89 protein-coding genes, 2 tRNA genes, 3 rRNA genes and 4 pseudogenes (1 of these 98 running past the window's edge) are annotated in these 115,343 nt (G+C 58.1%); 43 read left to right on the top strand and 55 right to left on the bottom strand.

Going from position 1 to position 115,343, the window contains the following annotated elements; translation table 11 throughout:
* Window positions 1-465: 465 nt before the first annotated feature.
* Both BLL42_RS23245 and BLL42_RS23240 read right to left on the bottom strand, forming a co-directional pair.
* Window positions 466-5,244 (bottom strand): hemagglutinin repeat-containing protein, encoded by a 4,779-nt coding sequence (locus BLL42_RS23245; RefSeq protein ID WP_071554547.1) that lies wholly within the window; start codon window positions 5,242-5,244, stop codon window positions 466-468.
* Window positions 5,245-5,351: 107 nt separating this feature from the next.
* Window positions 5,352-7,079, bottom strand: coding sequence for a ShlB/FhaC/HecB family hemolysin secretion/activation protein (locus BLL42_RS23240; protein WP_071554546.1), 1,728 nt, complete (start codon window positions 7,077-7,079; stop codon window positions 5,352-5,354).
* A 311-nt stretch (window positions 7,080-7,390) separates the two neighbouring features.
* Between BLL42_RS23240 and BLL42_RS23235 the strand changes: the two genes are divergently transcribed.
* Together BLL42_RS23235 and BLL42_RS23230 are read left to right on the top strand one after the other, a co-directional pair.
* Window positions 7,391-8,518, top strand: coding sequence for an HlyD family secretion protein (locus BLL42_RS23235; protein ID WP_071554544.1), 1,128 nt, complete (start codon window positions 7,391-7,393; stop codon window positions 8,516-8,518).
* Complete coding sequence (locus BLL42_RS23230; protein ID WP_071554542.1) at window positions 8,515-10,107, top strand: DHA2 family efflux MFS transporter permease subunit; 1,593 nt, start codon at window positions 8,515-8,517, stop codon at window positions 10,105-10,107. Before BLL42_RS23235 ends, BLL42_RS23230 begins: the two co-directional genes overlap by 4 nt.
* A 6-nt stretch (window positions 10,108-10,113) precedes the next feature.
* Here the strand turns inward: BLL42_RS23230 and BLL42_RS23225 are convergent.
* A pseudogene (locus BLL42_RS23225) lies at window positions 10,114-10,311 on the bottom strand (carboxymuconolactone decarboxylase family protein); the annotation flags it as partial.
* A 10-nt stretch (window positions 10,312-10,321) separates the two neighbouring features.
* Here BLL42_RS23225 and BLL42_RS23220 point away from each other — a divergent pair.
* The gene (locus tag BLL42_RS23220) at window positions 10,322-10,669 is read left to right on the top strand and encodes a DUF6124 family protein (protein ID WP_071555836.1); all 348 of its coding nucleotides are present in this window, start codon (window positions 10,322-10,324) and stop codon (window positions 10,667-10,669) included.
* 228 nt (window positions 10,670-10,897) lie between these two features.
* On the opposite strand, the gene BLL42_RS23215 is transcribed toward BLL42_RS23220, so the two are convergent.
* The 10 genes and pseudogenes from BLL42_RS23215 to BLL42_RS23175 all read right to left on the bottom strand — a co-directional run bounded on the left by BLL42_RS23215 (window position 10,898) and on the right by BLL42_RS23175 (window position 25,169).
* Entirely contained in the window at window positions 10,898-12,334 is a 1,437-nt protein-coding gene (locus tag BLL42_RS23215) for a mechanosensitive ion channel domain-containing protein (RefSeq protein ID WP_071554540.1), read from the bottom strand.
* An 87-nt stretch (window positions 12,335-12,421) separates the two neighbouring features.
* Window positions 12,422-15,667, bottom strand: coding sequence for a transporter substrate-binding domain-containing protein (locus BLL42_RS23210; RefSeq protein ID WP_071554538.1), 3,246 nt, complete (start codon window positions 15,665-15,667; stop codon window positions 12,422-12,424).
* Window positions 15,668-16,315 (bottom strand): response regulator transcription factor, encoded by a 648-nt coding sequence (locus BLL42_RS23205; protein WP_071554536.1) that lies wholly within the window; start codon window positions 16,313-16,315, stop codon window positions 15,668-15,670.
* Between the two features lie 149 nt (window positions 16,316-16,464).
* Window positions 16,465-16,899, bottom strand: coding sequence for an ANTAR domain-containing protein (locus BLL42_RS23200; RefSeq protein ID WP_071554534.1), 435 nt, complete (start codon window positions 16,897-16,899; stop codon window positions 16,465-16,467).
* A 125-nt stretch (window positions 16,900-17,024) separates the two neighbouring features.
* Window positions 17,025-18,245: an EAL domain-containing response regulator gene (locus BLL42_RS23195; RefSeq protein WP_236721925.1), complete on the bottom strand. Its 1,221-nt coding sequence runs from the start codon at window positions 18,243-18,245 to the stop codon at window positions 17,025-17,027.
* A 130-nt stretch (window positions 18,246-18,375) separates the two neighbouring features.
* Window positions 18,376-22,011 (bottom strand): transporter substrate-binding domain-containing protein, encoded by a 3,636-nt coding sequence (locus BLL42_RS23190; RefSeq protein WP_071554532.1) that lies wholly within the window; start codon window positions 22,009-22,011, stop codon window positions 18,376-18,378.
* Complete coding sequence (locus BLL42_RS23185; RefSeq protein ID WP_071554530.1) at window positions 22,012-22,638, bottom strand: response regulator transcription factor; 627 nt, start codon at window positions 22,636-22,638, stop codon at window positions 22,012-22,014.
* A gap of 404 nt (window positions 22,639-23,042) precedes the next feature.
* The gene (locus BLL42_RS23180) at window positions 23,043-23,759 is read right to left on the bottom strand and encodes an MgtC/SapB family protein (RefSeq protein ID WP_071554528.1); all 717 of its coding nucleotides are present in this window, start codon (window positions 23,757-23,759) and stop codon (window positions 23,043-23,045) included.
* A gap of 70 nt (window positions 23,760-23,829) precedes the next feature.
* Window positions 23,830-23,931: pseudogene (locus tag BLL42_RS30795) on the bottom strand (hypothetical protein); the annotation flags it as partial.
* A 53-nt stretch (window positions 23,932-23,984) separates the two neighbouring features.
* A complete protein-coding gene (locus BLL42_RS23175; RefSeq protein ID WP_071554525.1) occupies window positions 23,985-25,169 on the bottom strand; it encodes an MFS transporter in 1,185 nt (394 codons plus the stop codon).
* 501 nt (window positions 25,170-25,670) lie between these two features.
* On the opposite strand from BLL42_RS23175, the gene BLL42_RS23170 reads away from it, so the two are divergent.
* The gene (locus BLL42_RS23170) at window positions 25,671-26,060 is read left to right on the top strand and encodes a hypothetical protein (RefSeq protein WP_071554523.1); all 390 of its coding nucleotides are present in this window, start codon (window positions 25,671-25,673) and stop codon (window positions 26,058-26,060) included.
* A 7-nt stretch (window positions 26,061-26,067) separates the two neighbouring features.
* Here BLL42_RS23170 and BLL42_RS23165 read toward each other — a convergent pair whose 3' ends face one another.
* Window positions 26,068-27,054 carry a GlxA family transcriptional regulator gene (locus BLL42_RS23165; RefSeq protein WP_071554521.1) on the bottom strand — a complete coding sequence of 329 codons (987 nt, stop codon included), beginning with the start codon at window positions 27,052-27,054 and terminating at the stop codon, window positions 26,068-26,070.
* A gap of 109 nt (window positions 27,055-27,163) precedes the next feature.
* Here BLL42_RS23165 and inhA point away from each other — a divergent pair, with 109 nt between their 5' ends.
* The gene (gene inhA, locus BLL42_RS23160; RefSeq protein ID WP_071554519.1) at window positions 27,164-27,862 is read left to right on the top strand and encodes an isonitrile hydratase; all 699 of its coding nucleotides are present in this window, start codon (window positions 27,164-27,166) and stop codon (window positions 27,860-27,862) included.
* A 524-nt stretch (window positions 27,863-28,386) separates the two neighbouring features.
* On the opposite strand, the gene BLL42_RS23155 is transcribed toward inhA, so the two are convergent.
* Both BLL42_RS23155 and BLL42_RS23150 read right to left on the bottom strand, forming a co-directional pair.
* On the bottom strand, window positions 28,387-28,749 hold the full coding sequence (locus BLL42_RS23155) for an ArsR/SmtB family transcription factor (protein WP_236721924.1): 363 nt from the start codon (window positions 28,747-28,749) through the stop codon (window positions 28,387-28,389).
* Window positions 28,736-29,194: an SRPBCC family protein gene (locus BLL42_RS23150; RefSeq protein WP_071554515.1), complete on the bottom strand. Its 459-nt coding sequence runs from the start codon at window positions 29,192-29,194 to the stop codon at window positions 28,736-28,738. The genes BLL42_RS23155 and BLL42_RS23150 overlap by 14 nt, the downstream gene beginning before the upstream one ends.
* Window positions 29,195-29,377: 183 nt before the next feature.
* On the opposite strand from BLL42_RS23150, the gene BLL42_RS23145 reads away from it, so the two are divergent.
* A complete protein-coding gene (locus BLL42_RS23145) occupies window positions 29,378-29,767 on the top strand; it encodes a GFA family protein (protein ID WP_071554513.1) in 390 nt (129 codons plus the stop codon).
* Window positions 29,768-29,847: 80 nt separating this feature from the next.
* Complete coding sequence (locus BLL42_RS23140) at window positions 29,848-30,243, top strand: lysozyme inhibitor LprI family protein (protein WP_071554511.1); 396 nt, start codon at window positions 29,848-29,850, stop codon at window positions 30,241-30,243.
* A 147-nt stretch (window positions 30,244-30,390) separates the two neighbouring features.
* Here the strand turns inward: BLL42_RS23140 and peaD are convergent, their stop codons facing one another.
* From peaD to peaA, 4 genes are all read right to left on the bottom strand, one after another.
* The gene (peaD, locus tag BLL42_RS23135) at window positions 30,391-31,509 is read right to left on the bottom strand and encodes a quinohemoprotein amine dehydrogenase subunit beta (protein ID WP_071554509.1); all 1,119 of its coding nucleotides are present in this window, start codon (window positions 31,507-31,509) and stop codon (window positions 30,391-30,393) included.
* Between the two features lie 38 nt (window positions 31,510-31,547).
* A complete protein-coding gene (qhpC, locus tag BLL42_RS23130) occupies window positions 31,548-31,871 on the bottom strand; it encodes a quinohemoprotein amine dehydrogenase subunit gamma (protein ID WP_071554507.1) in 324 nt (107 codons plus the stop codon).
* Window position 31,872: 1 nt separating this feature from the next.
* The gene (gene peaB / locus BLL42_RS23125) at window positions 31,873-33,303 is read right to left on the bottom strand and encodes a quinohemoprotein amine dehydrogenase maturation protein (protein ID WP_071554505.1); all 1,431 of its coding nucleotides are present in this window, start codon (window positions 33,301-33,303) and stop codon (window positions 31,873-31,875) included.
* 95 nt (window positions 33,304-33,398) lie between these two features.
* On the bottom strand, window positions 33,399-34,979 hold the full coding sequence (gene peaA, locus BLL42_RS23120) for a quinohemoprotein amine dehydrogenase subunit alpha (protein WP_071554503.1): 1,581 nt from the start codon (window positions 34,977-34,979) through the stop codon (window positions 33,399-33,401).
* 343 nt (window positions 34,980-35,322) lie between these two features.
* Between peaA and BLL42_RS23115 the strand changes: the two genes are divergently transcribed.
* Both BLL42_RS23115 and BLL42_RS23110 read left to right on the top strand, forming a co-directional pair.
* Complete coding sequence (locus tag BLL42_RS23115) at window positions 35,323-37,299, top strand: amidohydrolase (RefSeq protein WP_071554501.1); 1,977 nt, start codon at window positions 35,323-35,325, stop codon at window positions 37,297-37,299.
* 251 nt (window positions 37,300-37,550) lie between these two features.
* Entirely contained in the window at window positions 37,551-39,041 is a 1,491-nt protein-coding gene (locus tag BLL42_RS23110; RefSeq protein ID WP_071554499.1) for an aldehyde dehydrogenase family protein, read from the top strand.
* Window positions 39,042-39,132: 91 nt separating this feature from the next.
* Here the strand turns inward: BLL42_RS23110 and qhpG are convergent, their stop codons facing one another.
* From qhpG to BLL42_RS23060, 10 genes are all read right to left on the bottom strand, one after another.
* Window positions 39,133-40,428, bottom strand: a complete 1,296-nt coding sequence (gene qhpG, locus BLL42_RS23105) for a flavin-dependent monooxygenase QhpG (protein ID WP_071554497.1) — start codon at window positions 40,426-40,428, stop codon at window positions 39,133-39,135.
* Window positions 40,425-41,102, bottom strand: a complete 678-nt coding sequence (gene qhpE / locus BLL42_RS23100) for a subtilisin-like serine protease QhpE (RefSeq protein ID WP_071554495.1) — start codon at window positions 41,100-41,102, stop codon at window positions 40,425-40,427. Before qhpE ends, qhpG begins: the two co-directional genes overlap by 4 nt.
* On the bottom strand, window positions 41,092-42,810 hold the full coding sequence (locus BLL42_RS23095) for an ABC transporter ATP-binding protein (protein WP_071554493.1): 1,719 nt from the start codon (window positions 42,808-42,810) through the stop codon (window positions 41,092-41,094). Before BLL42_RS23095 ends, qhpE begins: the two co-directional genes overlap by 11 nt.
* The gene (locus BLL42_RS23090; protein WP_071554491.1) at window positions 42,810-44,714 is read right to left on the bottom strand and encodes a sigma-54-dependent Fis family transcriptional regulator; all 1,905 of its coding nucleotides are present in this window, start codon (window positions 44,712-44,714) and stop codon (window positions 42,810-42,812) included. Before BLL42_RS23090 ends, BLL42_RS23095 begins: the two co-directional genes overlap by 1 nt.
* Before the next feature lie 304 nt (window positions 44,715-45,018).
* Complete coding sequence (mrdA, locus tag BLL42_RS23085) at window positions 45,019-46,911, bottom strand: penicillin-binding protein 2 (protein WP_071554489.1); 1,893 nt, start codon at window positions 46,909-46,911, stop codon at window positions 45,019-45,021.
* 234 nt (window positions 46,912-47,145) lie between these two features.
* Window positions 47,146-47,261 (bottom strand): 5S ribosomal RNA (rrf, locus tag BLL42_RS23080).
* A 152-nt stretch (window positions 47,262-47,413) separates the two neighbouring features.
* Window positions 47,414-50,305: ribosomal RNA gene (locus BLL42_RS23075) — 23S ribosomal RNA — on the bottom strand.
* A 230-nt stretch (window positions 50,306-50,535) separates the two neighbouring features.
* Window positions 50,536-50,611 (bottom strand) — tRNA-Ala (locus BLL42_RS23070).
* Window positions 50,612-50,616: 5 nt separating this feature from the next.
* A tRNA-Ile gene (locus BLL42_RS23065) sits at window positions 50,617-50,693 on the bottom strand.
* 84 nt (window positions 50,694-50,777) lie between these two features.
* Window positions 50,778-52,316: ribosomal RNA gene (locus tag BLL42_RS23060) — 16S ribosomal RNA — on the bottom strand.
* Together the 16S, 23S and 5S rRNA genes with 2 tRNA genes alongside form the textbook arrangement of a ribosomal RNA operon.
* Window positions 52,317-53,017: 701 nt before the next feature.
* Between BLL42_RS23060 and rhtA the strand changes: the two genes are divergently transcribed.
* A complete protein-coding gene (rhtA, locus tag BLL42_RS23055; protein ID WP_071554487.1) occupies window positions 53,018-53,905 on the top strand; it encodes a threonine/homoserine exporter RhtA in 888 nt (295 codons plus the stop codon).
* A gap of 168 nt (window positions 53,906-54,073) precedes the next feature.
* A complete protein-coding gene (locus tag BLL42_RS23050) occupies window positions 54,074-54,355 on the top strand; it encodes a hypothetical protein (protein WP_071555834.1) in 282 nt (93 codons plus the stop codon).
* Between the two features lie 12 nt (window positions 54,356-54,367).
* Here the strand turns inward: BLL42_RS23050 and BLL42_RS23045 are convergent, their stop codons facing one another.
* Window positions 54,368-54,937 carry a TetR/AcrR family transcriptional regulator gene (locus tag BLL42_RS23045; RefSeq protein ID WP_071554485.1) on the bottom strand — a complete coding sequence of 190 codons (570 nt, stop codon included), beginning with the start codon at window positions 54,935-54,937 and terminating at the stop codon, window positions 54,368-54,370.
* Between the two features lie 91 nt (window positions 54,938-55,028).
* On the opposite strand from BLL42_RS23045, the gene BLL42_RS23040 reads away from it, so the two are divergent.
* Both BLL42_RS23040 and BLL42_RS23035 read left to right on the top strand, forming a co-directional pair.
* Window positions 55,029-55,769 (top strand): SDR family oxidoreductase, encoded by a 741-nt coding sequence (locus tag BLL42_RS23040; RefSeq protein WP_071554483.1) that lies wholly within the window; start codon window positions 55,029-55,031, stop codon window positions 55,767-55,769.
* 36 nt (window positions 55,770-55,805) lie between these two features.
* On the top strand, window positions 55,806-56,396 hold the full coding sequence (locus BLL42_RS23035; RefSeq protein WP_071554481.1) for a 2-hydroxychromene-2-carboxylate isomerase: 591 nt from the start codon (window positions 55,806-55,808) through the stop codon (window positions 56,394-56,396).
* Here BLL42_RS23035 and BLL42_RS23030 read toward each other — a convergent pair.
* Window positions 56,393-57,391, bottom strand: coding sequence for a zinc-dependent alcohol dehydrogenase family protein (locus BLL42_RS23030; protein WP_071554479.1), 999 nt, complete (start codon window positions 57,389-57,391; stop codon window positions 56,393-56,395). The two genes, BLL42_RS23035 and BLL42_RS23030, sit on opposite strands and share 4 nt — an antisense overlap.
* Window positions 57,392-57,493: 102 nt before the next feature.
* Between BLL42_RS23030 and BLL42_RS23025 the strand changes: the two are divergent.
* Window positions 57,494-58,060: pseudogene (locus tag BLL42_RS23025) on the top strand (LysR family transcriptional regulator).
* Between the two features lie 15 nt (window positions 58,061-58,075).
* On the opposite strand, the gene BLL42_RS23020 reads toward BLL42_RS23025, so the two are convergent.
* The 4 genes from BLL42_RS23020 to BLL42_RS23005 all read right to left on the bottom strand — a co-directional run bounded on the left by BLL42_RS23020 (window position 58,076) and on the right by BLL42_RS23005 (window position 62,287).
* A complete protein-coding gene (locus BLL42_RS23020; protein ID WP_071554477.1) occupies window positions 58,076-59,884 on the bottom strand; it encodes an aminopeptidase P family protein in 1,809 nt (602 codons plus the stop codon).
* A 58-nt stretch (window positions 59,885-59,942) separates the two neighbouring features.
* Complete coding sequence (locus BLL42_RS23015) at window positions 59,943-61,112, bottom strand: cysteine desulfurase family protein (protein ID WP_071554475.1); 1,170 nt, start codon at window positions 61,110-61,112, stop codon at window positions 59,943-59,945.
* Window positions 61,113-61,305: 193 nt separating this feature from the next.
* Window positions 61,306-61,920 (bottom strand): LysE family translocator, encoded by a 615-nt coding sequence (locus BLL42_RS23010; RefSeq protein ID WP_019692862.1) that lies wholly within the window; start codon window positions 61,918-61,920, stop codon window positions 61,306-61,308.
* 97 nt (window positions 61,921-62,017) lie between these two features.
* On the bottom strand, window positions 62,018-62,287 hold the full coding sequence (locus BLL42_RS23005) for a hypothetical protein (protein ID WP_071554473.1): 270 nt from the start codon (window positions 62,285-62,287) through the stop codon (window positions 62,018-62,020).
* A gap of 287 nt (window positions 62,288-62,574) precedes the next feature.
* On the opposite strand from BLL42_RS23005, the gene BLL42_RS23000 reads away from it, so the two are divergent.
* The gene (locus BLL42_RS23000) at window positions 62,575-63,033 is read left to right on the top strand and encodes a VOC family protein (protein WP_071554471.1); all 459 of its coding nucleotides are present in this window, start codon (window positions 62,575-62,577) and stop codon (window positions 63,031-63,033) included.
* A gap of 125 nt (window positions 63,034-63,158) precedes the next feature.
* Here the strand turns inward: BLL42_RS23000 and BLL42_RS22995 are convergent, their stop codons facing one another.
* From BLL42_RS22995 to BLL42_RS22985, 3 genes are all read right to left on the bottom strand, one after another.
* Window positions 63,159-63,644 carry a GNAT family N-acetyltransferase gene (locus tag BLL42_RS22995; RefSeq protein WP_071554469.1) on the bottom strand — a complete coding sequence of 162 codons (486 nt, stop codon included), beginning with the start codon at window positions 63,642-63,644 and terminating at the stop codon, window positions 63,159-63,161.
* Between the two features lie 177 nt (window positions 63,645-63,821).
* The gene (locus BLL42_RS22990) at window positions 63,822-65,147 is read right to left on the bottom strand and encodes an ATP-binding protein (RefSeq protein WP_071554467.1); all 1,326 of its coding nucleotides are present in this window, start codon (window positions 65,145-65,147) and stop codon (window positions 63,822-63,824) included.
* Window positions 65,144-65,824, bottom strand: coding sequence for a response regulator (locus BLL42_RS22985; protein WP_071554465.1), 681 nt, complete (start codon window positions 65,822-65,824; stop codon window positions 65,144-65,146). Before BLL42_RS22985 ends, BLL42_RS22990 begins: the two co-directional genes overlap by 4 nt.
* A gap of 153 nt (window positions 65,825-65,977) precedes the next feature.
* On the opposite strand from BLL42_RS22985, the gene dsbD reads away from it, so the two are divergent.
* Genes dsbD through dsbG form a run of 3 tightly spaced genes read left to right on the top strand, consistent with a single transcriptional unit; the run spans window position 65,978 to window position 69,323 of the window.
* Window positions 65,978-67,714 carry a protein-disulfide reductase DsbD gene (gene dsbD, locus BLL42_RS22980; RefSeq protein WP_071554464.1) on the top strand — a complete coding sequence of 579 codons (1,737 nt, stop codon included), beginning with the start codon at window positions 65,978-65,980 and terminating at the stop codon, window positions 67,712-67,714.
* The gene (locus tag BLL42_RS22975) at window positions 67,714-68,580 is read left to right on the top strand and encodes a TlpA disulfide reductase family protein (RefSeq protein WP_071554462.1); all 867 of its coding nucleotides are present in this window, start codon (window positions 67,714-67,716) and stop codon (window positions 68,578-68,580) included. Before dsbD ends, BLL42_RS22975 begins: the two co-directional genes overlap by 1 nt.
* Window positions 68,556-69,323, top strand: a complete 768-nt coding sequence (gene dsbG, locus BLL42_RS22970) for a thiol:disulfide interchange protein DsbG (protein ID WP_071554460.1) — start codon at window positions 68,556-68,558, stop codon at window positions 69,321-69,323. Before BLL42_RS22975 ends, dsbG begins: the two co-directional genes overlap by 25 nt.
* A 47-nt stretch (window positions 69,324-69,370) precedes the next feature.
* Here the strand turns inward: dsbG and BLL42_RS22965 are convergent, their stop codons facing one another.
* Window positions 69,371-70,195 (bottom strand): alpha/beta fold hydrolase, encoded by an 825-nt coding sequence (locus BLL42_RS22965; RefSeq protein WP_071554458.1) that lies wholly within the window; start codon window positions 70,193-70,195, stop codon window positions 69,371-69,373.
* 288 nt (window positions 70,196-70,483) lie between these two features.
* Here BLL42_RS22965 and BLL42_RS22960 point away from each other — a divergent pair, with 288 nt between their 5' ends.
* Complete coding sequence (locus tag BLL42_RS22960; protein ID WP_071554456.1) at window positions 70,484-71,032, top strand: RNA polymerase factor sigma-70; 549 nt, start codon at window positions 70,484-70,486, stop codon at window positions 71,030-71,032.
* Window positions 71,033-71,185: 153 nt separating this feature from the next.
* Here the strand turns inward: BLL42_RS22960 and BLL42_RS22955 are convergent, their stop codons facing one another.
* Together BLL42_RS22955 and BLL42_RS22950 are read right to left on the bottom strand one after the other, a co-directional pair.
* Window positions 71,186-71,980, bottom strand: coding sequence for a substrate-binding periplasmic protein (locus BLL42_RS22955; RefSeq protein ID WP_174553337.1), 795 nt, complete (start codon window positions 71,978-71,980; stop codon window positions 71,186-71,188).
* A gap of 102 nt (window positions 71,981-72,082) precedes the next feature.
* Complete coding sequence (locus tag BLL42_RS22950; protein WP_071554452.1) at window positions 72,083-72,706, bottom strand: TetR/AcrR family transcriptional regulator; 624 nt, start codon at window positions 72,704-72,706, stop codon at window positions 72,083-72,085.
* Window positions 72,707-72,885: 179 nt separating this feature from the next.
* On the opposite strand from BLL42_RS22950, the gene BLL42_RS22945 reads away from it, so the two are divergent.
* The 8 genes from BLL42_RS22945 to ppnP all read left to right on the top strand — a co-directional run bounded on the left by BLL42_RS22945 (window position 72,886) and on the right by ppnP (window position 82,157).
* Window positions 72,886-74,676, top strand: coding sequence for an acyclic terpene utilization AtuA family protein (locus BLL42_RS22945; RefSeq protein ID WP_071554450.1), 1,791 nt, complete (start codon window positions 72,886-72,888; stop codon window positions 74,674-74,676).
* Window positions 74,677-74,688: 12 nt separating this feature from the next.
* On the top strand, window positions 74,689-75,558 hold the full coding sequence (locus BLL42_RS22940; RefSeq protein WP_071554448.1) for an SDR family oxidoreductase: 870 nt from the start codon (window positions 74,689-74,691) through the stop codon (window positions 75,556-75,558).
* Between the two features lie 3 nt (window positions 75,559-75,561).
* Window positions 75,562-77,178 carry a geranyl-CoA carboxylase subunit beta gene (gene atuC / locus BLL42_RS22935; protein ID WP_071554446.1) on the top strand — a complete coding sequence of 539 codons (1,617 nt, stop codon included), beginning with the start codon at window positions 75,562-75,564 and terminating at the stop codon, window positions 77,176-77,178.
* A 38-nt stretch (window positions 77,179-77,216) separates the two neighbouring features.
* The gene (atuD, locus tag BLL42_RS22930; RefSeq protein WP_071554444.1) at window positions 77,217-78,374 is read left to right on the top strand and encodes a citronellyl-CoA dehydrogenase; all 1,158 of its coding nucleotides are present in this window, start codon (window positions 77,217-77,219) and stop codon (window positions 78,372-78,374) included.
* Entirely contained in the window at window positions 78,371-79,168 is a 798-nt protein-coding gene (locus BLL42_RS22925; protein WP_071554442.1) for an enoyl-CoA hydratase/isomerase family protein, read from the top strand. The genes atuD and BLL42_RS22925 overlap by 4 nt, the downstream gene beginning before the upstream one ends.
* 59 nt (window positions 79,169-79,227) lie before the next feature.
* The gene (locus BLL42_RS22920) at window positions 79,228-81,189 is read left to right on the top strand and encodes an acetyl/propionyl/methylcrotonyl-CoA carboxylase subunit alpha (RefSeq protein ID WP_071554440.1); all 1,962 of its coding nucleotides are present in this window, start codon (window positions 79,228-79,230) and stop codon (window positions 81,187-81,189) included.
* A 70-nt stretch (window positions 81,190-81,259) separates the two neighbouring features.
* Window positions 81,260-81,799: a 3'-5' exonuclease gene (locus tag BLL42_RS22915; protein WP_071554438.1), complete on the top strand. Its 540-nt coding sequence runs from the start codon at window positions 81,260-81,262 to the stop codon at window positions 81,797-81,799.
* 73 nt (window positions 81,800-81,872) lie between these two features.
* Complete coding sequence (ppnP, locus tag BLL42_RS22910) at window positions 81,873-82,157, top strand: pyrimidine/purine nucleoside phosphorylase (RefSeq protein ID WP_071554436.1); 285 nt, start codon at window positions 81,873-81,875, stop codon at window positions 82,155-82,157.
* A 68-nt stretch (window positions 82,158-82,225) separates the two neighbouring features.
* Here the strand turns inward: ppnP and BLL42_RS22905 are convergent, their stop codons facing one another.
* On the bottom strand, window positions 82,226-83,032 hold the full coding sequence (locus tag BLL42_RS22905; protein ID WP_071554434.1) for an MOSC domain-containing protein: 807 nt from the start codon (window positions 83,030-83,032) through the stop codon (window positions 82,226-82,228).
* Between the two features lie 101 nt (window positions 83,033-83,133).
* A complete protein-coding gene (locus BLL42_RS22900) occupies window positions 83,134-84,069 on the bottom strand; it encodes a chemotaxis protein CheV (RefSeq protein WP_071554432.1) in 936 nt (311 codons plus the stop codon).
* Window positions 84,070-84,635: 566 nt separating this feature from the next.
* Here BLL42_RS22900 and BLL42_RS22895 point away from each other — a divergent pair.
* From BLL42_RS22895 to BLL42_RS22885, 3 genes are all read left to right on the top strand, one after another.
* Window positions 84,636-85,106, top strand: a complete 471-nt coding sequence (locus tag BLL42_RS22895) for a hypothetical protein (RefSeq protein ID WP_071554430.1) — start codon at window positions 84,636-84,638, stop codon at window positions 85,104-85,106.
* Between the two features lie 518 nt (window positions 85,107-85,624).
* The gene (locus BLL42_RS22890; protein ID WP_071554429.1) at window positions 85,625-86,518 is read left to right on the top strand and encodes a sensor histidine kinase; all 894 of its coding nucleotides are present in this window, start codon (window positions 85,625-85,627) and stop codon (window positions 86,516-86,518) included.
* Window positions 86,515-87,174, top strand: coding sequence for a response regulator (locus BLL42_RS22885; protein WP_071554427.1), 660 nt, complete (start codon window positions 86,515-86,517; stop codon window positions 87,172-87,174). The genes BLL42_RS22890 and BLL42_RS22885 overlap by 4 nt, the downstream gene beginning before the upstream one ends.
* A gap of 176 nt (window positions 87,175-87,350) precedes the next feature.
* Here BLL42_RS22885 and BLL42_RS22880 read toward each other — a convergent pair whose 3' ends face one another.
* On the bottom strand, window positions 87,351-88,538 hold the full coding sequence (locus tag BLL42_RS22880) for a molybdopterin molybdotransferase MoeA (protein ID WP_167368574.1): 1,188 nt from the start codon (window positions 88,536-88,538) through the stop codon (window positions 87,351-87,353).
* A 22-nt stretch (window positions 88,539-88,560) separates the two neighbouring features.
* Entirely contained in the window at window positions 88,561-89,100 is a 540-nt protein-coding gene (gene moaB, locus BLL42_RS22875) for a molybdenum cofactor biosynthesis protein B (protein ID WP_054596381.1), read from the bottom strand.
* 81 nt (window positions 89,101-89,181) lie between these two features.
* On the opposite strand from moaB, the gene mobA reads away from it, so the two are divergent.
* Both mobA and BLL42_RS22865 read left to right on the top strand, forming a co-directional pair.
* Window positions 89,182-89,784, top strand: a complete 603-nt coding sequence (gene mobA / locus BLL42_RS22870; protein WP_071554423.1) for a molybdenum cofactor guanylyltransferase MobA — start codon at window positions 89,182-89,184, stop codon at window positions 89,782-89,784.
* Between the two features lie 77 nt (window positions 89,785-89,861).
* Entirely contained in the window at window positions 89,862-90,083 is a 222-nt protein-coding gene (locus BLL42_RS22865; protein WP_071554421.1) for a YgdI/YgdR family lipoprotein, read from the top strand.
* A 138-nt stretch (window positions 90,084-90,221) separates the two neighbouring features.
* On the opposite strand, the gene BLL42_RS22860 is transcribed toward BLL42_RS22865, so the two are convergent.
* From BLL42_RS22860 to BLL42_RS22850, 3 genes are all read right to left on the bottom strand, one after another.
* Complete coding sequence (locus tag BLL42_RS22860; RefSeq protein WP_071555833.1) at window positions 90,222-91,112, bottom strand: pseudouridine synthase; 891 nt, start codon at window positions 91,110-91,112, stop codon at window positions 90,222-90,224.
* A gap of 93 nt (window positions 91,113-91,205) precedes the next feature.
* The gene (locus BLL42_RS22855) at window positions 91,206-91,526 is read right to left on the bottom strand and encodes a transcriptional regulator (RefSeq protein ID WP_071554419.1); all 321 of its coding nucleotides are present in this window, start codon (window positions 91,524-91,526) and stop codon (window positions 91,206-91,208) included.
* 122 nt (window positions 91,527-91,648) lie between these two features.
* Window positions 91,649-91,885 carry a glutaredoxin family protein gene (locus BLL42_RS22850; protein ID WP_071554417.1) on the bottom strand — a complete coding sequence of 79 codons (237 nt, stop codon included), beginning with the start codon at window positions 91,883-91,885 and terminating at the stop codon, window positions 91,649-91,651.
* 204 nt (window positions 91,886-92,089) lie between these two features.
* Between BLL42_RS22850 and BLL42_RS22845 the strand changes: the two genes are divergently transcribed.
* Window positions 92,090-94,045 carry a monovalent cation:proton antiporter family protein gene (locus BLL42_RS22845; RefSeq protein ID WP_071554415.1) on the top strand — a complete coding sequence of 652 codons (1,956 nt, stop codon included), beginning with the start codon at window positions 92,090-92,092 and terminating at the stop codon, window positions 94,043-94,045.
* Window positions 94,046-94,118: 73 nt separating this feature from the next.
* Here BLL42_RS22845 and BLL42_RS22840 read toward each other — a convergent pair whose 3' ends face one another.
* A complete protein-coding gene (locus BLL42_RS22840; protein ID WP_071554413.1) occupies window positions 94,119-95,327 on the bottom strand; it encodes an ammonium transporter in 1,209 nt (402 codons plus the stop codon).
* A gap of 323 nt (window positions 95,328-95,650) precedes the next feature.
* Here BLL42_RS22840 and BLL42_RS22835 point away from each other — a divergent pair, with 323 nt between their 5' ends.
* The 10 genes and pseudogenes from BLL42_RS22835 (at window position 95,651) to BLL42_RS22790 (ending at window position 104,585) form a co-directional block, all read left to right on the top strand.
* Window positions 95,651-95,965, top strand: coding sequence for an ElaB/YgaM/YqjD family protein (locus BLL42_RS22835; RefSeq protein WP_071554412.1), 315 nt, complete (start codon window positions 95,651-95,653; stop codon window positions 95,963-95,965).
* 1 nt (window position 95,966) lies between these two features.
* Window positions 95,967-96,356: a phage holin family protein gene (locus BLL42_RS22830; RefSeq protein WP_071554410.1), complete on the top strand. Its 390-nt coding sequence runs from the start codon at window positions 95,967-95,969 to the stop codon at window positions 96,354-96,356.
* A complete protein-coding gene (locus BLL42_RS22825; protein WP_071554408.1) occupies window positions 96,353-96,697 on the top strand; it encodes a hypothetical protein in 345 nt (114 codons plus the stop codon). The genes BLL42_RS22830 and BLL42_RS22825 overlap by 4 nt, the downstream gene beginning before the upstream one ends.
* A gap of 40 nt (window positions 96,698-96,737) precedes the next feature.
* Window positions 96,738-98,069, top strand: coding sequence for a deoxyguanosinetriphosphate triphosphohydrolase (locus tag BLL42_RS22820; protein WP_071554406.1), 1,332 nt, complete (start codon window positions 96,738-96,740; stop codon window positions 98,067-98,069).
* A gap of 270 nt (window positions 98,070-98,339) precedes the next feature.
* Window positions 98,340-98,747, top strand: a complete 408-nt coding sequence (locus tag BLL42_RS22815) for a response regulator (RefSeq protein ID WP_071554404.1) — start codon at window positions 98,340-98,342, stop codon at window positions 98,745-98,747.
* 293 nt (window positions 98,748-99,040) lie between these two features.
* The gene (locus tag BLL42_RS22810) at window positions 99,041-99,667 is read left to right on the top strand and encodes a response regulator transcription factor (protein ID WP_071554402.1); all 627 of its coding nucleotides are present in this window, start codon (window positions 99,041-99,043) and stop codon (window positions 99,665-99,667) included.
* 71 nt (window positions 99,668-99,738) lie between these two features.
* Window positions 99,739-102,663, top strand: a complete 2,925-nt coding sequence (locus BLL42_RS22805; RefSeq protein ID WP_408004007.1) for a transporter substrate-binding domain-containing protein — start codon at window positions 99,739-99,741, stop codon at window positions 102,661-102,663.
* Window positions 102,664-102,803: 140 nt separating this feature from the next.
* Window positions 102,804-102,926: pseudogene (locus BLL42_RS30565) on the top strand (ribonucleotide-diphosphate reductase subunit beta); the annotation flags it as partial.
* A gap of 272 nt (window positions 102,927-103,198) precedes the next feature.
* The gene (locus tag BLL42_RS22800) at window positions 103,199-103,363 is read left to right on the top strand and encodes an AbrB/MazE/SpoVT family DNA-binding domain-containing protein (RefSeq protein ID WP_330220777.1); all 165 of its coding nucleotides are present in this window, start codon (window positions 103,199-103,201) and stop codon (window positions 103,361-103,363) included.
* Window positions 103,364-104,282: 919 nt separating this feature from the next.
* Window positions 104,283-104,585, top strand: coding sequence for a helix-turn-helix domain-containing protein (locus tag BLL42_RS22790; RefSeq protein ID WP_071554398.1), 303 nt, complete (start codon window positions 104,283-104,285; stop codon window positions 104,583-104,585).
* Window positions 104,586-105,120: 535 nt separating this feature from the next.
* On the opposite strand, the gene BLL42_RS22780 is transcribed toward BLL42_RS22790, so the two are convergent.
* The 5 genes from BLL42_RS22780 to BLL42_RS29790 form a co-directional block, all read right to left on the bottom strand.
* Window positions 105,121-108,630: a DEAD/DEAH box helicase gene (locus tag BLL42_RS22780; protein WP_071554394.1), complete on the bottom strand. Its 3,510-nt coding sequence runs from the start codon at window positions 108,628-108,630 to the stop codon at window positions 105,121-105,123.
* Complete coding sequence (locus BLL42_RS22775; protein WP_071554392.1) at window positions 108,614-109,393, bottom strand: Hachiman antiphage defense system protein HamA; 780 nt, start codon at window positions 109,391-109,393, stop codon at window positions 108,614-108,616. The genes BLL42_RS22780 and BLL42_RS22775 overlap by 17 nt, the downstream gene beginning before the upstream one ends.
* Before the next feature lie 744 nt (window positions 109,394-110,137).
* Entirely contained in the window at window positions 110,138-113,038 is a 2,901-nt protein-coding gene (locus BLL42_RS22770; protein WP_161492353.1) for a DEAD/DEAH box helicase, read from the bottom strand.
* Window positions 112,987-114,195: a hypothetical protein gene (locus tag BLL42_RS22765; RefSeq protein WP_129586974.1), complete on the bottom strand. Its 1,209-nt coding sequence runs from the start codon at window positions 114,193-114,195 to the stop codon at window positions 112,987-112,989. Before BLL42_RS22765 ends, BLL42_RS22770 begins: the two co-directional genes overlap by 52 nt.
* Before the next feature lie 182 nt (window positions 114,196-114,377).
* Window positions 114,378-115,343: the end of a hypothetical protein gene (locus BLL42_RS29790; protein ID WP_129586973.1), read on the bottom strand. 1,149 nt of this gene lie beyond the right edge of the window; 966 of the gene's 2,115 nt are visible here — the last part of the coding sequence; the start codon falls outside the window, past its right edge — the gene reads right to left on this strand; its stop codon occupies window positions 114,378-114,380.

The raw sequence follows: 115,343 nt of genomic DNA, 5'->3' as shown, positions 1-115,343 counted from the left end.
AACTTAACCAGGCAATATTCACTTCGATTTGTGACAACTTTATTTCATCCGTAAATTTTAACCACGGGCAACCAAACCTGCCATTCCACCCATACAGGCCGACACAAGCAGCCCTTCTCATCAAAAAAACTTGTTACACATACTGATACAAATCACCGAACACCGGAGCACTTACTTCTGATAAGCGCGCACAAACGAACACTATCCATGTGTTTTATCAGCAATACCTCCTCAACTAAAGAGTGGCTCTTCGTGTGCGACGGAGTATATCCAGCGAGTGACTGACTTGTCCGCACCCAATAGAGAATACGCACTACTTTCTGAATGATGTTCAGGTAGCCGACAGAATAAATAAGGAAACTTATTAGTTGCCGCAGTCGAAAGCAAAGCCCCCCTCCTGTTGCCAGGAGAGGGGCTTTGTTGTTTGCGCAAGGCCAGTGACAACAGTCACTGGGCTGACCCGGTTTAGAGGGTTTTCTCGTCGATACCGGCTTGCAACACCTGGGTGTCGTAATGGCCACCGGCACTCAGCGGGCCGAGGTTGAACTTGCGATCCTTGGCCGTGGCGGCGTCAGGCGTTTGGGTCAGTTCGTCCTTGGCGCCGGTCGCCAGATTGACCGCTGACCTGGACAGGTTGAGGCCGACATCGGCGCGGTAGTCGCTGCCACTCAGGCTGCTGCTGGTGACCCTGGAGCCGCCCAGATCCACCGAACCTTCTTTGGCAGAAATCCGTGCACCGGTCAGCTGTGTCTCGCCGCCGACCCGAAGGTCGACGCCTTGGCTGCCGCTGATGCCGGACGTCTGGGCGACGCTGTTCTTGCTGGTATGACTGACGTCCAGGTACAGCGTCGGGGTGTACGACGTTTTACCGCTCTTGTCGCCGAACAGCACGCTTTGGGTCGCGTCGGCGACCTTGGTGCCGGCAGTGTCTTTCTCGTTGAGCGAGTAGCTGCCACTGCGGGTCAGCGAATCCTTGGCCGAGTTCAGACTCTCAACGCTTTTATCGACGGCGGTCTCCAGCTTGTCGCGATGGCTGTCGAAAGCCTCCTGGGCCTTGCCCTCAACCTTGTCCTTGAGTGGACCGGTAGTCTTGGCCAGTTTGCCGACGGCGCCCGGCTGGTTCTTCTCTGCATTCAAACGCAGATCGATGCCGACCTTGACGCCGCTCTCCCGGTCTTGGCGGCTTTCGACCGTGAGATCACCGCCGACCTGGCCACTGACCTGTTTGGCGTCGATGCGGGCACCGGCCAAATGGGTATCGCCAGCGCTGTTCAGCACCACGCTGTCAGCCTGGATGTGGCTGTTTTTCTGCGTGGTGCTGTTGCGGTTGTTGACGTCGATCTTGGCCCGTGCATCAAAGCCGTGGCCGCTCTTGGCAACGTCCTGATCGTTGGTCGCTGACGGCGTGGACTTGCTCGCGTTACCGCCGGCGCCCAGGGTCAGCCCCCAGGTGTTGACGGCCTGAGTCGACTGCGCCGACTCCTGATAGATCCCGCCTTGCTGAGCATCAAGGGTTACGCTTGGCGCATTGACCTGAGTGCCTTGCAAGTGGATGGCGTCAGCATCGCTGGAAGCGCTGCTCAGCAAGACCGCGCCCTGACTGTTCAGGCTGCCGCCCTTCAGGCTTTGGCTGTTCTCACCGACCCGCCCGATGTTGAAATTGGCGCTCAGGTTGCCATTAAGGCCACTGCTTTGCTCGGTGCTGCTTTTACCGCCACCGACATTGAGGCCACCGCCCAGATTGCTGCCATTGGCGCTGTGAGTATCCGTCGCCGCTTGCAGATCGAGCTTGCCACTGGCGTTCAGCGAGATATCAGCAGTCTTGTTCACCAGCGTGCCGAGGGTGGTGCCTTGCAGCACTTGATCACCGCCACTGCTCAACTGCACCGGACCTTTGCCCTGAATACTCGCGACGCGGGCCTGGCTGTCTTCGGTCTGGTTGCCTTTGTGATCCAGTTGGAAACCGGCGCCAAGGTTGACGTTGGTGCCTTCGGCGCCGGGATTGGTGCCGACTGTCAGCGAGGCATCACCACGCAAGCTGGAGGTGTTGCCGCTCTGCCGGTCATTGGCCTGATTCAGTGCCAGATCGCCGCCGGTCTTGATTGCCACACCGCCCTGCCCGCCGTTGAACTGGCTGCCTTCGTACTGGCCATCACCGCGCAGATCGATCTTCACGCCCTGATTGCCGGCGTAGCTGCCAACCACGGCTTTGGAGCTGGACCCGGAAGTCTGGTTGCTACCCCCCGCCCCGCTGCCGCGAACGTTCACATCTTCGCCAGTGGTGGTGTAGACGCGAACGCCCACCGTGGCATCCACTGATTGCTCGCTGCTTTCGTGAGTGTTGGCGGCCGCCGTCGCGACCTGACTATCGGCCTTGATCGTCAGATCGCCGTCGGTTGCACGGTATTGGCTGCCCTGATCCTTCAATTCACCGGCCACCTGAACATCAACGGCGCCGCCCTTGAACTGGCTGACCACCGCGTTGCTGTTTTGCTCGGTGCGGCGCTTGTTCGAATGACCGACCTCGACGTCGATGCCGACATTCGGCTGTGTGAGGTTATCCAGCAAACCCGGTTGCTGAACCTTGCTCTGGGCGACACCTTCAATAGCTTTGGCGATGGGACGGGCGATGCCTTTGTACTCGACGTTGGCACCGACATCGGCCGACCAGTTGTTCTCCTTATGGGAGCTGCTGTCAGTATTGTTCGCCGCCTGATTATCGACCTGCCCTGCCGTGACCTGAAGCGTCGAGCCGGCGGCAACCTGCGCACCCTGGGTGGTCAGCGTGCCGTTACCAGCGTTGATCTGCAGCTTGCCGCTGCTCTCGACGCCCGTGGTACGAGCCGTGGTTTTGGCGTTGCTGTCCTGGCTGCTGCTGTGGGCGAAATCCACCCCGCTGCCGGCGCGATCCAGACCACCGGTGTAATAGAAACCGCCGCCGTTGCGGGCCGTGTCCGTGGTGCTGGACGTGCTGTCGTGCTCGGCCAACAGCGCAACGTTCTGCCCACTGAGGCTGACATCCCCGGCACTGGCTTTGACGTTGGCGCCTTTGAGCATCAGGTCACCGCCCGCCGTCAGTTCGACGTTGGCGCCAGTCAGGCTCGAGCCTTGCTGACGGGTTTCATTGGCGGTGGTGGTTTGCTGCGTGTCCTCGTAATGCACACCCGCGCGGTACTGGCCGGCACCCGCTGCGTTCTCCTTGGCGTAGGCGTCGAAGCCACGGTTCTGGGTCGAAGTGCTGCTATCCGCAATGTTCTGAGCCGAGCTGACAGTAAACTTGCCCGCCGCGTCCGCACTGAGCGAACCGCCGGCCGAGACCGTGGCGCCGACCACGTCGATGTCCTTGGCGCTCTTGAGCGCAAGGTTACTGTCGGAGCTCAACTGGCTGCTGACGGTAGTACTGCCCTTGAGGTTCTGGCGGCTTTCATCCTTGGTGATACCAAAGAACTTGCTGTCCTTGTCATGGCTGTTGCTGTGCGAGGTGTTCTGTACGCCATCGATGGTCAACGAGCCTTTGTCACTGATGACGCTGGCCTCGGTCCGACCACGGACCTGACTGCCACTGATGCGGACATCGTCAGCCTTGACGATCAACTTGCCGTCGGCGTTGACCTTGCTGCCCTGATTCAGGGTCTTGCCCTGATCGGCATCGCCGGTCTTGCCGAAGAACCCGCCACCGACCAGATCGCCCGAGTAACCGTTCTTGCTGCTGCGTTGCGTACGGCTGGCGCTGCTGATGTCGACCTGTTTGCCAGTGAGGTGAATATCGCCCTTGCTGCTCAGTTCAGCGCCTTGGGAGGACAGTAACTCACCGCTGCTGAGCGCAATGTTTTTACCCGCCTTCAACTGGCTGGTGACGCTGCGTTGCTCTTCGCTGCTGTTGTTCCAATCGGCTTTCCACAGGTGTTTGCGGTGCTTGCCCTGATCGGTCTGGGTGCGGGTTTCAGTCGCTGCCGTCAGGCGCAAATCAGCACCGCTGTCGACCTTCAGGGTTTCGCCGGCCTCGACCTTGGCCGCCTTGAGTTCGGTCCGGGCGCCGGACGAGAGCTCGGCATTGTGACTGGCCACGACCTGGCTGCCGTGCTGGCGCGAGTCGCTGTCGGTCTGAGTCCGGTCGTAGGTTTCCCAGGTGATGCCAATGGTTTTGTTATCGAAGCTCTCGCGTTTTTCCTGAAGCTGGCGCGCTTCGACGCTGCTCAGCGTGAGGTTGCGCCCGGCGTCGAGCTTGACGTTGCGGCCACTGACATCAGCCGCCGCTAACGCCAGGTCCTTGTCGCTGCGCAACGCGACATCACCCTGGCTGCTGCGTACCGTGCTGCGAGTGACGTCGAGGCTGTTGGCCAGTGCTTGGCCACTGACCTGCAAATCACCCGCGGATTGAATCTTCACGCCGTCACGGCCTTCAACCTGGACCGGGCCAACCCGCACGCCGGCGCCTTCGGCGGTGCTGACAATGTTGATGCGCCCGGCCTGCATGGCACCGAACAGGCTGGCATCGATGCGTGAATCCTGAGTATTGCCGGCCGGGTCGACGTTACGCACCTGGCCACTGGGGTAATCCAACTGATTGCGGCCCACGGTCAGGTTCAACTGGTCGCGCGCATCGATGCGACCCTGGCTGTCGATGCGCGGGGCGATCAGGTTGATGCTGCCTTCACGGTTCTTCAGACCCTGGCCCTGGATCTGCAAATTGCCAGTAGCGTCACGGGTGTTGAGCCCTTGCAGTTTTCCGTCGTTCAGCTCGGGACGACCGACCACCAGGTTGGCATTCGGGGTGTTGATGAAGCTGCCACCATTGACCGAGATACCGTTCGGGTTGGCCAGCACGTAGTCGGCCGAGCGCCCGAAAATTTCCTGGGCGCCATTGAGGGCCGAGGCGTTACGGCTGATCACTTCGTTGAGGATCACGCTCGCAGCCTGCCCCTGGAACTGCGGGTTGGCGGCCAGTTGCCCGGCGAGTTGCGACTGCCCGGCTTGCAGGGCGTTGTTCAACACCACTCCCTGACGGTCGACGTTGTAATCGAGAAACTGGTTATGCGACAGACCGGCACCATTGGGCGCAACGATATTGACGATCGGTACACCGGCCTGATTTTGCAGCTGTGGGGTGCCGCCCGGACCGGGTGCGACCGTCAAGCCACCGGCAAACGCCTGAGGCAGTTGGGCAACGAGGAACAGGCTGGCAATCGCCCAACGCAGTTTGCCCCGAGGGGAAAGGTGAAACGCGAACTTTTCTATCGGCATGAGAACCTCTCAGTAAATTAGCTGAATCAAGTTGCGCGTTGGGGAGTACGCCGCTGCTGTCGCGCTCAGATTCAGCGGCTGTTTCAGGCTGTCGGGGGTGGCGGTTTTCATATCTGCAAACCCAGGCGCATCAGCCAGGCTTCGGGTTCATGGACAAAACCGTTGGGCGTGTTAAGGCTGCGTTGGTAGTCGATGTCGACTTGCAGGTTTTTCCACGTCAAGTTGAGCCCGACGCTGGCACCGCTCAGCCGTTGGCCTGGAGCGCCGTGATCGGCCTTGAGCCAACCGTTGTCCAGACCAAGGCGCGGGGTGATGTGCACCGGCAGGCCGCTGTTGAGCGGCAAGCGCACCGTATTGCGCCAGATCGCCCCGCTCGCCCCGGAAGCACTGTTCTCGCGGTAGCCACGAACCGCGGAATCATCGGTGCCCAGCAGTTGTTCGATGGCTGGCAGCGGATCGGGGCTGTATTGCAGCGAAAGTTGGCTTTGCCACTGCCAGGCCTGTCCGGCGAACTGGCCATTGCGCCACTGGCTGAGGTTGGCGCGGTACTTGTGAAACTGCGCTTTGGGCAGGTTGCTGTTCTGACGCTGGGCATCGTCGTCGGCCCCCAGCCAGCGCAGGCCTTGGGCGTAGTTGATGTCGAGGTTCCACACCGCACTGTTAAGCCAGAACAGGTTCAATCCGGCTTCGGCAACGGTCAGGGTCGGGCTTTGAATGCCCAGCCGAGTGTTGACGAAATAACTGTCGACGTCCTTGTGCGCCAGTTGCAGGTTGGCGCTGAGCTGGTGGCCTTGATCACGCCACAGCACACGGTCGGCGCGCAGGCTGAGTTGGTCGGTCAGCCCAGTGCTGTAGAAGGTGCCTTGGGGCAATTTGAACGGCGCGCGGTATTCGGCTTGGCTGGCGAACAGGCTGTAAGTCCAGTACCCGTAAGGGATGGCGTAATACAGGCTGGCGTTACGGCTGTAACGCGGGCCGTGGTTGAGGGTGTCGCTGACATTGATGCTGAGCAGATCATTGAGCTGCAACGGGCTGTCCAGACTCAGGCTCAAGGTGTCGCGATCGCGCCCCGTGCTGGCGCTGCCGAGGTTGTCCAGGCCCAGCGCCAACGCCCAGCGTGAGGCTGCGCTGCTGCGAGAACGCAAAATGATCCGCGAGGCGCCGGGCTGGCTGCCGGGGGCGATGTCGGCCGTCAGATCGAGCGAGCGCAAGCGGTTCAACTGATCCAGGCCCTGCTCCAGATCGCGCAGGTTCAGCGGCTTGCCGAGCATGCCGGGAAAGGCCCCGCCCAGTGAGACCGGCAAGCTCTGGTCCAGCAGCTCGATGGACTCGACATAGCCTTCATCGACGCGGATATCCAGCGACTGACCGGCCGCCGGAGCGCTGACCAGGTACGGCCGACTGGCGATGAAACCGGCGTCGACGTACAAACGGGTAATGGTCGCCAGCAGATGATTGATCTGGCCAACGCCCATACACGAAGCGATCTGCGGCTTGAGCTGTTCATTCAGTTCACGGCGGCTTAACAAGGTGACGCCGCCAATGCGTGTCCCGCTCAAAGGCCAGCAGCGTTCATCAGCCGTGACCTGCGCGGGTAACGCGGGGGTAACCGATGCCGGAGCAAGGCTGCCGCGCTCCAATTGGCGACGCCGCTGTTCCAGTTGCAGTTGTTGCAGATCGCGTTGCTGCTGCTGTTGCTGGCGCAGCCCTTCCTGGCCGGGAGCCAAAGGCTCGGCGGCGTGGAGCGGAGCTATGATCAGGCTCAGCAGCGCGGCCAACAAACGTGGAAAGAAGGGGGTGAAAAAACGCGGGACAACGGAAAGCGAAAACGGCACTCAACATCCTTGCATTCGATTAACTGGCCTAATGCCACGTTATCAATAAACGTGATAGTCAGACCCTGATTACACAAATGCAAGGCGCTGCCTACGTAGTATTTAATAATTAAACATCACTACAGTTTTCGCCGATCAGGTCGTATGGAGCACACGCCTGCTCAAAAACAGCGCCAGAACACCACACATCAACAGCATCCAGCCCAGGATGATCGGCAACCGACGAGTGACCGGAAAAATCAATTGTCAGAAAATATTACCTGCGTCATATTACGACCGTAATAGCTACTGATACCCCATAGGGGATTGCCATGACCAACCTGAACACCGTTGATCCTTCCCTTGCCGTGAAACCTGCGCGCCCGCCTTTGCTCAAGCGCTTACTGCTCGCCGTTGCGGGCCTCATTGCTCTGGCGTTGATCGCCCTCTACGGTTCGCACTGGTGGACCAGCGGCCGCTTTATCGAAGAAACCGACGACGCCTACATCGGTGGCAACGTGACCGTCATCGGGCCAAAGGTCGCAGGCTATGTCGAAGAAGTGCGGGTGACCGACAACCAGCGCGTCAAGGCCGGCGACCTGCTGATACGCCTCGATTCGCGCGACTATCGCGCCAGCCTGGCCAAGGCCGAAGGGGCCGTTGCCGCGGAAGAAGCCCTGCTGGCCAACCTCGATGCGACGGAGCAATTGCAACACGCGGTGATCGGTCAGGCGCGTGCCGGGATTGATGCCGCAGGCGCGGAAACCGCCCGTTCGCGGGATGACAATGCCCGCTACAAACACCTGGTCGGCAGTAATGCGGTGTCGGTGGAAAGTGCTCAACGCGCCGATGCCACCTTCAAGACGGCTCAAGCGCAGAGTGCCCGGGCACAAGCCGAGTTGCTCGCGACGCAACGGCAGCTGGACGTGATCGCTACCCGCAAGCAACAAGCCAAAGCTTCGTTAATGCAGGCACGCGCCGAACGTGATCTGGCCCAGCTGAACCTCAGCTACACCGAACTGCGCGCACCGGTCGACGGTGTAATCGGCAACCGCCGGGCACGGGTTGGCGCCTATGCCCAGGCCAGTTCGCAATTGCTCTCGGTGGTACCGTCCAGCGGATTGTGGGTCGATGCCAACTTCAAGGAAGATCAGTTAGCGCACATGGTGCCGGGCCAGCGCGTAAGCATTCATGCCGACGTGCTCTCGGGGCACGAGTTCCACGGTCACCTGGACAGCCTGGCACCGGCCACTGGCGCGCAGTTCAGTGTGTTGCCGCCAGAAAATGCCACCGGCAACTTCACCAAAATCGTCCAGCGAGTGCCGGTGCGCATCCTCCTTGATCCGGCCGACGGCGTACTCGGCCAGTTACGTCCGGGGCTGTCGGTGACCGCGTCGGTGGATACCAAAACCGCGCCCAAGGAACCCACAGTTGCCGTCGCCCAGGCCAGCACACCATGAGCCGCGCCCTCACCGCACAGGCAGTACCGTTCAATGCCGCAAACATGGCGACGGCGACCAAGGTGTTTGCCTTCGCCACGATGTGCATCGGCATGTTCATCGCGCTGCTGGATATCCAGATTGTTTCGGCCTCGCTGCGTGACATCGGTGGCGGGCTCTCGGCCGGCACCGACGAAACCGCCTGGGTGCAGACCAGCTACCTGATCGCCGAAATCATCGTCATTCCGCTGTCGGGGTGGTTGTCGCGGGTGTTTTCCACCCGTTGGCTGTTCTGTGCCTCGGCCGTCGGTTTCACCCTGGCCAGCCTGCTCTGCGGCGCCGCCTGGAACATCCAGAGCATGATCGCCTTCCGTGCCCTGCAAGGTTTTCTCGGTGGCTCGATGATCCCGCTGGTGTTCACCACCGCCTTCTTTTTCTTTACCGGCAAACAACGGGTCATCGCCGCCGCGACCATTGGCGCGGTGGCCTCGCTGTCACCGACATTGGGGCCCGTCATCGGTGGCTGGATCACCGAGGTGTCGTCCTGGCACTGGCTGTTCTACATCAATCTGGTGCCGGGGATTTTCGTCGCCGTCGCGGTGCCGATGCTGGTGAAAATCGACCAGCCGGAATTGTCCCTGCTCAAGGGCGCGGATTACCTGAGCATGGTCTTCATGGCGCTGTTTCTCGGGTTCCTGGAATACACCCTGGAGGAAGGCCCGCGCTGGAACTGGTTCAGCGATCAGACCATTCTGACCACCGCGTGGATCTCCGGGCTGGCGGGGCTGGCGTTTATCGGGCGGACCTTGCACGCAGCCAACCCGATCGTCGATCTGCGAGCCTTGAAAGACCGCAACTTTGCCCTCGGCTGTTTCTTTTCATTCGTCACCGGGATCGGCCTGTTCGCGACCATTTACCTGACACCGCTGTTTCTCGGTCGGGTACGCGGTTATGGGGCACTGGACATTGGTCTGGCGGTATTTTCCACCGGGGTGTTCCAGATCATGGCAATTGCGCTGTATGCCTTTCTGGCCAACCGCGTCGACCTGCGCTGGATCATGATGACCGGCCTTGGGCTGTTCGCATTGTCGATGTGGGACTTCAGCCCGATCACTCATGATTGGGGGGCCAAAGAATTGATGCTGCCGCAAGCCTTGCGCGGGATTGCCCAGCAATTGGCGGTGCCGCCGGCGGTCACGTTGACCCTGGGCGGGTTGGCCCCGGCGCGGTTGAAGCACGCGTCGGGGTTGTTCAATTTGATGCGCAACCTCGGTGGTGCGATCGGCATCGCCGCCTGCGCAACGATCCTCAATGACCGCACCAACCTGCACTTCACGCGACTGGCCGAACATCTGAACAGCAGCAATGAAGCCCTGAACCAGTGGCTGTCACAGGTCGGCAGCAACTTCACCGCCCTGGGTCAGAGCGGCGACGCGGGCGTGACTGCCAGCCTGCACCAACTGTGGCTGCTGACCTACCGCGAAGCCCAGACGCAAACCTATGGCGACGCGTTTTTGATGATCATGGTCTGCTTCATTATCGCGACGCTGATGGTGCCCTTGATGCGCAAAGTGCAGCTGCCAGCCGCGCCCTCAGCAGACGCTCATTGATCCGACTCAGGCCTGGGGCATTTTGCGAAAGCCCACCGCCAGGCGGTTCCAGCTGTTGATGGTGGTAATCGCCACGCTGAAGTCGACCATTTCCTTGGCATCGAACTCGGCGCTCAACAGGGCGTAATCCTCGTCCGGGGCGTGAGTTTCACTGAGGCGAGTCAGGGACTCGGTCCAGGCCAGCGCGGCGCGTTCACGCGGAGTGAGCTTCACCATCTTCAAACCAACTCCAAATCCCCCCGAAACCGACCCCGTTTCCCCTTACGCATCCCTCGATTCGAAAGAGCTCCACGCCGCCGCACACCGCGCGCTCGATCACTACCTGGTGCTGCCCGAGACCAAGGCATTGTTAGCTGACCGACGCCCCGGTGGCATTTTCGTCATCGCCCCCGACGTCGACAGCGAAACCCTCGCCTCGGCCAATGTCATGGCCAGCGATCTGGCATTCGACCTCGACGGCCCGAAGCGCAATACCGCACTGGCGATTCAGCAGATGATTTTCCTGGCCGAATTGGCGGTGAATCGCGCACTGGACCACCTCGATCCGCCTGAGTCGACGTAGTCGCCAGAGGTTGGACAAAGATCGCGGCTGCGCCAGCTCCTGCGCCGAATGGCGTGTCCCGCGTAGGAGCTGGCGCAGCCTGCGATCTTTTGACGGTGCCGGGAGTGCCGAAAATCAAGATCAACAGATCGCAGCCTGCGGCAGCTCCTACGGGGGCTCGATCCAGCGGATTTGCTGGAGTTGCAGGCCAAGCATTTGGATTCGTCAGGGTAAAGGCATCGCAACGGGCTACGCTCGATTACGCAACCACTGCAGAAAGCCCTTTTTCTCCACCACCTTCGGCACTTCCCGAGTCAGGGCTTGTGCGGTGTGCAAGCGGAAATCCAGCAACGCCTGCATCGCCTGGTTGATGTCGTGGCGGGCGTCGAGACAGGGCTTTAGGTACTCCTTTTCGATCCGGTACAAGGTGCAGAAGGTCTTGGCCGTAAAGTCCGCCGGCACCGCTTTATCCGAGAGAATCCCGGCTTCGCCGATCACCTCGCCCGGCCCCATGCGCCCGGCTTCGAACTTGTTGCCGCCACGGGTCAAGGCCACCGACACCACGCCGGACTCAATGATGAACAGGTGATCGCTGACCTCGCCGGCCGGCAGGATCATTTCCCCGGCACGGAAGTTGACGAGCGTCATGTTCTGGCTGAAGGTGTCTTTTTCTTCCTGACGCAAGCTCGAGAAAATACTCGAGCTTTCCAGCAACGCTCGTGGCCGCGAAAGGCCGAGCGGTGTCGACGTTTCTTCCGTCGACAACAGGCTCACGCCCGATGCCCGCAAATGCCGGAAAGCCAGATCGAACAGAAAATTACGCACTTCGCGCTTTTGCCCCATGGACGCTACAAACCCGATGATCTCGTATTCCACGCCGCTGGCGCTGGAGCTTTTCAACGAGACGCTCGGTGCCGGTTTGCCAAGCAGCTGCTGGCAACCCTGCATCGCCCGCTCCAGCGCTTCGATCACCGTGTGCGGGCGCGCGTGGGGGCTCACTTGCAGGCTGATCGCAATGCCGAATATGTCGCGGGGGCGGCTGAAATTGATGATCTTGGCCTTGGCCGCCAACGAGTTGGGAATCACCGCCATGCTGCCTTGGGCGGTTTGCAGGCGTGTCGCACGCCAGTCGATGTCGGTGACCCGACCTTCGGTGCCGTCGATGGAGATCCAGTCATCCAGTTGATAGGGTTTGGTGGTGTTGAGCACGATGCCGGAAAACACATCGCTGAGGGTGCTCTGCAACGCCAGGCCAACGATGATCGCCAGGGCACCGGAAGTCGCGAGCACGCCTTTGACCGGCAGATCGAGCACATACGCCAGGGCGGCAATGATCGCGATCAAAAAAATCACTGCGCCGAGCAAATCCTGCAGCAGCCGACCGGTATGCCCGACCCGTTGCATGATCACCGTGCAGAGCAATACCGTCAGGGTTCGCGCGCCAAACAGCCACCAACCGATCTGCAACCCGGTCGCGGCCAAGTGCAACGGTACGTTCTCGGGCCAAGGAGGTGTATCCATCGGGTTCATGCCTTCGTTGAACAGCACGGCGCTGAACAACGAAAAAATCACCAGCCGCATGACCAACTGCCAGTGACTGACACTGATCAACCGCCACAGCAGGAGGTCGACCAGAATCAGCGCCAGGGCGCAGAACATTGGGTGATCGGTGAGAAGTGACAACATCAAGCAACTCCAGCAAAGCCAATGACGCGAAGATCGCACAGATTGGGCACAGTGTAGGAGTGTTTGGTTGCGATTGAACAACACCGGTCAATACCGTTCGAGGTACTCCGCCAGTTGTTCCATCGCCTCCTGCAAGACCTCAACGGCCTGGCTCAATGACGTTTCGTCAAACGCGCGGCATGCAACCTCCAACTGCTCGCAGCCAAGAACCAGGCGCCGTGCCTTGACCATTTGCGCGCCGCCCTTGATCCGATGGGCCAGCTCCCGCAAGCCCATGCGGTCACGTTGGCGGTAAAAACCCTGTAAGCGGGTCAGGTCCTCGGCGTTACTGGCGGCCAGCTCAGCCAGCAATTTATTGATCAGGCTGCGGTCAGGTCCGGCCAGTTCTTCAAGGCTACCGAGGTCGATTTCGACAGCGCTGGCCGGCTGCGTTTCGAGCAGGGGTCGCGCGCTCATGTCCGGTGCCACGCCGGCCAGTCGAGCACTCAGGTCCTTCAGGCTGATGGGCTTGAACAGGCAATCGTCCATCCCGGCGTCCATGCAGCGGATCTTTTCTTCGGCTTGGGCGTTGGCAGTGAAACCAAGAATCAGGCAGGGCGTGTGCCCACTGGCCCGCTCCTCGTCACGAATCGCCCGGGCCAACTCGTAACCGCTGAGGTTCGGCATGTTGCAATCGGTGATCACCACGTCGAATGTATGCTCACGCCAGCAATTCAGCCCGTGCTCACCGTCTTTGGCGTCACAGACGCGGTGCCCCAGATGGCTCAATTGTTGTAACAGCAACAGGCGATTGGCCGGGTAATCATCAACCACCAAAATTTCCAATGGTCGGCTCTGCTCTTTTGGCGCGGTATCGACAATCGGCGGCTTGACCTGTGGCTGCAATGCCGGCACATCGAGGCTGACATCGATGTGAGTGCCTGAGCCCAGCTTGCTGCTCAATTGCAATCGCCCGCCCATCATCTCGCACAACGAACGACTGATCACCAGGCCCAAACCTGAACCACTGCGGCCATCCTGCGGGCTATTGGCGGCCTGTACAAACGGGCTGAACAGTCGTTGCTGATCAACGTTACTGATGCCAATCCCGCTGTCCTCGACATGCAGGCTGATCGCCAGATACCCGTGAACGGCGCCGGGTTCTACCCGCAGCGTCAGGCTGATCTTTCCGGTGCGAGTGAACTTGATCGCGTTACTCAGCAGGTTGGAAACGATTTGCTTGAAACGCATGGGATCGATCAACACATCGCGGTCACTACCGGCGTCCAGTTCGACCTGCCAGAGCAGGTTCTTTTGCCGCGCCAGACCTTCGAACACTTTGCTCACCGATCCGACCAGCGCCAACAGATTCGCGCGCTCCGGGGTCAGGGACAAATGCCCCGATTCGATCCGCGAGATGTCCAGAATGTCGCCAATCAGCTCCAGTAACTGCTGCGCTGCATTCGACGCCACTTCAATCGCAAACCGGTCAGTGACGCCCTCCTCGGCACGCGTCCTCGCCAGCTCGAGCATGCCAATCAGTGCATTCATCGGTGTACGGATTTCGTGGCTCATGGTTGCCAGGAAGGTGGTTTTGGCACGGTTGGCGTCGTCTGCCGCGTCCCTGGCTTGCTGCACCTGTTGCAGTAACTGCTGGCGTTTGTGGATCAGGTTGCGCTGGTACGCAATCCAGCCAAGCGCCAACAGCAGCAACAGCCCTGCGGCCAAAAAACCCTGAAGGATGAGGGTGCGGTGACGCGACCAGTAGCTGTCATCCACCGGCAGTTCATTGCGCCAGCGATTGGCCAACTCGGCCATTTCTTCCGGGGGCATGCTTAACAGCGCTTTATTCAGGATCGAGTAGAGCTCACGGGCTCCACGGTTGGTCGCGAAACTGATGCGCGCCGGTTCAGTGCCCACCGTGCTGGTGATTTCCAGCGAATGACGGTACTCCCGGGCGATCAGGTAGCGAGCAATGATCAATGAGCTCAGTGCCGCATCCGCTTGCCCCTTGACGACCAGCGCCATGCCTTGGGCGGGGGTTTGCACATCAACGAAGCGCACACCGGGAACCCGCGCCAGAATGAACTCGCGCAGCGCATGGCCGCTGTAGATCGCCAAGCGCTTACCGGCCAGGTCATCCAGCGTCGCCGCATCCCCGGTACCGCCTGCACTGACCAGGACAAAGGGATTGATCAGATACGGTCGAGTAAAACGCAGTTCTGTCTGACGCTCGGTACTCGGGGTAATCACTGCCAGCAGGTCGATCCCGCCTTGCTTGACCTGCTCTATTTGCTGATACAACGAATGGCCGCGCACGAGCTCGAACTTCAGCCCGGTATGCAGGCTGATCCGATCCAGGACCTGGGCGCTGAGACCTCTGAACTCACCTTTGTCGTCATAAAAAGACAACGGTGCAAAATTATCGATGACCCCGACTCTGACCGATTGATGGCTATCCAGCCAGCGTTGTTCGCGAGTACTCAATTGCAAGCGTTGCGCACCGCTGAAACTGCTGCCGGCACTCCAGCGGCGCAGGATAGTCATGCGTTCCTGTACGGGAATCACCGCCAGCGCGGCATCGATAATCCGCCGCAAACGAAGGTTGTCAGCACTCACTGAGAACCCGAATGCGTTGACGTCCAGGCGGGCAAATTCCGCCAGCTGCACATTGTTCAGGTAACTGTTATTGATCAGGTAGCTGGCACTGAGGGAGTCACCCAAGTAGACATCGGCGCCGCCGAAGGCCACGGCACCGATGGCACTCAATGTCGAGTCATACAGTTGCAGGTGCGCCTTGGGATAAATTGCCTCGACCGCTTCGGGTCGCAAGTAATGGTCGAGCATCGCCACCCGCTGACCCGCCAGGTCTGCGGTCAGTCTGGCGCTGTCGCCCGTGCGGGTGACCAGGGCCGGTGCGTCTTCAGCATAGGTACGCGACATCAAAAGCTGCGGATCGGCCGCTTCAAAGTCGTTGGCGGTGCCCAACAGATCGACGTTCCCCTGCTTCAACGCGCTTATCACCTCCCCTCGGGAGCGGTAGCGTTTCACCTCGACCTGGATGTGCAGTAACTGGCTGAGCAAGACCGCAAAATCAGCGGTGATGCCTTCCAGATACTTGTCGTTGATGGTGACTTCGAACGGCGCGTAATCCGGTGCCGAAGCACCCAGTCGCAAGCTGCCCTGCTCGCGCAGCCAGCGCCAGTCGGCCTCCTCCAGTTCGACCTGGTAACCGTCGACGGCCGAACGCCCCTGCAGTTTCAGCAACTGAGGTTTTGCGGCGAAGCTGTCCAGCGACCAGAAGGGACTGAGCAACGTCAGGGCAATCAGCCAGACACGCAGGCTCATGTGCATTCAGATCAAATGATTGCGCTTGGCGAAATCCACCAGATGAACCAGGGACTTCACATTGAGCTTTTCGATCAAACGGGTCTTGTAGGTACTGATGGTCTTGTGGCTGAGGTTCATGACGTTGGCGATCTCCTGATTGCGAAAACCAAGCGCCAGATAGCGGAAGATGGTCAGCTCACGGTCGGAGAGTTTCTCGATCATCTGCCGTTCATTGAGTTGCAGCGGGTCCAGGTTCACTGAGCTGGTGTCCAGCCGAGGGAAATACGTATAGCCGGACATCAACGCCTGAACGGCTTTACGCAGCTCTTGCAGGTCATTGGTTTTCGAGACGAAGCCCAAGGCCCCGGCTCTCATGCAGCGGTCGACATAAAACCCGGGCTCATAGGAAGTGAAGACCACAACCCGAGAAGGTGACTGATCGCGCTGTAGACGACTCAGTAAGTCCAGCCCGCCAAGCCCGGGAATACTCAGATCCAGCACCACCAGGTCAGGTGGCTGAGCAAGGATCGTTTGCAGCGCCTCAACACCATTGGATGACTCCAGGATGGTCCGGAACATCACTCTGTTGCTGGAATCCTTGACTGCCCCAAGCACCATTTTGACGGCGGCCCGAATAACCGGATGATCATCCACAATCAGTGCTAAAGGCATGGCAACTCCTGTAGAAACGCCTAATAACCCCGACGTACCGCCCATGGCGTTTGCCAAGGTAGGCACAACGGCTGCGCAACGACTGTTGCACGAGAAACGGGGCGAAACTACCTGTCAAAGTTGACAGTTCAGACGAACGGTCGTGTGGCTCAGGCGCGCAAACCGCCCTGCTGCCGGGCGTGTCCACGCAGGGAACCGTGAGCTGGCATATCGACGCGACTCATCAGATCTTCGAGGGTTTCCTGGTCCGGTACGCGGGCCTGGCTGATCCGGACGTTGTGCCGCTGGACGGCGAACAACGCGGGCAGTCCGGCTTTCTGGGCATCGTAGATCAACGCATGGCGGATTTGCTGGTTATCCTGGCAGAACGCCAACAGGTCCAGGCCGGTCCCGGTACACAAGGTTGCATTGATGATCACCAGATCAAACGGCTCACAGCCGTATTCGACAACGCTGAGCAGCTCTGCAAGGGAGTGCACGGGGGCGATCCGGAAATAACCGAGCTGGTTCAGGTTGCGCTCGGTTTTCATGCGATGAAAATGCTGCTCATCGGCGATCAGGATACGTAACGCTTTATTCGGCATAGTTGATTGACCCTACAATGACGGTGCGGCCGTTTACGCCCACCCTTATCAAGAGCGCCTGAGACTAAGGGCAATGCCGCGAGGTTTCTGTAGGACCTTTCTGAAAGAAACAGTTCCATCACGATTTATTTTTTTTGTTGTGACACCGATGACACCAACAGCCAGCGCAACAAGTCAGCACCGCTCATGGGGCGTGCAAACAGATAGCCTTGGCCTTGGGTGCAACCCAGTTCCACCAACTGCTGGTGCTGCTCGTCGGTTTCAATACCTTCGATCACCACCGACATGCCCAGAGCCTCACCCAAGGCCAGGGTGCTGCTGATCACCGCCCGGCAACGCGGTGCGTCTTCAAGGGTGCGCACGAATTCGCCGTCGAGCTTGATCTCGTTGAACGGCAACTGGCACAGACGCTGCAACGACGAAAAGCCGGCACCGAAGTCGTCAATGGACAATCGACTGCCCATCATTCGCAGGCGCACCAGGTTCTCGAGGCTGGTGGCCGGGGCTTCCAGCAAACCACTTTCGGTCAGTTCGAACGTCAGGCCGGCACCCGGCGCATCGTGCAGCGCCAGAATGGCTCTGACGGTGGAGGCCAGTTCATGGTTAGCCAACTGCGTGGCATGCAGGTTGAAAGCGACATTGAGCGTAAATCCTTGCTCCCGCGCTTGCCGTTGCAGCGTCAATACCTGGTCCATTTGCGTAAACAACAACTCGTCCAGCAACTCGAAGCGCTCCAGTGCTGGCATGAACACCGCCGGTGACAGAGTCCCCTTTAACGGGTGCAGCCAGCGAGCCAGCACTTCCACGCCGCAAACTTCACCGGTCAACAGGTTGACTCTAGGCTGGTAGTACGGCTGTAACTGCCCTTCGCGCAAGGCGTTCCGCACCTCGCTTTCGCAGGCAAGCTCGGGCGCCGGGTCGGGCATCAAATCGCCGCGAGGACCACTGCGGTGTTTTCCCAGTAACTGAGCCAGTGCCTGCAAATGCAAGGGTTTACCGACATCCCCCAACAGCCGGAGCCCCGACAGGGAGACAATCTGGCCTACCGCACGGCGCAAGTCGGCCGACAGTGAACTGCTGATGATAATCGACCCGACCAGCCCCGAGAGTCCGACGCGCTGGAAAAACTCCAGGCCATCCATACCGTCCATGCACAGATCGCACAGGGCGATATCCACCGCTCCGACTTCTTGCAGAACAGCCAGTGCCTGGGCGCCATCACTGGCCTGAAACACCTCGAGACAGCCCAACTGCTTGAGCATATTGACCGCCACAGCTCGCGCAAAGGCGTGATCCTCAAGCACCAGAACCCTGATCGGCAATGTCATCTCGGCGGCCCGCGTCATAAAAAGATGACGCCATTATCCCTGCACGACGCGTGGACTTAACTAGGAATAGTCTTAAAGCTTGTGGGAAATTTCCCAAAGAAGCGCTTTATCGTTTTTTTGATCTCGATCTCTTGAAAAACACCGCCGCTTAGTCTGCAAGCTGCTCCAAGGTCTCGGCCAACCGCTCCATGGCCTGTTGCAAGGCATCCACGGCCGCCGTCAGTTGCTCGGCATCGAAGCCCTCGCATGCCGCCTCCAGACTTTCGCAACAGTGAATCAGCCCTTGTGCCTTGATTATCCGCGCGCCGCCCTTTACCCGGTGCGCCAGATCGGCCAGTGCCGGCAAGTCGTGTCGGGTGAACAAATTCAGCAGCCGCGACATATCCTCGTCATTGCTGCAGGCCAAATCTCCCAACAGGCTCTTGATCAACGCCTCATCCCCCCGCGTCAGTTGCTCAAGGTTGGTCAGGTCGATGGCGTCGCCCGGTTCGCACCGCTCTTCTTCGGTCGGCACGGGCACGGTGCCCGGAGCCACACTCGCCAATCGGGCGCCCAGATCACCCAGGCTGATGGGTTTGAACAGGCAACCGTCCATGCCGGCCTCGTGGCAACGAGTCTTTTCCTCAGGCTGCGCATTGGCCGTGAAACCCAAAATCAGCCCTGGCGCGATGCCTCGGGTTCGTTCTTCGTCGCGGATCGCACAGGCCAGCTCGTAGCCGTTCATGATCGGCATGTTGCAGTCCGTGATGACCACATCGAAATGCTGGCTGCGCCAGGCCCGCAGACCATGGGCACCGTCCTGCGCTTCCTTGACCCGATGCCCCAGGTACGTCAATTGCTGCGACAGCAGAAGGCGATTGGCCGGGTAGTCGTCGATGACCAGGATGTTCAATATCTGGCCCTGGGGCGCCGGAAGATTCTTGGTGACCGTGTCGCTCACCAAGGGCGCCAGAACAGGCAGCTCCAGCGTCACCTCGATCTGCGTGCCCTGCCCCAACACGCTGGACAGCTCCAGTTTCCCGCCCATCATTTCGCACAATGTGCGACTGATCATCAGCCCCAGGCCAGAACCACTGCGCGCCGATTGAAGGTTGTTGCTGGCCTGGCTGAACGGGCTGAACAACCGCAGCTGGTCCGCCATGCAAATGCCGCTACCGGAGTCCTCGACACGCACCAGGATCGCCAAGCGCTGATCGTCGCTGCCAGGCGTGACCCGCACACTGAGGCGCACCTGGCCCTCAGCTGTGAACTTGATCGCATTGCTCAACAGGTTGGAAACGATTTGCTTGAATCGCAGCGGGTCGATCAAGACGTCGCGGTTGGCCTCGGCATCCACGTCCAATAGCAAGTGCAAATGCTTTTGCCGGGCCAGCCCTTCGAAAACCCGCGCCGCCGATTCCACCAGTGCGCGCAGGTTGGCGCGCTCGGGCGCCAGCGACAGATGACCGGATTCGATGCGCGAGATGTCCAGAATATCGCCGATCAGTTCCAGCAACCCCCGCGCCGCGCCCGACGCCACTTCGATGGCGAAGCGGTCCATGATCCCTTGATCGGCTTTTTTCATGGCCAACTCAAGCATGCCGATCACCGCATTCATGGGCGTGCGGATTTCGTGGCTCATGGTGGCCAGAAACGTGGTTTTGGCGCGGTTGGCGTCATCGGCCTCATTCTTGGCTTCACGCAACTGTTCGAGCAGTCGCTGGCGCTCACTGACGTCGACCCAGCCGGCAATCATTCCGTTGACCTGGCCGTCACTGCCACGATACGGCAGCATCCAGTGATAGATGGTTCGCACGTCACTTTCAGACAAGGTCAGTTTGCGATCACGCACCCGTGGCAAGCCCTCCTCCATCACCTGCAAGTACTCTTCGTGATACGCCTTGGCCTCGGCCACGCTCTTGAATTCACTGGCAATCACGGTTTTGCCGATGGCCGCGTCGCGCTCACCCCCAATCACCTCCAGGTAACTGTTATTGCACGCCATCAGGCGCCCTTGGCGGTCACGGACGTAGATCGGATGGGGCGTTCCATCAATCAACACGCGCATGAATTCCAACTGATCGTTGAGCGCTCGTTCGGCTTGCTCACGCTTGCGTATCAACACCCGCAGATAACCGATCCAGCCTAACGCCACCAGCAACAACAGCCCGGCGATGGCAAAGCCCTGGATGATCGTCGACCGGTAACGCAACCAGTAGCTGTCATCGACCACGGCTTCGCTGCGCCAGCGGTTGGTCAGTTCGTCCATTTCTTCCGGCGGAATGCTGAACAATGCCTTGTCCATAATCGAATACAGCTCCCGCGCGCCGCGCGCCGTAGCAAAGGCCATGTGCGCCGATGAGGTCCCGATGGTGCTGGTGATTTGCAGCTGGTCACGGTACTGCCCGGAAATCATGTAGCGCGCAATGATCAAGGGGTTGATCGCGGCATCCGCGTCACCTTTGGCGACCATCGCCATGGCCGCCTGGGCGTTGTCCGCCACCAGCAGCCGAACGCCTGGATAGCGCTCGGCAACCATTTCCCTGACCGGGCTGCCCAGGGTCAGCGCCAACCGTCGACCGATCATCTCGTCCAGCGTGCTCGGAGCGTCGGCAGATGTCCGGCTGACCAGTACGTACGGCGTGTTCAGGTAGGGACGCGTGAAGCGCAACGCGTCTTCGCGCTCGAGACTGGGGGTCAGGGAGACAAGCAGATCAGCCTGATCCGACTTGATCCTGTCCATCAACTCCGGAACCGAAAAGCCTTGCTGGATATCGAACTTCAAGCCCGTACGCAGTGCAACCTTGGCCAAAACATCGGCAGCCACACCGCGAAATTCACCCTCGCGACTGTAGAACGACAAAGGCACAAATCCGCCATCCACGGCAACGCGCACCCGCGGATGAGTGTCCAGCCAGCGCTGCTCGCTGTCACTGAAATGCACCCGATTTTTCCCTGAGAGGCTCGCGCCACCGGCACTCCAGCGCCGCAGAATACTCAGGCGCACCTCCGTAGGAATCACCGCCAATGCAGCATTGACGATGCGTAACAAACGCTGATTGTCCCGCGCCAGGGCGAAAGAAAAGTTATTCACCTCCATGCGCGAGAAGTCTGCCAACTGGACATTGTTCAGGTAGTTTTTCAGAATGAGGTAGTTGGCGCTGATGGCGTCGCCGATGTACACGTCCGCCTGGCCAAATGCGACTGCGCCGATAGCACTGAGCGTTGAGGGGTACAGTTGCAGGCGGGCCTTGGGATAGAACGCCTGTACCTGCTCCGGCGGCAGGTAGTGGTAGAGCATCGCCACCCGCTTGCCTGCCAGGTCCGGTGTCAGGTCTTGGGAGTCATCGACACGACTGACCAGGGTCGGCTGGTCGTCGGCATAGGCACTGGACAGTACCAACTGCGGATCCGCAGCCTCGTACGCGTTAGCGGTTCCGAGCAGATCGACCTGCCCTTGCTTGAGTGCCTCGATGACTTGCCCGCGCGAACTGTAACGCTGCACCTGCACCTTGACGTGCAGCAACTCTCCCAGCAGTTGCACATAGTCGGCCGTCAGACCTTCGTAGTCGTTGCCGTTGTTGGTGATGCCGAACGGCGGGTATTCCGGGGCCGACGCACCGAGCACCAGCGTGCCCTTGCTGCGTAGCCAGAGCCGGTCGCTGTCGTCGAGCTCAACGTGATAACCCTCGACACTGGAACGGCCCAGCAGGTGATAGGGCTGCGGCTCGGCCAGCACCGGACGGACGGGCAGCGTCCAGAGGACAAGCGCAACCGCAAACAGGCATTTTCGAAAGAAGGTCATCTAGATCAGATTGTTACGTTTGGCGAAGTCCGCCAGGTACACCACCGATTTGACGTTGAGCTTCTCGATCAATCGGGTTTTATAGGTACTGATGGTTTTGTTGCTCAGGAGCATGACATCACCGATCTGTTTGTTGCTGAGGCCGTTCGAGAGCTGCTGCAAGATCGTCAACTCACGGTCCGTCAGGCTCTGGATCAGTTCAAGATCGGTTGCCTGGACATCGCTGCGACGGACCGAATTGCACGACAGATTCGGAAAAAAGGTGTAGCCCCCCATGACCGCCGAAATGGCCTTGAGCAGCTCACCCGTGTCCTCGGTCTTGGAGATGTAGCCTGCGGCCCCCGCCTTCATGCAGCGCATGGCGTAGAACTGCGGCGCCTGTGATGTCAGCACGAGAATTCTGCTCGGCAGGCGCAGCGCGCTGATCCGGCTGATGACTTCCAGGCCATCGAGCTTTGGCATCGCTATGTCGAGAATGATCAGGTCCGGCGCGTGCTCACGGGCCAGTTGCACGGCATCGGCACCGTTGCCCGCCTCGGCGATCACCTCGAAGTGCTGCTGCTCCAGGAGTATCTTGACTGAAGATCGAATGAACGGATGATCGTCCACAACCATCGCTTTATACATACAAACCTCTGTAAGACTGGCCAGAACGGGCCGAAGGGAAAATGTCCCTGCCTGAAAGGAAGGTCCGCCCCCTCATGCATCATCTTAAAGGACGAGTCCCTGAGTGCAGTGTAGGAATTCTCACGGAGTTTTCAGTGCGTACGCGCCTCGCCTCTTGGGGCCTGGGCGCAGCGTCCCGGCCATTGCTGCCAGCCATGGCTGACCATGGGACATTCCAGATAATAACCCTGACCGGTCTGACAGCCCATAGTGTTGAAAACCCTGATTATCCAGAACCAGAACACGGGGAGAGTTCATGTTCTTCAAACACTTTGAACATCCGGGGCGAGAATACTGGCGATTCGAGATGTGTTTTTAGGAAGGATACGTCCTGTCGGCATGTAGGAAATTTCCCAAATAAAACATCACTCGGTAGTACTCGGGCTCCAGAACGCCTGTTGCACCAAGGGTGAGAGGGATATTCGTGCCACGAGCGCATCCAACTCGTCACCGTCCACCGAGGTAGTGGCCAGGGTGGCTTCGATTTCCACTTCGTCGTTGCCGAAGGCGCGCACGTCAACATCGCTGGCCGGGTAGTTGCTACGTTCCAGTTCGGCTTCGAGCAGGGCAAACACGGCTTTTTGCCGGGAGCGCTGGGCGATGACGTAAACGATGTTCGTGACTTCGGCCGAGATCACGTCCAGTGGCTGACGGTTGATGTTGTTGACGATCGGTCGCAGCAGGGTGTTCGCCGCCAGGACGAATACGGTGCCGAGCGCCGCTTCGAGCACCAGGTCGGCACCGGCACAGGCACCGACGGCCGCCGAGGCCCAGAGGGTCGCGGCGGTGTTCAGGCCACGAACGTTGCCCTCTTCACGCATGATCACCCCGGCGCCGAGAAAACCGATCCCGGACACCACGTACGCCACCACCCGCACCGCCCCGTCGGCACCGCCGAGACGGTTGGCCATATCGACGAAAATCGCCGCGCCCACCGCCACCAGCACGTTGGTCCGCAGCCCCGCCGTGCGCTGACGGAACTGGCGTTCAAAACCGATCACCCCACCCAGGATGAACGCCGCGCTGAGGCTGACCAGAGTGTCGACCAGCGAGGTCAGGTTGATGTTGTCGATGGCTTGCATAAGTTCACTCTGCGTGGGAACGATCATCGGTTGCTTATTGCCAGCCAAACCGGCGGCTGTAGAAGCCTTTCACCGCCTGGGTCAGCAACCCGACCACGAACCAGCCCGACTGGAACAGGGTTTGATGGCCCGGGGAGTTGGCATCAAACACATACCACATCAAGGTGAACGTCAGATGAAATCGGCAGTTCTTCAGGAAGGGTCCAGGCTGGGTGTTTTCAGGGCCTATCGGGTCAATCGTCGATAGCTCTGCACTGCCGAACCCAGCACCACGGCCCCCGCCGCAATCGACAGCCAGAAACCGCTGCGTGCGCCGAAAGCATCCACCAGCCAGCCAGAACCGGCTGCGCCGATGGCCACGCCGATACTCAAACCGGTGATCAGCCAAGTCAGGCCTTCCGTGAGTTTGGCCGGCGGCACGATCTGCTCCACCAGGCCCATGGCAACAATCAGCGTCGGTGCAAAAAACAACCCGGCAACAAACACCGCCAGCGACAACCCGAGAATGTTCCCCGCCAACAGCAACGGTAGTGTGGTCAGCGCCGTCGCTATCCCGCCATACAGAAACAAACGCGGCAACGGCACGCTCGACTTCCACATCCCGAACGCCAACCCGGCCAGGCACGAACCGATGGCATACACCGACAGCACGATGCTCGCCGCTGCCGGCTGGCCTTGCTGTTGGGCGAACGCTACGCTGACCACATCCACCACCCCGACGATGATGCCCATGGCGCCCATCAACAGCATCAACAGCATCAACAGGCGGATATCCCCCGAACCAACGACCGATCCCGGTTGATCTGCGTCATGCGGATGCACCGGCGGCTCGGTGCTGCGCTGCAACACAAACGCCGTCACCCCGATCGCCAACATCAGCAACGCCGCCAACGGCCCGGCCTCGGGAAACACCACCACGCACAGCCCCACCGACAGCGGCGGCCCGACGATAAAACACACTTCGTCCAGCACCGACTCCAGCGCATACGCGGTGTGCAACTGCGGCTGACCGCGATACACCTCGGTCCAGCGGGCCCGGACCATCGCCGACATGCTCGGCATGCAACCGGCCAGCGCAGCAAACACAAACAACGTCCAGTTCGGCGCTTGCAATCGCGTACACAGCAACAGCAGCAACAGTGCGCCACCGCCGACCAAGGCCGAAACCGGCAACACCCGGCCCTGACCAAAACGGTCGACCATCCGCGACACCTGCGGCGCACAAAACGCCGTAGCCAGGGCAAAGGTCGCCGCGACCGATCCGGCCAATGCGTAACCACCCTGCAACTGCGAGAGCATCGTGATCAGGCCGATACCAGTCATCGAGATCGGCATGCGCGCGACCATCCCCGCCAGCACGAAGGCGCGACTGCCGGGGGCACTGAACAACGCTCGATAAGGGTTTGCCATCGGGTCCATCCTCTGCTGGGGTGTGCAACTTGCCACAATTCGCCGTTGCAGAGAAATTGCGTATCTGGATGGCGATCACAACGTCGGGAACAACTCCAAACACTGATTGCTCCTGTGGCGAGAAGGCTCCCCCACCATTTTCAGCGACCCGCAAAGGCTAGTCCCGCGCTTTTCCTAACCACAACCTGAGAACCTCGTCGGAGAATTCCCGGTCAACACCGCTTTTGTAGGAGCAGTGCTCGCCCGCGATGAACGATCACGCGGTCCGCCTGACGAAATGCGTTTAATGATGAATAGCCCGAAAAGATCGCAGCCTGCGGCAGCTCCTACGGATTTGCGTACGGCTTCGACTACTCGGCGTAGGAGCTGCCGCAGGCTGCGATCTTGGTGATCCCACATCCTGAAATACGCGGTTGCAAGCCAGCCATCCGCCTCATAAGATCGCGCCTTCAACGGGTACAGCGGAGCTGTTCAACAAAAACCCGCATTCAAGGAACCAGAATGACCCATCGCATCCAATGCAGCATCAAAGCACCTCCCCGCTCAGGCCTGACCCGCGATCAACTCTGGGAAGCCGAAGACAAAGGCCTGATCAAATGCTGGGAAGTCGGCCGCGAACGTGCCGCTAAATTCCCCGATCTCTCTAAGCGCTGTCTGGCGGGCGAACTCCCGGTACTCGGCTGGAAAGGTGGCGTCAGCCGTAGCCTGAAGAAACGCGATAAATTCGGCTCGCTCAAATACCTAGCGCAATGGCAAGGCCTGCGCGGAGAGGACCTGGACATCGACTTGACTCAGGAACGGGTGATGACCTGCTCGCGCACAAAAATGGTCGTGACGTTCACCCCGGACCGCTCGAAATACTTCAACCAGCCGTCGGAAATGGAAGCCTAGGAGCGACTCAAACCTCCTCAACAACACTCTCCCGCGAAAACCGCTCGCGATACGCCTGCGGTGTCACGCCCATGGCCCGCAGGAAACTGCGGCGCAGGGTTTCTTCGCTGCCGAACCCGCATTGCACGGCGATCCGCTTGATTGGCACTCCGGTATCACTCAGCAATCGTCGTGCGGTTTCGACACGAATCAGTTCGATGGCCCGCGCCGGGGTTTGGCCGGTGTCGGCGCGATAGTGCCGGATAAAGCTGCGTTCACTCATGCCAGCTTGCAGGGCCAGCGCCGGGATACCGAGGTCCAGGCTGAGGTTTTCGGCGATCCAGGCGTGCAGGTCGTCAAAACGGTTGCCATGCTGTTGCAGGTCCAGGGTCACGCTGAACTGTGACTGGCCGCCAGGGCGTTTGAGGAACACCACCAGTTGCCGGGCCACCGCCAGTGCAATACTGCGCCCCAGATCCGCCTCCACCAGCGCCAACGCCAGGTCGATGCCGGCCGTGACCCCGGCAGAGGTCCAGACCGAGCCGTCGTTGATGAAAATCGGGTTGGGCTCGACCCGCAACAGTGGATGTTTTTGCGCCAGTTGATCGCAGCGGGTCCAGTGAGTGACCACGCGGCGACCGTCGAGCCAACCGCTGGCCGCCAGCAGAAATGCCCCCGTGCACACTGACGCCACGCGCCGGGAAATGGCCGCGTGCTGGCGTACCCAGTCCACCAATGCAGCGTCTTCAGCCGCCGCGTAAACGCCCCAACCACCCGCAATAATTAACGTATCAGAAGGCTCGGTGGGCAGTGGTTCAGCCAGCAGCGCCAGGCCTGCGCATGACATTATCGCCCCGCCGCCATCCGCTATCACCGTCGGCGCATAGGGTGGCGGTAACCCGCGTTGAGCGGCGATGTCGTTGGCCGTGGCGAACACCTGCAACGGCCCGGTGACATCAAGCAGTTGCACCTTGGCGAAGGCCAGCACATGAATGGTTTTCGGCGAGTTCGGCATGATTGGCGTAATTCGAGGGTTAATTGGCGCGCACGCCAAATCCTACGAGCATACCGTCAAACCGTCCACCCGAACCGGGTGTGAACACGCAGACCAAGGAGATAGCGTCATGACGTTGCAGATCGGTTTTCTGTTGTTTCCACAGGTACAACAACTGGACCTGACCGGCCCTTACGATGTGCTGGCCTCGTTGCCGGACGTGAAGGTGCATTTGATCTGGAAGGACCTGATCCCTGTGACGGCAAGCACCGGCCTGGTCCTGAAGCCGACCACCACGTTCGATGACTGCCCTGACCTGGATGTGATTTGCATCCCCGGAGGCAGCGGCGTCGGGCCATTGATGGAAGATCCACCGACCCTGGCGTTCATTCGCAAACACGCCGCCCAGGCACGCTACGTGACCTCGGTGTGCACGGGCGCTTTAGTACTCGGCGCAGCTGGATTGCTCAAGGGAAAACGTGCGACGACCCACTGGGCCTATCATGAATTGCTGAGCTTATTGGGCGCCATCCCGGTTCGGGATCGGGTGGTACGCGACGGCAATCTGCTGACCGGTGGCGGGATCACCGCCGGTATCGACTTTGCCCTGACCCTCGCCGCTGAGTTGTTCGATGCAGACACTGCACAATTGGTGCAGTTGCAACTCGAATACGCGCCCGCACCGCCGTTCAATTCCGGCGACCCACACACCGCGCCGAAAGCCGTGCTGGAGGAAGCCCATCGGCGTTCGGCCGCCTCGCTCACTCAGCGCACGTTGATCACTGCGCGCGTGGCAGCACGGCTAGATAAAGCACTTGATCAGGTCTGAAAGGGACTTTTACAGCGCTCATAAAAAAACCCGCCGAAGCGGGTTTTCCAAGACCATGACGACATCCTGTCGCTGCAATCCTTGCAAATGGTCGGTCATCCATGACCCTGAGCGCGTCCTGCGCTGCAGTTGATAAAGTCAGATTAGGCCAGAAACCAAAAGCGCAAAAGACGACATGACATCGACCGTGCGTAAGCCATTGGCTATGCGTCAGGTTAAGCCCCCAAACGGCCATTTTCTGCAGGCAAAAAAAAACCCGCCGAGGCGGGTTTTCAAGACCATGACGACATCCTGTCGCTGCGATCCTTGCAAATGGTCGATCATCCATGACCCTGAGCGCGTCCTGCGCTTCAGTTGATGGGTGTAGATTACGCTTCGGATCCAATCTGAAACAGGAGACATAGCTACTACTTCATGTAAGACATTCGCCATTGCAGCACTTCCGAAAACCCTTAGACACCTCAGGTCTCAAGCATCTGAGCCGCGAGCATTGCGTCAGGTACGGCTCAACCAGGGTAGGCAATTCATTGTTCGACAAAGGATTTCAGACTCACCAACGCGTGGTCCCACTGTTGGCTGATAACGTCCAGCGAGTGGCGGGCCTCGTCCAGTTGCGTCGGCTCAAAGACCCATCGACGCTCACGCCCCCGCTTGGTGTCACGCACCAGACCGGCGTCAGCCAGCACCCGCAGGTGTTTGGTCACGGCCTGGCGACTGATGTCGGTGCCGGCGGTCAGTTGTGCGATCGACATCGCCCCGCCACCGCACAACACGTCAATCAGCCGCAGCCGGGTTTCGTCGCCAAGTGCGGCGAAGGTCAGCGCCGATCGGCCCAGCGCAGTGGCGGCCAACGGCATCTCCAGCGTTAAGGCGTCAGGGGGCGGCAAGGTACGTCTCGATGTTGGTCATTTGGTCATCCCAACCGCGACTGTTCATGCGGAAGGCTTTCAGGCGGCGCTCTGCCGGAATGTTATCGAAACCGGACTCGACGACCTTCAGCAAAGTGCCGCCATCCATGTCTTCGAGCTCGAACAGCACCAGGGTGGTGGGCTCCGACGAATAGTCCATGTCCGGCTCCACCGCGTACGGATGCCAACGAAACGCAAACACCCGCTCGGGCTCGACCCGCGCCACCTGCACGTCCCAGACCAGATGTTCATAGCCCGGATAAGTGATTTGCCCCTGTGTTCGCTCACCGGCAACGAAGCGTTTGCCATTGAGCGCGACACCAAACCACTTGCCGAAGGACTCGGCATTGGCCAAGGCCCGCCAGACGGTGGAGCGTGGAGCCTTGAGCAGGATCTTTCTTTCGATGCGATCTGATGAGTGCATAGGTCACCTCCGTTGATGAACACTAGGCTCGGATAGGCGGATGCGCAACCTTTGAGTTGCATTAAGCGGATATGCCTCGCCAGTACGATCGTCTTTATCCGCTCAACACCCCCGGTTAACGGTGGTAACGTCCACTGTCTACCGCTCGTCGGTCAGCCCATCAAACCGGTGAAGGAACACTCGATGAAAACACTCCGCGGCAGTTGCCTGTGCAAGGCCATCGCCTATGAACTCGACAGCCTCGACATGCCGATCAGTCACTGCCATTGCCATACCTGTCGCAAAGCGCATGCAGCGGCGTTTGCTTCGACGGCCGGGGTCATGCGTGAACATTTCCGTTGGGTCAAAGGTTTAGACACGTTGTCATCCTTCGAGTCCTCACCCGGAAAACTGCGGCACTTCTGCTCCCGGTGTGGCTCGCACCTGATGGCCGAGCGTTTGGCTCAGCCGCATGTGGTCGTGCGAGTGGCGAGCCTCGATGACGATCCGGAAATAACACCGCAGACACATATCTGGACGTCTCACGCAGTGCCGTGGCTAGCCTTTGAAGGAATTGCCCGGCGTGCCGAGTAACCACCGCCACGGGTTGCACAAGCGTGGCGACTGCACTTCAATCAGCCGTTCAACTCCTCGAAGACCCACGCGAGCTTTCCATGCATCCACGCTTTTTACTGGCCCTTACGCCACTGCTGCTGGCGCCCTTCGCCCATGCCGACGACTGCGCTAGCGCCGCCGACCAACGCACGATGAACGAGTGTGCCGCCAAGGACTACAAGAAGGCGGACACCCAGCTCAACGCGCTCTACAAGCAGATCAATGAACGTTTGAAGGACAACGTCGAGAGCAAAAAACGGCTGGTCGGTGCACAGCGCGCCTGGGTGACATTCCGCGATGCCGAGTGCACGTTCTCGGCGTCCGGGGTGGCTGGCGGCAGCGCTTACCCGATGATCTACAGCCACTGCGAGGCTGAGCTGACGCTAAAACGTATCGAGGCCTTCAAGACCTACCTCAAGTGCCAGGAAGGCGACCTGAGTTGCCCGGTGCCTTGAATAAAAAATCGCAGTCAACACGAGCCCCGTAGGAGCTGGCGCAGCCTGCGATCTTTTGATTTTTCCAACAGACGACTCGTTGTCTGGAGCGGCGCCAAGATCAAAAGATCGCAGCCTGCGGCAGCTCCTACGTGAATCGCATGAGCTTTACCGGATAAACACCTGCGCCGTGGTGATCGCCATGTCGTCGCCCGGCATTTTGATGCTGCCAATCTGTTTCAGGCTGTCGGCATCAAAGATCGCCACGTCGTTGAAGGTCCCGGCCAGGTAGATCTTGCTGCCGTCCTTGTTGAACGAAATGCAGTAGTAGGAGTGATCCAGGTTGACCGCCTTAATCAGCTTCTTCTGTTTGATGTCGTACTTGGCCAGACGATTGAGCACGCCGAGCATCAGGTTCGGATCTTTCGGCGAGCGCATGCCGCTGAAGTAGATCTCGATCAGCGGACCGAAATCGGTGGTTTCGGTCTTGCCGGTTTTCAGGTCGATGCTGAACAGGCCGTAGAGGTTGTCGGCAGTGGCCGGGTCTTGTTTCTTGTCCTTGAATTTCGCGGTGGTGTAGAGCAGCGAGAAGTCGTGCCGATACGTTTGCTGGTTCCACACGTAGAGCACGTCCGGTGCACTGTAGTTGGGGCGTTTCCAGTGGCGGCTAGGGATCAGCACGTCGAACTTGCCGGTTTTCACGTTGACCTTGTAGATGTCCGCACCCGCCACATACAGCGTGCCGTCATCACCGCTTTGCATGATGGTCAGCTGACGCGGTGCCGGGAAGCTGCGAACCGGCTTGGCGCTCATGCCGGCATCGGTGGCGTAGACATCCAGTCTTGGCGGTTGCACTTCATAGTGGTCATTGAGCATCAAGGTCGGGTTGGCGACGGTGTACAGCTCCTTGCCATCGTGGCTGAGGGTGAACGCGAACATCGAACGTGCTTTCTCCCCCGGTTGCTGGGTGATGCTGGCGTGGAACACCGGCTTGCAGCTGTCGAGTTCGACACCGTAAATGTCCGCATAGTGGTTGTTCAGCACGTAGGCGGTCATGCGGTCCGGCGAGAGCTGAATGGTGCCAGGGCCAAAGGCGTCCGGCAGTTTGCAGGTCTTGTACAGGCTGTCGGTTTTAAGGTCGATGACGTTCAGGTTGTTCGGGTAGTTGGTGGTCAGCATGTACTCGTGACCACGTTGAAGCACAGTGTTTTCATCGGCCAGAACACTGAGTGAGCAGACACTCAGGAGGGCGGAAGCGGCCAGGCCGCAGGCATTGATAAGGCGCATGCAGGAATCCTTCTTGGGTCCGATTATTTGTCTTTTGCCTATTTGTCTTTAGGAAACACCGTGCCCAGGTTGCGCCAGCTCTCGTTGGAAGCTTGGGCGTCCTTGTTCCAGTCCGGGTAGGTGCTCATCATGTCCGGCACCTGGGCCGGCCACCAGCAAGGGTCGGAACAGCCATAAAGGTCAGCTTCCATTGGCTGGCACAGCGACGCCACACCGCCAAAGGCGTCGATTTCCCAACCCGGATCGGTGGTCGAGGCGCAGCCGGCGACAGAACTCATGGCCACCACTTCTTCAATACGGTTTTCGGCCGCGGCCTGATCGAGCTTCTGCGCTTTGTTATTGATTGCCTTGAGATGTTTCATATCAGTGAGCCTTGCGCGGAGTGATGTAACTGCTGATAAACGCAGGGTTGTGAGCCATGATCCGGGTGTAGACCTCGATGCCGAAGTCGACCCAGTCACGCATCAGTTCGCAGTAGTGATAGGTCGGATGAGTCGGGTCGCCATAACGGGCGTAGCTCTCGTGGTAGCAGCCGCCGGAACACAGGTTGCGGATCTGGCAGTCTTCGCAACCGGTATTGGTCCGGTCCAGGCGCTGGGACAGGAAGTCGTTCAACTCAACCTGTTTCACGCCGCTGTGCACGTTGCCGAAGGTCGGCAATGACGAGCCGGTGAAACGGTGGCAGAGGTTGAGTTCACCCTTGTGATCCACCGCCAGCATTTTCAGCCCGGCACCGCACGGCAGGGCTTTCTTGTGGCCCTCGTGGATGTCGGTGATCAGCTGGTGCAGGTTGGAGAAACCGATGTTGCGGTGTTCCAGTGCCGCTTCCAGATAACGTCGGCCGAGTTTCTTCATGTTGGCGAAGACTTCGATCAGTTCGTCGCTGGACAGGTTGAAGCTGCTGATGTCGCCCGAGGTCACCGGGGCAAAACCGACTTCGGCAAAACCCAGTTCGTTGAACAGGTGATCCCAGATAGTTTCGACGTCGGTGACACCGGTAGTCAGGGTCACGCGCGCGCCGACCGGGCGGCTGTTGTAGCGCGACAGCAGCATCTCGGCCTTGCGCCGAACCACGTCATAAGTGCCCTGCCCGCCCACGGTGATGCGGTTGCGGTCGTGCACGGTTTTCGGTCCGTCGATGCTCACCGACAAACCAAAGCGGTGGGCGTTCAGGTAGTCGACCGTTTCCTCGGTGAGCAGCGTGGCGTTGGTGGTCATGACGAATTCGACGAACTTGCCGGCCTCGCGAAACCGCTTCTCGCAGTAGTCGACCATGTACTCGATCAGCTTGCGGTTGCTCAACGGCTCGCCACCGAAGAACACCACGGTAAAACGCTCTTCGTCAGGGGATTCGCGCAGCAGCATTTCCACCGACGCGACGGCGGTGTCGACGTCCATCTTTTTGCCCGCCGACGGCTTGTCGAGATCTTCCTTGTAGCAGTAGGTGCAGCTCAGGTTGCAGCCGGTATTGACGTTGAGCACCACGGTGTTGATCGCCGTGCGTTCGACCCGTTTGGTGCCAATGTCCGGGGTCAGCGGTGAGCCGTCGCTGACCAGTTCCAGAGAGATCAGCTCGCCCAGTGTTTCGTTGATTTCTTCGCCGTTGAAGCGTGCCGCCAAGCGCTGGACCAAGTCCTCCGACGAACAGCCGGGACCGCGCAAGGTATCGATGATGGTGCCGGTCAGCTCATCGCTGGCGAACAGCGAACTGCTGGGGATATGGAACAGCATGCGGTCGGCATCAACGTGCACTTCGTGCAGATTGCGCTCGACCAGATTCAAAATAGCGCTCATTACAACCTCCTGTGCAAACCCCCGTTTGGCGAGGCCTGCTGTCATTCCAAAAAAGTGTCTGAAACCTGGGGGATCAGTCAGCTCAGGTTTTCAAATCATGGAATGGGTGGATTGTTCCAGCGTTGCACGGTGACGATCATGTGGCCCTCGCCGGTCAGGGATTTCCCTGCGTCGTCGACGGCGGCGATCACCTTGAGGTTACCGGCGTTATTGGTGGACATCTTGCGTGCAGGGTTTGGTCCCGCATCACCCGGGGTGAACACGCCGCTGTCGGCCTGCATGGTGCCGGCAAACTTGACGTCCTGGTCTTCCTTGGCGCGGTCGTCGAAAGCTTCGACCTTCCACTGCGCCGGAAACACACCAATGCGATACGGTTTGCCGTCGATCCCTTTGCCCCAGGCTTCGGCGTCAAAACGGCCCTGGACTTTCGGGGTCGAACCGCCGCCCTCACCGATCCGCGCCACCGAAAATTCCGGCACCACCTTGACCTCGGCAATCTGGCTGTAGACCGCCAGCGTCACGCCTTTCAAGTTGCCAATCATGACCTCGCGTGCGCCTGGTTTGGCGTCGGCGGCCGCTTTGATTTTGACCTTGATGCGCTCTGGACTTTGCTCCAGCACTTGCGCCACTTCAACGCCGCTGCCGAAGTTCGGCGTGCCTTGCAGACCGCTGCCGATCAGGGTCACTTCAGTTTCGCTGCCAGCCTTCAGGTAACCTGGCTGCACCGCCAGCAAACGGCTGGAGCCTTGTTTTGCGGCGATAAAGTCGAGACCGCGCTCATCGTGCTCGGCGTCGAACATCCGGCCTTGTAGCTCAGAGCCCTTGACCGCGAACACCTGACGCATGACCACGCCGTCAATGGTCACGTTGCCGCGCCATTCATAACCTGAGTAGAGGATCGCACTGCCGTCGCCATTGAACGGGCTGCCGTCGGCGTATTGGCCTTTGACCGTGACCTTGAATTGGTCGTCGCCCGAGGCACTGACGCTCATCACACCGGCCAGCTCACCCTTGCCCGACAAGTGGCCGCTGAAGCTCCAGGCACCCACCAGCGTGTCGGACTTCGGAGCAGTTTTCTGCCAGCTTTTCCAGGCCGGGTTATCCAGTGGATAGCGCTTGGCCAACAGCGGCACCATGTCTTTGCGGGCAATGTCGAACCAGTCGCGGTCGCGGGCCAGCGCCTGGTATTCCAGGGACGGCCATTGGCCCAGATGGAAATTCACCAGACGTTCCCACTCCTGGGCAGGCCGCCGTTGCAGGGCGATCCGCGCGCCGGAGTGGCAGCGGCCGCACATCTGACTGGTCTGGTCGTCGAAATGCTCGACGGTGTTGAGTCGACGCTCCAGCGCATAACGCACGCCATCGGTTTCGCTCGGTGCCAGGCCCTGGGTATCGGCGAGGTATTTGACCAGCGTGCGACGGTCCTCATCACTGATCCGCAAACCGTGCATGGTCTGCATCCGGGCGATGCTCATCAGCCAGCCTTCGGGGGTTTTGCGTTGGTGGCTGATACGGCTCAAGGCATTGTCGGCCTCGGGGGTATGACAACCCTGGCAGGTTTCCTTGAGAATGGTTTGGGCGTCACGCGCCGCCATGCTTTGCGGAGCATGCAGGGCGGCACACGCGGCGAGCGCCAGCAGACTGGCGCTCATGCCTGATCGGAGTTTTCTCTTCATCAACGTCGAACCTCGCACGGTGCTTTCTTATTGTTGTGGCTTATCGTTTTTATGGTTTCTGCCGTCGGCGTCGATGAACTGACGGAGGCAAGAGAAACGTCTGCGAGAAGCAATACACGGAGCGTGCCAGCTTAAAAATAGTCTTCTGAATCAGCCGGTTGACGATAATTTCAGATTTTTTATCACGCTGGGAAAAGCCTGGAGACGTCTAATTACGCGACAACTGTTGCACTCTGAGACGAAGCAAAGATCGCCCGGCTCGACATCAAAGTGCCTGCTACGCTTGCTATTCGCACATCATGTGCCCTACGCCTCAAACCACCGAAAACCTGAGGAAAGCATCATGGGATCAAAAGGAAATGATCATAACTGCACCCATTGTGGCTGCGAAAACCCGATCTGGAATGCACTCAAACACACCCTCGACCTGACAGCCCACACGGGCCTGGCATCCTCCCTCGCTCCAGAGCCCGACAGCGAGTCGATCGTCTTCACCGGCGGCGTGATTTATCCGCTCAAGGACGGCAACATGGATGATCGGGTCGAAGCGCTGGGCATCCATGGTGGCGACGTCGTCGCCTCCGGTAGCCTCGCTGACGTGCAGGCGCGCATGAAAGCCAAAGGCATCGCTTATCAGACTCGGTTGCTGGAGGGCAAAACCCTGCTGCCCGGCCTGATCGAGCCTCATGTGCACATCGTGCAGACGTGTGCCATACAAGGTTGGCTGGACCTGGGCGCCATCATGGAGCTGTCGCCTGAGGACCATGCCAAAAACCGGCTGAACCCGGATGCCCTCAAACAAGACCAGCGGCTACGCCCCTGCTATGACTGGAACTGGTTGAAGGGTGAAATCCGTAAAAACATTCCCGAAGACAGTTCGACCTGGATTCTCGGCCGCATGGTCGACCCGGCCCTGATGCCGTTCAAGGAGGTGAAAGGCGGTCTCAACCAACTCACGACGTTTCACTGCGATCTCAATGAAACCGGGGACAGAGTCGGCAATCTGGACAGCATCGTGACGCAAAACCCGTTACTGATGATCAGCGCCTCGATGCACACCATTTACTTGAACACTGCGGCGTGCGAGGCGGTCTACAACAGCAACAATGAATACAGCAAAGAGCTGCGTACGAAATATTCGACCTGTCAGGAGTACATCGAAGACACGCACGGCAATCTTCAGGAGAAAGCCGGGATGATGCCGGCCATCTGTTCGATTCCGTTCAAGCAGGGTCTCGACCTGTTGAATATCTTCAGGTACATCAACGACTATTTCGAGCAAGCGTCCCGCCGGGGCGTCACCCTGCTCTACGACGCCATGATGGACACATTCTCCAAAACCGTCCTGAAAGCCTATGACCTGAAGCACCATCGCAACCTGCGGATCGGTTATGTCGTCCCCTACGACAGTAAAGACTCCAAGAAAAAAGCGGATTTCCCCGTCACCAGGGAAGCCGCCAGAAGTTTTTATCAAGCCGGGCTCAAGTTGATATCGGATGGCTCCAACCAGGGGCTTACGGGCTACCAGGCCCAAGAGTACTGCTGTTATACGGAGCCCCCGCTCGGTAACTTCAACTTCTGTGATCCTGGAGACACGACCCCGACGGTCATTCCCGACGCTTATCAGACCACCATCAACGACGCCGTGGCCACCGGCTGGCCACTGATGATTCACGCCAACGGTGATCAGGCGATCGAGTTCACACTTCAAGCCTATGAGACGGCGCTGGGCGGTTGCAGTGGCCTGGAAAAAAGGCACCGCATCGAACACTGCTCGCTGCTGACCGACAGCCACATCCAGACCATGAAGCGACTGGGCGTCTCTCCCAGTTTCCTGATCGGTCATGTCGGTTACTGGGGCTACAGTTTCGAAAAGGCGATTTTCAAGGACAAAGCCACACGGATGCTTGATCTGTGCCAGTCGGCCCTGGACCACAAGCTGAGAATCTCGCTGCACAGCGATTGTTCGGTCACACCACTGGGGCCGTTGCGCTCGATGGAGCAAGCCGTGACCCGGAAAATGGAAGGCATGCGCGATAATCAGGGTCTGTTTATCCGCGACCCGCGTCAGCAACCGATCCTCAACGAAGCCGAGTGCCTGTCGCGCAAGCAAGCCTTGAAAGCCATCACCTATGACGCCGCCTGGCAATGCCATGCCGAGGACTGGATGGGGTCGTTACAGGATGGCCATTTTGCTGATCTGGTGATTCTCGAACAGGACCCGCTAGACGAAAGAGTCCCGGCCACGAGTATCCGCGACATCAAGGTTTGCGAAACCTGGAAAGGGGGCCGCAAGGTGTACGCCAACCTGGACAGCTGATCCGTAAAAAGCAGGCTTGCCCACGAAGGCGGTAGGTCTGTCACCCTCAATACCGGATGACAGACCCTAGTCGTGAGCAAGCTCGCTGTCACAGGTTTCATCGGCGTCTGTCTCAAGCCGTCTCAATCTGCGACATCCGATCATCGTTTCATTACCTCACTCGGCCCTCAACCCCCGATAAACACGAGGCCCGGAAAACTGGCACAACCGTTGCGAAAGACCTCGTCACACGAACAAGACGAGGTCTTACCATGCCGCTCCCTTATCTGCTTCCTGCCGTTTCGGTGTTCATCCAGCGTGCGCCGCGCATGCTGATCGGCGCCGAGTGGGTCGAGGCCGCTGACGGCCAGACCATGCCCCTGCACAACCCGGCAACCGGCGAAGTGCTGTGTGTTGTACCGAAGGCTACGCCGGACGACGTTGATCGCGCCGTGCTTGCCGCGCGTCACGCGTTCGATGATTCGGCCTGGGCCCGCACCCGCCCTCGGGAGCGGCAAAACCTGCTGTGGAAGCTCGCTGACCTGATGGAGCGCGACGCCGAATTGCTCGCGCAACTGGAATGCCTGAACAACGGCAAAAGCGCGGCCGTGGCGCAGGTCATGGACGTGCAGTTGTCCATCGACTTCCTGCGCTACATGGCCGGTTGGGCGACCAAGATCGAAGGTTCCAGCGTCGAAGTCTCGCTGCCACTGATGCCGGGCGATCAGTTCCACAGCTTTATCCGTCGTGAAGCGGTGGGTGTGGTCGGCGCCATCGTCGCCTGGAATTTCCCGCTGCTGCTGGCCTGCTGGAAACTCGGCCCGGCCCTCGCGACCGGTTGCACCGTGGTTCTGAAACCCGCGGATGAAACGCCGCTGACCGCACTGAAACTCGCCGAGTTGGTACTGGAAGCCGGCTACCCGAGCGGGGTGTTCAACGTCGTCACCGGCACCGGCATCACCGCAGGTTCTGCGCTGACCCACAACCCGTTGGTGGACAAACTGACCTTCACCGGCTCCACTGCCGTCGGCAAGCAAATCGGCAAGATCGCCATGGATTCCATGACCCGGGTCACCCTGGAACTGGGCGGTAAATCGCCGACCATCGTCATGGCAGATGCCAACCTCGGCAGTGCCGCCGCCGGGGCCGCCAGCGCGATCTTCTTCAATCAGGGCCAGGTCTGCTGCGCGGGCTCGCGGCTTTATGTGCAGCGCAAGCATTTCGACAATGTGGTGGCTGACATTGCCGGCATCGCCAACGCCATGAAGCTGGGCAACGGCCTGGACCCAAGCGTTGATATGGGGCCGCTGATTTCGGCGCGCCAGCAAGAGCGGGTGTATAAGTACATCGAAATGGGCCGTGAGAGTGGCGCGACCATTGCTTGTGGCGGTGAGCAATTGGGTCCTGGATTCTTCGTCAAACCGACGGTGATTGTCGACGTCGATCAAAAGCACTCGCTGGTTCAGGAAGAGATCTTCGGACCGGTACTGGTAGCGATTCCGTTCGATGACGAAGCCGATGCATTGCGCATGGCCAACGACAGTCCGTATGGCTTGGGTGCGAGTATCTGGTCCAACGACCTCGCGGCCGTGCACCGGATGATTCCACGGATCAAGTCCGGCTCGGTCTGGGTCAACTGCCACAGCGCCCTCGACCCGGCGTTGCCGTTTGGCGGTTACAAGATGTCCGGCGTAGGCCGAGAGATGGGGTATGCAGCGATCGAACATTACACCGAGTTGAAGTCGGTGTTGATAAAGCTCTAACCCCCGTAGGAGCGGCCGAAGGTCGCAATCTTTTGGCGGTGTTACGCCATGCCGAAGATCAAGATCAAAAGATCGCAGCCTTCGGCCGCTCCTACGGTTTGAAACCTTGGGACAGTAGCCAACTGCGTACCACCCGCCCCTGCTCCACCGTCAAACCTTCCAGCGCTTGGTCAGCCGGCTCGGTTTGCAAACGACGCAGCAACGGCGCCAACTCAACCCCTTGCACATGCCAGATCCCCAATGGCTGATCCGCTGTGATCACCACCTCGGCCTCGTCGACAAACCCATCGCGCAGCACCGGTGCGCGCTCAATGCTCAGAGACTCAAACTCTGCGGGTACATGAGCCAGCGCCGTGTCCGGCCACTGTCGACGCGCACGCCAGAACGGCTCGTCCTGCCAGCGCAGTTCATCGGCATAAAAATCCCGCCCCATGCGCGCAAACCGCAAAAACAGTTGCTCGACCCGTTGTTGATGGAAGCGCTGAGCCAAGGCCGCCCGCTCAGGTTTACCCAGCAAGGTGTTGATCACCACCGGCGCCTGCAAGGCTGAGGACAGGGATTGAAAGATGCCATTGCCTGACAGCGGATCGACCGCCATGGCCGCATCGCCAACCCGAATCCAGTTATCGCCGCACACCTGCGGATTGAGAATCGCCGTGCTGCTGCGGGCATGCAGTTGCAGCTCGATTTCAGGCTGCGAGCCGAAAAAATCGACAGCCAACGGCGAGTCCTGACGGCGCTGGCGACAGTAATCGAGCAACTGCGCTTTGCCCGGCAACTCGGCGCTGGCCACGTCCACGGTCAACTGCCAATAACATTGACCGTCGGCCCGCCGCGCCATCCAGGCCCAACCGTCCTGTAGACTTTCCACCGCGCTGGCGGTGTCGCCTGGCGCGCACTGCCAACGGTTGAGCAAGCTGACCGTCTCCGGTCCACGTAGTCCTTTACCAAGCGCCGGCGCTTGACGACCACGGGCTTCCACCAGAAATTCGCTGTTCAACTCAGCATGACCTTCGACCTCAACCCGATGGCCCGACGCCTGTGAGTGGACCGCCAGCACCCGGCCTTCGATCAACTCGACACCGGCCAGACGCAAATCCTCACGCAGGCCTCGATCAAAGCTCGGCCGATCCAGTAGAAATTCGATGTTTTGCGCATGTTGCTGGCCGTTCCACGACACCTGCCGCTGCGACGGCAACGCAGCCTCCGCCAGTGCCTGATTCAAACCAGCACCGCGCAGGGCTTCGAGCACCCGTTGCGAAACGCCTTCGAGCGCCGCAAAACGCCGCCAGTCACTGACCAGCGTCACCGCATAACCCAGCCGGCGCAGACCCAACGCCACCGCCGCGCCCGCAGGCCCGGCGCCGAGAATCAGGATTGCATTCATTTCCAGATTCGCCGCTCGGGGCCACGATAACGGGCGTTGTCCCGTAGCCATTCAAGGATCTGCATATTGCTCGCGTCGAGGTGTCCGGCGAGAAAATTGGCGATATGCCCGGTCAACGCCGCGCAACCGAGACTGGCACCGGATTGCCCTGGGTACGTGCCCTGAACGCAGGCGGCAAAGTCGGCCTGCTGGCTGTTGAGCCATGACCATTCGTGTTCGCCGCAACGTGCATCACCGGTCACCCGCACCACCTGCGGGTAACTCGCTGGGTACACGCCCTCGCCTTGTGCCGGACTCGACGCGCACAACAAAACACCACGGGCCAATGCCGCCGAACAGGCTTCACGCAGCAGACCGCGGTCCTGGCGTAAACCCAGGCTGAGGTTGATCACCCGCACATCCTGCGTCACCAGCCAATCGATCGCCGTGGCGATTTGCAAGGCGCTGGTCACTCCGCGCTGGTCGAACACCTGCGCTACGCAAAACCGTGCAGAGGCTGCGCGCCGGCTGATCGCTTCGACAACCGCGCTGCCGTGGCCGCTCGGATCGTCACGCAGCTCGTCTTCGGCGAGTCCGTCCTCGACCAGGTAAAACCGTCGCCCGGCGCTCACCTGCCCGCGTTGTGCCACGGAATGTCCGCTGTCGACCACGCCAATCCTTAGCTCAAGCTTCATGCAGCACCTTAACCTGCGTTAGCACGCCGTCGAACAACTCAAAGCGCAGATCAGCATCGGCCAGAGTCGAGGGACGATGGCTGATCAGGATTCGTGTACGTCCGGCAAACAGTCGATCGATGGCCTCGATAACTTCCCGTTCAGTGGCCTCATCGACCGCCGAAGTGGCTTCATCCAGCACCAGAATCAGCGGATTCTGCAACAGCGCACGGGCGATGGCGATCCGCTGTTTCTGCCCACCGGACAACTGCTGACCGCGCTCGCCCAAGGGACTGTCGAGGCCTTCGGGCAGGGACGCGATCAGGCTGTCGAGCTGTGCCAGCCGCGCCACTTCGGCCACCGCCTCACGGCTGGCATCTGGCACCGCGTAAGCGAGGTTATCCGCCAGGCTGCCGCGAAACAGCACGATGTCCTGGCTAACCACGGCGATCCGCTGACGCAACTCGAACAGCGCAAGCTCTCTCAGGTCGACCCCGTCCAGCAGCACTCGACCAGACTGCGGGTCGTGATGCCGTTGCAGCAGATCGATCAGCGTCGACTTGCCAACCCCGGAGCCGCCGCTCAGGGCTACTTTCAAACCGTAGGGAATACGCGCGTCGATGCCGCGTAAAGTCACCGGGCGCCCAGGATGGCTGAAATGCACCGCCTCAAAACACAGTTCGCCAGAGCTCGGCATTGGCTGCGGCGTTACTGGCGTGACGACACTCGGCTGTTCACCGCGCAGCTCCATCACCCGACCCAGGCTGACAGTCATCCGTTGAATCGCCACGTACAACCCGAGCAAGCTCTGCACCGGCCCGACCGCCATGCCCAGATACGTCGAAAACGCGATCAACGCGCCGAGCTGCCAGGTGCCCTGCACCACCCAATAACCACCCATCAAAAATGCACAGGCTCGCGACAAAGAGGTCAGCGTGCCGGGCACCGCCTGGGTGAAAAACTCGGTGACTTGCAGACGTAGTAACTGGCTCATGTAGCCCTGCCCCAATGTTTCGAGGCGCCGTGCTTCGCGTTGTTGCTGGCCGGCGGACTGGATGAATTTCATCACCGGCAGGGTTTCGACCATGAACGAGGACATGTCCGCCGAACGCTCACGCAATTGCCGCACATCACGCTCGACCTTGCGCCGCATCCAGCGCAGCCAAAGCACGTCCAGCGGAATCAACACCAACGCCAGCAGCGAGAGTTTCCAAGACAAGGTCAGCAACATCGCCACTGCGCAGACCAGACCGATGACGCTGGAAACCGCCGAGAACAGCGAGTCGACGGCAAAGCGCTGGATCTCCGCGACATCACCGTCGAGGCGCGACATCAGGTCGCCGATCCGCCGTTGCCCGTAAAAGCCGGGCGACAATGTCTGCAAATGCCGATAAAGATCATCACGCAGGGCAAACAGAATGCGCCCCGACAACCGTGTGTGCAGGTAGCGATTGATCCCCGACAATCCGGTGCCGAGCAGTCCGGCAACAATCATCAACCCGGCGATCAGCACCAGCATGGAAAAGTTGTGCGCCAACAGCCCATCATCGATCAGCAACTTGGTCAGCCAGGGCTGTACCAACACCAGCAACGAGGCGCACACCGACAACCCGAGCAGTCCGGCAATCGCCAGCCGATGCGGGCGCACGAAGCCATACAGCCACTGTAATGCGGCGTCCAGTGCCTGGGAGTTGTGACTGTCGACCAGCCTGACGATCAAGCGACGCATCAGCTGCGCAACTGTTTGAGCTTGCGGTACAGCGTCGCTCGGCTGATGCCCAGCGCATCGGCAGCCGCCGAAACGTTGCCATGATGATTGTCGAGGGACTGTCGGATCAGCTCCAGTTCGTTCTCGCGGATACTGCCGGAGGGCGAATGCTCGCAGGCATTCAACTCGTCGAGCATGCTATCGGGCAAATGCTCCAGGCTCACCACGGTTTCACCGGGTTCGCGCATCGCCAACGCGGTACGCAGCACCATCTCCAGCTGTCGGATGTTGCCCGGCCAGTGATAACCGGCGAGCAGACTGCTCAGGTCCTCTTTGAGCTTGACCGTCGGGGCGTCCAGTTTGCCGAGCAGACGGTTCACCAACTCGTTGAAGTCATCGCGCTCGCGCAAGGCCGGCAGCATCACGCTGATGCCGTTGACTCGATAGAACAGGTCTTCGCGAAAGTGTTTGTCCTCGACCAGATGCTTGAGGTCGCGGTGGGTGGCGCAGATCAGCGCGACGTCGATGTCTTGCTCTTCACCCGCCCCTAGCGGTGCAACCTTGCGGTCCTGCAACACCCGCAGCAGGCGCGCTTGCAGTGCCAGCGGCATGTCGCCGATTTCATCGAGGAACAACGTGCCGCCATGGGCCTGTTGCAAGCGGCCGATCATCCCGCCCCGTCGTGAGCCGGTGAACGCCCCTTCGCGGTAGCCAAACAGTTCCGACTCGATCAGGCCTTCGGGGATCGCAGCACAATTGACCGCAACGAAGGGTTTGTCGCAACGGCTGCCGGCCCTGTGCAGCGCCCGGGCGATGACTTCCTTGCCAGTGCCGGTTTCCCCCAACAGCAACACCGGCAACTCATTGGCCAAGCCTTGCCGGGCCATGCGCAATGCACGCGCATACCGCGCATTGCTGCCGGCCAGGGATTCGAGATCGGGCGGGGGTTTGGTGGTTTTGGCAACGCCGCGCGGCGTGCTGCTGATATTGATCGAGCGCTGTGGTGCATGCAGGGTTTTGTAAAAGAACTCGCCTTTGGCGGTTTGCAGACTGCCGATTCCGCCTTGTTGCAGACGCGCCAGCAGTTGCAGGCCATCAACCCCCAGAAACTCTTCGCAACGATGACCGACCAAGGCTGGGCGCTCGGCATTGAGCAACTGACAAGCCTGGGCACTGACCGCCAGAATCTGCCCGCCGAGGCTCACCGCCAACAAACCTTGCCAGGGAGACTCGAGGTACTGCCGACGGCTATGAAAGGCCAGCACGATCTGTTCGGGGAAGCTTGCGTTGAACACCCGGCTTTCAATCTGACTGACGGCCATCGCCAGCAACGAGGTGCTGTCATGCACCCGACCCAACGGGCCTTCACGGGTCAGATCGAGTACGCCAAGGATGTCGCCTTGAGGGCAGTGAATCGGCACCGAGGTGCAGGAAAAATCGCTTAGACGGTCGAGGTAATGTTCACCACAGTCGATCAACGTCGGCCGGGCTTCTACCAGTGCAGTGCCGAGGGCGTTGGTACCGCGTGCTGCTTCACTCCAGCAGGCGCCCAGGGTGATGTCTTGCAGGCCACTGCCCTTGAGACGGTCGGCACGGCCTTCGACCGCGAGAATGGTCGCATCGGAATTGGCGAGGATGATCAGCCCTTCCTTACCCTGACGCGCGGCCAGGTAATCGATGGCCGGCATCGCGGCGTCGATCAGCAAGCGATTGCTCGCCAGCAACACCTCAAGGCTGGCGCTCGATTCCAGCGCCAACTCATGCTTGCCATTGAAGTGCACGCCATGGCTCAAGCTGCGCCGCCATGAGGCATCGATTTCAGCGCGCAACACCCCGTTCGGGACTTCGCCTTCAAGGTGAAGCTTCTCCCGGGCCCGCCGGGCTTCATGCTGCAGTTCTGGCGTTATTGTTTTTATAAGAGTCATCAAGCGCTCCGGATCGGTCCGCCCAGTCTCTGGCCGGGTCACTTCCAGACATGCGACGAAGCACGCACGTCATGGGGAAATATCTACCCGGTTCAGATGGCAGTAAAGGGAAGTTTGCCCGATACCTCGGACAGCCCTTCCCTCAAGCAAAACCTGCGCCATGGGAAAACGGCGCCAGCGCCTATGTTTACGTTAACGTCAAGAGAGTGGCAAGTGCCGTAGAGCGCTTGCTACTGTGCACTAGCACGCCAGTACCCACAGGGAACGCTGTCACCGTCCGAGCAGGCTCTATAGCTTTAGCGCTTCAAACGTGAGGCTCACCTGGCGATTTACTCGGGCTCGCGTATTGCGGCTTCAGATGACCGTCCTTGTCCAGCAGCCACGCATCCATGATCTGTCGCACCACAGGACCGGCAACACGACCGCCGGCCTCGCCGTTCTCGATCATCACCGAAATCACGATCTGCGGATGTTCGGCCGGGGCGAAACCGACGAACAAGGCGTTGTCGCGGTTACGCTCGCGGGTCTTCAAACGGTCGTAGCGCTCGCCCTGTTTGATTGCCACCACTTGTGCGGTGCCGCTCTTGCCTGCAATCCGGTATTGCGCCCCCACAGCCGCCGCACGGGCGATGCCGCGCGGATCGTGCATGACCATCTGCATGCCGTGGTTGACCTGCTCCCAGTCGTGTGGATTCTTCAGCAGGATGTTCGGCATCGGATGCTCGTCCACCGGCGCCACGCCATCGATCGTCTTGGCCAGATGCGGTCGGTTCCACACACCTTTGTTGGCGATCAGTGCCGTCGCCTGAGCCAGTTGTAGCGGTGTCACCTGCATATAACCCTGGCCAATCCCGAGGATCACTGTTTCCCCGGGGAACCACGGCTGGCGGCGAGTAGCGCGCTTCCATGCCTGGGACGGCATCAGCCCGGAGGCCTCTTCGAACATGTCCAGCGAGACCTTCTCGCCGAGGCCGAACATCGCCATGTAATCATGCAGACGATCGATGCCGAGCTTGTGCGCCAGGTCATAGAAATAGGTGTCGTTGGAACGCATGATCGCTGCGTCCATGTCCACCCAGCCGTCGCCGCTGTGATTCCAGTTACGATATTTATGGTCGAAGTCTGGCAGTTGGTAGTAACCCGGATCGAAAACCCTGGTGGACGCTGTGACCACGCCGGTGTCGAGCCCGGCAATCGCCACTTCCGGTTTGATCGTCGAGCCCGGCGCGTACAACCCGCGCAATACCCGGTTGAACAGCGGGCGGTCAATGGAGTCATGCAGCGCCGCGTATTCCTTGAAGCTGATACCGGTGACGAACAGGTTCGGGTCAAAACTTGGCTTACTGACCATTGCCAGCACGTCACCGGTTGCCGGATCGAGAGCAACCACTGAACCACGACGGTCGCCCAGCGCCTCTTCCGCCGCTTCCTGAAGCTTCACATCGAGGCTGAGCACGATGTTTTTCCCAGGAATCGGATCAGTATGCTTGAGCACTCGCAGTACACGCCCTTGGGCGTTGGTTTCGACCTCTTCATAGCCGACATGGCCATGCAGCTCGGACTCGTAGAATTTTTCGATGCCGGTCTTGCCGATCGACTGGGTACCGCGGTACTCGACGGTATCCAGTGCCTTGGACTCTTTCTCGTTGATACGCCCGACATAACCGATAGAGTGGGCGAAATGCGCACCCAGCGGGTAGTTGCGCACAAACTGCGGCTCAACGTCGATTCCCGGCAGGCGGAACTCGTTCACCGCCAGTACCGCAATCTGCTCTTCGGTCAGTTCGTAAAACAAGGTGACCGGAACAAAGGGGTGGCGCGCCTGCTTCATCGCCTTGTCAAACAGCGTGCGGTCTTCAGCAGGCAAGTGCAACAGACTGACCACCGAGTCCAGCTCGCCTTTCACATCGGTTGCGCGTTCGCGGGTAATGATCAGATTGTAGCTTGGCCGATTATCGGCCAGCAGTACGCCGTTGCGGTCATAGATCAGGCCGCGAGTCGGGGTAATGGGCAGGACATGCACCCGGTTGTTTTCGGAGATCGTCGAGTGATAGTCAAACTCGACCACTTGCAGGACGTACATGCGCATAACCAGCGCGCAGGTGATTGCAACCACGAACAGCGCGCAGGCCAACAACCGTTTATTGACCAGGCGCGTTTCTTTTTCGTGGTCCTTGATCGGGATCGGTTCGGGCATTTCTGCAGCAACTCTTTGACCGGGTTAAACGCCATTCCCTGCGCGAGACATCAGTCCATTAAAAAACGAGCTGCACCATACCAAAAACTGTGCGGGCACTTTAGGGGTAATGCCCTAAGTGGTTGTCCTTGACGGCCAAAACGACGGTCGGACGTTGGTGCAGCCAAAGGGCACTTTCTCGCAGGCAAAACAAAACCCCTACCTGCATACGCAGATAGGGGTTTCGGAATTTAATCTTGACGATGACCTACTCTCACATGGGGAAACCCCACACTACCATCGGCGATGCATCGTTTCACTGCTGAGTTCGGGATGGGATCAGGTGGTTCCAATGCTCTATGGTCGTCAAGAAATTCGGTAGCCAGGTCGTCACTCGCGCAACGCTCCAGCAAATGGGTATGTGATAGCTCGGTGCTTTGTGAATCGCAAACTTTCGGTTTACTTCGTCTTCACACACCGCAATCTGGCGCCCTTTCGAGTCACTAAATTGCTTGGGTGTTATATGGTCAAGCCTCACGGGCAATTAGTATTGGTTAGCTCAACGCCTCACAGCGCTTACACACCCAACCTATCAACGTCGTAGTCTTCGACGGCCCTTCAGGGAACTCAAGGTTCCAGTGAGATCTCATCTTGAGGCTAGTTTCCCGCTTAGATGCTTTCAGCGGTTATCTATTCCGAACATAGCTACCCGGCAATGCCACTGGCGTGACAACCGGAACACCAGAGGTTCGTCCACTCCGGTCCTCTCGTACTAGGAGCAGCCCCTCTCAAATCTCAAACGTCCACGGCAGATAGGGACCGAACTGTCTCACGACGTTCTAAACCCAGCTCGCGTACCACTTTAAATGGCGAACAGCCATACCCTTGGGACCGGCTTCAGCCCCAGGATGTGATGAGCCGACATCGAGGTGCCAAACACCGCCGTCGATATGAACTCTTGGGCGGTATCAGCCTGTTATCCCCGGAGTACCTTTTATCCGTTGAGCGATGGCCCTTCCATACAGAACCACCGGATCACTAAGACCTACTTTCGTACCTGCTCGACGTGTCTGTCTCGCAGTCAAGCGCGCTTTTGCCTTTATACTCTACGACCGATTTCCGACCGGTCTGAGCGCACCTTCGTACTCCTCCGTTACTCTTTAGGAGGAGACCGCCCCAGTCAAACTACCCACCATACACTGTCCTCGATCCGGATAACGGACCTGAGTTAGAACCTCAAAGTTGCCAGGGTGGTATTTCAAGGTTGGCTCCACGCGAACTGGCGTCCACGCTTCAAAGCCTCCCACCTATCCTACACAAGCAAATTCAAAGTCCAGTGCAAAGCTATAGTAAAGGTTCACGGGGTCTTTCCGTCTAGCCGCGGATACACTGCATCTTCACAGCGATTTCAATTTCACTGAGTCTCGGGTGGAGACAGCGCCGCCATCGTTACGCCATTCGTGCAGGTCGGAACTTACCCGACAAGGAATTTCGCTACCTTAGGACCGTTATAGTTACGGCCGCCGTTTACCGGGGCTTCGATCAAGAGCTTCGCGTTAGCTAACCCCATCAATTAACCTTCCGGCACCGGGCAGGCGTCACACCCTATACGTCCACTTTCGTGTTTGCAGAGTGCTGTGTTTTTAATAAACAGTCGCAGCGGCCTGGTATCTTCGACCGGCATGGGCTTACGGAGCAAGTCCTTCACCCTCACCGGCGCACCTTCTCCCGAAGTTACGGTGCCATTTTGCCTAGTTCCTTCACCCGAGTTCTCTCAAGCGCCTTGGTATTCTCTACCCAACCACCTGTGTCGGTTTGGGGTACGGTTCCTGGTTACCTGAAGCTTAGAAGCTTTTCTTGGAAGCATGGCATCAACCACTTCGTGTTCTAAAAGAACACTCGTCATCAGCTCTCGGCCTTAGACCCCCGGATTTACCTAAGAGTCCAGCCTACCACCTTAAACTTGGACAACCAACGCCAAGCTGGCCTAGCCTTCTCCGTCCCTCCATCGCAATAACCAGAAGTACAGGAATATTAACCTGTTTTCCATCGACTACGCTTTTCAGCCTCGCCTTAGGGACCGACTAACCCTGCGTCGATTAACGTTGCGCAGGAAACCTTGGTCTTTCGGCGTGGGTGTTTTTCACACCCATTGTCGTTACTCATGTCAGCATTCGCACTTCTGATACCTCCAGCAAGCTTCTCAACTCACCTTCACAGGCTTACAGAACGCTCCTCTACCGCATCACCTAAGTGATACCCGTAGCTTCGGTGTATGGTTTGAGCCCCGTTACATCTTCCGCGCAGGCCGACTCGACTAGTGAGCTATTACGCTTTCTTTAAAGGGTGGCTGCTTCTAAGCCAACCTCCTAGCTGTCTAAGCCTTCCCACATCGTTTCCCACTTAACCATAACTTTGGGACCTTAGCTGACGGTCTGGGTTGTTTCCCTTTTCACGACGGACGTTAGCACCCGCCGTGTGTCTCCCATGCTCGGCACTTGTAGGTATTCGGAGTTTGCATCGGTTTGGTAAGTCGGGATGACCCCCTAGCCGAAACAGTGCTCTACCCCCTACAGTGATACATGAGGCGCTACCTAAATAGCTTTCGAGGAGAACCAGCTATCTCCGAGCTTGATTAGCCTTTCACTCCGATCCACAGGTCATCCGCTAACTTTTCAACGGTAGTCGGTTCGGTCCTCCAGTTAGTGTTACCCAACCTTCAACCTGCCCATGGATAGATCGCCCGGTTTCGGGTCTATTCCCAGCGACTAGACGCCCTATTAAGACTCGCTTTCGCTACGCCTCCCCTATTCGGTTAAGCTCGCCACTGAAAATAAGTCGCTGACCCATTATACAAAAGGTACGCAGTCACCCAACAACGTGGGCTCCCACTGCTTGTACGCATACGGTTTCAGGATCTATTTCACTCCCCTCTCCGGGGTTCTTTTCGCCTTTCCCTCACGGTACTAGTTCACTATCGGTCAGTCAGTAGTATTTAGCCTTGGAGGATGGTCCCCCCATATTCAGACAAAGTTTCTCGTGCTCCGTCCTACTCGATTTCATGACCAAGAGATTTTCGCGTACAGGGCTATCACCCACTATGGCCGCACTTTCCAGAGCGTTCCGCTAATCTCAAAGCCACTTAAGGGCTAGTCCCCGTTCGCTCGCCACTACTAAGGGAATCTCGGTTGATTTCTTTTCCTCAGGGTACTTAGATGTTTCAGTTCCCCTGGTTCGCTTCTTAAGCCTATGTATTCAGCTTAAGATACCTAACTTATGTTAGGTGGGTTCCCCCATTCAGACATCTCCGGATCACAGTCTGTTTGCCGACTCCCCGAAGCTTTTCGCAGGCTACCACGTCTTTCATCGCCTCTGACTGCCAAGGCATCCACCGTATGCGCTTCTTCACTTGACCATATAACCCCAAGCAATCTGGTTATACTGTGAAGACGACATTCGCCGAAAATTCGCAATTACTCACAAATTTTACCTTAGCCTGATCCGTTACCAGTGAAAGTAACGTTCAGTCTATCTTTCTATCACATACCCAAATTTTTAAAGAACGATTCTGATAAAGATCAGAAATCAATATTCATTCGAATATTCATTTCTGTACTCTACAATAAGCCAGCTACAAACAGTAAATGGTGGAGCCAAACGGGATCGAACCGTTGACCTCCTGCGTGCAAGGCAGGCGCTCTCCCAGCTGAGCTATGGCCCCGTAATTGGTGGGTCTGGGCAGATTCGAACTGCCGACCTCACCCTTATCAGGGGTGCGCTCTAACCAACTGAGCTACAGACCCAATCAAGGGATGCTGACCTTATCGTCTTCTTCAATGAATCAAGCAATTCGTGTGGGAGCTTATGCAGCAGCTGATGTCGTCGATTAAGGAGGTGATCCAGCCGCAGGTTCCCCTACGGCTACCTTGTTACGACTTCACCCCAGTCATGAATCACACCGTGGTAACCGTCCTCCCGAAGGTTAGACTAGCTACTTCTGGTGCAACCCACTCCCATGGTGTGACGGGCGGTGTGTACAAGGCCCGGGAACGTATTCACCGCGACATTCTGATTCGCGATTACTAGCGATTCCGACTTCACGCAGTCGAGTTGCAGACTGCGATCCGGACTACGATCGGTTTTGTGGGATTAGCTCCACCTCGCGGCTTGGCAACCCTCTGTACCGACCATTGTAGCACGTGTGTAGCCCAGGCCGTAAGGGCCATGATGACTTGACGTCATCCCCACCTTCCTCCGGTTTGTCACCGGCAGTCTCCTTAGAGTGCCCACCATTACGTGCTGGTAACTAAGGACAAGGGTTGCGCTCGTTACGGGACTTAACCCAACATCTCACGACACGAGCTGACGACAGCCATGCAGCACCTGTCTCAATGTTCCCGAAGGCACCAATCCATCTCTGGAAAGTTCATTGGATGTCAAGGCCTGGTAAGGTTCTTCGCGTTGCTTCGAATTAAACCACATGCTCCACCGCTTGTGCGGGCCCCCGTCAATTCATTTGAGTTTTAACCTTGCGGCCGTACTCCCCAGGCGGTCAACTTAATGCGTTAGCTGCGCCACTAAGAGCTCAAGGCTCCCAACGGCTAGTTGACATCGTTTACGGCGTGGACTACCAGGGTATCTAATCCTGTTTGCTCCCCACGCTTTCGCACCTCAGTGTCAGTATCAGTCCAGGTGGTCGCCTTCGCCACTGGTGTTCCTTCCTATATCTACGCATTTCACCGCTACACAGGAAATTCCACCACCCTCTACCATACTCTAGCTCGACAGTTTTGAATGCAGTTCCCAGGTTGAGCCCGGGGATTTCACATCCAACTTAACGAACCACCTACGCGCGCTTTACGCCCAGTAATTCCGATTAACGCTTGCACCCTCTGTATTACCGCGGCTGCTGGCACAGAGTTAGCCGGTGCTTATTCTGTCGGTAACGTCAAAACAATCACGTATTAGGTAACTGCCCTTCCTCCCAACTTAAAGTGCTTTACAATCCGAAGACCTTCTTCACACACGCGGCATGGCTGGATCAGGCTTTCGCCCATTGTCCAATATTCCCCACTGCTGCCTCCCGTAGGAGTCTGGACCGTGTCTCAGTTCCAGTGTGACTGATCATCCTCTCAGACCAGTTACGGATCGTCGCCTTGGTGAGCCATTACCTCACCAACTAGCTAATCCGACCTAGGCTCATCTGATAGCGCAAGGCCCGAAGGTCCCCTGCTTTCTCCCGTAGGACGTATGCGGTATTAGCGTCCGTTTCCGAGCGTTATCCCCCACTACCAGGCAGATTCCTAGGCATTACTCACCCGTCCGCCGCTCGCCACCAGGTACAAGTACCCGTGCTGCCGCTCGACTTGCATGTGTTAGGCCTGCCGCCAGCGTTCAATCTGAGCCATGATCAAACTCTTCAGTTCAAACATCTTTGGGTTTTGAGAAAACCCTAAACTTGGCTCAGCAATCGTTGGTTACATCTTTGATTTCTCGCGGAGTAACTTGTGATGCTGATAATCTTGTTGACTATCAGTCTGACTGCACAAGCACCCACACGAATTGCTTGATTCAGTTGTTAAAGAGCGGTTGGTTAAGATCTTTCGTCTCAACCGAGGCGCGCATTCTACAGCAGCCTCTGTTGCTGTCAAGCGGTTATTTTCAGAAGCTTTCAAGGTTTCCCTTGCAACTTCAACCACTTGCGCTTCCGATCTCTCGTTAGCGGGAGGCGAATTCTACAGCGTTACTCGCTGCTGTCAACACCTCTTTTTCTCCGCTTTCGACCGAGAAGATCGAACCGTCAAAAGAGCTAAACACCACCACTCTTTCAACTCCTTCAGGCTTCGATGAACTGAAGCGTAACCGCTGCCGAAAACTGCGTAACTCTTTGTTTACTAAGGAGTTTTACGTTTCGACTGCGCCGGAAGTGGGGCGAATTATAGACTTCCAGAATCTGTCGTCAACACCTAATTTGATTTTTCTATCAGAAATCCAAAAACAGCACTCGGTACAGCTTATATATAGAAGTACCGACAATGAATGCGCAGTATATTGCTCATTCATTAGTAGTTAAGCATGATAGCCACCCGTACACTCTCTCGCCTCTCACTTCGGACGACGCCACGCAATGAATGACCAGCCCCGCGGCCTTGCATCGACTCTGTTCCCGGTTGGCCTGCTATTAATAGCCATGGCGTCGATCCAGTCTGGAGCCTCCCTGGCAAAAAGCATGTTCCCGATAGTCGGTGCGCAAGGAACGACCACCCTGCGACTGATGTTCGCCAGCGTGATCATGTTGCTGCTATTGCGCCCCTGGAAGGCCAAGCTCACGGCTAAGTCCTTACGCACCGTCATTGTGTACGGCATGGCGCTGGGCGGCATGAACTTCCTCTTCTATATGTCGCTCAGGACCGTCCCGCTCGGAATTGCCGTTGCTCTGGAATTCACAGGCCCGCTGGCAGTAGCAATCTATGCCTCACGCAAGGCGATCGACTTTCTGTGGATCGGTCTGGCCATCGTCGGTCTGTTGCTGCTTATACCTACAGACGCAACAAACGCGAGCATTGACCTCATAGGGGCCAGTTATGCACTCGGCGCCGGGGTATGCTGGGCGCTGTACATTCTATTCGGTCAGAAAGCCGGGGCAGATAACGGCGTCCAGACTGCCGCGCTGGGTGTCATTATTGCAGCGCTCTTCGTTGCGCCTATTGGGATCGTCCACGCCGGAGCCGCGTTACTCACACCTTCACTGATCCCCATCGCTATTGGCGTAGCCATTCTGTCCACGGCCCTTCCGTACACCCTTGAGATGATCGCCCTCACCCGAATGCCGGCGCGAACCTTCGGCACACTGATGAGTATTGAGCCCGCGTTCGGCGCATTGTCCGGGCTGCTGTTTCTGCACGAATACCTGTCCCTGGCACAGTGGATGGCCATCACTTGCATCATTCTCGCATCCGTAGGCGCGACCATGACCATGCGCAATGAGTCCAAGCCTTTGGTAGCAGTAGATTGATACGCGCTTTTACGAAGGTCTGGTATTTACCGCTCAATTGAGCCATGTTTAGCCGCAACTCAATGTCAGGCATGGATTTTACTCGGATAGGGATATCACTAACGATAAAAACGAAAGCACATGCTGCCAGACTCGGGCACCAGACCCGAGACCGCAATAGGGACGGGAATGAAACGATTTTTGGTATTGCTTGTTGTACTGACCATTGCGGGTTGCGCTGCGACCTCCAGGACAGAGGTCAAGCGCGGCAAAAAAGGTCTGCACATTAACTGCTCAGGCCTCTCTTCTTCCTGGGACAAGTGCTACACGAGTGCGGCTGACTCATGCGGCCCCAACGGCTACAAGGTGCTCGCCAAATCCGGAGACGCCGTGGAAGACCCGGGCGACTATCCGTTTGGTCTCAATCCCGCCGGCTATACCAGCCGTAGCATGATCGTTATCTGCAAATAACCGGGTGCACTCTTATTCAGCGTGTTGACCGGCAATCTGGCGTCCGATTTCTTCGTAGCTGGATTTCAATACGCTGCGCTGGACCTCCGGATTCACCAGCATTCGCGCAACCACCAACGCGCCAATGCATTGCGACAGAATGGCCCAGGCCAGGCTGTCACTCCCCAGGATACGTGCCCAACTTTCCTGTAACCGGCAGATCCACTGCTCCGCTTGCTGGCGTACCGCGATGTCCGAACGAGCGATCTCGGCGCCCAGTGCCGGCAACGCACACCCGGACTCTGGGTGCTCGACATGCGCCATGCTCAGGTAATGCTTGAGGCAACGCTCCAGCCTGGCTCGACTCAGCTCGCCATTACCGCTCAATCGCTCAAGGCTCTGACACAGCTCACGCTCGACGATCGAACTGAAGAGTTCATCTTTCGAGGAAAAGTGGCTGTAAAACGCACCGCCGCTGAGCCCGATGGCCTTCATCAAACCATCGACACCTACCGTGCAAAAGCCTTCTTTCTTGGCTGACACTGAACTGCTTTCCAGCAGTTTCTGCCTGGTTTCCAGCTTGTGACTGGCTGTGTAACGCATCGCTTCCCCCGAGAATCCATCGCCTTGACGTCTTCAGGATCGTAGCATAACGTTCGTTTGGTTAACGACCGTTTACCAAAGAGCGATGACTATGACCACAGCTATCAATAACAAGAAAGTCGTACTGGTTGTCGGTGCTGGCGATGCCACCGGCGGAGCTATTGCCAAGCGTTTCGCACAAGAAGGCTTTGTTGCCTGCGTCACTCGTCGCAGCGCAGACAAGCTACAGCCATTGGTCGATGCCATCCAGGCCAGTGGTGGTGAAGCGCATGGCTTTGCGTGTGATGCGCGCAAGGAAGAGGATGTGATTGCATTGGTGGATCAGATCGAAAGCCAGATCGGCCCAATCGAGGCCTTCGTCTTCAACATCGGCGCCAATGTGCCGTGCAGCATTCTTGAAGAAACCGCACGCAAGTATTTCAAGATCTGGGAAATGGCCTGTTTCTCTGGATTTCTCAACGGCCGTGAAGTGGCCAAGCGCATGGCCACCCGACAACGCGGCACCATTCTGTTCACCGGGGCGACCGCCGGCATGCGCGGTGCTGCTGGCTTTGCGGCGTTCGCCGGCGCCAAGCATGGCATCCGCGCCTTGGCCCAAAGCATGGCGCGGGAGCTGGGCCCGATGAACATCCATGTCGCCCACGTCGTGGTCGATGGCGCCATCGATACCGACTTCATTCGCGACAGCTTCCCGGAAAAGTACGCACTCAAGGATCAGGACGGGATTCTCAACCCCGAACACATCGCCGAGAACTACTGGTACCTGCACAGTCAGCCACGCGACGCCTGGACGTTCGAGCTGGATCTGCGGCCCTGGAGCGAACGCTGGTAAGCTCTCCCCGATAACAATAATCAGAGCGCATCGAACATGAGCAAACGCGTAGAGTTCTTCTTCGACCTCGGTAGCCCTGCCACTTACCTGGCCTATACCCAACTGCCGAACATCTGTGAGCAAACCGGTAGCCAACTGATCTATCAACCGATGTTGCTGGGTGGCGTATTCAAAGCCACCGGCAACGCCTCACCGGCGACTATCCCGGCCAAGGGCCATTACATGTTTCTGGACCTGGGTCGTTACGCCAAGCGCTACGGCGTGCCATTCCAGCTCAATCCGTACTTTCCCATCAATACCCTGCTGCTGATGCGCGCCGTCACCGGCATCCAGCTGCGGCACCCCGAACGCTTTCTCGATTTTATCGACTGCCTGTTCCGTGCACTCTGGGTTGATGGTCGCAACCTCAACGACCCGGCGACCGTCGCCGCGGTGTTGGCCGAACATGCCTTTGACCCAAATGAAGTGCTGGCTTTGACCGCTGACGAGGAAGTCAAAGCCGCACTCAAGGACAAAACCGAGCAGGCGATCCAACGGGGGGTGTTCGGTGCGCCAAGCATGTTCGTCGACAACGAAATGTTCTTCGGCCAGGATCGCCTGGATTTTGTCCGCGAGGCCTTGGGCTAGATCTCGATAACCAGTCTGCCCTGCGCTGCCCCTGAGGCTTGCAGGTCATAGGCTGCCTCGGCGGTTTGCAGCGTGAACCGCCGAGGATCGAGCAAAGGCTTCAACAACCCTGCTTCAATCAACTTCGCGGCCTCACCGAGAATCTGCCCATGACGCTCGCGACCTCTGCCGGTCAGCAAGGGCAGCAACGCGAAGACTCCAGAGTAACTCGCCGCCCGGAACGACAATGGCGCCAGACTGTATTGCCCCCAGCCGAGACAGCTCAACACGTGCCCCTGATAAGTGCGCACAGCCTTGAACGATGCATCCAGCGTTTCGCCTCCAACTGTGTCATAAACGATATCGAAACCCTCCCCCGCCGTATGTTGCTCTACATACTGTTCAACCGACTGCTGTCGGTAGTCGATAAAGGTCGCACCGAGACTTTCGATAATCGCCTGCTGCCTGGCCGACCCTGTGGCAAATACCTCGGCACCGAATGCCCGAGCCAACTGCACCGCCACATGCCCGACGCCACCAGCGCCACCGTGAATCAATACCTTGTGGTCAGTCTGAACCCGGGCGCGATCCAGCAAGCCTTCCCATGCGGTAATCAATACCAACGGCAGCGCTGCCGTCTCAGCCATGCTCAAATTCACCGGCTTGCGCGCCAGTAGTCGCGTATCAACGGCGGCGAACTGCGCCAGTGAACCCTGCTGGCCGCCAATCCCGGTCGCCATGCCATACACCTCATCGCCGACCTGCCAATCACTGACCCCGGCACCATGCGCTTCAACAATCCCCGCCAGATCCATACCCAGCACCGCCGGTAGTGGCTGACATGCGTGAGCCGCCTGCCCGGCACGGATTTTCCCGTCCAATGGGTTCACCCCACTGGCGATGATTCTGACCAACACCTGCCCCGCTTCAGGCACAGGCTTAGGGATAGAGGCCAAACGAAGCGGTGCATTGGCCGAATCGACGATCAGGGCGAGCATTTCAAGTGAGTCAGTCATTTCGCAATCTCATGTCAGAGGAGAGTTGCGTTGATCATCCGCCCGCCAACTCATGCCGATAAGACGCTCTATAGCTATAGTGACCATGCCCGTTTGGCATCAATGAGAAAACCCTTGGACAAACTCAATGCAATGGTGGTCTTCGTAAGAGTGGTCGAGCGTGGCAGTTTCTCTGCTGTCGCTCGGGAACTGCAGACCAGCCAACCGACCATCAGCAAAATCCTCCGGGCGCTGTAAACAGAACTGGGTGGCAAGCTGATTGCTCGCAGCACCCGCCAGCTTTCGCTGACGGACGAAGGTCAGCGTTACTACAACGAATGTCGTCAGATTCTTGCAGCGGTCGACGCGGCCGAACACAGCTTCCAATCTGGACGGGAAGCGGTCGCCGGGCCGTTGCGGGTGGGTTCCTCCGGCAACAGTTCGGAGGCCATACGCGAGATGGTGTTGGGCGGGCTAGGTATTGCGCTGTCGCCCGTGTGGTTGTTCAGCGAGGATTTGAAGGCCGGTCGGGTGGCCGCGATCTTGCCGGATTACCGCGCACAAGCGCTGCCAATCCATGCCGTATCCCCGGCCAATCGTCGCCAGTCGGCCAGGGTCAAGGCGTTCGTCGACTACATGAGCGAAGCACTCGCCCACGCACCCGAGCTTGCGCCGCCGTCCGAAGACTGACGGCGCAACACCGACTCAGATCGCGGCAGTTCGGCTATTCAGCCACGCCAGCGCAGCACCGTCGAGCAACGGGCTCAAGCGTTCACGAACTTGTGCATGGTAAGCGTTAAACCACTCGCGCTCATCCTGGGTCAGCAATGAAGGCTCCAGGCAACGGGTGTCGATCGGGCACAAGGTCAGGGTTTCGAACGTGAGGAACTCGCCAAACTCGCTGCTGCCCGCCTCGCGATTCAACACCAGGTTCTCGATCCGCACACCCCAGCGACCCGGACGATAAGTGCCTGGCTCGATCGAGGTAATCATCCCCGGCTGCATCGCGGTTTGCGGCGCCGGCGCCGCTTGATAGGCAATGACTTGCGGGCCTTCGTGAACGTTGAGGAAGTAACCGACGCCATGCCCGGTACCATGGCCATAGTCGACGCTTTCAGCCCAGATCGGCGCACGCGCGATGGCGTCGAGCAACGGCGAGAGAATGCCACGCGGGAACCGCGCACGGGACAAGGCAATCACGCCCTTGAGCACCCGTGTGCAGTCGCGTTTCTGCTCGGCGGTCGGCGTGCCCACCGGCACCATCCGCGTAATGTCGGTGGTACCGCCCAGGTACTGGCCTCCGGAGTCGATCAGCAACAAGCCGTCGCCTTCGATCACCGCATGCTCTTCTTCGGTAGCGTGATAGTGCGGCATCGCGCCGTTGGCGTTGAAGGCTGCGATGGTGTTGAAGCTCAACGACACATAACCCGGACGACGGGTACGGGCAGCGGTCAGGTGCTCGTCGATGGTCAGTTCGGTGATGCGCTCACGACCGAGGGCGCTGTCGAGCCAGGTAAAAAACTCGCACAGCGCCGCGCCGTCCTGCTCCATGGCCTGACGGATGTGTTCGGCATCGGCGAGACTTTTCTGCGACTTGGCCAGAGTGGTCGGGTTCAGACCTTCGATCAGCTTCACGCCACTGCCGAGGTTATCCAGCAAACCTGCCGTCACCCGCGCCGGATCGACTTGCAGGCTCACACCGTTCGGCACGGCAGCCAGCGCCGAGGCCACTTCGCTGTAGTCGCGCAGGGTCACGCCGTCCTGTTCGAGGATCGCGCGCAATGGCGCATCGACCTTGCTCAGCGCGACAAACAAGGTTGCCTGCTGCTGGCCGATCAGGGCGAAGGACACGAACACCGGGTTGAACGACACATCGCTGCCGCGCAGGTTGAACAGCCAGGCGATGTCGTCGAGGGTGGCGATGAAGTGCCAATCAGCACCGCGCGTTTTCAGGCTTTCACGCAGTTGGGCGAGTTTCTCGCCACGACTGACAGTGGCCTGCGGCGGCAAGTGCTGATAGATCGGTTGATTCGGCAGGCTTGGGCGATCGCTCCAGACTTCGCTCAACAGATCAATATCGGTGCGCAGCCGTGCGCCACGCTCCTCAAGTTTGCTGCTCAGTGAACGCGCCGACGCCACGGCCATCACTGCGCCGTCGACCGCGACCACGCCACCTTCCGGAGTGTGCTCGGCCAGCCAGTCCAGTGGGCCGGGTTGACCCGGCTGAAGTTTTACCAGCTCGATGCCGCTGCCCTTGAGCTCCTTGGTCGCCTGTTCCCAGTAGCGACTGTCGGCCCAAACGCCGGCGAAATTCTGAGTAACGATCAGCGTGCCGACCGAGCCGTGAAAGCCCGACAACCATTGACGCCCTTGCCAGTAACCCGGCAGGTATTCCGACAAATGCGGGTCGGCCGACGGCACCAGCAGAGCGTGGATGCCCTCCCGGCTCATCAGCTCGCGAGTGTGCGCCAGGCGCTGGGGAACCGTTCCGTGGGGCAAAGGCTGCGTACTCATCATCTCTCCTGCTAACCGCTTGAATATTGTTATAGGGCGCTGACTTTTGGTCTGCGCATCAGGGTTGGGCGGTAGCCCAGAACGCCGGTGCACTGGCGGCTGCTGCTTTAATCAATTGTGCGGCCTGATCGATGTCCTGCTCGGTGGTGAAGCGCCCGAGACTCAAACGAATCGTCCGCCCCGCTGTTCGCGCGTCGAGCCCCAGCGCCAGCAGCACATGTGACGGCGCGTTGCTCGCGGAGTTGCAGGCCGAGGTCGCTGAAAACGCAATCGAAGCACTCAATGCCTGGGAATTAAACTCGCCTTCACTGAAGGTCAGGCTCAGGGTATGGGGAATGCGTTGGGTCGGGCTGCCGTTCAAGCGTAGACCGTTAATGCCGCTGAGTTGCTCAAGCAAGCGCTCGCGCAGCCGGGCGATCGTGGCCGCCTCTTCAGCAAAGTGTTCCGCCGCCAGCACAAAGGCCGCGCCCATGGCTGCGATCTGATGCGTGGCCAGGGTCCCGGAGCGTAAACCGCCTTCGTGTCCGCCACCATGGATCTGCGCCTGCAAGCGCTGCTGGGCACGCGGTCCGACGTAGAGCGCGCCGATCCCCTTGGGCCCGTAGATCTTGTGCGCGGAAAACGACATCAAGTCCACCGGCCACTGGGCCAGATCGATTGCCACCTTGCCCGCACCCTGCGCAGCGTCGACGTGAAACAACGCGCCATGCTCACGCACCCGCTGACCAATGGCCGGGATGTCGTTGACGGTACCGAGCTCGTTGTTGACCAGCATCAGCGACACCATAAAGGTGTCTTCGCGCAACGCCTCGCTGACCGCTTGCGCAGTGATCAGACCTTCGGCATCCGGCAGCAGATAAGTCACGGCGACCCCGGCATCCTGCAATTGCCTGGCGGTATCGAGGATCGCCTTGTGCTCGATCTGGCTGGTGATGATGTGGCCGCCGGACTGAGCACGGGCCTGGGCCACGCCTTTGAGGGCAAGATTGTTGGATTCGGTGGCGCCGGAAGTCCAGACAATCTGCTGCGCTTGCGCGCCCACCAGATCGGCGACTTGCTGACGTGCCTGCTCGACCGAACGCCTGGCCTGCTGGCCATAGGCGTGGGAGCTGGAGGCTGGGTTGCCGAAGTTACCGCTGAACCCCAGACAGTCAACCATGACCTGGATGACCCGCTCGTCCACCGGTGTGGTGGCGGCATAATCAAAATACAAAGGACGCTTATTCATAAAAAGACTCGCAGAGCTTGTTCCGGGATCAAGTATTTGCTGAAAGCACCGCACTGGAGGTGGTGTACAAACTGCGGGAAATCAGCAATACCTGATCGGATGCCGTTAAAGAAGTACGACTTCATTTCAAAGTGCGTAGGAACGCTCCTGAAGTCGAGCTTAACAGGCATCGGACACCGGGTTGAAGCGCAAGTCAGCTAAAGCTCTCATGCAGCATCGGATACAGCGAAGCCACCAGCAGCAAGGCCATGCCCCAGTTGAATACCCGCAACCAGCGCCGATCACGCAGGACATTGCGCAACAGGCTGCCGCAGGCCACCCAGACACTGACGCTCGGCAGGTTGATGATGGCGAACACCGCAGCGATGACGATCACATTGGTGAAATAACCCTGAAGCGGTGTGTAGGTGCTGATGGCACCAATTGCCATGATCCAGGCCTTGGGGTTGACCCACTGAAACGCCGCCGCGCCCCAGTAGCTGATGGGCTTGGCGTGACCTTGCTCGGCTTCGGAGACTGGACCTGAATGGGCGATTTTCCACGCCAGATACAGCAGATAGCCCGCGCCGACATAACGCAGCACGCTGTAAAGCACAGGATAGGTTTGAAACACCGCGCCCAGGCCAAAACCGACGGCGAGCACAAGAATGAAGAAGCCGCAGGTGATGCCGAGCATGTGCGGGATGGAGCGGTTGAAACCGAAATTGACGCCCGACGCCAGCAACATGGTGTTGTTCGGACCGGGGGTGATTGAAGTGACCAGGGCGAACAGGGCAAAACCCAGCAGTAAATCCAGCGAGAGTGTCATGAGGCCATTCCATTAGGGTCAGTCAGGTGTTGACCCTATCGCAGCCCCCGCATGAAACCCATGGACAGTTACGTGAAACTTTGAGCAGTACAGTCGCTTAGCTGGCGTGGCCGTGAAGGCTTACACCGCGTGCGGCGTTCATTTCACCCTGCTGGTCATAACCGAACGCTTTTGGCGGCTGGCCGAGCAGTTCGGATTTTTTCGCCTGGTATTCATCAAACGACAAACCGCGCCGGCTCAAGGCTTCCAGCGCCAGCTCCCGGGTTTCTTCAGCGGTGTATGGACGCAATTCTGGGGCAGGATGACTGGCGCAACCTGCGAGCACCGAGGCAACCAACAACAATGATGTGGCGAGCAAATGGTTCATGGGGAAGCTCCCTGCGAGCGGGTCCTGGACAATGGACACAGGCTACTCCCGTCCCTTGAGCGACAAAAATCATCGCTCTCGATAGTCGCTATCGACCGCTGCATGGCTTGCTGCCGTTTTGAACGGGCCATCGAAACAAACTGCCAGTTCATGATAAATGGCGTAACAGTGGCGATGCAGCAACCCGTCGGCCACTCGGTTACCTTGATGGGGCTGACCTATAGTGAATCGACCGGAAATCGGCGAAGGATTTGCGACATCCCCCAACAAGAATATGGAGAACGGTCATGAGCGTTAAACCCATTCCCGAGGGTTATCACAGCGTCACGCCCTACTTGGGAATCCAGAAATCAGCCGAGGCGATCGACTTTTACAAAAAAGCCTTTGGTGCCACGGAAGTCATGCGCCTGTCGATGCCCGACGGCAGCATCGGCCATGCCGAACTGCGCATTGGCGACTGCCCTATCATGCTCGGTACACCGTGCGATCAAGGTCCGCTGAGCAACCCTGACAAATCGCCGTCCGTGGGGCTGCATCTGTATGTCGAGGATGTGGACAAATGCTACGCCCAGGCAATCAAGGCTGGTGGCACGGTGGTTTCGGAAGTGAAAGATCAGTTCTACGGCGACCGCTCGGGCACCTTGAAGGACCCCTTCGGCCATGTGTGGTTCCTGTCGACCCGCAAGGAAAACCTGACTCAGGCGCAAATCGAAGAGCGGGCGAAGGAGATGTTCAAGCAGCAATAACCCCCAGCCCCTGCCGGAGCTACCGAAGGCTGCGATCTTTTGAATTGCTTCCAGCAAAAAGCCCCGTTGCCTTGCGGCAGGGGGCTTTTTGTCAGGCGTGGATTCGTCGATGAAACGGCGGCTTTCTATGAGGGCAGTGTCAGCGATTTCTCCATGGGGATCGCCGTAAGCCCGGCGATGCTGAAGGTTTGCGCACATTGCCGGAAGCCAAGGTGCTGAAAAAAATCTTCGCCGGTACGGGTGCTGTTCAGTCGTGTCTGACTGAAGCCCCGTTCGAGCAACCAGGCTTCCAGGCCATGGATCAACGCCTGCCCGGCTCCTCGGCGAAACCACTCTGGCAGCACATAGCAAAAGGCGACCTTACCGCTGACAGCGGCCATGGCCACACCAATCGGTTTGTCGTCCAGCAGCGCAAGGCTCAGGTACAGGCGTGGATCAGCCAGCCAGGGCTGCACATGTTCAACGGTTTTGTTGTGGGTCCAGGCTGCGACGACCTTCGGGTCATTGCGGTGATCCGCAGCGCACCCGACCTTGATCGAGCGTTCGACGATCCGACTGATAATCCCCGCATCCGCGGGCCCGGCCGTACAGATGCGTATTGGTGCTTTCATGGCGCTATCACCTCAATCCATTGAGTCAAAGCTACGAGGGACGATAGCGCCGCAAGGGCCAGGTGGCTAATGGAGAGAAGTTACATTTGATGTGCAGCGAAAAACGCTATTGCGGACGGTCTCCCGATCCGTAGCAACTGCCGGAGGCTGCTACGGGTGTTCCATGTGCGAGGGCGCTCAGGCTGGCTGCAACGGCATCGTCAATTCAACCCTCAAACCGTCGGTGCGGCTGTCGAAATGCAACACGCAGCCGCAGCGCTGGACGATCGCCTGGACAATCGCCAGCCCAAGTCCGCAGCCGGTGCTTGAGCCGTTGCGCCAGAAACGCTGGGTCAGGTGTTGCAGGTCATCGGCGGCGATTCCAGGGCCATGGTCGCGCACCTGAAAACGCACGCGGTTATCCATGGTTTCAAGGCTCAGTTCCACCGCTGCATCCGCCGGGGTGTGGCGCAAGGCGTTGTCCAGCAGGTTGCGCAACGCGGCAATCGACAGTACCGCCGGCATTTGCACGGGTGCCGGTGAATAACTTGCCGGCAAGTGCAGTTTAATGCGCTGACGATCACCGCTGGCCGCGTCCTGAATCGCCAGACGGGCCACCTGCTCGGCGCTGCACTGTACGCCGTCGTCGAACGACAGACTGCCCTCAACGCGCGCCAGCAACAGCAGTTGCTCAAGCGTGCGGTGCAACCGATCGGCGCCTTCCTCGGCGCGGGCCAGAGACTGATCGCGAGCGGCGCCTTCGGTCATACGCGCCACTTGCAGGTGCGTCTTGATCGCCGTCAACGGGCTACGCAGCTCATGAGCGGCATCGCCAGTCAGCCGTCGCTCGCGCTCGATGGCTTTGCCGATTCGCTGGAACAGCTGATTCTGGGTTTCCAGCAACGGTTGCAGCTCGGCCGGCAACGGCTGGATCTGCAACGGCTCAAGAGAATCTGCACTGCGGCGCATCAAGGCATCTCGCATGCGATTAAGCGGCGCCAGGCCTTGGCCGATACCCAGCCAGAGCAGGCACAGACAACCGAGCAACGCTACGCCCACCGGCACCGACGCGGCCAGCAGCACCGACATGTTCAGCGCCTCGCGCTCGACTTGCCGGTCGGCCGTGGTGATGCGCACATCACCGCGAGCCAAGGTGAAACTGCGCCAGCGCGCACCGTCGATCATCTGGTCATGGAAGCCCATCTTTTCGGCTTCCAGGGTTTGTTCGGGAGTGCTGTGACTGCGGGCAAGAATCTCGCCACGCAAGGAGCTGACCTGACAGGCCATGCCCCCCGGAATATTCAACTGCTCGGCACTGAAATGGGTGCCATCGCCCTTGCTCGGCAGGGCCGGCAATTGCTCCAGCAATCCGGCGACCATGCGCGCCGAGGCCACCAGCCGTTGGTCGAGTGAGAACATCATCTGATTGCGCAGGTCGCTGAGCATCCAGGCCGCGGCCAAGGCCCAAATCAGCGCGAAGGCCGCGCCGAGGGTCAGACTCAGGCGCAAACGCAAACTCATCACTTCGAGTGTTCTCCGCCATCCGCCGGTCCAAGGCGGTAACCCAGCCCACGCACGGTTTCAACGATGCCGTTGCCGAGTTTGCGTCGCAGGTGATGGATATGAACGTTGAGGGCGTTGCTTTCCAGTTCATCGTTGAAACCGTAGACGCTGTCCTTGAGTTGCTCGGTCGACAGCACCCGGCCACGGTTGTGCAGCAAGGCTTGCAACAGCGATTGCTCGCGACGCGACAAGTCCACTGGCTGACCGGCAAGCAGGGCTTCCCGGCTGCTCGGGTCGTAGGTCAGGGCGCCGTGCTCGATCAGATTGACACTGCGCCCCGCCACCCGCCGCAACAATGTGTGCAGGCGCGCGGCCAGTTCACGCAGGTCGAAGGGCTTGAGCAGGTAATCGTCGGCGCCGGCTTGCAGGCCATCGACGCGGTCGGTCACCGAATCGCGTGCGGTCAGAATCAGCACCGGAATCTCCAGGCCTTGATGACGCAACTGCTGAAGCAGCTTCAGACCGTCTTCGTCCGGCAGGCCCAAGTCGAGCACCATCACGTCGAACTCGGCGACTTTAAGCATCGCCCGGGCGGCCGAGGCCGTGGCGACGTGCTCCACCGTCAGGCCCTGGGCCGTGAGGCCGGCAACGATGCCGCTGGCGATCAGCTCATCATCTTCACAAACCAGTACGTGCATGGTGAGACCTGTAGAAAAATATTGATTAAGAAGGCGCCGGATTAAGCGGACATTATGCCCGACGCGTCATTGCCACAAGGATAACGCGGTTAATCATCGGTTAATCGCCACCCATCATCGTGCACCCTACTTGCACCGCGATAAGGCTTACCCATGCGTCGTCTGTTTCTACTTTTTTTTCTTTTCATCGCAGGGCTGACCCAGGCGGCATCGAATCCATTCGAAACCAAGCCCGACTTCCTGCCGGTCGGCAAAGCCTTTGTGTTTACCTCCGAACGCCTTGAGTCAGGCGAAACCCAGCTCTTCTGGCAAATTGCCGACGGTTACTATCTTTATCAGCAACGGATGAAGTTCGACGATTTGCCCGACGCGCATAAACCACCGCTGCCAGTGGGTGAAGCCCACAGCGACGAGTTTTTTGGTGACCAGCAGGTTTATCGACAGGGCCTGGAGTTAAAGATTCCGGCCGGCGCCAGTGGCCAGATCAAAGTGGGGTTTCAGGGCTGTGCCGATGCCGGCTTGTGTTATCCGCCGCAAATCCAGGTGGTTGATCTGGGTGGCGGCGCAGCAGCGGTCAGCGGCAGTGAGGCCCCGGATCAGGCCCTGGCCAGCGGCCTGCAACAGCGGGCGCTGGGCTGGAGTTTGCTGGTGTTCTTTGGCCTGGGGCTGTTGCTCGCTTTCGCTCCCTGCTCGTTGCCAATGCTGCCGATTCTCGCCGGTTTGATCGTCGGCAGCGGCGCCAGCCCCACGCGTGGTTTCGCTTTGGCCGGCAGTTATGTGGTCAACATGGCGCTGGTGTATGCGGTGCTGGGCGTGCTGGCTGCATTGCTGGGCGCGAACTTGCAGGCTTTGCTGCAAAATGTCTGGTTGCTCGGCAGTTTCGCCGTGGTGTTTGTATTGCTGTCGTTGCCGATGTTCGGTTTCTTCGAACTGCAACTACCGGCCGCGCTGCGTGATCGCCTGGAAAACGCCAGCCGCAAACAAGGCGGCGGCAGCCTGCTCGGTGCCGGTGTACTCGGGGCCTTGTCCGGCTTGCTGGTCGGCCCGTGCATGACCGCGCCGCTGGCCGGTGCCTTGCTGTACATCGCCCAGAGCGGCAACGCGCTGCACGGCGGGCTGATCCTGTTCGCCATGGGCATCGGCATCGGTTTGCCACTGTTGTTGCTGGTGACTGTCGGTAACCGTTTCCTGCCCAAACCCGGCGCCTGGATGAACCTGCTCAAAGGCGTCTTCGGTTTCCTGTTCCTTGGCACCGCGCTGGTGATGGTGCGGCCAGTACTTGATGAGTCGCTGTGGGTCGGTCTGTGGGGCGCACTGTTGTTGATCATCGCCTACAGCGCCTCGCGCCAGACCGGCGGGTTCGGCCGCGCAGCTCATGTCTTCGGCGCCACGGCACTGCTTTCCGGATTGTGGGGCAGCCTGCTGCTGATCGGTGCTGCGGGCGGCAGCGATGACCTGTTCAATCCATTGCAGGTTTACCGCGCGCAGGCGTCGAACAGCGTCGACACCCCCACGCCCCACGACGCCTTCATCACCGTCAAGGATCCCGCCGCACTGCAACGCGAACTCGACACTGCGCGCGCCCAAGGCCAGTGGGTGTTGCTGGACTACTACGCCGACTGGTGCGTGTCGTGCAAGATCATGGAGAAACAGGTGTTCGGCAAACCTCAGGTAGTAGACGCGCTGAAAGATGTCCGCTTGCTGCGTCTGGACGTGACCGCCGACAATGCCGCCAGCCGTGAACTGCTCGGTCGTTATAAAGTGCCGGGGCCACCAAGCTTGCTGTGGATCGGTGCCGACGGCATCGAGCGCCGCAGCCAGCGCATCACTGGAGAGGTGGATGCCGCCGGTTTCCTCCAACGCTGGAACCTCACTCGGGACGCTCGTTGATGCTGACCTTTACCCTCGGCACCTTTGCCATTGCGCTCAACCACCTGCTGCTGATCAGTGCCTTGGCACTGGCGACCCTGGTCGGCTGGCGGGTGGCGAAGCGCGGTGGCGAGAACCCCGAGTCAGTGCTGTTCAGCCTGTTTCTGTTGGGTTTGCTCGCCGCCAGGATCGGTTTCGTGCTCGCCTACTGGGCCCACTACCGCGATGATCCGTGGCAGATCATCGACCTGCGCGATGGCGGCTTCCTCGCCTGGCCCGGGGTGATTGCCCTGCTGCTGGCAACGCTGTTGCGGGCCTGGCGCCGACCGGCACTGCGCAAACCGTTGGGCGCGGGCGTCGGCAGTGGTCTGTTGTTCTGGTTGCTGGCGAGTTTGTCCCTGAGCCTTTACGAACAAGGCACGCGCCTGCCAGACATTGTCTTGCGCAATGCCGCCGGCGAAACCGTGCAATTGGCCGATTATCAGGGCGGCCCCCTGGTGATCAACCTGTGGGCCACCTGGTGCCCGCCCTGCCGGCGCGAAATGCCGGTGCTGGAGAATGCCCAGCAACATCGGCCGGACCTGACCTTTCTGTTCGTCAACCAGGCCGAAAGCATGCAAAGCGTCAGCACCTTCCTCGAGACCCAAGGCTTGAGCCTTTCCAACGTGCTGTTCGATGGCGGCGGCCGACTGGGTCAGGCCGTCGGCTCCATGGCGCTACCGACTACGCTGTTCTACAGCGCCGAAGGCCGAATGCTCGGTAGCCACCTGGGCGAATTATCAGAAGCCAGCCTGGCCCGCGCCCTGGAAAACTTCGACTCCCCGAATTCGGCCATACAGGCCGCACCCTCAAGGAAACTGCCATGCCCCGCCTCCGCCATCTGCTGACGCTGTCCCTGGGCGCAGCGCTGCTGCAAATCCCGTTGCTGCATGCCGAAGAACTGCCTGCGGCGATCCGCAAGATCGAAGAAAAAGGCGCGAAAATCATCGGCAGTTTCGACGCACCCGATGGCCTGCGTGGTTATGCCGCGCGGTATCAGAACCGCGGCATGGCCTTGTACCTGACGCCCGACGGCCAGCATGTGCTGCTCGGCAACCTGTACGACGCCGATGGCAAGGACCTGAGCGCCGAGCCGCTGCAAAAACTGGTCTACGCACCGATGGCCAAGGAAGTCTGGGCGAAGATGGACGCCAGCAACTGGATCGCCGACGGCAGCAAGGATGCACCGCGCACCGTCTACCTGTTCAGCGACCCGAACTGCCCTTACTGCAACATGTTCTGGGAACAGGCCCGACCGTGGGTGAAGGCCGGCAAGGTGCAGCTGCGGCACATCATGGTCGGTATCATCCGTGAAGACAGCCCCGGAAAATCCGCGGCCCTATTGGCCGCCAAGGACCCGAGCAAGGCCCTGGAGGAACACGAAAAGGCTGGCAAGCAAAGCTCACTGAAAGCGCTGACAACCATTCCCGCCGCCATCCAGGCCAAACTCGATGCCAACATGAAGTTGATGGAAGAGCTCGAACTGTCCGCCACCCCGGCAATCTTCTACATGGACGACAAGGGCGAGTTGCAACAACAGCAAGGTGCGCCGTCACCGGATAAGCTGGTGAAGATTCTCGGGCCGAAGTAAAAGTGCAACATGATCGTTCCTACGCTCCTGCGTGGGAACGATCTACATCAAATGCTGCGCTGATGCCTGTCAGCCAGAAACTTCAGCAGTGCCTCGGTGACAAACTCGGGATTCTCCAGGTTCGAAATGTGCCCAGCCTCCGGCACCAGCAGATACGGACAACCGATCAACTCGGCCATTTCCTTCGTTTCCGACGGCGGCCGCGGTTTGTCCTGATCGCCGCACATCAGCAGCGTGGTTTCAGGATCCAGCTCGCCCAGACGCGGTAACAGATCATCACGACCAAACGTAATGCGGCCCATCGGCACAATGCTTTCACGCAAACGCTCAGGCGGCAGCGCGGCCAGCTTGACACGGAAACTCTGATAGAGCGCCGACTGAGGGTCGATGCCTGGGCGGAAGAAAATCGGCACCACGATATCGAGTAACTGCGGCGAGATGATACCGCTGTCCTCGATCTGCTTGAACAACGAGAAATAGTACTGGCGAGTCGGCTCGGGCTCGACACCGGCATAGGTGTCCATCAGCACCAAGCCATTGAGGCGCTGCGGGGCCGACAGCGCCAGACGCACGCCCCACATGCCACCGACCGAAAGGCCGACCAGGGTGACGCAGTCAATATCCAGATGATCAAGCAGCGCCAGTACCTGCCGCGCCTGATCATCCAGCGAAGTCATGCCCTTAGGCAACGGCCCGGACTCCCCGTGCCCCCACAGGTCCAGGGCAATCACCCGATAGTGCTGCGACAACGCCGCAATCTGCGGCGCCCACATGGCCTGGTCCCACAGATAACTGCCGGCCAACAGGACCGTCGGACCGCAGCCCTGATCAACGTAGTGAAGCGATTGTCCATCAATCGTAGCGAAGGGCATCCACTGTCTCCTTTCTGAATGGGTCAACCAAAAAACTTCGGCAGACTGTCCCGGTGACGGGGAACAGTCAATCCGAACGTCAATAGAGGTTGCAACAAGTCTGCGCGGGTCAGCAGCAAACACGGCTCAAGGACTGTCTGCGTGAGGCCGTTGACCAAAAAGACCCGGGTAGATAGCAGCCAATCTCAATTGACAATAATTATCATTAGTCATAGCTTGTCGCTCAACGCGTAGGCCGGCTCCGAACCCCTGGTCGCCCTACTTACTTTTTGCAGCAAGGTGATTTCCATGACGGAACCAGAATCCACAAGCAGGTGCGACTCACCCTTACTCCAGGCGTTCGTTGATAACCGACTGATTCTGGTCAAGATCGCAGCCCGTATTACCGGTTGCCGATCCCGCGCCGAAGATGTCGTTCAGGATGCGTTTTTCCGGCTGCAATCGGCACCGAAAATCACCTCCTCGTTCAAGGCTCAGCTCAGCTACCTGTTTCAAATCGTGCGTAACCTGGCGATCGATCACTACCGCAAACAGGTGCTGGAGAAAAAATATTCGGGCACCGAAGAAGAAGGCCTGAACGTGGTCATTCACGGTGCTTCGCCCGAAACTTCGCACATCAACTTCTCGACCCTGGAAAACATCGCCAACGCCCTCGGCGAGTTACCGAGTCGTACCCGCTACGCCTTCGAGATGTATCGCCTGCACGGTGTACCGCAAAAGGACATCGCCAAGGAACTCGGCGTATCGCCAACCCTGGTGAATTTCATGATCCGTGATGCTCTGGTGCATTGTCGCAAGGTCTCGGACAAGCGCAGCGACACGGCCTGTCGTCGCTAAAATCGCAACAGATCGCAGCCTACGGACGTACATTTTGTAGGAGCTGCCGCAGGCTGCGATCTTTTCAGGCACTTCAAATCACGTCAACGATGTGACGTGATTCAGGAAGGGATCTCAGGGATTGGACTGAAATCGGCGACGGCAGGCCTGATTTCAGCTTTTGGGCACCGGCACGATGGCAATCTTGTACGGATCGAAAATCTTCAGCATCTGCCCGTTGTCCCGCAAGCCTTGCAGCAACTTGCCGAAGGTTTCTGCACTGATCGGCGCTTGCGGACGTAGCAGTGCGTAATGGTGATAGACCTGATCGATACGCTGGGATACCAACAACTGCGCCCCGACCTTTTCATTGCGCAGCAGGTAATCGTAAAGGTACGAACGTGTGACCAGCGCAATGTCGGCACGGTCGCGAAGGACCATTAAAATATTGCTGTCGTGGGAAGTCGTGAGCGTCGCGTTGAATTTTTCCGCGAGAAATTTCGGATCGGCATCGAAATTGGCAAATTCGTAGTGATAATCCTTGTACAGCGCCAGACGCTTGCCTTTCAAGTCGGCGAAGTAGCTCTCCTGACGATCCGATTTACTCTGTGCGACAAAGATTTCAGCGTCTTCCAGCCCCATGTCGACGGTACTGTGCGGGATATCCTTCCAACCCCACTCCGGGTTTTCGAAGATCGCCATGTCAACCCGGGCGTCCTTGAAATCACCGAATCGACGCTGTAATGAGGTCGGCACGAGTTTGAACTCATAGTCGGTTTGCAACGTGTTCAGCGCCTCGACCAACTGCGGCAGCAGTCCGGTATCGTCGCCATTCTCCGGTCGAACGGTATAGGGAGGAAAATGCGCAGCGCCCACCTGCACCACTTGCGCGGCCGAAGCCGGCAGTACGAACAGCGCACCCAGCGCCATCAGCGAAATCCGTAAAGCCTTCCTAACTGGCGAAGACATCAAAACAAACCCACCTTTAAAAGTACATTCACTGCAAAGCTAGGCGGTTTTACCCACTTCGACAACTTGATGATGGCAATTTAATAAGTTTTGGCAAAACCGTCACTTTTCTTCCAACACCAGAATCAACGCTTCGTCGGCCAATTGATCGAGACTCATGCTGCCGTCCGCGCGAAACCAGGTGGTGGTCCAGGACAGCGCGCCGGTTAGAAAACGTCGGGTGATGAACACGTCGCCGCGAATAAAACCGGCATCTTTCGCCTCACTCAGCACGTGCAGCCAGATCTGCTCGTAGATATCACGCAGCGCCAGCACCTGGACCTGACCTTCTTCGGACAACGAACGCCATTCGTAGACCAGCACCGCCATTGCTTCGCCGCTTCCGCCCATGATCGACTGCAACTCACAGCGGATCAGCGCGAGCACCCGCTCGCGCACGTTGGTCGCTTGCGCCAGCGACGCGCGCATCAACGCGGTGTTGTAGCGAATGGTTTCCTCCATCACCGCCCGCAGGATTTCATCCTTGCTTTTGAAGTGATGAAAAATACTCCCCGACTGAATCCCGACCGCACTGGCCAGGTCACGCACCGTGGTGCGCTCGTAACCCTTGTTGCGAAACAGGTGAGCGGCCATTTGCAGCAGTTTGCCGCGAGCGCTGTCAGGATCGGTCAGTTGTCCGTTGTCGACCAACTCGCGCATTACCAGCAGGGCTTTTTGCTCGTCCACCCGTTCTCTCCTACAGTCGCTCAATCGAATGTGCGATCAGACCACCAAAACAGTGGGTTGCGCGGGCAATTTAAGCTGACCGGGACGACCAAGCAAGCGCTTGGACAAAAGAGGTTTCCGGCATTTACAAACCAAGCGCTTGCTTGGTAGTCTCGACCCACTTCTGTCGGAGGCTTGCAATGAACAATACCGTTCGTATCGGCTGCGCCAGTGCCTTCTGGGGCGACACCTCAACCGCCGCCGCGCAATTGGTTGAAGGCGCCCAGCTGGACTATCTGGTGTTCGACTATCTGGCAGAAATCACCCTGTCGTTGCTGGCCGGCGCGCGAATGAAAGATCCCCAGGCCGGTTACGCAACCGACTTCGTCGAAGTCCTCAGCCCGCTCCTCACGCAACTATCCGAACAGAACATCCGCGTGATCAGTAACGCCGGCGGGATCAATCCATTGGCCTGCGCAGCAGCGCTGCAAGCCGCGTGCGATAAGGCCGGTGTGCCATTGAAGATCGCCGTGCTGCTGGGCGATGACCTGCAACCGCAGTTCAAGCAATTGGCTGCCTGCGGCGTAAAGGAAATGTTCAGCGGCGGGCCCCTGCCAGCGATGTGCGTGTCGACCAACGCCTACCTCGGCGCGCCCGGCATTGTCGAAGCGCTACGCCTGGGCGCGGACATCGTCATCACCGGCAGAGTGGTCGACAGCGCAGTGGTCAGTGCAGCATTGGTGCATGAGTTCGGCTGGTCGTGGCAGGACTACGACAAACTGGCCCAGGCCGCGCTGGCCGGGCACATCATCGAATGCGGCGCACAGTGTACCGGCGGCAACTTCACCGATTGGTGCGATGTGCCGGACTACGAACACATCGGCTTTCCCATCGTCGAGGTCAGGGCCGACGGCCAGTTCATCGTCAGTAAACCTGACGGTTCCGGCGGTTTGGTCACACCGCTAAGCGTCGGCGAGCAGCTGCTGTATGAAATCGGCAACCCTCGCGCCTATCTGCTGCCGGATGTGGTCTGCGATTTCAGCCAGGTCAAACTCAAGCAACACGGAAAAAACACCGTACACGTTCACGGCGCCAAAGGCTTGCCAGCGCCCCGTCAATACAAGGTCAGCGCGACCTACCTGGACGGTTTTCGCTGCACCGCCAGTTGCCTGATCGCCGGGATCGACGCGGTGGCCAAGGCGCACCGGGTGAGTCAGGCGATCATCGCCAAGACTTCGGAAATGTTCAGCCAGCGCGGCTGGGCGCCCTACAGCGAAGTGAACATTGAACTGCTCGGCAGCGAAGCGACTTATGGTCCTCATGGCCAGCGTCAGGACAGCCGCGAAGTGGTGATCAAACTGGCGGTGCGTCATCCGAGCAAGCAGGCGCTGATCCTGTTTTCCCGGGAAATCGCCCAAGCCGCCACCGGTATGGCACCGGGGCTGACCGGTATCGTCGGGGGGCGGCCGACGGTGTCCCCCTTGATCCGTCTGTTCTCGTTCCTGATCGACAAAAACACCTGCACGTTGGAAATCGACCTGCGAGGCCAGCGTCATCCATGTGCCCTGCCCGCCCTCGATCACCTCGACATTGCTGACCTGCCGATGCCTTTTGCTCCACCCAAACCCCATGGGCGAGCCGACGCCAGTGTGGCGCTGGTGAAACTTGCGGTGGCGCGCTCCGGCGACAAGGGCAATCACAGCAATATCGGCGTCATGGCCCGCGCGCCCGAATACCTGCCGTGGATCGCCGAAGCCTTGACGCCTGCGGTCGTTGTCGACTGGATGAATCACGTTCTCGACCCGATCCACGGGCGAGTCGAGCGTTGGTATCTGCCCGGCACCCACAGCCTGAATTTTCTCCTGGAAAACGCTCTCGGCGGCGGTGGCGTGGCCAGCCTGCGGATCGACCCGCAAGGCAAGGCGTTCGCCCAGCAGTTGCTGGAAATCCAGATCCCGGTGCCGCAAAGCATCGCTGATCACGTCAAGTAGAGGACTGTTGCCGTGGCTTTTGATTCGATATTCAAACCCGATCTGTTCGTCGGCCAGACGATTATTGTCACCGGCGGCGGTAGCGGCATCGGCCGTTGCACCGCCCACGAACTGGCGGCCCTCGGCGCCCACGTGCTGTTGGTCGGACGCAAACCCGAGAAGCTGCAAAAGGTCGCAGCAGAAATCACCGAGGACGGCGGCAAGGCCAGTTGGCAGGCTTGCGATGTTCGCGACGAGGACGCGGTCACGCAACTGATCGGGCAGTTGATCATGGACCACGGGCCGATTCACGGTCTGGTCAACAATGCCGGCGGCCAATACCCGGCCCCCTTGGCCTCGATCAATCAGAAAGGGTTCGAAACCGTGCTGCGAACCAATCTGGTGGGCGGGTTCCTGATGGCCCGCGAGGTGTTCAATCAGTCGATGAGCACGCACGGTGGAAGCATTGTCAACATGCTCGCCGACATGTGGGGCGGCATGCCCGGCATGGGCCACTCGGGTGCCGCACGTTCAGGCATGGACAACTTCACCAAGACCGCCGCATTTGAGTGGGGATACGCCGGAGTACGGGTCAACGCGGTGGCGCCAGGATGGATCGCCTCCAGCGGCATGGACACCTACGAAGGCGCGTTCAAAGCAGTGATCCCGACCCTGCGCGAACACGTACCGCTCAAACGCATCGGTACCGAGTCGGAAGTCAGCGCGGCAATCGTTTTCCTGCTGAGCCCGGCAGCGTCCTTTATCAGCGGCAGTACGTTGCGGATCGACGGTGCGGCGAGCCTTGGCAGTCGCGCCTGGCCGCTGCACAAGGCGCAGCACAGTGAGTCGTTCAATGGATTCCATCGCGCGCGTTTGCCCGACGTGCTCAAAGACGAGGACTGATCCATGCCGATGATTGAATCGCAACTCGACACCCACAGCCCGCAGTTCGCACAGAACCGCGAGGCGATGTTGAGCTGCATCGAGCAGATCCGTCAGCTCGAACGCAACTTACTGGCCAAAGCGGCTGAGGCCAAACCGAAATTCGACAAACGCGGACAACTCCTGCCTCGCGAACGGTTGAACCTGCTGCTCGACCCCGGCGCACCGTTTCTCGAACTGGCGACCCTGGCCGGCTACAAACTGCACGACGACAAGGATGGCAGCCAGGCCGGGGGCGGATTGATCGCCGGGATTGGTTACGTGTCAGGCGTGCGGGTGCTGGTGGTCGCCAACAACAGCGCGATCAAGGGGGGAACCATTTCCCCCAGCGGCCTGAAAAAATCCCTGCGCCTGCAAACGATCGCCATGGAAAACAAACTGCCGGTGATCACCCTCGCCGAGAGCGGCGGCGCCAACCTCAATTACGCCGCAGAGATTTTCATCGAGGGCGCTCGCAGCTTCGCCAATCAGGCGCGGATGTCGGCCATGGGCTTGCCGCAAATCACCGTGGTGCACGGTTCGGCCACCGCCGGCGGCGCTTATCAGCCAGGGCTCTCTGACTACCTGGTGGTGGTGCGCGGTAAGGCCAAGCTGTTTCTCGCCGGCCCCCCGCTGCTCAAGGCTGCAACCGGTGAAGTCGCCACGGATGAAGCACTCGGCGGCGCCGAAATGCACGCACAAACTGCCGGCACCGCCGAATACCTGGCCGAAAACGATGCCGACGGCGTGCGCCTGGTACGCGAAATCGTCAGCCTGTTACCGTGGAATGCGCGGTTACCCCTGCACAGCGCCCCCTCTTGGGACGAGCCGCGCTACCCGATCGACGAACTGCTGGGGGTGATTCCGGACGATCCGAAAAAGCCCTACGACGTGCGCGAGATCATTGCGCGCATCGCCGACGGTTCACGCTTTCTCGAATTCAAGGGCGAGTTCGATCAGCAGACGATTTGTGGCCATTTGCAGATCCAGGGACGGCCCTGCGGTTTTGTCGGCAACAACGGTCCGATCACTCCGCAAGGCGCAAGCAAGGCTGCGCAATTCATCCAGCTCTGCGACCAGAGCCAGACACCGCTGCTGTTTTTCCATAACACCACCGGTTTCATGGTCGGCACCGAGTCTGAACAGCAAGGGGTGATCAAACACGGCGCGAAGATGATTCAGGCAGTCGCCAACGCGCGGGTGCCGAAGCTGAGCATCGTGGTCGGTGGCTCTTACGGCGCCGGCAACTATGCGATGTGCGGCCGAGGGCTCGACCCGCGTTTCATCTTCGCCTGGCCCAACAGCCGCACCGCCGTGATGGGCGGCGCCCAAGCCGGCAAGGTGCTGCGCATTGTCACCGAAGCCAGGCAGGTCAAGGACGGATTAGTCCCGGACCCGAAGATGCTCGACATGCTCGAACAGGTCACCGCGCAAAAACTCGACAGCCAGTCCACCGCACTTTATGGCAGCGCCAACCTGTGGGACGACGGGCTGATCGATCCGCGGGACACCCGCACCTTGCTCGGCTACCTGCTGGATATCTGCCATGAAGCCGAGGTTCGTCAACTGCAACCGAACAGTTTTGGTATCGCACGTTTTTGAGGCTCTGATCACCACCAGGTTTAGGGAGAACAATAAAAATGATCTTCACCCAGGAACACGAAGCACTGCGCCGTACCGTACGCAACTTTGTCGACCGCGAGATCAACCCGTACGTCGATGAGTGGGAAAAAGCCGGGCGCTTTCCGATCCACGAGATTTTCCGCAAGGCCGGCGCGCTTGGTTTGCTGGGGATTTCCAAACCGGAAAAATTCGGCGGCATGGGCCTGGACTACAGCTATTCGATTGTCGCCGCTGAAGAGTTCGGCACCATTCATTGCGGCGGAATTCCGATGTCGATCGGCGTGCAGACCGACATGTGCACCCCGGCCCTCGCCCGTTTCGGCTCCGATGAGCTGCGTGAAGAGTTCCTCCGTCCGGCGATCACCGGTGAACAGGTCGGCTGCATCGGCGTCTCGGAGGTCGGTGCCGGCTCTGATGTCGCCGGGCTGAAAACCACCGCGCGCAAGGACGGCGATGACTACGTGATCAACGGCAGCAAAATGTGGATCACCAATTCCCCAAGCGCCGACTTCATCTGTCTGTTGGCCAACACCTCGGACGACAAGGCGCACATCAACAAATCGTTGATCATGGTGCCGATGAACAGCCCCGGCATCAGCCTCAGCTCGCACCTGGACAAACTCGGCATGCGCAGCTCGGAAACCGCCCAGGTGTTTTTCGACAATGTGCGGGTGCCACAACGCAACCGCATCGGCCACGAAGGTGCTGGCTTCATGATGCAAATGCTGCAATTCCAGGAGGAACGCCTGTTCGGTGCAGCGAACATGATCAAGGGTCTGGAGTATTGCATCGACAGCACCATCGAGTACTGCAAGGAGCGCAAGACGTTCGGTAATGCGCTGATCGACAACCAGGTGATCCACTTCCGCCTCGCCGAGCTTTCAACCGAAATCGAATGCTTGCGGGCGCTGGTCTACCAGGCCACCGAGCAATACGTCCTAGGCCAGGACGTCACGCGCCTGGCGTCGATGGCCAAGCTCAAGGCCGGGCGGCTGGGCCGGGAAGTCAGCGACAGTTGCCTGCAATACTGGGGCGGTATGGGCTACATGTGGGACAACCCGGTAGCCCGCGCCTACCGCGATGTGCGGCTGGTGTCGATTGGCGGCGGTGCCGACGAGATCATGCTGGGGATCATCTGCAAATTGATGGGCATCCTGCCCGGGAAGAAAAAATGAACACTCTGCCCGTTTGCCAGACTCTGCTGCTGGAACCGCACAACGGCGTCCTGCACATCACGTTGAACCGGCCGGACTGCCGCAACGCCATGAGCTTGCAAATGGTCACCGAATTGCGTGCGGTACTGGCGGCGGTACGCGATGACCGCAGCATCCGTGCATTAGTGTTAGGCGGTGCCGGCGGGCATTTTTGCGCTGGCGGCGACTTGAAAGACATGGCCAATGCCCGCGCTCAAGGCCAAGAGGCTTACCGCGAGTTGAACCGCGCGTTCGGCGCCCTGCTTGAAGAAGCCCAGCACGCGCCGCAAGTGCTGGTCACGGTGTTGCAGGGTGCGGTGCTCGGCGGTGGGTTCGGCCTGGCCTGTGTCAGCGACATTGCACTGACTGACCACAATGCCCAGTTCGGCTTGCCGGAAACCAGCCTCGGCCTGCTGCCGGCGCAAATCGCTCCGTTTGTGGTCCAGCGTATCGGCCTGACTCAGGCACGACGCCTGGCGCTGACCGCCGCGCGTTTTGACGGGCATGAGGCGCGGCGTCTGGGGCTGGTGCATTTTGTCGAACACGATGCGCAAGCCCTGGCCGAACGCCTGGATGCGGTGCTCGCCCATGTTTTGTGTTGCGCGCCTGGCGCCAATGCCGCGACCAAATCCTTGTTGCTGGCCAGCACCGAGCAGCCGCTGGGGCCGTTGCTCGACCAGGCGGCCGAGTGGTTCAGCGAAGCCGTGACCGGGGCAGAAGGTGTCGAAGGGACGATGGCCTTTGTGCAGAAACGCAAACCGGGTTGGGCGCCCTAGGAGCAAAGCTTGCTCGCGATGAGGCCCTCACATACCGAATACACCAAGGGAACCCAAACATGCCCACCCTGCGCAAAATCCTCATCGCCAACCGCGGTGAAATCGCCTGCCGCATCCAGCGTACCGCCCAGGCGCTAGGCTATCGCACGGTTGCGGTATTCAGCGATGCCGACGCCGACGCCCTGCACGTACGCATGGCGGATGAAGCGGTAAACATCGGCCCAGCTGCCGTTGCGCAATCCTACCTGAACAGCGCGGCGATCATCGATGCCGCACTGCGCAGCGGCGCGGACGCGATCCATCCCGGCTACGGCTTTCTCTCGGAAAATGCTGAATTCGCCACGGCCTGCGCCCAGGCCGGCATCACCTTTATCGGCCCAAGTCCTGCCGCCATCGAACTGATGGGCAGCAAACGCTTGTCGAAAATTGCCATGCTCGCCGCTGGCGTACCATGCATCGGCGGTTACCAAGGGGCAGAGCAGGACGACGCCACCCTGAACCGCGAAGCCGAACGCATTGGTTATCCGCTGATGATCAAGGCCAGCGCCGGCGGTGGTGGACGCGGCATGCGCCTGGTACATCGCGCGGATGAATTGCTTGCGCAGATCCGCACCGCACGCTCCGAAGCCCTGCACGCTTTCGGCAGCGACGAGTTGATTCTCGAACAAGCGCTGATCGAGCCGCGCCATGTCGAAATTCAGTTGTTCGGCGACCAACACGGCAACCTGATCTATCTCGGCGAACGCGACTGTTCGATCCAGCGTCGCCATCAAAAAGTCATCGAAGAAGCGCCTTGCCCGGTGATGACCGCCGAACTGCGCCAAGCCATGGGCGACGCCGCGCTAAAGGCCGGACGTGCGGTGGATTACGTCGGTGCCGGCACCGTGGAGTTCTTGCTCGATGCGCGGGGACACTTCTATTTTCTGGAGATGAACACGCGACTACAGGTCGAGCACCCGGTGACCGAATTGATTACCGGCCTGGACCTGGTGGCCTGGCAACTGGAGATCGCCGCCGGATTGCCACTTGCGCTGCGCCAGGAACAGGTCGAACTCAAGGGCCACGCCATGGAAGTGCGCCTGTACGCCGAAGATCCGGCGCAGGATTTCCTGCCCCAGACCGGGCGCATTACGCGCTGGGAACCGGCCCTCGCGGACGGGGTGCGCATCGACCACGGTCTGCTTGAAGGTCAGCAGGTCAGCCCGTTTTACGACCCGCTGCTCGGTAAAATCATCGCCTACGGTGCCACCCGCGAAGAGGCTCGGCGCAAGTTGCTGCGGGCAGTCCAGGACAGTGCCTTGCTGGGCCTGCAGACTAATCAGCGTTTGCTCGCCGGTTTGCTGGAGCATCCGCAGTTTATTGCCGGGGATTTCAACACCGGGTTCATCGCACAACACTTCGCCAATCACCCAAGCCTTCACCCGCACGCGCCCACGGCCGAAGAGCTGGCTATCGCCACGGCGCTGTTCTATCAACAGTCCGCTGGCGTCCATCCGCCAGGACTCGCCGGTTGGCGCAACAACGCCAACGCGCCGCTGTTGCAACAGATCGGCCTCAACGGCGATCGCTGGTCAACCGAAGTGACTGCCCTGCTCGACGGGCAACTTGGCATTCAGGTGGCCGGGGAAATGCTGCAACTGAAACTACTCGATATCAACGCAGGCTCGGCCAACCTGGAAATCAACGGCATTCGCCGCCGCTACGCCTATCATCTGGCCGCCGGACAACTGTGGTTGTTCACTCGCCCCGGCAGCCTGCTGCTGCAAGACCAGACGCTGGCGCCCGTCAGCGGCCAGGTCGGCACCAGCACCGGCACGCTGAAAGCCCCGATGGATGGTGCGATTATCGAAGTACTGGTCAGCGAAGGCTCCCCGGTGAGCAAAGGGCAACTGTTGCTGGTGCTGGAGGCAATGAAAATGGAGCATCCGCTCAAGGCCGGCATTGACGGTGTGATCAAACGGTTGCAGGTCAGCCCCGGCGATCAGGTCAAAAAACGTCAGATTTTACTGGAGGTTGAATAAGCCGCTAGGCGGATCCACCACGTTTGGCTACGCTCAGCCTCATCAGGACGCGGAAACCAGGAAACCTGCGATGCCTCATTGGCTGGTAATTGATCTCGAAGCGACAACTGATGACGGTGGCTGGCCGGTAACCGAGATGGAAATCATCGAAATCGGCGCCACTCTGGTCAATCGCCAAGGCCGCGAACTGGACTACTTCCAGCGCTTCGTTCGACCGCTGCGACGACCACTGCTGACACCTTTCTGTCGCGAGCTGACCCACATCACCCAAGCCAATATCGACACTGCCCAGCCGCTGACCGAGGTCTGGCCGCTGTTCGAGCGCTGGCTCGGCCAGCATCAAACGCGCCTCGAAGGCTGGGCCAGCTGGGGCGATTACGACCGCAAACAACTGCTTCAGGAATGGCAACGCCTGCAGCTCGACAGCGCCCTGAGCCGAGTCCCCCATATGAATCTGAAGCAACGCTTTGCCAAGGCCCGCCGACTGGAGCGACCGCTGGGGCTCAATGGCGCTCTGCAACTGGCGGGCCTGCAATTTACCGGTCAACAGCACCGGGCACTGGAAGACGCACGTAATACCGCGCGCTTGTTACCGCTGGTTCTTCCTTGAGTGCAACAGGTGACGGGGGAAAAGGCCTTGTGCATACTGGCCGGCCTTTTTAGCCCATTTCGAGGAATCGCCCATGTTTAAAGTCAACGAGTACTTCGACGGCACCGTCAAGTCGATTGCCTTCGGCACTGCTGAAGGTCCGGCCACTATCGGCGTCATGGCACCGGGCGAATACGAATTCGGTACCAGCCAACGTGAAATCATGCACGTGGTTTCAGGCGCCCTGACCGTCAAACTGCCTGACAGCAACGACTGGGAAACCTTCACTGCCGGCAGCCAGTTCAACGTACCGGCCAACAGCAAATTCCAGCTAAAAGTCGCCGTCGACACCGCTTACCTGTGCGAATACCGCGGCTAAGCGTTTCACCGCGAAAAAAAATGCCCATGTCGAAGGACATGGGCATTTTTCATTCAGGCGCTACAGCGTCATTCGAGGATCGTCACCTGCATGCCGACTTCGAGCCGGCCATTGCCGTCGTTGACCAGGTTCTGGCCAAACATCGCGCCATCTTCTTGCGCACGGTATTTCTGCAGCGTAGCCAGCGGTTCACGGTCGTCGCTGCGCTCACCGGTCTGCGGGTCGATGGTGGTGAGGATGCAGCGTGAACACGGCTTGACCACGCGAAACTCGACATCGCCAATGCGAATGCGCTTCCAGCCATCTTCGGCAAACGCCTCGCTGCCCTCGATCACCAGATTCGGTCGAAAGCGCAGCATCTCCAGTGGACGGCCAACGCGTTGCGACAGGTCTTCAAGCGAAGCCTGGCCAATCAACAGCAGCGGAAAACCGTCGGCAAAGGCGACTTTATCGTCATCCTTGCCATAGCCGGCCTGAGTGGTACGGGCCAGCGCCTCGGGCACCTGTACCAGCCGGGTAGGCTTGCCGATGAACTGACTGACCCAGGCACCGGCTGCATCCCCCGCATCAGGAACCCGCAAGGTATCACGCCAAATGGTCACGCCACGCCGTTCAGCGTCGCTGGCAGGCAGGGCGATATCGATCGACGAGTGACCGGGCGCACTGAGCGTCAGGCCACCGGAGGCATTCCACAACGCCGACAACTGGCTCATGTCCGATACCGCGCGTTGCGTCAGGAAACGTCCGCTGGCCTCGTCCACCAGCATCCAGCGTCGATCCCCGTCCAGCCCCAGCTTGTCCAGGCTGACCTGTTGCAGGGTTTCGCCCTTGCCGGACTTGAGTGGATAACGGTAAAGCGCGCTCAGACGCAACATGGCCAGCTCCCTGGTGGGCAAAAGCGCCACGATATACGAGCCGGCTGACGAATCAAAGAAGCACATCGCGGGCAGACACCCTGCCTGCCCGTGATGCTCCGTCAGGCAGGGACTGCGTCGAGCATCAGGCGCTGACGCACCACGTCGACCAGTTTGTCTGGCTGGAATTTCGAGAGGAAGTTGTCACAACCGACCTTCTTCACCATCGAGTCGTTGAAGCTGCCGGACAGCGAGGTATGCAGGACGACGTACAGGCCGCGCAGGCGTGGATCGTTGCGAATCTCGGTGGTCAGGCGGTAGCCGTCCATCTCGGGCATTTCCGCGTCGGTGAAGATCATCAGCAGTTTGTCGGTCATGACCACGCCAGTATCGGCCCAGGCCTTGAGCATGTTCAGTGCCTTCAGGCCGTCGCTGGCGACATGCATTTTCACCCCGAGCTGCCCCAGGGTGTCGCGCAACTGGGACAGGGCCACCTTGGAGTCGTCCACCAGCAGCACTTCACGACCGCGGGCACGCTCCAGCACCGGGTCTTCGAGCTTGTCACGCGAAACCTTGGCGTTGTAAGGCACAATCTCGGCAAGTACTTTTTCGACGTCGATGATTTCCACCAACTGGTCATCGACCTTACTGATGGCAGTGAGGTAATGCTGGCGGCCGGCACTGGTTGGCGGCGGCAGAATGGCTTCCCAGTTCATGTTGACAATGCGATCGACGCCACCGACCAGGAATGCCTGCACCGAGCGGTTGTACTCAGTCACGATAATGGTGCTGTTAGGCCCCGGCACCAGCGGCCGCATGCCGATGGCCTGGGACAGGTCGATCACCGGCAACGTCTGACCACGTAGATTGACCACACCACAAACAAACGGGTGACGCTGCGGCATCAAGGTCAGCTTTGGCAATTGCAGGACTTCCTGCACCTTGAAGACGTTGATCGCAAACAACTGCCGACCGGCCAGACGAAACATGAGAATTTCCAGGCGATTCTCACCCACCAGCTGTGTGCGTTGATCTACCGTGTCGAGAATGCCGGCCATTAATGACTCCTGGGCTTTTCTGATGAATTCACTAAAGAAAGTTATCGGCAGTTCACGCGCAATCTTGACCCGCAAACAAAATGCCATGCAAATGAATTGATGTCACATTAACATCATGCTCTACTGAAGCGGTTGTTTCATCAACTGCACAACCCTCTGCGCCCCCCGTCTTTGCGCGTCAAGTTCCGTGGCATAAGGGAATCCCCTAGCTGCAATCGGGACCAGCCTGATGTTCGCGATATCCAATAGCCATTAATGTGACGCCATTCTCACTGCATGAATGGAGTCAGGCTTTTGTTTGTGATCGAAGAACCGTTGCCGAGCTCGTTTTTCAGCCCGCCAGGTTACGCCGCTCATGCCTCATGGCTAATGAGTTCAGCACCTCGTTACGCTGTAAATCAGGCTCGTTCCATCGGAGCATTCGCGTCGAACGCAAGCAGACCGCTCATCGTCAACTGCAAAAAATCAGAACGGCCCTACCGATTTCGGTCGTTGCCCGGCAGTACCTTACGCCCGTTCGCCATACGGCTGATTGCGTCACCTGACTTGATGTCGTGGAGAAAAGCATGCTGAACGATCGTAAAAACTGGAATCAGCGGCTACCCGAATTCTTGATCGAGGCGGAAACCCTGCTGGCCAAATCCGAGGAATGCCTGAGCCACCTGCAGCTGATCAATAATGATCAGGACGCCATCGACTGCATGCTGAACACACTGTTCACCCTGGCCAACCGGGCCGATGCATTGGCACTGCAGGCCGTATCGGAGTTCTCGATGTGCATTCACGCCTTGCTCAGCAATGCACGCAATCAAATCGATTTGAATGACCAGGCACTGTGCGCATTGAAAGAGTGCTTCACATTGATGGCCTGGCAACTTGAACTGGTCGACCTGACTACCGGCCAACTCAGCCTTGATGGCGCTGAACAAATATCGCTGATCGAAGCCTTCGCGATGGAAATTGGCCGTGCCCCGACGCGCCTGGCATCACCCACCTGGCCATTCGCATGCGCCCGGCTTTCGGCAAGACATGCCTGAGCTGGATCAATAATGCGTGGGATCGTTTGATAATTTTCAGAACTTACAGCCACAACCTTTCGCGTCGTAATTGAACATTTCATATCTTTTAACGACAGAATCAAGTTAATAACCCCACTATTAATTGCCGACCTCCGACCTCCTGAACTACCCGTCCAGAGCGCTGCGAACTGTTGACTAACGGAATGAGTCAAGCTGGACGCTCAGTCGCAAACCTATGCCTGTCAACCCTGGAACAGACGTCCAACAACGACGGATTTCCTGACCTTCCGGACATATATGGCAAACGCGACCAACGGTATGTTAAGTGGTATTATGCGGCCCAATTAGTTGGCTCTACGCTATGGCATTCTGACTTCAGGCGGAGCCTATCCCCCGGACAGTGCAACTCTCGATTTTGACAATCAGACTGCGCTAACTTGAAGCCGACTATTTAATCACCAGCGTTTTTCACACAGAGACCCGTCAGGCACCATGACCGGTCTGCCCGCAGCGAACATTCATTGGCTCCATCCGCTATGTACGCCAGCCTCAAGTCAGTCGCCTCTTGGCCACCCTCCCGAAAAAGCGTTCGCCGGCTCACTCTGTTGCTGTGCCTGTGCTCGGCAGTGGGCAGCCTGCTGGTTTACTGCCTGTCCAACCAATTTCCAGTGGCGCTGCTGATACTGAATCTCGCGGCAGCCACCAGCGTCTGGGTGCAGTATTGCAATTCGCGTAAATCGATCAGGTTCCAGCCTCAGGAACTTGCCGACCGCTTACTGGAAGTACAGGAAAACGAGCGCCATCGGCTGAGCCGTGAACTCCACGACGATATCGGCCAATTGCTGACGGCGGCAAGGCTTCAAAGTGAATGGCTCAAGCGACGTCAGCCCGAAGAACTGCAAAGCCATTGCACTCTGCTCTGCGACACACTGGAAGAAACCCTGACCAAAGTTCGCGATGTCTCGGCCATTCTCAATCCAAGACAACTCACCAGCCTTGGCCTTGAAGCCAGTTTGCGTGCACATCTGCTCAAAACGCTGGCCAATACTGCCGTGAACTGGAGCCTGGAATGCCAGCAGCGTCTGACCGGTATTCCGGAAGAAATGGCGGTGGCCGCGTTTCGGATTTCTCAGGAAGCCGTCACCAATATGCTGCGCCACGCCCAAGCCAAAAATCTGCTGATTCGCCTGCAACGCCTGCCCCAAGGCCTTGTTCTGTTTATCAGCGATGACGGACTGGGCTTTTCTCCAGCCACTCACCCTGGCCGTGAAGGACAACGCGGAATGGCCGGCATGTCGGAGCGGGTCGAACAACTGGGCGGCACCCTGAGCGTCATCAGTCAGCCCGGCAAGGGTACACAGATCGAAGCACTTTTCCCCTGGGCGCCCCGCGCGCTCGAACGAGCCAGCACGAATAAGGTTCAACATTGACTTGTAACTTGCTTCTGGTGGATGACCACTCGCTGATCCGAGCCGGCGTGCGTGCGCTGGTTCTGGATATTCCTGGCTACGCCGTCATTGGTGAAGCCAATGATGGTGCACAACTGCTCGAAATGGTCGAGAAGCTAAGCCCCGACATCATCCTGCTGGATATATCCATGAAGGAAACCGGCGGGCTTGAGGCTCTGCAAAGACTCAAGGCCGTACGCCCACAAAGCAAAGTGCTGATACTGTCGATGCACACCGACCCTTCGCTGATCATGCAAGCCCTGGAGTCAGGCGCTCACGGCTATTTGCTCAAGGACACCACCGCCACGGAGCTGGAACACGCGCTTGAAGCCTTGCGCAACAACGAACGCTACCTAAGCCCGGCCATCGCTCACACCGTCATCAATCAGGCGCTGGTGCGTGCCCAGAAAAGCCAGCCAGAACCCGTCGACACGCATAATCTGACGGCTCGTCAGCTAGAGATTCTGCGCTTGATCGTGCGTGGCAAATCCACTCGCGAGATTGCCAGTGGTTTGGGCCTGAGCATCAAAACGGTGGAAACCCACCGCTCTCAGATCATGAAACGCTTGCAGATCTTCGATGTCGCGGGCCTGGTGCTGTTTGCTGTGCGCGAGCAAATCATCAGTCTCGACGACTAGGCCGGATTCAATGCCCCAGTAGCGCCGATCCCTCGGGCGCCAAAAGAGTCCTACATGCCGACTTTTTTCTTGCAAGTCGTGATGCTGCTTAACGCGTAACCTGCACCACGAAAAACGCCAGGCCCGACGTGATCCATACCGGGCCTGGCGCTGGCGAGGCTGTAGTGCGCAAAGACCTAGCCCAGCACTTCACTCAGAGGGATGAAATTCACCCAATCACCCTCAACCAAAGTGCGCTCTTCCAGCACTTCAACCAGCCCCTCGGCCCAGGCAGCACTACGCAAAACACCCGAGCTCTGATTCTTGTAGATAATTGCCCGCCCATGCTCCAGACGACCGCGCAGATATTCCCGGCGATTACCGGCCTTGGACCAGACGAATCCTGCCGGAACCTGAAACTGCAAAGGCCGAACCTTTCTCACACCTTGACGACGCAACAGATAGGGACGTGCCAACAAGGCGAAGGTCACCAGTGTCGATGCGGGATTGCCAGGTAACCCAATCACCGGTACGCCTCGAAAATGCCCGAACGTCAGTGGTTTTCCTGGCTTGATGGCCAGTTTCCACAACGCCAGTTCGCCCTCTTCACGCAGTGCAATACCCAGAAAATCCGCCTCACCTACCGATACACCGCCCGTGGAAAGGATCAGGTCGACATCACCCAGTTCGGCGAGTCGATTGCGAGTGGCCTGCAAATCGTCCGGCAGAATCCCCGCATCGATCACTTCGCAACCTAAACGCTGCAACCAGCTGCACAGCAATACCCGATTGCTGTTATAGATCTGCCCCGGGCCAAGGGCCTGCCCAGGCTCGACCAATTCGTCCCCGGTGGACAGCACCGCAACCCGTACCTTGCGCACGACTTCAAGTTCTGCGCACCCCAGTGAGGCAGCCAAACCTTGTTCGATGGGACCCAGGCGCGTACCGGCGGTCAATACCTGTTCTCCCACCGTGGTTTCCTGACCTTGTGGGCGGATGTTTTGCCCTGCGCGCATAGGCTCGGTAAAACGTACCCGTTGGTCTGCCTGAACCTCAGCGTTTTCCTGCATTTCAACGCAGTCTGCACCCGCTGGCACCGGCGCACCGGTGAAGATCCGTGCACATGTACCGGGTGCCAACGGCTCCGGGGCTTGCCCGGCAAAGATCTTCTGGCTGACCACCAGTGGCTCGCCAGTCCAATCGGACAGACACAACGCATAACCATCCATGGCGCTGTTGGGCCATGGCGGCAGATCGAGGGTCGACACCAGATCCTCAGCGAGAACACGGCCATGGATCGCAGCCAACTGCAATCGCTCGCGCTCGAGGATTGGCGACGCCTCAGCCATTTCCAGCAAGCGTGCCAGCGCCACTTCGACGGGCATCAAGCTGCCCGTCTTGCCCGGCTTACCCGCGGGATTCACAGGGTGCCGCCTGTTTCAAGTGAGCGACGAAGTTGCACGGACGATGCCGCGAATCCAGTTGCTCCGCGAGAATCCCGTCCCAACCGGTTCGCACGGCATTGGTAGAACCCGGCAGACAGCAGACCAGCGTGCCATTGGCTAACCCTGCCAACGCACGGGATTGCACCGTCGAGGTGCCAATGTCCGCAACCGAGATCTGCCGAAATAACTCACCAAATCCGTCGACCTGCTTATCCAGCAGGCAACTGACAGCTTCCGGTGTACTGTCACGACCGGTAAAACCCGTACCGCCCGTAATCAGCACCACTTGCACGACATCATCAGCGATCCAGGTCGCGACTTGCGCACGAATTTTGTAGAGGTCATCTTTAAGCAGAATACGTGCAGCCAGGTTATGCCCGGCGGCACTGAGGCGGTCAACGAAGACCTGTCCCGAGGTATCGGTTTCCAGTGTGCGGGTATCACTGACAGTCAACACCGCAATGTTCAGCGGGGCGAAAGGTACATCAGCCTTGGCTTTCATAGGCTCGTCCAGTTGTAGGAGAAACAGCCCGGTGTTATATCACAGCGCCTCATTTTTTCACCGCACCTATGGAGATGCTTCATGACCTCTAACTTCCAGTTGCCGCCCTGCTCCATCCTGCTTCTGGCGGGAGGGCGTGGCCAGCGCATGGGCGGTCAGGACAAGGGGCTGTTGGAGTGGCAAGGCCTGCCTTTGATTGCACATCTGTATCACCAGACTCGCGGTTTAAGCGATGACCTGATCATTTCCTGCAACCGTAATCTGGAAAAATACGCGCCTTATGCCGACCAGCTGGTGCATGACGACAATAGTGACTTCCCGGGCCCATTGGCAGGTATTCGCGCCGGGCTGGAGGTCGCGCGACATCCTCATCTGATGGTGCTGCCCTGCGACGTGCCACGCATTGACGCCGAACTACTCACGGCCATGCGAGAAGCCGCCTGCCAACAGCCGGACAAACCCTTGATGCTACGCCAGGGCGAGCATTGGGAACCGTTGCTATGCATTATCCCCGTTGCGCTGGCAGGCGAGTTTGAAAACGCCTGGAACGAGGGTGAGCGCAGCCCCGGACGCATCATGCGAAACCTGGGGGCCATCGCACTGCAATGCCCCGAAAACGATCGACGCCTGGCCAACCTGAATACACCGGAGCTGTTAAGCCTGCACGGTAGCGTGCCAGAATGACGCCAACCAAGGAACTTGCACACCAGGCATACGTCTGAATTTCAATCATCAAAAGAATTCATATTCGGAGAAATCACATGACTCATCGGACCCTCGCCACTTTCATGCTCGCACTGGGCCTAGCTACCCTCGCCGGTTGCTCATCGCCTGCGGTGATCACCTTGAATGATGGTCGCGAAATCCAGTCGGTCGACACACCGCAATTCGATTCCAAGTCGGGTTTTTACGAATTCGAGCAACTGGATGGCAAGCATACCCGCATCAACAAAGACCAGATTCGTACCGTTAAAGACCTGTAAGCCTCACGGCGACAGCCAGGTACCTATAAAGCCCGCCATTGTGCGGGTTTTGTCGTTTCTGGCAGAAGCAGACCTTACTCAGCCCAGGCCACTCACTGAGCGCCGCGCTTGAGCTGTACAATCACCACCGTAGGGGAATCACCACTGCAGGGTGATTTCGCTTTCAAAACTTCGCTCCAGCCCGGTCACCGGATCGATAAAGCGCAACCCTTTAGCCAGCAACTTCAACGGATTGGCGTAATCATCGTCAACGTCTTTCAATGCGTCGGGATAAAACGGGTCATTGCAGATACTTGCCCCCAACGCTGTCATGTGAACCCTTAACTGATGCTTTTTGCCGGTCACTGGATACAGCGCATAACGCCAGAGGTCAGCGTTTTTCTCCAGGACTTCAACTACAGTCTCGGTATTGCTCGCACCTGGCCCCTCTTGCATGCGAAAGAAAGGTTCGCCATCCACCAGGCGGCTTTTATGCACCAGCGGAAACGACAACCCAGGCAAGGCGCGGGCAATTGCCTCGTAGCGTTTTTCGATCTGCCGAGTCGGAAACAACGACTGATAAGCCGAACGACTCTGGGGGTTGGCCGAAAACAGCACAAGCCCAGCCGTGTGCCGGTCTATACGGTGCAACGGCACCAGATGCGGGTTATCCAGGCGACGGATCAAACGCCGCAGCAGCGTTTGCTCGACATACTCGCCTGCTGGGGTAACCGGTAGAAAGTGTGGTTTGTCCGCGACCACCAGATGCTCGTCGGCATACAGAATCGTCTCGAGTACCGGGATTGCTTTTTCGTCGGGGACTTCCCGGAAATAGTGAATCCGCATCCCTTCCTTGTAAGGCAGATCAACGGCAATCGCATGACCTTGACCATCCAGGACACGACCACGGGCAATCCTGTCCAGCCATTGTTCGCGACCAATGGCGCTGAAGTGCTCACACAGACAATCGAGAACGGTCAACCAGGCGCCAGGCGGCAGGTACAGCGTACTGGCCTGGTTCTGTGCGGCGGAAAAAGATGAGATGGACATACGAAAGCTCTGACCCTTGATGCAGGTGTGCATTATCCAACAAGGGCCTGAACGATCCTAGGAGAGATTCCGTACGATTCGCCCTTATGATCATTACGCGCTCAGCGACTCTCGCTGCGCCGCCGCGTCGGTAAATTCCTTCAGCCAGCGTAATACATCGACAGCCTCCCAACGGCCAGGATCATAAAGCGCATACAACAACCCTTGATAACCCACGACATCCAGTTGACGGTGATAACCCGCTCGCTGAAACAAGGCTTCGATTTCAGCGAAGCACGTGTTGAAGTGCAATTTGTTGAATGGCGTTTTTCCTTCCGTAACCAAGCCATCCAGGCGCAACTCCAGCACGGCCTCATGTACCACATCAGCCGACATGCGATTCACGCAGGCTTTCAATTGTTCGACATTGACCATGCACATCCCTCTAACGCGAATAACTGTATGCACATACAGTAAACGAATGATCGGAGTTACGTCAACGCATCACCAGGGGATCGCGACAGGCGGAACGACTGCCGCTGAAAACGAGAAGGGGTTTAGCCCAGGAATGCGACAACCTGTTCGGCGTCAAAGGGCCAACCCAGCTCGGCCCCCGTATCAACTCGGCGCAGAACGGGAATACGCAAGCCATAAGCCTCAAACAACGCTTCGCTGTCTGCAATGTCGACCAGTTCCACCAACAAACCGTGCTCGATCAACGGCATCAGCTCTGCTTCAGCGAGCTCACAGAGATGGCAACCAAGGGTGCCGAACAACTGGCATTCAGGAGGCATGACAAACAGACCAACGAGGATTGGGTGACTATTCTAGGCCCGGGATGAAAAGTCGTCGAGCGACTGGCCCCCGTGACGACAGCCCATTTGAGCCGTCTGGTAAAACCCTGATGCAAATCATTCGGCCTCAACTCCAACTGGGCGATGCTCGCAGCTTTTTTGCCTCTACGCTTGGAACATCCAGGCGCCTAAACGGAGAATGTAGTGTTTGCCAATCTGTTGATCATCCTCGCCTCATCATTGGTGGTGATTGCACTGTTTCGGCGTCTTCAGCTTCCTCCTGTGCTGGGCTACCTGTGCGTCGGACTGCTGGTTGGGCCGGGCGCATTCGGCTGGGTAAATGACAACAAGGATCTACCGGATCTCGCCGAGTTGGGCGTGGTCTTTCTGCTGTTCTCCCTCGGGCTGGAGTTTTCCCTGTCGAAAATGCTTGCGCTGCGGCGTGTGGTATTTGGTCTCGGCAGTCTGCAAGTGCTGTGCTCGAGCGCGCTCCTCGGCGGCTTGCTGATGTTACTCGGTATGCCCGCCACTCCGGCCATGTTGCTTGGCGCCGGCCTGGCGCTATCGTCCACAGCGATTGTCAGCAAAGAGTTGAGCTGCCTCGGCGAGATCTTCAGCTGTCACGGCCAGAATGCGATTGGCGTGCTGTTGTTTCAGGATGTTGTTGCGGTACTGTTGCTGACGCTGGTTCCGGTGTTCGCCGGCAGCAGCGATCAAACCTGGTACTGGGCGCTGCCGATCACACTGGGCAAAACCCTGCTGTTGTTTGTCGGTCTGTTGCTGACCAGTCGCTGGCTACTGCCACGACTGTTCCACGAAGTCGCCGCCTCGCACTCCGCCGAACTGTTCGTCCTGCTGGCACTGGTCATCGTTTTGCTGACAGCGTGGCTGACTCATCTGCTCGGACTCTCCCCTGCCCTCGGTGCCTTCCTTGCTGGCATGTTGCTGGGCGAGAGCCATTACCGGCATCAGATCGAAGCCGATATTCGTCCGTTCCGTGACATTCTGCTCGGGCTGTTTTTCGTCAGTATCGGCATGCTGATCGACCTGCAGCTGTTCGCCAGCCACGGCCTATTAATTCTCGGCCTGACATTGGGATTGCTGTTGATCAAAGGCAGCGTGGTCGCGGCACTGGTCAAATGGCGCGGCAGCAACAGCGAAACCGCCTGGCGCAGCGGCCTGGCATTGGCGCAAGGCGGCGAATTCTGCTTTGCGCTGATGGCGCAGATGCAACAGAACAAACTGATGCCGGCCGAGTTAAACGGTCTGTTGCTGGCCACGACTTTTTGCTCGATGTTGCTGACGCCACTGCTGCTACGCGCAGCGCCTGGCATTGCCGCGCGCTTGCACCGCACACCCGATGAGCAAGCTCAACTCGATCAGGTCGCTGCATTGAACGCCGAGCTGCACGGGCATGTAGTCATTTGCGGCTACGGTCGAGTGGGTCAGTCCATCGGGCGTTTTCTGCGCCGCGAAACGCAACCCTTCGTTGCGCTGGACGATGACCCGGTGCGTGTTCACGAAGCCGCGGCCGGTGAAAGCTGTGTGCACTATGGCGATTCCCGTCGCGGGGAATTGCTGGGGGCTGTTGGACTTGAGCGCGCACGACTGCTGGTGATTGCCGTGGACAAGACGGATATCGCCCTGTCCGTGCTCAATGCAGCACGACGGATAAACTCGGAGATCCCGATACTGGTTCGCACCCGCGACGATAGCCAGTTGAGCGAATTGAAGGCAGCCGGAGCCAATGAGGTCGTTCCGGAACTGCTGGAATCGAGCCTGATGCTCGCGTCCCACGCGCTGATCATGCTGGGCTTACCCCAGCAGCAGGTCCAGGACCGTGTCGACGAAGTGCGACGTAACCGCTATCGCCTGCTGCAAGGTTTCTATCACGGAGCGCAAAGCAATCTGCTGGACAGTCGGGGGCAGCCAAAAGTGTTGATGCATGCGGTCAACCTCGCGATGGACGCCCACGCATGCGGCCGGCCGCTGAATGAGTTGGCACTTGAAGAATTGGGGGTGGACGTCCAAGCCGTTCAGCGCAATGGCGCCGATTTGGTCGTCGAGGGCGCCACCCGATTACGGGCAGGTGATCGGGTACTGATGTCAGGCACGTTGTCTGCTATCGAGGCCTGTGAAGCAAGGATTTGGGTTGGGTAACAAAGCGTCGTGGCACTGCTCGCGCAGAATCAGCAGCCATTCTGCACGAGCCCGCTTGATCAACTAAAAGCCATCAGTCCTGGCTGACTGCGCCGATCTTGTGGATCGACAGATCCGCCCCGTAATACTCCTCTTCCTGGCTCAACCGCAACCCGTGCAACAGCTTGATCGTGCCATACACCGCAAAGCCTCCGATCAGTGCCACGGCCACCCCGAAGGCAGTGCCGATCAACTGGCTGATCAGGCTGACTCCTCCGAGACCGCCCAAGGCGCTCTGACCGAAAATCCCGCAGGCAATCCCACCCCAAACGCCACAAAGACCGTGCAACGGCCAGACACCGAGCACATCGTCGATCTTCCATTGGCTTTGCGCCGCGATGAAACACCAGACAAACAAGGCCCCGGCGATGGCTCCTGTCACCAGTGCGCCAACCGGATGCATCAGGTCGGAGCCGGCGCAGATTGCCACCAATCCGGCCAGTGGACCGTTGTGCAGGAACCCCGGGGCGTTACGGCCGACAACCAGCGCCGCCACCGTACCGCCGACCATCGCCATCAACGAGTTGACCGCCACCAGGCCACTGACGCCTTGCAAGGTTTGCGCACTCATCACGTTAAAGCCGAACCATCCGACGATTAGAATCCACGAACCCAATGCCAGAAACGGAATGCTCGACGGCGCAAACGCCACCAGACGCCCGTCGCGATACCGACCATTGCGCGGACCGAGCAGCAATACCGCCGCCAACGCCAGCCAACCGCCCATGGCGTGCACCACTACAGAACCTGCAAAATCATGGAAACCGGCACCAAAGCGCGTCAACAGCCAGGCTTTTAGACCGAAGTTTCCGTTCCAGACCACGCCCTCAAAAAACGGATAAATGAACGCCACGATCAACGCCGTCGCGCACAACTGCGGAACGAATCGGGCGCGCTCGGCAATCCCCCCGGAGATGATTGCCGGAATGGCGGCAGCAAAGGTCAGCAGGAAGAAAAATTTCACCAGTCCATACCCGTGATCAGCGCTGATCACCGCGGCCGGTTGCATGAAAGTGACACCGTAGGAAATCCAGTAGCCTATAAAGAAGTAGGCCAGCGTTGAGATGGCAAAGTCACTGAGGATCTTCGATAAAGCGTTGACCTGGTTTTTTTGCCGAACCGTACCGACTTCCAGAAAAGCGAAACCGGCGTGCATGGCCAGAACCATGACAGCGCCGATCAGAATGAACAGCGTATTGGAACTATGGACCAGACTGTCCACAGCACTTTGCAAATTTTCCATGGAATTGGCAGACCTTAAAGTCGCAAAAGCACCAAAGCGGCTCGCCGAGCCAATTTACGCACCAAATTGACACCGACCTTGTCGTCAACCCTTATTCCGGCGAACCGTTTTGGCGCAAAAAGCTCATTGAGGTCAATCGTTACTCTCGTGTTTGCGCGAGTTTCTATTATTTAGGTTAAGGTTTTCGCGAAGCATGCCCAGTTTCAGCACAACAGCACTGGCTGACGCACCACGACACAGCAAAAGCTGTACCAGGCATTTGCACTGAACCTTCGAACAAGGCTCATACTCGAATATTTCATACGCCACTTATGGAGATCACCATGGCCAGCAAAAAGACAAAGACTGCTCAAGAAATCCTGATGGAAGATTTTCAGACACTGGTCAGCGACACCGAACGGTTGCTGGAACACACCGCAACACTGGCCGGTGATCAAGCCGATGAGCTACGCAACCAAATTCACGAAAGTTTGCTGCGGGCTCGCGAGACCCTGCAACTGACCGAAGACTCCATGCGCGAACGCGGCACGGCAGCCGTCACCGCCACTGAAGACTATGTTCAGGCCAACCCTTGGCAAGCTGTTGGCATCGCGGCCGGCGTAGGCTTTTTGATTGGCCTGCTGGCGACGCGGCGCTGATATGGCTATCGGTGAATCCGGCTCGTCCGAAACAGGTACTGGGTCTTCATCGCGGCGCTTGGGCGCCGCTTTTCTCGGATTGCTGCACAGCCATGTCGAATTGTTCGGCATCGAATTGCAGGAGCAAAAAGCCCGCACCGTAAGCCTGTTGCTGTTCGCAGGCCTGGCACTGGTTTTCGCTTTACTGTTGCTGATCGGGCTTTCGGCACTGGTGTTGATTCTGCTGTGGGACACTAATCGCCTGGCGGGGATCATCGGTCTGTGCGTCTTCTATACGCTCGCGGCACTCTTCTGCGGCCTGCGCTTGAAAGCGGCGATCTTCGATGAATCATCGCCTTTCAACGCCACCCTTGAAGAGTTGGCGAACGACAGGGAGCGCCTGCTGCCATGAGCCTGCCTGAAATCCCCAAAAACAGTTCCCGACAAGAGATGCGCAAGGCGTTGATACGCTTGCGCATGGAAATGCATCGCCAGGAAATTCGCCACGAGTCCCAACATTTGCTGCAACCATTGCAACGCGTGCGTGGTGTGGCGCAAAGCTTTCAAGAGGGTCTGGGCATCAAGCACGCGCCGCTCTGGGGCATTGCCGCCGTGACCTTGCTGGGCTTCCTCAGCGGCAAGAGTGCCAAGGGCGGTGGCATCGGCAGCGTCACTCGGCTAGCCCAACTGGGCACCAGCCTGTTACCGCTGATCAAGCTGGTGCTGCAAGGCTCCTCGCGCAAAAACCAGTAGACCAACAGACCCTAATCAGTCACCTGACGGAGAACCTGCCTTGGATTGGCATACCCTGCTTAATCGTGAACGCCTCGGAAAACCGCTGCACAGCCCGGAAGAACTCGGTCGCAGCCCCTTCCATAAAGACCACGACCGGGTCATTTTCTCCGGTGCCTTCCGCCGTCTTGGCCGCAAGACACAGGTCCACCCAGTGTCCAGCAATGACCATATCCACACGCGCCTTACCCACTCACTGGAAGTCAGTTGTGTGGGGCGCTCATTGGGTATGCGCGTCGGTGAAACCATCCGCAGCGCGCTGCCCGACTGGTGCGAGCCTAGCGATCTGGGCATGGTGGTTCAGTCAGCGTGCCTGGCCCACGACATCGGCAACCCACCCTTTGGCCACTCGGGTGAAGACGCCATCCGCTACTGGTTCCAACAAGCCGCGGGCAAAGGCTGGCTGGATGCCATGAGCGAAGTCGAACGCAACGATTTCCTCAACTTCGAGGGCAATGCCCAAGGCTTCCGGGTCCTGACCCAACTGGAATACCACCAGTTTGACGGCGGTACACGGCTGACTTATGCAACGCTGGGCACTTACCTGAAATACCCGTGGACCGCCCGCCATGCCGATTCGCTGGGTTACAAAAAACACAAATTCGGTTGCTATCAGAGTGAACTGCCCCTGCTGGAGCAGATTGCGCAGAAACTAGGCCTGCCTCAACTCGAGGAACAGCGCTGGGCTCGACATCCTCTTGTCTATCTGATGGAAGCCGCCGACGACATCTGCTACGCCTTGATCGACCTTGAAGACGGCCTGGAGATGGAGCTTCTGGAATACGCCGAGGTGGAGTCCTTGTTGCTCGGCCTGGTCGGCGATGATCTGCCGGAAACCTACCGTCAACTCGGCCCCGATGACTCGCGCCGCCGCAAACTGGCAATTCTGCGTGGCAAAGCCATCGAGCACCTGACCAACGCTGCGGCACGGGCATTCGTCGAGCAACAGGACGCGCTGTTGGCCGGTACCCTTCACGGCGATCTGGTGGAGCACATGCACGGGCCCGCCAAGCGTTGCGTGCTGAATGCCAAGGACATGGCGCGTAAAAAAATCTTCCAGGACAAGCGCAAAACCCTGCATGAAATCGGTGCTTACACCACGCTGGAAATCCTGCTGAATGGCTTTTGTGGGGCTGCACTGGAACAGCACGGCGGTCGTACGGCTTCATTCAAGCACCGTCGCATACTCGATCTGCTGGGCAATAATGCGCCCGACCCGCACGGTCCTTTGCATAACTCGTTTTTACGCATGATCGACTTCATCGCCGGTATGACCGACAGCTATGCCAGTGAAATGGCACTGGAAATGACCGGACGCTCCAGCCACCACTAAAATCAGTCGATCAGTCGCCCCGGAGTATTCCGTGACGACTGATCATACCCCCACACATTGTAGTACCGGGAGAATCCCCCTACATCTTGTGCAGAGTAAACTGATCGTTTGCTCTATATACACACGAAATAATCACTCTATCCTGAACAACAGGATCGAGGGCCTTACCGCTGATAAAACTCCAGCAGCAGCAAACATGACAGCACTGATTAAACCGACAAGGTTGTTTCTGACTCCCACCGCAGTTCGACCCTCTTCATGGAAAGCTATATGTTCAACTACAACCTGCGCATCATGCTGGTGGAGGACCATCCTTTTCAGCTGAAAGCAACCCAATACCTGCTTGAAAGTTACGGCTTTACTCAGGTCACCGCCGTCGATAACGCCGAAAATGCATTACAGACGATGACACAAGTGCAGCGCCCCTTCGAAATACTGCTGTGCGATCAATGCCTGCCAGACCTCTCCGGCCTCGACTTGATTAGTATTGCCAGCCACCAGGGCCTTATACAAAAGGCAATCATCCTGAGCAGCCTTGACTCAACCGAGCTGGACACATTGAAAAAAAACGCACATGAACAACTACTGCCATTACTGGGTTACTTGGCAAAACCACTGAAACAATCTGAATTTATAAACTTGTTGACCCTTCCCCACCTTATAAATAAACACCGTTAATGGAAAGCCCTCAGGCACCTCACGACAAACAAAAAGCCCTCAGCACCACTACGCACCAGAAAACAGTGATCGGGCATTTATTGTAAAAGCCCATATTGACCCGGAGTAAGGGCCGCTTACATACCTGGTTAATATTCTCATTCTTCCTTACAAACCTAGTTCACACGTAGTCCGCTGCCTCTTTTAATGTAGGACATGTCCTATATTGCACCTACAGAGCCGTCAGTTCATGCGTCAACTCACTTATCTGAGCTAAGGTGCTCGCTTTATTTGCGCACGTATGGGACATGATTATGAACTCAGTTTTTATTGTCGACGATCACCCCGTCATTCGCCTTGCAGTTCGTATGTTGCTGGAACATGAAGGTTACAAAGTAGTCGGTGAGGCCGACAACGGTGTCGATGCGATGCAGATGGTTCGCGAATGCATGCCCGACCTGATCATTCTTGACATCAGCATCCCTAAACTCGATGGACTGGAAGTTCTCTCCCGCTTCAATGCAATGAGTACTCCGCTGAAAACACTGGTGTTGACGGCCCAGAGCCCAACACTGTTCGCCATCCGCTGCATGCAGTCCGGGGCCTCCGGTTATGTCTGCAAGCAGGAAGATCTCAGCGAACTGCTCAGTGCCATCAAAGCCGTGCTGTCCGGTTACAACTACTTCCCCAGCCAGGCCTTGAACCCGGTTCGCGGGGATGAAGGGCTCTGCGCTGAACTGGACTTGTTCAAGTCCGTCAACGATCGCGAACTGATGGTTCTGCAACTGTTCGCCCAGGGTCGTACCAACAAGGAAATCGCCAAAGGCATGTTCCTCAGCAACAAGACCGTCAGCACCTACAAAAAAAGACTCATGCAAAAACTCAAGGCCAAATCCTTGGTAGAACTTATCGAGATGGCAAAACGTAACGCGCTAGTGTGAGAGACAGGATGCCCAGGTGTTTAAAGGACTATTTGTTGTATTTGAGCGCAGGTTTATGTCTGAGCGCCTCTGTGTCCGGAGCAGACAGCGGAGTCGAAAATTACACGCTGCTCAGTCGCTCAACTGCCGGTTACATGGACGTTCAACTGGATAAATCACAACGGCTGTGGCTACAAAACAAGCGCGAGCTGATCCTGGGGACCTCCGCGCCTGACTACCCTCCTTTCGATTTGACGATCAGCGGTCACGACTATGAGGGTTTCACTGCTGATTACGCAGGGGTTCTTGCACAATCCCTGGGCCTGCCGATCAAGGTCCGTCGTTACCTCTCCCGAGAGGCCGCCATCGAAGCACTCGAAAACGGCGACGTCGATCTGCTCGGAACGGCCAATAGCTTTGAAGGGAGACGTTCCAACATCGTACTGTCTGCTCCCTACGCCATCGATCAACCGGTTCTGGTCACCCGGAACGCCGAAAACCGATCATTGACCGAAGGTCTTGCCGACATGCGATTGAGCATGGTCTATCACTATCTGCCGCTGGAAGAGGTAAAGGCGCAATACCCCAAGGCCATCATCACTTCTTACCCGTCCTACCAGAATGCGATCAATGCCGTCGCCTTCGACCAGGCAGACGTATTCCTTGGCGATACCATTTCCACCCACTTCATGATCAACAAGGGCTATTTGAAAAATATTCGGATGGCCAACTTCGGCAAACATGAGGCCTATGGCTTCAGCTTCGCGGTTAGCAAGGACAATCCAGACCTGTTGGCAATCATCAACGCGGTACTCAAAGAAGTGCCTGCAGGCGAGCGGGAAAACATTGCCAAACGCTGGAGCGCGGGCAGTGACATCCTTCTGACTGACCACAAACTGCAATTGACCAACCGCGAGGAACGCTGGCTTGCGCAGCACCCCGTTGTTCGCGTGGTCGTCAACGATGCCTTCGCCCCGCTGACGTTCTTTGACGCCGACGAGACTTTTCGGGGTATCACCGCCGACTTGCTCGAACTGATCAGGCTTCGAACCGGTTTACGCTTCGAGATTCACCGCAGCCAAAGTGACAGCGAGATGATCAGCCAGATCAAAGGGAACCAGGCCGACCTGATTGCCGCGATGCTCCCCAGCGCCGAACGCGAGGCGCAACTGAACTTTACTCGTCCCTACCTGGAAAATTCATTTGTACTACTGACCCGAAAGAGCACCTCCAGCCCAATCAGTCTTGAGCAATTGAATGGAAAGAGCCTTGCCATCACTCAAGGCAATCCGCTCCTCGACTATCTGCACCGCGCATACCCGACGATCCAGCTGATTGAAACGCCTGACAGCTTCAGCGCGGTGGAGTTACTCGCTAAAGGTCAGGTCGAGGGCTCCGTTAACTCATTGGTGATTGCCAACTATTTCATTTCATCGCAAGTGTTCGAGGACGCATTGCAAATCAGCGCGACAGTCGGGACACAGCAAGCCGCGTTTTCACTGGCGACCGCGCGCAATGCGACAGAACTGCACTCCATCCTCGATAAAGCCCTGCTCAGCATTGCGCCGGACGAGCTGGGAATAATCAACAGCCGCTGGCGCGGCTACACGGGCACCTCCAATAGCACCTGGCGCAACTACCATCGCCTGTTCTATCAACTGGTCATTGGCAGCAGTCTTTTGTTACTGATTTCGCTGACCTGGAATGCCCACATGCGCAGGCAAATCAAGCAACGCCAGAGAGCAGAACGTGCACTCAACGACCAGTTCGAATTCATGCGCACGCTAGTCAACGGTACGCCTCACCCCATCTACGTACGGGACCGTGAAGGACTGCTGCAAAGTTGTAACGACAGCTATCTGGAGGCCTTTTGTGCCAAACGCGAGGAGGTGATTGGCAAAAATCTCATGCAGGGCGCCATGAGCAATGAGTTCGAGGCCAGGGAATACCAGGCCGACTACCAGCGAGTGGTGGCAGAAGGTGTTCCGTTGATTCTCGACCGCCCCCTGCACATAGGTCGGAAAAGGCTGACGATCTATCACTGGATTCTTCCCTATCGAGACTCGACGGGTGAGGTCCAGGGGATCATTGGAGGCTGGATCGACATCAGCGAACGACGGCAGCTTTTTGATGAGCTCAGGTCCGCCAAAGAACAGGCGGATGAGGCGAGCCGCGCCAAGAGCACCTTCCTTGCCACCATGAGTCACGAAATCCGCACACCGATGAATGCCGTAATCGGCATGCTCGAACTGGCATTGAAGCGGGCTGATCAGGGCCACCTGGATCGCCCGGCCATTGAAGTGGCCTATAGCTCGGCCAAGGACATGCTGGAGTTGATTGGCGACATACTCGATATTGCCCGAATCGAGTCTGGCCATTTGAGCCTGGCGCCAGAGCGGGTGAACCTTGGCGAGACGGTTGAATCGGTCGTGCGGGTCTTCGACGGATTGGCCCGGCAAAAAAACCTCAGTCTGGTGCTGGAGTTCCCCACCAGCGCTGAACAGCCCGATGTATTGATAGACCCCCTGCGTTTCAAGCAAATACTGTCCAACCTGATTAGCAATGCCATCAAGTTTACCGAGCACGGCCAGGTCAGGATCAAGGTCAATCTGCAACCGGCCTCGGAGCCCGACCGTCTCCAGATGGAGTTATGGGTCAATGACACCGGAATCGGTATCAGCGAAGATGATCAGCGACACTTGTTCGAACCTTTCGCTCAGGCGGATAACACCGGGTATTTGGCCAGAAGCGGCGCTGGATTGGGGTTGGTGATCAGCCGCAACCTCTGCGAAATGATGGGCGGTTGCGTGCAACTGACCAGTTCGCCCGGAGTCGGCACTCAGCTCCGGATTTCATTACAAATGACTGCGCTGCCAGACGCAGTGGCGCCACCCCCCCCACAACCGGTGATTGCAAATGCCTCCGTCACCTTGAACGTGCTGGTGGTCGATGACCATCCGGCAAATCGATTGCTGATGTGCCAGCAACTCGGTTTTCTGGGCTTTGGAGCTCATTAGAAAATAAAATGAAGTCATTAGATTTTGGAACGAAACGTTCCCCAGCGGACTATGTTTAAATCCCACTGCTTTGTAATTTCAGCGCAGTTGACCACGCCTTTGCATCGATCTAACCAATCCTGACATTGGGCTGACCACACCAAACTTATCCAAGGACGACCAACCCGTTTCCATGGATTAGCAAAAATCATGGACTGAAGAAAGAGAAGAACTTCTTTGAGACGCGGGTTATTGAGTATCAGATGGGGGAGGCTTTGACCTAGGATATATTTAAGATCCCCCCTTATTTTTCAGCCAAGTCTGGACTTTTTTCACTAAAGCTGGACTGAACACACCAATTTAGTGCAAAAAATATGAAAAGCCACCTAAGCCCAAGGCCAAAGGTGGCTTTTTTGCATAAGCGGTTTAAACGCAACCGTTGAACGGGAGCGCATGTGCTGGATGGTTGCCTTCCGACATGCAGCCACCCCATTACAACGGGCACGTCTAATGACGGAACGAGGTTCGATCGATAAGCGAAAGCGAGCAGTGGATCGTGAAATGCCACAACACCACCGACGGCAGTGGCGACGCTATCGTTGATCTTCCGCCAGACCTCCTTGCAAAATTCGGTTTAAGCCTTGGGGATGAGCTAACCGGCGAGGTCATCGATGGCGCGATAGTCCTGACGCCCAAGTCCAATACGACCACCTCTGCCTGAAACCATTGCTGCCACACTAAATTGCCCTGGCGGCGAAGCTGCCCGCTCTACGAGAGCGGCTTGAACTATTCAGTATTACTCCGAAAGACTTTTAACATTCGCAGAAGTCCGTGCCCCTCCCCATCTGCAGTTCAATATTACACACTGCCGCGCTGTTTAACGCACCTCGACAAAAGGGTGCGTAGCAAATCGGCAGTAGATAGATACGTAGTTCAACCGTCAACACTGGCAACGAACGGTCAAGCCAACAAAATAATCGCTATAACATATATAGTAGAATTAGCGTTCAGATGGTTATCAGCAAGTTATAATTCCTGGAGCTATGAGTGATGCTCGTTTACGACCCTATAGAGAAAAAAGTAAGGACTTGGTCCCATGCTGAAATCGACGGCCCCTGTTTCGTTGTCACTATAACCTAACTACAGACCGGAGAGACCAACTGGGCGGCGTTACTAAGGTGTACCTATACCTTGTATCACTACCTACTTACGGTTAAGGGGGTTGAAATTAAAAATATCCATATGATGTGTCCTCCGTCAATCAGCGGAAAAAGCCACTGGGTCATGGAAGAACTTCTCAGCGTGACCAGCTACAATGGGCTAGAGACGCCCGAAAGCAGTATCGTTTATCGCACCAAGGGATCGGCCTACAAAATTGGCGATTTTGATCTAAGGAAGAAAAAAAATCAAGAATTCTCTACTCCTCACTGCGCCTCCAGGAACACAATCCCGAGCCATTGCCACACCCTAGAGATCAGGTGACTACAGAACTCTTCGGCCAGACTGGTTAAATGTTCGATCGGAAAGCCTTGTAATGTATACCTCTTCTCTACTCTGCCATTTCCGCACGTAAATATCTCTATAGCGTATAGAGATTTTTTCTCAAGCAAGGCCTTATAGTTCCTTTTGCGGACAAGCAAATGGAACTCAAAGAATCATTTGGCGAAACGGTCAGATCCATTCGGCGAAGCAAAGGCCTTGCTCAAGGAGAAATTGGAACGAATCAAGACTTTATTAGTGAGCTTGAGAGTGGACTAAAGGCGCCTACGTTACCAAAAATTGCTGAAATTGCTGAAATTGCTGAAAAACTGGGGATTCATCCAATCACACTTCTTACTGCTACATACGAAACTATGGGACCGGAGAACTCCGTGGAGTTATTGGCAAAAGCCACCTCAGAGCTTGAACATTTAAAACAGCAAAAAACTGAAACACTCAAATAATATAATAACTACCACCTAACAACCCTTGACTGCGCACTCAACTATAAAAATCTAAACAATTTTATTCCTCGGAAATTACTGATCTACTCATCTGAGCTAGCACTATTAGCAGTGCATCGCCCGCGCAACTCACCTACTCACATCTCCCGCCAGCCTACCAATCGGCTCCAGAGCAGCTCCAGTCTGCAAAGCGGTATCCAAAAATCGGTGGGCCTTTTGAGATCTGTTGCTCAGTAATTGCCGGGCTTCAGATATATAACGCGCCTTCAATAACCACTTCACGGTATTAACTTTACGTCTTCCTTTCATACCCGCCTCTTATATTGGTCATCCACCTAAGCGATAGGCAACGCCTAAACTGTGTCGCGTTATGATAATAACAGGACGACTATCGGCGCAGTGATATGGTGCGAGTGTGATCCGCTGAGTCCGCAGTCCCAAGTACTTTGGGGAGCCCCGTCCATTCACAAGCACCATCCCCAAAAGGGGACGGAAGCAGCCCTAAGGCGCTGGTGCTTGTGTTCTGGGCGATGAGTTACAAGTCCTCAGGGCCCAAATACCTGATAGCCAACTCCCTAACATCTTGGCCGGCTTCGACCGAAAGCAACCCTTTGTGCGCAATATTGATTCGGGACTGGAATCGCCCAAGCGGACTACCGTCGCTACTCAGTACCTGAACCTGTCCATTCCACTGATGTAGCTGCACAGCGGTTCCAGGAGGTGGTGGGACATCCTTCCAAGCCACTTCACCGCGATAGCTACGATTCGCCCAAACTTGACGTTCTTGTGGCTCGAAGCCCTCTGTAAACTCAATCCACAGCTGTCTCGTTTCGGGGGTTGGCCAATTTGGGAGGGAGCTGAATAGATCGAGTTCTGCGGAACGGAGCCATTGGCGAAGCCCTTGGCTGCTATCAAAGGTTGCATTTGTATCGGTAACTGCTTTGATAGCAGCCAACCGAGAGCTAAATCCCGCCTGGATAAGCAGGGACGCGGCGCGATTTAACGTACCTGTTTCGACGGCAGCGACTGCCAAGCTAAGTTCAAAATCATCCATTGCCAAACCGGATACGGTATCGCCATTGGCTTGAGCCCTGACTCGAATTGCTTCCATGGCCCATGGCAGACGATAAACGAGGCCGTTCTCAATGAAACGCATGGTTTCAGCAGCTTGTTCAGGAGTATCACTGGTCAGAGCTTCACCTTGAAGCCATTTACGAAGAAGGTCCCGCCAATTCGCAGGCAATACATCGGGTTTGAAAGGATAGAAAGTGAAGACGTGTTCGGCTATGGCGGTGAGCGCTAGAACCGCAGCAGCATCATCTTTTTCAAGTATTTGAGCGTTAGCTGTAACCAGTAGCGGATTTAGCGTATCCGCCCAAGCATCCAGAGTTTGGCCAGTAGTTAACCCAATGCCCGCCAAGAAGTAGCCCCGACGCTGCGTGACGGTTGTTTGCCCCCAAATTAGCTCTGCCCGTGATTTGAGGCCAGCTTGCAAAGCTCGCTGCTCATGCTCGTTGTGCCGAAGCAATCGACGCTGCCAAAGTGATGATTGCAAAATATCGTCAAGAGCTGACTCGATATTATGGTCCTCAACTTCATTCTCCCCGAGTAAGCTCAGGACTGCTGTGTCGAGCGTGGCAATATGCCGTTCCCATTCTTCCCGGGATGCCTCGATTTCCTCGGGTTTTTCTTCAATCACCACCGGAAAATTCCACGCCGCCGCGTTATTGGTGACGTATTCAACTAACTGGTTGAGGTCTCCGCCGGTACGCCTCCACATGCGGTTCAGCAGCGCAATCACGAGTTGGACCAGCCCACTCTCCATGTTACGCGCACCAAGATCGCTGATCAGTCCCTCCCAAGCGCGACGCCGCGTCGCTACCTTGTCAAATATGGGGAACAACACCATACCTTCAACATCGACGTACGCCCGGCCTGCCCGCCCGATCACGTTCTTAAACTCGGAAATCTCAATTCGCTGACCAGCTCGGTATAGCGAATGCATGACTACCGCCGTTGCGGACAGATTTAGCCCCTGAGCTAAGGTAGGTGACGAAATGGTTACTTTGAGGATTCCGTCGCGCAGCAGACGCTCAACTTCCTTCCGGTAGGCTGTGGGCAGCGCGCCATGGTGCAGTGCCACCCCTATTCGCAGGCATCTAAGAATGGCGCTGTCAGTCCCGAGCCACTCTTCGCCCAGCGCAATGGCAGTGTTAAGTAGTACCGGGTCGACCTCAAGCAGGGACCGAAGCGCTCCGCGTTCGTGGAGATCAACGACTACGTCAGCGTAGGGTTCCACGCTGCTTCGTTGTGGGCAGAAGATGAGCACGGTCTGACCATCATCAATCAGACGCCAAGCCGTGGCGAGACACAATTCACGCTGATCGCAAGGAAAAACCTTCGTCCTTCGGCGTTTTGGCCGAACCCAAACGGGGGGAATGAGCCCGAGCAGATAACGCTGCACCCACGGACGTTCATCTCCAACTCGCAGGTTGAGACGGGCAGCAGAATGCGCGGAGCTCCAGATGACCTCGCCGAAACGAAGACGGGTCGGCCGCCATTCGTTTTTGATCACTTCGCCTGGGTGATCCTTTCGCAGCCAATTGGCAAAGTCTTCAAGTTGGTCACCATCGGGAAGGATTGCCGATAGGCATACAATCCGTCTGTGTGCCGCGTCAGGACGGCGCAGCAATCGCTGGATCTGCACCTCGTAACGTACTTCGCGTTCATTCAGACCTATCATGTGGCCTTCATCGAATACCAGCAGCCCTACATCATCGAGGATGTCAGGGTCATTTCGCAGCGCGAAGTCGATTTTCTCTGGCGTAGCAACAATGATGTCGCGGCTGCGGATCGAATCCTCGTCAATGCCGCTGACCCCGATGCTTCCGTAGAGTGCCGAAATGGTTTTACCTAGAGGACCAAACGTCCTCTGCAGGGTAGCCTCGGTCTGTGCTGACAGCGCGCGCAGAGGGGTGATAAAGGCCACGCGCTTGCCGCCCGCCAAGCATCGAAGAATGCACAATTCGGCAATGCGCGTCTTACCGGCGCTGGTCGGGAGCGACACCACCAGGTCATCAGCTTGGTCAGCTGCACGCTTAGCTGCTTCGATTTGTGAGGGCCAGAGATCGAACTCGGCACGAGGTCGCCGGAATAACACGGCGATGAACAGCTCGCGTAACTGGGCCCAGTCTTGCGCTTCGCCACCGGCAGGCTGAGGCGGGACGTTTACGTGGAACGTGCTAGACCAAAGGTCGGTTACCAGATGGCTCGCGATACGATACGCCCACCACTGGGGCAGCATGTTCAGCTCAGCAGAAATTGCGAGTCCAGTCGCAAAGCGTTCCTGGGCTTGCTGGAGCAGTACCTGTTCTCCCCGCTCGATTGCCGATATGAACAAGGCCATAGCAGCCATGAAGGTATCGGTTAGCGCGGTGTCCAGCCCTGCGAAAAGGAAGTCATCGCTATCGCTGGGCAAATCGCCTGCCGCGGCAACTTTATCCAGGTTGGCCTGGATACCTGCGGCAATGACAGCATCGCTGCCGATCTCAGCTGCGCGATAGTCGAAGACCTGCACGCGCAGCGCATCGAAGTCTCTGCGCATCAGCAGAACGAGGGCGCGCTCTGTGAGGGTGAAGTTCTCTCCACTCACCACCATTTGCAGCAACGAATAGGAGCGCGCAGACAGGTGCGCTAAGTGATAACTCGCCGCGGCCATGACAAAGTGAAAGTCGCGATCAACCTCGCCCGGATTGCCTCTGGCAATAACCGCCTCCAGCGCGGTTGCAGCTTGCTCGAAAGCTACCCGCGCTTGAGTCGAGTCTCCTTGAAGTTCTCGGAGCCGCAGCCCCAGCCCAAGAAGGGAGTAGCCATAGGAGTGCAAGTCGTAACTCAGTTGTGGTGCAAAATCTGGGGCATCGGGCGGCAGTACCCCATCGCGCCAGATGATCGCTCTAGCCTGTCCGCGAGCAATGAGTCGACCGCGAAACCCGGTGGTTGCAGCTTCCGCGATGCTCGCGACGATGGCTTCAGTTGTTGTTGGCATTAGCGATCACCCGATCATAGACAGCACCCACAAAGAGTGCATGTTCTTGCACATGCAAGCCAACGGCTCGTTGCGTGATTTGACCTGGATAGTCTTGGAGGGCGTTGGTCAACAGTCCTCCAGGTGCATTACCCGAAAAAGTGAACAGCAGATGTTGAACCTCCTGTGGCTGGATGCCGTGCAGAAGTTGTGCATCATCAATGGCATCAGCCAATGCCTCATTGCCGGTTTCTAAGAGGCGTTCGGCAACGAAAGCGAGTGCATGAGCGGAAGGCAATCCACCGTCCTTGTCCAATCCTGCCCGGGCCTCCTCAAGCACCTGCCTGGAAAGCGTGACACGACTTTTGGCTTCGGTTTTAAGGAAGCGCAGGCGCTGTGTGGCCGGGTCTTGCAGTATTCCGATGACATCGTCGCCGCGCATCGCCATGTTACGGTGATCCTTCCAGCGAAGTCGTTTGATCACGGCACGAAAGCCACCGCTCAGCGAATCGATCCATTCCGTCGCGTAGATCTCACCCAAATCACCCGAGCGAATCTGCTTGCTCGTCGGTAGCTTGCCTTCGATTAATCCAGCTGCGGCGTGCTTTCCCAGGCGAGTAAGCGCCCGTGCAATACGTTCCTCTGAAGCGTAATGACCTGGGATGATCGACGCTGTCGCGTTGATCCCTGTCTGGCGGTTTGCCGTTTGTTCAGTCAGCACCTTGCAGGAGTGGTTCCCCACCGCACCATCCGTGCTATCACACCAATCGTTGAACTGCGCCATTCGCTGCTTCCCTGAACCCATTTAACCCATTGAATGGGGCATGACCCCCTTGACCATTCGCTCATCACTGCTCATCGAACTTTCTTCGATCATCTACTGGATAAGCTTTCGGCTAGGGCTACGGCTAGCGCCTGTGATACCCCAGATTCTCCGGGCAATACCAAGCATTAATCAAGTACAGCGCGGCAAGAGCTTCCGGGTGAGGTGCTAACCACGAATGGCGGCCAGAAGTCGGCCAGATCATCCTCCACGCAGAAAACCCATGAAGCCGAACAGGCAGTATGCTCGGTTCAGCGCGGCTTCGATGCTCAGCGGCAAGTGCAGTAGCTAAACGGTGAGGAGTGCGAGCGCAGAAGACCGAACAGCGCTGCCGAGACGCGGCGGTAGGTTTTGTCAGATTTGGTCCAACGCCGGCTCACAGTTGATTCACCCAAACTGGCAAAGGCTGTCAATTCAACGCTGACAGCTTGGGTGGCAAGGACCCGCCACACCCAAGCGCGAAAGCACATCCATCAACCGCGCCCCGATGGAGATCAGACCGTACTAAGGCGCCGGGGCGCTTACGAGCGTCCCCCTGCTCTCACCCTGAGAGCGACGCACGGTGAGCTGACCGCACGGTAACAGTAATCTTAGGAACATCTACGGCATGGCTTGCCGAAGGAGTCCGCACGAACGCCAGTCAACGGGTAGACGTCAATCTAGCAGCCCCCTAAAACCGTTACGCGTGTTGGATAATCCACTTGGTCAGCACTGTTTATACCGATATGAACCCACGCGAGCACTGGCAGTGTCTCCTTCTCTGAATGGAATCGAAATGTCAGACCGTCGATCCAAGTACGTCTCCGCAAAATACTTCAGCAGGCGAGAATCGCGCATTATTTGAATATCGCTGGGCAGATGATTAATAACTTCTTGGCTGGCAAGCACAATCAGCTTAGCGCGAGGGCGTGAAGACATCACATTAAAGCGATTGAGCGAGAGTAAGAATTCGTCTTCATCAGCAATTGCATCAGGGTCGCCCAATGCATAGCTTGCAATAATCACGTCACGCTGTTGTCCCTGGAAACGTTCGACGGTATTGACCGCCTCGCGAATCAGTTGAGGATCGTCGCCGAGCGGTTCAAAAATCGATTGCAACCGGGATACCACCAACGCTTTATGCGCACGGTGCGGCGTGACAACTCCGACCCCAGTTCCCCAGAAACTTTTGGCTGTGTGCAACTCGCTGCCGGATGCAGACGGATCGTTCTCGAGACTTTGCTTCAAATGGCGACGAAGCAACACCAACAAGGCGGCTACCGTTTGCGCCTCGAAGTCATTCCATTGACTGCTCCGGCCCTCCGGGTAAACAAAGGCGGTAATGGGCTGAGACGGATCCAGGAGCATCGATAGCTCTTCCGCGAATTCAAGACTTTCCGGCCAATCCGCCGGCCGACTCTTCGGAAGCGGTGCATCGGTAGCGATGCGCAGGTCGGAAAACATGGAGGTCAGGTTCGCCGGGTAGCCGGCAAACCGGCTAAACCCAACAATTGTTTCGTTAGACCGGTAGTTTTTCAGCAAACTAACGTAGGAAATTTTGCGGTGATCGGCCATAAAGTCATACACCGAACCCACTAGCGTCTCAAGGCCCACTGGCGCCTCCACTTGCTGAATGGGAGGCAATTGCTTGGGATCGCCGACGACGATCACTGACCCACCTTTCGCGAGAGGCGCTAAGGCCAGCACCGCGCTTGCCATATCCATCTGCGAGGCTTCATCGATCAAAACAACATCGAAAAGTGGTTCAGCAGCGTTACCATGAACGCCAGCAAACTTGGTAACCTGCTGTGGCGGTGCTGAGACAATGACGCTGGAGTTGCCACTCCCGAGCAGCGCATGGAGCTCCCGAATCTCTGGGGCCTGGGGGTCGTTCAACAGATTGATGCCCGAAGGCAGCCCCGGCGCATCCTCCTTCGCATCTGAACGCAGCCGCACCAGTCGTACTTGGCCGGTGACGTTCGGCCCCAGCTTAAGAATACGCTCGAAGGTCTTCAGCACTACGTTGTCAGTGGCATCATATGTGTTGCTCGTCACCAGGATGCGTATAGCTTTACCCGCCAGATGAGCATCCAGCAACAAGCCTAAAAGAATTGCGCGCAACGTTTCGGATTTTCCGGTACCGGGTGGCCCCCATATCAGAGCGAGCCGCTGCTCTACTGCCGCCTGCAGGGCAGCCCATTGACTATCGTTCAAGTTCACGCCTGTGGCTTCAAGGGCGCTGCGGATGCTAGCAACGTTCCGGCCCGTGCGTTCTTGGGCGAGCGACGCGGTCCCCCACAAAACCTCTTCTACCGGCACATGCTGACTGGCCTTTTTGGGCGCCGCTTTGCCAATGACCTGCGCCGTCGGGGCACCCGCGCTAACAGCAAGCGGGGGGTTGCCAATGGCTTTCAACGCCGTCTCTAGGCGAGCGGTGAGAAAGTCTTTCACCTGCTTATCAAGTACAACATCACAACTAAGATCCAGATCTGCCTCAATGGAGCGCAGAAAGCGATCGATTGGCGGGTCGAAATACACAGCGACCAGCAGGTTTTCTCGGTCGATAGCCAGCAACTTGGTTGCCGTGAGCGAAGTGGCGTAGCCGAATGGCTTGATCCATTTTGGGAAATCGTAAGGCAACTGAACTCCGCTCGTTACATCTTGAATCCTCCTCGTATGGAAGTCGGCCATAGAGGCAGGCGAGAGAGCACACAGGAAATCCCCCGGCTCGAATTTGGCTTCGCGCGAATTCAGCCCCAGCCGGTAGATCCGCACTCCAGGCCCTCTAGAGAGTTTCAACGAGACGGCCGCCTGATCTGCTGCCGTGCCTGTAATCTCAACGTCCAACCGCGCAGCCAGATAGCGTGCTTCACGCTCGTGGACCGGGGTCGCCATGGAAATCGTGTGTTCGAGAGCCACGACCTGAGCGTTCAGCCTGGCGTATGCATACCAGATTTGCCCATCAGCGCTCACCCCGTTCAGTGTGGATGGCGGCTTGATCTCGGAAATTTTCGGAGACCGGCTGCGTAACGCGCCCTTCAAGTCCATCCGCAGTCGACTGACGATCGATGCCGTCGCCCTGAGCTTGGTGGTGACCGTTGATCGAAGCTGGCTGACCTGCTGACTCCAGGGCCGCGGCTCACCCATTCTCGTCCAAATTTCATGAGCGCGCTCCGACGGCACCTGATCCGACAAAGGATCTTCGAAGATGGCTGGGACGCGAAACTCGAACTGAACCGTTCCCGGCTTACTCGGGAGTCTAAATTCACGCGCCAAAGCCAGCAACGAATAATAGTGAGGAATCGGCGCAGCCACCAACGCTTGAACTGCGTTTCGAACGATGGTGATCGGAGCATTGGCGGATCGAAGCTTGGCATTCTCGATCAACTCCTCCGCGGGGAAGAGCCAGGCAAGCTTTTTAAGATTGCTATCAGCCATGATGTGCTGCAAGTTGCGCCCGATAACTCTGATCAGGTGTTCATAGGTAACACTGTCCCACAGGTAGATTTGAACGGTCGCGTCAGGGTCTACCTTCTGAGCATTACTCAACGCCTTTTGCAAATAAGTCAAAAAATTCAGTAGTTCACGCCGCTCACTTTCTGGACTGCGGGTATCGTTGACAAACACTTGGGCATCCACCCGCTCCATTTGATCATTGATCTTGGAGAAACCACCGATACCGAAAGCCAGCGTAAGACCACTGCCGACATCAAAGTCCGCGGAGAGATACAGGCTGAGGTCCGACCAACTCGGGAGTACGGCAGAGGTTCCCGAACCAGGGGGATGCTACTGGTTCTATTGGCGAGCGACTGTGCTCGCCCGGCTACTACAGTTCTCGTCGCGCGCAGTTTCGGGTGACAATCAAACGCCTGATCATTCGGTGCCAAGTTAGCGAGAGCGTCTGCTTGGATCAAGTTGCGGTCACCCAATGCGCGCCGAGCCCCTCGGGGCAGAAAGGCGATTGAACTCAGGTGTCCATCGGCAGCTGCCCGCGGCATACAATGCTCCGCATGCGGCTCCACGCTCGGATTCCAGCTATAACCCAAATATTCACAGCCGCTACACGCGGTGCTGACATGATAATCCTGGTCACGCCAAGGCCCCTTCAACGCATCACGAAGCTCGACGTTGAAAAAATAACGCAGACGCGGGGCGAACACGTCGATTTCCAGTGTTTCAATATCGATGTCGAGCGCTCCACGCAGCTCTTCAACAGTTGCCTGGCACGCTGTCTTACGCTTTTCCGCCTGCAGCTTGACGATTGCTGCCGCTTCATGAGAGCCGGGCCAGATAGCAGCTTCAGCAACCACTGCATACTTATCAGCCAACTTCTGATCATGCAGCCATCCCGCCAATGCCAGCGAGTAGTAGGTGATTTCTGCAAAATAGGATGCACTGGGCTCGGCAGTCATTTTTACGTCGATAACGCGCAGACCAATACGCCCATCAGGCTCATGCACCGTACCATCTGCCTCGACAATGCGGCCAACGGCTATCGGGTCTATCACTTGGATTAAATCGGGAATTAGTTTGGCAAAGGCTAGATCGTACTGCGCACTCATCGCGTCGATGGTCATTGCTCGCTTGAACGTCTCTCCCACCTCGTAGGCAGGTCGCACGAGAAACACACCTGGCGCCGCACGTTCGATAACATCGACGAGCTTCTGATCTTGAAAGTCGTTGCCCGTCTTGGCGCCCAGCACAGCGTCGCTACCGAAGGTTTGCTCAAGGTCTTGAAGCTTTGCTTGCTCCCAGCGCCCGCCCTCCTCGGTAAGAGCATTCATTCCCGTGCGCCCTACTGCCTTCGGCGGCATTCCCAGCGCGCTACGCTCTGGCTCGTATCGCTTATTGTGTGGGTACAGCAGCAAAACCAACTGACGGGGACAGTCGGTACGAAAATAGTTACTGATAACTCGCTTATTGAGGTACGGCAATGGCATTCCCTTCCAAGTGTGAATTTGCTGTATTAGCGCAATGCCTGCTTGAGAGTTATGCGATTTTTTACGCCGCCTTTTTTCCCTTTTGCAAGTGCCTGACCAACCAAAAACGCCCGTTTTAGTGCAACCGCGTCAATTGCATTGAACGGTATCGACAGCGTTCCATAGCGCTCCCGCCATCCTGCCACCGCCGCCTCAGCCGCCGTGATGTCCTGCTCCGAAACGTACAGTTCTGGGTCCGTCGCTCGCCGTCCACGCCGCAGCATGAAGATGGCGTCCCAAAGCCCCCGTTCACCTTGGCCATGCAGGCCCATCCCCACTTCGCCGGGCATGGGTAAGACCCGAGTGATGTGTAGGCCTGTTGCCACAATGGCCTCGGCTAACGCTAACCATGCAGGCGCTTCGGTGTGACGATAGCTAAAAGCAACAATGCCTTTAGGTCGCAGCACACGCTCGATCTCAGCGAACGCTTCACCCAAACCAGAGATGTAGTGCTGGACGCTCTGCGGCTGATGCTTGCGCGCTACCAGACTCTCGGTCGTCACCTGGTCGCGAGGTAAACTGTTTATTACCCCGAGTGCGCTCAACCAGGGTGTGAAGAACTGTGCCAACTCCGAATATGCGATGTTGTCGAAATACGGTGGGTCCGTCATCACCACATCGACGGAGGCATTAGCAAGAAACTTAAGGGACCGTGCACTGCCTAGATGAATAGTTCCATGTTGCTTGGGTACCCGTAGAGCCACCGGCACGAATTCACCGTCAACTGTAGGCTCCTTAGGTGCACGCGCATATGCCGCGGCCTGGCCAAGTTTTCGAACAGTGTTGGGAAAACTGCCCCGCCCCGTTCGCTCGACCCAAGGGTTGAGCTCCACAGGCCGCTGGATATGGCGGAACGCCCTCACGGAAAACAAGGGGGTTAACCTGCGCCACCCATGGGCATAGGACGCCATCATGCAGTTAGTCGTGAGGTGGTCACTGAAAGCCATCGCGAT

The organism is Pseudomonas frederiksbergensis (assembly GCF_001874645.1).
GTDB lineage: Bacteria > Pseudomonadota > Gammaproteobacteria > Pseudomonadales > Pseudomonadaceae > Aquipseudomonas > Aquipseudomonas frederiksbergensis_B.
Note: the sequence above shows the minus strand (reverse complement) of the source record. Positions and strands in the feature narration are given on the sequence as shown.

Bases quoted from the DNA above. Each gene is read 5' to 3' on its own strand.
- BLL42_RS23005 (WP_071554473.1), bottom strand. From the start codon at position 62,287: ATGAACCATTTGCTCGCCACATCATTGTTGTTGGTTGCCTCGGTGCTC.
- BLL42_RS23020 (WP_071554477.1), bottom strand. From the start codon at position 59,884: ATGAGTACGCAGCCTTTGCCCCACGGAACGGTTCCCCAGCGCCTGGCG.
- dsbG (WP_071554460.1), top strand. From the start codon at position 68,556: ATGCCCCGCCTCCGCCATCTGCTGACGCTGTCCCTGGGCGCAGCGCTG.
- BLL42_RS23190 (WP_071554532.1), bottom strand. From the start codon at position 22,011: ATGACCTTCTTTCGAAAATGCCTGTTTGCGGTTGCGCTTGTCCTCTGG.
- ppnP (WP_071554436.1), top strand. From the start codon at position 81,873: ATGTTTAAAGTCAACGAGTACTTCGACGGCACCGTCAAGTCGATTGCC.
- BLL42_RS23230 (WP_071554542.1), top strand. From the start codon at position 8,515: ATGAGCCGCGCCCTCACCGCACAGGCAGTACCGTTCAATGCCGCAAAC.
- BLL42_RS23045 (WP_071554485.1), bottom strand. From the start codon at position 54,937: ATGCGTTACACAGCCAGTCACAAGCTGGAAACCAGGCAGAAACTGCTG.
- moaB (WP_054596381.1), bottom strand. From the start codon at position 89,100: ATGAAAGCCAAGGCTGATGTACCTTTCGCCCCGCTGAACATTGCGGTG.
- BLL42_RS23205 (WP_071554536.1), bottom strand. From the start codon at position 16,315: ATGCCTTTAGCACTGATTGTGGATGATCATCCGGTTATTCGGGCCGCC.
- BLL42_RS22960 (WP_071554456.1), top strand. From the start codon at position 70,484: ATGACGGAACCAGAATCCACAAGCAGGTGCGACTCACCCTTACTCCAG.
- BLL42_RS23180 (WP_071554528.1), bottom strand. From the start codon at position 23,759: ATGCAAGCCATCGACAACATCAACCTGACCTCGCTGGTCGACACTCTG.
- BLL42_RS23185 (WP_071554530.1), bottom strand. From the start codon at position 22,638: ATGTATAAAGCGATGGTTGTGGACGATCATCCGTTCATTCGATCTTCA.
- mobA (WP_071554423.1), top strand. From the start codon at position 89,182: ATGACCTCTAACTTCCAGTTGCCGCCCTGCTCCATCCTGCTTCTGGCG.
- BLL42_RS22965 (WP_071554458.1), bottom strand. From the start codon at position 70,195: ATGCCCTTCGCTACGATTGATGGACAATCGCTTCACTACGTTGATCAG.
- BLL42_RS22905 (WP_071554434.1), bottom strand. From the start codon at position 83,032: ATGTTGCGTCTGAGCGCGCTTTACCGTTATCCACTCAAGTCCGGCAAG.
- BLL42_RS23030 (WP_071554479.1), bottom strand. From the start codon at position 57,391: ATGACTGACTCACTTGAAATGCTCGCCCTGATCGTCGATTCGGCCAAT.
- inhA (WP_071554519.1), top strand. From the start codon at position 27,164: ATGACGTTGCAGATCGGTTTTCTGTTGTTTCCACAGGTACAACAACTG.
- qhpC (WP_071554507.1), bottom strand. From the start codon at position 31,871: ATGAAACATCTCAAGGCAATCAATAACAAAGCGCAGAAGCTCGATCAG.
- BLL42_RS22850 (WP_071554417.1), bottom strand. From the start codon at position 91,885: ATGCCTCCTGAATGCCAGTTGTTCGGCACCCTTGGTTGCCATCTCTGT.
- BLL42_RS23170 (WP_071554523.1), top strand. From the start codon at position 25,671: ATGACCCATCGCATCCAATGCAGCATCAAAGCACCTCCCCGCTCAGGC.
- BLL42_RS22780 (WP_071554394.1), bottom strand. From the start codon at position 108,630: ATGCCAACAACAACTGAAGCCATCGTCGCGAGCATCGCGGAAGCTGCA.
- BLL42_RS22765 (WP_129586974.1), bottom strand. From the start codon at position 114,195: ATGAATGCTCTTACCGAGGAGGGCGGGCGCTGGGAGCAAGCAAAGCTT.
- BLL42_RS22880 (WP_167368574.1), bottom strand. From the start codon at position 88,538: ATGCCCGTCGAAGTGGCGCTGGCACGCTTGCTGGAAATGGCTGAGGCG.
- BLL42_RS22945 (WP_071554450.1), top strand. From the start codon at position 72,886: ATGAACAATACCGTTCGTATCGGCTGCGCCAGTGCCTTCTGGGGCGAC.
- BLL42_RS23175 (WP_071554525.1), bottom strand. From the start codon at position 25,169: ATGGCAAACCCTTATCGAGCGTTGTTCAGTGCCCCCGGCAGTCGCGCC.
- BLL42_RS22865 (WP_071554421.1), top strand. From the start codon at position 89,862: ATGACTCATCGGACCCTCGCCACTTTCATGCTCGCACTGGGCCTAGCT.
- BLL42_RS22920 (WP_071554440.1), top strand. From the start codon at position 79,228: ATGCCCACCCTGCGCAAAATCCTCATCGCCAACCGCGGTGAAATCGCC.
- BLL42_RS23210 (WP_071554538.1), bottom strand. From the start codon at position 15,667: ATGCACATGAGCCTGCGTGTCTGGCTGATTGCCCTGACGTTGCTCAGT.
- BLL42_RS23245 (WP_071554547.1), bottom strand. From the start codon at position 5,244: ATGCCGATAGAAAAGTTCGCGTTTCACCTTTCCCCTCGGGGCAAACTG.
- BLL42_RS22995 (WP_071554469.1), bottom strand. From the start codon at position 63,644: ATGAAAGCACCAATACGCATCTGTACGGCCGGGCCCGCGGATGCGGGG.
- peaD (WP_071554509.1), bottom strand. From the start codon at position 31,509: ATGCGCCTTATCAATGCCTGCGGCCTGGCCGCTTCCGCCCTCCTGAGT.
- BLL42_RS23040 (WP_071554483.1), top strand. From the start codon at position 55,029: ATGACCACAGCTATCAATAACAAGAAAGTCGTACTGGTTGTCGGTGCT.
- peaB (WP_071554505.1), bottom strand. From the start codon at position 33,303: ATGAGCGCTATTTTGAATCTGGTCGAGCGCAATCTGCACGAAGTGCAC.
- BLL42_RS23095 (WP_071554493.1), bottom strand. From the start codon at position 42,810: ATGCGTCGCTTGATCGTCAGGCTGGTCGACAGTCACAACTCCCAGGCA.
- BLL42_RS22895 (WP_071554430.1), top strand. From the start codon at position 84,636: ATGCTGAACGATCGTAAAAACTGGAATCAGCGGCTACCCGAATTCTTG.
- BLL42_RS22890 (WP_071554429.1), top strand. From the start codon at position 85,625: ATGTACGCCAGCCTCAAGTCAGTCGCCTCTTGGCCACCCTCCCGAAAA.
- BLL42_RS23140 (WP_071554511.1), top strand. From the start codon at position 29,848: ATGCATCCACGCTTTTTACTGGCCCTTACGCCACTGCTGCTGGCGCCC.
- BLL42_RS22825 (WP_071554408.1), top strand. From the start codon at position 96,353: ATGAGCCTGCCTGAAATCCCCAAAAACAGTTCCCGACAAGAGATGCGC.
- BLL42_RS23165 (WP_071554521.1), bottom strand. From the start codon at position 27,054: ATGCCGAACTCGCCGAAAACCATTCATGTGCTGGCCTTCGCCAAGGTG.
- BLL42_RS22925 (WP_071554442.1), top strand. From the start codon at position 78,371: ATGAACACTCTGCCCGTTTGCCAGACTCTGCTGCTGGAACCGCACAAC.
- BLL42_RS23235 (WP_071554544.1), top strand. From the start codon at position 7,391: ATGACCAACCTGAACACCGTTGATCCTTCCCTTGCCGTGAAACCTGCG.
- BLL42_RS23000 (WP_071554471.1), top strand. From the start codon at position 62,575: ATGAGCGTTAAACCCATTCCCGAGGGTTATCACAGCGTCACGCCCTAC.
- BLL42_RS22830 (WP_071554410.1), top strand. From the start codon at position 95,967: ATGGCTATCGGTGAATCCGGCTCGTCCGAAACAGGTACTGGGTCTTCA.
- BLL42_RS23110 (WP_071554499.1), top strand. From the start codon at position 37,551: ATGCCGCTCCCTTATCTGCTTCCTGCCGTTTCGGTGTTCATCCAGCGT.
- BLL42_RS23195 (WP_236721925.1), bottom strand. From the start codon at position 18,245: ATGACGCGGGCCGCCGAGATGACATTGCCGATCAGGGTTCTGGTGCTT.
- dsbD (WP_071554464.1), top strand. From the start codon at position 65,978: ATGCGTCGTCTGTTTCTACTTTTTTTTCTTTTCATCGCAGGGCTGACC.
- BLL42_RS22955 (WP_174553337.1), bottom strand. From the start codon at position 71,980: ATGTCTTCGCCAGTTAGGAAGGCTTTACGGATTTCGCTGATGGCGCTG.
- BLL42_RS23010 (WP_019692862.1), bottom strand. From the start codon at position 61,920: ATGACACTCTCGCTGGATTTACTGCTGGGTTTTGCCCTGTTCGCCCTG.
- mrdA (WP_071554489.1), bottom strand. From the start codon at position 46,911: ATGCCCGAACCGATCCCGATCAAGGACCACGAAAAAGAAACGCGCCTG.
- qhpE (WP_071554495.1), bottom strand. From the start codon at position 41,102: ATGAAGCTTGAGCTAAGGATTGGCGTGGTCGACAGCGGACATTCCGTG.
- peaA (WP_071554503.1), bottom strand. From the start codon at position 34,979: ATGAAGAGAAAACTCCGATCAGGCATGAGCGCCAGTCTGCTGGCGCTC.
- BLL42_RS23015 (WP_071554475.1), bottom strand. From the start codon at position 61,112: ATGAATAAGCGTCCTTTGTATTTTGATTATGCCGCCACCACACCGGTG.
- BLL42_RS22775 (WP_071554392.1), bottom strand. From the start codon at position 109,393: ATGGCGCAGTTCAACGATTGGTGTGATAGCACGGATGGTGCGGTGGGG.
- BLL42_RS23150 (WP_071554515.1), bottom strand. From the start codon at position 29,194: ATGCACTCATCAGATCGCATCGAAAGAAAGATCCTGCTCAAGGCTCCA.
- BLL42_RS22975 (WP_071554462.1), top strand. From the start codon at position 67,714: ATGCTGACCTTTACCCTCGGCACCTTTGCCATTGCGCTCAACCACCTG.
- BLL42_RS23215 (WP_071554540.1), bottom strand. From the start codon at position 12,334: ATGTTGTCACTTCTCACCGATCACCCAATGTTCTGCGCCCTGGCGCTG.
- BLL42_RS22985 (WP_071554465.1), bottom strand. From the start codon at position 65,824: ATGCACGTACTGGTTTGTGAAGATGATGAGCTGATCGCCAGCGGCATC.
- BLL42_RS22855 (WP_071554419.1), bottom strand. From the start codon at position 91,526: ATGGTCAATGTCGAACAATTGAAAGCCTGCGTGAATCGCATGTCGGCT.
- BLL42_RS22900 (WP_071554432.1), bottom strand. From the start codon at position 84,069: ATGGCCGGCATTCTCGACACGGTAGATCAACGCACACAGCTGGTGGGT.
- atuC (WP_071554446.1), top strand. From the start codon at position 75,562: ATGCCGATGATTGAATCGCAACTCGACACCCACAGCCCGCAGTTCGCA.
- BLL42_RS22810 (WP_071554402.1), top strand. From the start codon at position 99,041: ATGAACTCAGTTTTTATTGTCGACGATCACCCCGTCATTCGCCTTGCA.
- BLL42_RS23090 (WP_071554491.1), bottom strand. From the start codon at position 44,714: ATGACTCTTATAAAAACAATAACGCCAGAACTGCAGCATGAAGCCCGG.
- qhpG (WP_071554497.1), bottom strand. From the start codon at position 40,428: ATGAATGCAATCCTGATTCTCGGCGCCGGGCCTGCGGGCGCGGCGGTG.
- BLL42_RS23035 (WP_071554481.1), top strand. From the start codon at position 55,806: ATGAGCAAACGCGTAGAGTTCTTCTTCGACCTCGGTAGCCCTGCCACT.
- BLL42_RS23115 (WP_071554501.1), top strand. From the start codon at position 35,323: ATGGGATCAAAAGGAAATGATCATAACTGCACCCATTGTGGCTGCGAA.
- BLL42_RS22790 (WP_071554398.1), top strand. From the start codon at position 104,283: ATGGAACTCAAAGAATCATTTGGCGAAACGGTCAGATCCATTCGGCGA.
- rhtA (WP_071554487.1), top strand. From the start codon at position 53,018: ATGAATGACCAGCCCCGCGGCCTTGCATCGACTCTGTTCCCGGTTGGC.
- BLL42_RS23145 (WP_071554513.1), top strand. From the start codon at position 29,378: ATGAAAACACTCCGCGGCAGTTGCCTGTGCAAGGCCATCGCCTATGAA.
- atuD (WP_071554444.1), top strand. From the start codon at position 77,217: ATGATCTTCACCCAGGAACACGAAGCACTGCGCCGTACCGTACGCAAC.
- BLL42_RS23050 (WP_071555834.1), top strand. From the start codon at position 54,074: ATGAAACGATTTTTGGTATTGCTTGTTGTACTGACCATTGCGGGTTGC.
- BLL42_RS22835 (WP_071554412.1), top strand. From the start codon at position 95,651: ATGGCCAGCAAAAAGACAAAGACTGCTCAAGAAATCCTGATGGAAGAT.
- BLL42_RS23200 (WP_071554534.1), bottom strand. From the start codon at position 16,899: ATGCCGAATAAAGCGTTACGTATCCTGATCGCCGATGAGCAGCATTTT.
- BLL42_RS22840 (WP_071554413.1), bottom strand. From the start codon at position 95,327: ATGGAAAATTTGCAAAGTGCTGTGGACAGTCTGGTCCATAGTTCCAAT.
- BLL42_RS22915 (WP_071554438.1), top strand. From the start codon at position 81,260: ATGCCTCATTGGCTGGTAATTGATCTCGAAGCGACAACTGATGACGGT.
- BLL42_RS22815 (WP_071554404.1), top strand. From the start codon at position 98,340: ATGTTCAACTACAACCTGCGCATCATGCTGGTGGAGGACCATCCTTTT.
- BLL42_RS22860 (WP_071555833.1), bottom strand. From the start codon at position 91,112: ATGTCCATCTCATCTTTTTCCGCCGCACAGAACCAGGCCAGTACGCTG.